Here is a 108,990-nt window from a genome sequence, read left to right on the forward strand (position 1 = left end):
TGCCAAGCGGCCCCGTCGAGGTGTGCCAATCTGGCCAGACTGGCACCTATACGAGCGGCTCAAAGCGCAGATCCCGCGCACCCTCGATCACCTGGAATACGAGCGACGCCTCCGACAAGCGGCCGAGAAAGCGGGAGTATGAAATGAGCGTCCGCACTTTATCCAAGGTTTGGGACGGCTTCCCCGGCGGAGGCTCCGAGCTGCTGGCGCTCCTGGCGCTGGCGGACTGGTCCGACGATGAAGGTCGCTGCTTTCCCTCAATGGCAAGCATCGGCCGCAAGACCCGCCTTTCCGAGAAGCAGGCCCGGCGCATTGTGCACAATCTGGAAGAGGCGGGATTCCTGCGCGTAATCGGCGGCCAGACCGGCGGGGGGATGTCCCGCCGATATCAGATCGCTCTTGACCGGCTTACCCCTCCCGCCGATGGGAGGGCTCCCGCTGGTGGGAGGGCTCCCGCCGATGTCCCTAACCCCTCCCGCCCACGGGAGGGCACCCCTCCCACCCATGGGAGACGAACCGTCAGTGAACCGTCAAAGAACCGTCAGTTGATTGCGGACGAGCCGCCTGTCAGCAGCAAAGCTGCCGACCATTGCCCACATCAGCAGATCATTGATCTGTACCACCAGACCCTGCCGACAGGCCGCCAGGTACGAATCTGGAACGACACCCGCAAGGCGAAACTACGCGCCCGTTGGAAGGAAGACCCGAAGCGCCAGAGCCTCGAATGGTGGGGAAAGTTCTTCGGCTACGTCGCCGAGTCGGACTTCCTCACTGGCAAGACTGCCAGCGCGGGCCGGCCGCCGTTTGAGCTGGATCTCGAATGGATCGTCTCGCCAACGAACTTCGTGAAGATCATCGAAGGGAAGTATCACCGGGAGGCCGCAGCATGAACGCCCCCGACCTGCACAATCTCCCGCCCCATTCCCTTGAGGCGGAACACGGCCTGCTTGGTGCGATCCTGACCCACGGTGGCCCGGTACTCGACCGCATCGAGGGCACCGTCAGCGCCAGTGACTTCTACCGCGCCGACCATCACCTGATTTTCTCCGCTGCCAAGGCCTTGCACGATGCCGGCAAGCCGGTCGATCTGCTGACCGTTGCCGACGCGCTGGAAGCCCGCGGCGAGCGCAAGCAGACCGGTGGCCTCGCTTACCTGGGAGATATCGCCAACGGTGGCTTCACGGCGGCCAACGCCCGCAGCTACGCCGCCACGATCCGCGAGCGGGCCACCCTGCGCGGCCTGCAGCAGATCGCCGCCGATGTGCTGGCCGGCTGCACGAGCCCGGCGGGCCGCTCCCCAGCCGACATCGCCGCCGAAGCTGAAGCCTCCATGCAAGCGCTGGTGGACCACAGCGAAACCGAGCCGGTACGGCTGCAGGACGCGCTCTGCGACGTGCTCGCCGACGTAGAGGCCCGGCGGGAGCGTGGCGGCAACATCGCCGGCCTTGCCACCGGCTTCCGGCGCTTCGACGAGATGACCGGCGGCCTGGAGCCCGGGCAGTTGGTGATCGTGGCCGCCCGCCCCAGCGTCGGCAAGACCGTCGCCGGCTGCAACATCGCCTCCCACGCGGCAGCCGGCGGCACCCCAGTGCTGTTCTTCACCCTTGAGATGACCCGGCGCGAGATCGCCGCCCGCATCCTGGCGGCGCGCTCCGGCGTGTCAGTGCAGGCCATGCGTGCTGGCACCAGCGCCCGGGACGACTGGGACAACATGAGCACTGCGGTGGGCGCCTCAATGGCCTGGCCGATGTTCATCGACGATACCCCTGCCGTCACGGTCGCCTATGTCCGCGCCAAGGCCCGACGCATCCGGCGTGCCCAAGGCCTGGGGCTGGTGGTGATCGACTACCTCGGCCTGATGCGCGGCACCGGCGACAACCGGGCGCAAGAGGTCGGCAGCATCTCCCGCGGCCTGAAGGCGCTGGCCAAGGAATTGCAGGTGCCGGTAATTGCCCTCGCCCAGCTTAACCGTGCCAGCGAAACCCGGCCGAACCGCCAGCCGACCCTCGCCGACCTCCGGGATTCTGGCGAGATAGAGCAGGACGCCGACATCGTGGCCATGCTCCACCGCGAGGATATGAACCGCACGGCGCCGGAGTGGGAGGGATTGGCGCAGCTTTTCATCCGGAAGAACCGCAACGGCCCAACCGGGGAATGCCTACTCGCCCTGGACGGCCCGCGGATGCGCTTCAGAGACCACTATGGCTCCGTGCCATCCAATACAGTCCCCTCCGGCAAGTCGTCTAGGGGATTCCCTGAATGAGACCCAATGAAAGGAAGGATTGAGACATGGGCCTGTTTGATAATCTCGGCGTCAGCAAAGTGCTTGGCGGACTCTTCGGAGATGCCCCCGAAGCGCCGGACTACTCCGGCATCGCCAACGCCAACGAGAAGAGCGCACAGCTTGCCAAGGAAGCGGCGGACAACCAGCTTGCCTTCAGCAAGGATCAGTACGCATTCCTGCAGCCGTACCTGAAGAATCAGTTGCAGACTGGTCAGGACGTGGCGGCGCAGCAGCTTGCCGACTCCAAGAAGGCCAGCGAGCGCTCGGACGAGCAGTGGCAGCAGTACCAAGAGACCTTCCAACCCATCGAAGAGAAGATGGCGAAGGAGGCGATGGACTACGGCGGCGAAGCCGACCAAGAGCGCGCCACCGGCCAGGCTGCCGCCGATGTCTCCCAGCAGTTTCAGTCGCAGCGCGCCGCGGCGCAACGTCAGCTTGCCTCGATGGGCGTCAAGCCAAACTCTGGCGCCTTCATGGCGCAGAACCGCGAGGCGGATGCGGCTGAGGCTGCGGCCCGCGCTGCAGCGATGACCGGCACCCGGCAGGCGGTGAAGGACAAAGGCGTCTCTCTCCGGGCTGGCGCTGCCGCATTCGGCCGTAACCAGACCAACACCGCCGGCCAGCAGGTCGGGCTCTCGACCGGTGCCGGATCGTCGGCCACGCAGAGTGCCGGGGCTGGCGTCGGCTCAACGCTGGCTGCCGGAAACAGCCTCAATGCTGGCTACGGCGCCCAGATCGGCGCGGCGGGGACGACTATTCAGTCGAATCTCGGTCTTGGCAGTCTGCTGAACTCGGCCTACGGCAACGAGGCGCAGCTCTACGGCGCGCAAATGGCTGGACTGGGGCAGCTTGCGGGAACGGCTGCAGGCCTCTATGCAAAGCCCGCCGCCGGTGCCGCTGTGGCCTCTTCCAAGGACTTCAAGGAAGGAAAGCAGCCCTTTGACTCCCGAGAAGCCGTCGAAGCCTTCAAGCGCCTCAATGTCGATTCCTGGAAGTACAAGGACGGCATTGCCGATGGCGGCCGGCATGTCGGTCCCTACGCTGAGGATGTACAGCGAGAGCTCGGTGACGAGGTTGCCCCGGGCGGAAAGCAGATCGACCTAATTTCCATGTCCGGCGCCCAGGCTGCGGCCATCAAGGGGCTGGCCGAGAAAATGGAGCAGCAGGACGACACCATTGAAGCACTGACGGCGCGGCTTGCAGCGATGACGCGTGGCGGCAAATTCGGACTTCGGGGGTACGTATGAGCACCTGCACCTACCGCTTCACCGGCCCGGACGGCAAGGAAGTCACCATTGACGGAAAGGCCAAGATGCAAGCCTACATGGCTGCCAACCTAGATTTTTTTTCGGCTATGGGTAACTTTAACTTCGGGCGCAGGCCAGCAATTGCGGCTTCCGCACCGGAGCAAGGCGGCGCCATCGCCCGGCAGGCAGAAACGCTCGACTCGGCGGGCATGGCGCGGCCACTGGCGAGCCGGCGCGCATTCGCAACCTGGACGGGAGAGACGCCGGAGCGCATCCGCCGCGTGCTGGGGGAAGAGTTCGGAGAGGATGGCATCGCCCGCCTTGAACGTGTGGGTTTCCTGCGGATCGTGCCCAGCATGGACGCCGTGCCGGCCGACGTGCGCATCGACGGCGCTGAGGCGGTCTATGACCCGGCCGCGGGCGTCGCCTATCTGGTGGCAGACCGACTGAGCACTGAGCGTGCGCCTGCCGCACTGCTGCATGAACTGGGTGAGCATCACGGTCTAGAAGGCTTCGTCGGGCAAACTGGCTGGCGGGCCATCAAGGCGAAGATTGCCCGTTTCGCGGCCGACCCTACTTCGATATCGCACAACGCCTGGAAGGCCATCAAAGCAACCTATCCCGAGTTCGAGGGCATGGCCGATGCCGAACTCGCCAAGAACGACCGGTTCATTCATGAGGTGCTGGCGAAGCTGGGCGAGAGCTCAGCGGGTCGCTCGCAATCCCTGTGGCTCAACCTGGAAGGCTTTATCAAGCGCGGGCTACTCCGAATGGGATTGACGTTCCTGTTCGGTGAGCACGACGTGCCGGCCTTGGTCGACGGGTCGCTGCGCCGCCTGATGCGCGAAGGACGGGAGGCTGCCGGCACGGCGTTGGCACCTGAGCGCCCGATGGCATCGATACCGATTGGTGATGCGCTGCGCCAGCCGGAGGCGCGGCAAGCAATTCGCGACCGCATTGGCGATCTGTTCCACTCCAGCCGCACCTTCAACGTCCTGCACCGGACGGTGGGCACCCAGTACCACAAGGCCAAGGTTGACCCGCGCTACTTCGGCCGCGTGTTCAACATGGCGCAGCAGTACATCGACAACATCTCGAGAACCGCCAACGAGGCGGCCGACGTGGCGCCGGACCTGCTGCCGAAGATGGAGCGCATGGCCGACGCCTTCAAGCAGCTCTGGCACGCCCGCGCCGACGCAAAGGACGCGCAGGCGCTTGCCGCGCCCATCTTCGAGGGAACGATGGACGACAAGGTGTGGAGCGATGATGAACTTCGCCAGCGCTTCAGCCTGGACGACCGGCAGATCGGCCTGTACCGGCAGTTCCGCGCCGCGGTGGATCGCTCCCTGGACGAGCTCGCCCTGTCTGAGATGACGCGCTCCGCGAAGATGGCGAAGCTGCAGCCTGCCCCGCGCGAGATGAACCTGCGCGAGGCACTCGCCTTCTACATGGAGCAGATCGAGCCCGACATCGAGCAGCTTCAGGGCGAGCTCTCCGAACTGAAGGAGCGCCAAGCGTTCGAGCGCGACCAGCTTGAGGAAGCCGCCCAGAACGGCGACAGCGGAGCCGACGAGCGCCGCCGGTATGCTGACCTCCGCGAGAGCATGAACGCGCGCCACGCGGCCGAATCCGCGGCCCTGAAGGCTCGCATCGAAGACATGGCCGAGCTGCTGAAGGCGACGCAGGGCAAGGTCGAGCAGATCGAGCGCCTGAAGGCCACCGGCTACGCCCCGCTGATGCGTTTCGGCCAATACACGGTGGACGTGTTCGAGTCCGGCGACGACGGCAAGCCGCTGAAGAACGCTGACGGCGAGGAAATCCGGCATTTCTTCGGGATGTTCGAGAGCGAGGCCGAGGCCAACGAGGCGGCCCGCGCGCTGCGCGAGGAATACCCGAACGCCACGATCAACCAGGGTGTGATGTCGCAGGACTCCTTCCGCCTGTTCCGCGGCGTGACGCCGGAGACGGTCGAGGTGTTCGCCCGCATGATGGGTGAAGAGCAGTCCGAGGTGTTCCAGAAGTACCTCAAGCAAGCGGTGAACAACCGCTCGGCCCTTAAGCGCCTGATTCAGCGCAAGGGCATCGCCGGCTTCGAGAAAGACCCGGTGCGCGTGCTGGCCGCCTTCCTGACCAGCAACGCCCGCGCGACGGCTGCCAACTACCACTTTGGCGACATGCTCCGCGCTGCATCCGAGATCCCGAAGGAGAAGGGCGACGTGAAGGATGAGGCGATCAAGCTGATCGACTACATCCAGAACCCGGGCGACGAGGCGGCTTCGCTGCGCGGCCTGCTGTTCATGCACTTCCTGGGCGGCTCCGTGGCTGCCGCGATGGTGAACATGACCCAGACCTTCACCATGACCTTCCCGTACCTGGCGCAGTTCGGCGGTGACGTGGTGGGGAACCTGAAGGAAGCGATGGGGTTGGCGGGCCGCCGGCTGTTCAACAAGAACGCCGACGTGCCGGAAGAACTGAAGTTGGCCCTGCAGCGCGCCGAGGATGAGGGGGTGGTGTCTCCGCACGAAATCCACATGCTTCAGGGCGAGTCGATGCGCACCGGCTGGTTCCAGAACAACCGCTACATGCGCTCCATCGGCAAGGTGTGGGGCAGTTTCTTCTCCCTGGCCGAGCACTTCAACCGTGACGTAGCGTTCATCGCGGCGTACCGGTCAGCGCTCCAGCGCAACCTGAGCGACGAGCAGGCTTACGAGTTCGCCAAGGCGGCGGTGATAGAGACGCAAGGCCTTTTCTCCCGCGCCAATCGCCCGAACTGGGCGCGCGGTGCGGTGGGTGCGACCATCTTCACCTTCAAGCAGTTCACCATCAGCTATCTGGAGTTCCTGAAGCGCTTGCCGTCGCGGGAACGTGCGATTGCCCTGGCGGTGCTGTGGGTGTTCGCCGGCATGTCTGGCATGCCGTTTTCGGACGATCTGGACGACCTGATCGACACCATCGCGCACATGCTGGGCTTCGCCTGGGACAACAAGGCCGGGCGCCGTGCCTTCCTCACTGCGACCCTTGGCCGGGACGCAGCAGGCTTCGTCCTGCACGGAGTGTCCGCCGGTTTGCCGCTCGACATCTCCGGCCGGATGGGAATGGCGAATCTGATTCCCGCGACCGGGTTGCTTGACCCCGCCAAGCAGGACAAGGCGCGGGAGGTGCTGGAGCTTGCAGGGCCGGCGGGAAGCGCCATCCAGACTTACCTGCGTGGTTTCGACAAGCTGCACGGTGGCGTGGGTGATGTGGGCGATGTGCTAGATCTGCTTGGCACGGTTGCCCCCGTGGCGCTCTCGAACGTCGCCAAGGGCGCGGCGATGGCGAGCGACGGCTACTACTCCGACACCAAGGGCCGGAAGGTGGTGGACACTGACCTGGGCGATGCGCTCGCCAAGGCCATCGGCTTCAGCCCGTCCGTGGTCGCCAAATCGGGCCGGGCGCGGGAGGAAGTGTTCAACCAGGCGGCAATGCTGCGCGACATGAAGGCGCGAATCTCAGAGCGGTGGGCGGAGGGTATCGCCCAGAGGGAGCCGGAGAAGGCAGCAGAGGCCCGCGAGATGCTCGCACACTGGAACGCGAACAATCCCGAAACGCCGATCCGCATTGATCTGGCGGCAGTTCTCCGGAGAGCCAGGCTCGCAAGGATGACCGCAGCGGGACGAACTCTCAAAGCGACGCCGAAGGAGCTTCGGCAAGCTGCGGCCGAGGTGGTGGAGCAGGATTGAGAGATTGCAGTCGGGGGTGTTACCGAGGGTGTTACCGGCAATAGCCGCGAGGTGTAACAGGGGGTGTGACAACGGAGCGCCGCGGTGTGCACGTCGGTGTGCACGCCGTGGCGGTTCGAGTCTGGCTGCAGGTCATCGGATAAAAAATTGAGGCTCTGGAAACTACAACTTCAGGTTGATAGAAAAACTTAACTTATTGAATTTATTGATATATGTTGTAATTTAAATGCGTTTATCGCATGATTTGGTCATGTCAAATCACAGGGGTAAGCGAAATGTCCAAGATCGATAATCGTCCTGAAGTTTCACTTCGTCACGTGTTCCCGTCTGGAGCCACGCACTTCAGCGGATGGAGCGACTACGTGTTCATCGCGACGGATGCCGAGTTGCTGGCTGACGGGATTGCAGCCGGCAATGACCTGCCAACCAGGCGCGTGGGGAACCGCCGAATGAACCGGCTTTGCATCGGTGGTGCCGCTGAGTTCTCTCGGTTGCGAGACGGGCGCATCGAGGCCTCCATCCCGATTGCTGACGTAGCGCGGCGTGATGCGGGCTTTCAGCGGATGCTCGACGGCATCCTTGGAGATTGGCGCCTGAGTCTCGTCGCCGGGGAGGACAAGCAATGAGCGCCCCCGTCGATACCGATTTCTTGCGGCTCGCTCATCAACGGAGCTGCACGCTCCCTGATCGTTTTGGAGACTTCAGGCGGATCGTGGCGAAGCTGGAGGCCGGCTTTCTTGGCGCCGATGATCTGAACGCCGTGGTCGAGCGCATTCGAGCAGGAGCGGTGACGTTCGATGAAGGGTTGGCCTCGCTTGCGGCAACTCACTGAAAACTCATGCGTTGAGGCACTACGGTGCCTCGTTCACGTGATGAATCTTGTTGCAGTAGTGGCAGCGCACGTTCCCAGAGTACCCGATAGGTAGTGGCAATACCGTTCCACATGAGCAACGAACTTCTGATCTGCTTGCCTTTTTCAGGGTATTTAAAGGCGCCTTGCTGGTTGTGTCTGATGCGGCTGCTCGCTCTCTGTTCAAGGTGATGTAGAAAACCCATGTAGCAATCATGGCCCCGCCAACATCAAGGGGGTTGTGAACCTCAATGCCGGGGGCTACAGCATGGAGTCGTAAGACCTTGAGCACGGAGAGGATGGCCGCGCTTCCTATGAAGCATCCCGCCGTTAATACCCATGTTTGAAGCCGGCTCGCCCCACCGTCCTTAAAGGCCAGGCCGTTCATTGCCTTCGTACAGGCAAACACAAAAACGACATATGCAAGGGAGTCGATCAGCATCATTTCTCTCTGGGGTATGCCCGCGCGGTGGTGTTTTCAGTTCCGTATGCACTGCATGGCGTAGCCCTGGAGGCCGGCTGGGCCGGTGAACGGGACTGGATTGACGGACGCGCAGCCGGCGGCGCTGAGGGGAACCGCAACAGAAGACATTCTCGACAGCATCGTTCTTTCTTCACTCGATGACGGCACCAGCATCTGAAACGACACCAAATTCCTACAGTTGTGGGAAGACCGCATTGTATGCCGGCTGCGAAATTCCTCCTATCGTAGGAGGAACGGTTTGGACGCAGCGGCAGCATTCGGAAAGGTTCTCAGGAGGCTTCGGCGTCAGCGCGGGCTGACCCAGGAGCAGCTTGGGCTTGAATCCGACTTGCGGCGGACTTACGTGAGCGTCCTGGAGTTGGGGCGCCAGCAGCCGAGCCTCACGACGATTTTGAAATTGGCCGCTGCGCTGGGCGAACCACCTGGCGCCCTGGTCGACTTGGCTGCGGATGAGTTACGTCGCGGCCACCACAAGCCGCGTCAGTCTTGAGGCACCCCAATCGACCCGCCCGCGTGGCGGGTTTTTCGTTGCTGTCGCCTGGAACCGGGCGAGGCGAGGTGGTCTGACCTGTGGGGGAGTGATCGTTCTGGCACCGTGGGAAGTGGCGGGATAAAGCGGGAAGAGCCGCGCGGGGCTTGGGATTCAGGGCCAGGCCGGGATGTGTGAGGCCTGGCACTAAATTGGACGGAACCGGTTCAGAAGTGATCGAATTTGCGCGAGAGTTGGCGCGGATATGATCAGGATTCGGCTTACTTTGAACGGTTAGGATCAACGAGCCACGCGAGACTTAACGCGTCATCCAGGATGTCGGAGTTAAGCGCGATGCGAGTGCGGTTGGCGGGACTATCGGTAATCGCACAGATGGCTCGGCTTGCGGCGCGCGCGATAGCCATGCGCTGTTCGGGAGGTGTGTCCGATGGCAGCCAAGTCGCTTTCGTCAGCGCGATCCCCAGCGCCACGAGCAGCTCGGCGTCGGAAGCCTCGGAGGTGGTGCCTACCTTCACCGTGCCGCGTGCGATCGCAGCCTGAAACTGGGCGCTAGCCTTACCTATGTCATGAAGTGCGGAGAGCTGCTGGACTCTCTGCACGTAATCGCCATTTTCATCTAGCGTGCCGTTGGCCTGCCCCTGCAGCAGCATAGGACGACGGCCGGCCGTCTTCGCCGCAATAACCTCATCCCTCGCCACCTCTTCGCCATTCAGGTGGCGACGTATGAGCTCCAGCAGTTCGGCTGGCGGCTCGTATTCATGCTTCAGCCCACCCCTCCCTCTGCTGCGGACTGCCCTTGACGGCCATTCGACGGCCTTGAGCAGGTCACGCCATGCCCTAGACGTACCTGGAAGCCCAGGAAGCCTGAACGAAGCAAACTCCTCAGCGCTGAAAGCTGATCTTCCTAATAGCTCCTTATTTTGGAAGTCTGCTTCCTTTTTCATTGCCTGGCTTCCAAAAAAATAAATGTATTAAAAACATGCATTTGCACGTGTTTTGACGCGGCTTTCCAAAAAACACAAAAAGGAATCTTGACGGCTTCTTTTTGATTCCTTATTCTGCGCACATCAAAACGCAGAACGAGGTTTAGACATGGCCCGCAAACCCCGCGCCGACTGGGACGCAGAAGACGTCAAGGCGGCGGTCCGGAAGTCTTCCCACAAGAGCTTTGCAGCCCTGGGCCGCGCCCACGGGCTTGAGGCCGGCACGCTGCGTGCAGCGCTGACCAAGAGCGCGCCGCGGTACGAGGCGATCATTGCAGCGGCGCTGGGCCTGCAGCCCCAGGACATCTGGCCCAGCCGTTACACCCATGAGGCGTTGAAGGCGAACCCGTGGCGGCGGTTTGCGCTGGCTCGCGGCGCTGGAAATTCGGAAGGATTTGAACCCGAAGGAAAGCACAAAACCGCGCTAGGAATGGATTCTACGCGGCGCCCCGGTCGACGCAATGTCGACCGTACTGACATGTCTGTGGCGGGGGTTTGATCATGTTCATTCGTGACTACGCCCTCAACACGATGATCGAGTGCGACACCGCGCGCTTCTGGAATGCTGGCCTGGAGATTTTTGGCCAGGACTGGGATGCGCTTGTGGTTTGGACGCATGGAGCTTGACATGCGCCGAATCGACACCCTGACCGGCGACCTGTTTGCGCTCTTGCCGCGGGCTGCGGAGAAGGCGCCGGGTAGCCAGAACTACTGCGCCGAAGTGGCTCACCTGGTGAGCGAGGCCCTGGCATCGGCCGGTGTTGATCGCATCGAAGTGGCTGCGCGGATGACCCGCCTATCTGGCCGTGATGTGAGCAAGGACATGCTCTACGGCTACACGGCGGAGAGCCGCGACGCCTACAACCTTCCCTTCTACCTCGCGCCGGTGCTGGAAGCGGCGTGCGAGACCCACATCCTGACCCACTGGCTCGCCGAGAAACGCGGCGGCCAGCTGCTGGTTGGCAAGGCCGCGCTGGACGCGGAAATCGGAAAGCTGGAGCGCGCCCGTGACGAGGCAGGCAAGCGCATCCGGCAACTCAAACACGTGATGGGAGAACTGGAATGACCCCCAGCAAATTCTCGGCGGCCACGCGCGCACGCCGAAGCGCTCGGCTCGCCCGGCGCAACCGCGGTTACGACCTGACCTGCCTCAAACGGAATCGGCTGAACGATCTCACCACGAGCCGTCGCCACTGCAAGCAGTACCTCACCAACGCCCGCCGTAAGGGCTGGCTGGTTCTCACCAAAGAATGGAGGGATCTGTAATGAGCACCGAAACCAAGCCCGAGCAGGATTGGCTTAACGCCACGACCGAAGCCCGCAAGCATGCATTCAATGTCGCCGCCGCAGTGCCCCCCGAGATGCTGAAGGGCATGCACAAATCGGTATGCGTTGCCCTGCAGGTGTGCGCCTTCCTTCAGGAGAAGGGTTTTGATGGGGCCGACCCTGCTGTTCTCGAAGGGTTGTTTATCGCCCTTCAGATGATGGGCGGCCCCGCTGGAGCCGCCAACGTGGTTGGTTACTGCTCGGTCAGGAGCGCCTGAACGTGTTTGAAGAGGTAGTCAAACACCGCCACAACTTGAGGGTCTTCGCTGGACTTGATCATCCTCTGGAGGCTGACGTCGTGGATCTGCCTGCTTTCAATCAGCGCGACGGTGAGTTGAGTGGCGAGTTTGGCTGCTTCGAGTTTGTCAGTCATGAGGGTTCTTCCGTGAAGTTGAATGGTATGCAAGTTGGACGCCTGCAGCGCCATTCTAGCGGCATGAACCCTCGCCAAAATCGGAGGGTTGGGCTGTGACCCGCAAAACCCACTACACGTGTGCCGAGTTGGCAGCGATGAAGCTGCCGGGGATGCCGGGAACCGAACGCGCATGGCGCGACCTCGTGTCCCGCGACGCCTGGCCCAGTGTCGAGCACAAGAGTCGAGGCCGCGGTGGCCTGCGCCGCGAGTACGCCCCGCCTGCCGCTGTCGCCAAGCTCATCGACCGCGCCGAAGGCATCATCGCCGCCGGAGATAAGGCTGCCCGGGTGCAGGCCGTGGTGGCCGAGGTGGTGCGCCAGCAAGAAGCGGCCGACGCCACTCGCCAGGCCAAGGGCGAGGCCGCGCTGATGGCCCTGGTTGACAAGCTCACCCCCGGCCAGCGCACGCGCTTCGATGCCCGCCTGTCGATCGTGCAGGGCTGGGAGATGTGGTTTGTGCAAGCGCAGCCGATCCGCAAGAAGGCCGGCCTGGACCTCTACGCCAGGCAATACAACGAGGACGACTTGCCGGCGCTGCCGCAGATCACCGCCGCCGTGCGAGAGGCCTACCCGACGATCTCGGCGCGCTCGGTGGAGCGCTGGCACACCGACTACAGCCGCGACGGCCTGGCGGGCCTGATCGACAAGCAGGACGGCCACCTGACGCGGGACGTGAACGTCTTCACCCGCCAGCCTGCGCTCTACAAGATGGCACTGGGCATCCTGATGGCCAAGCCGCACATCAAGAACAGCGACATGCGGGAGCTGTTGAAGCACGCCGCGGTGGATGGCGACACCGGCGAGATCCTCTTCGAGGTGCCGAGCATTTGGGCGACGGATCGCTTTCTGCGCGCCTGGCGCGAGAAGCACCCCGAGTTGCTGCTGGCGGCCACCGATCCGGACGCCTGGAAGAACAAGGCCATGGCTGCCGTGGGTAACGCCTCGGAAGACGTGCAGCGCCTTAACCAGCGTTGGGAGATGGACGCGACGCCGGCCGACTGGATGCTGCTCGACTCGGAGACCGGCCAGCGCAGGCGCTACACCTGCTCGGTGTGCATTGACGTGTACAGCCGCCGGATGATCGTGGTGCTGGCCCGTACCCCCAAGGCGCAAACGCACATGTTCTGCCTGCGCCTGGCGTTACTGGCATGGGGCGTGCCCGAGGAGATCGTTACCGACAACGGCAAGGACTACCTGGCTCGGGCCTTCAGGTTGATGCTCGCCGAGCTGAAGATCGCGCACAAGGTGACCAACCCCTTCAGCCCGTGGGAGAAGCCCCACGTGGAGCGCGGCATCGGCGTGATGCTGCACAGCATCCTGGAAGTGCTGCCCAACTTCGTGGGTCACAGCGTGGCCGAACGCAGCGCCATCGAAGCCCGCCAGACCTTTGCCGAGCGGCTGTTCAAGAAGGACAGCGTGGTTGAACTGGATGTCGGCCCGGAAGAGCTCGACACGCACATCCAGAACTGGCTCACCGGCACCTATCACCAGCGGGAGCACGGCGGCACTGGTCAAACGCCTTTCGCCCGGGCGACTGCCTGGACCGGCAAGGTGCGCCACATCGACAACGAGCGCGCCCTGGATGTGCTGCTCATGCCCACGGCGGCAGGCGGTGGCACCCGCACCCTGCAGAAGAAGGGCATCGAGATCGAACGCGGCTGGTACGCGGCGCCGGAACTCTTCCGCAAGGTCGAGGTGGGCACTGAGGTGCTGATCCGCGAGACCGAGGATTTCGGCCAGGTGGTGGTGTACCAGGGCGGCGAGTTTGTGTGCGTGGCCATCTGTCCGGAGCGCAAGGGCGTCTCCCGCAAGGAGCTTGCGGCCCACTGCCGCAATGCCCAGGCCAAGCGCATCAAGGCCGACAAGGCCGCACTGCGCAAGGCCGCCCAGGTTGACCCCGACAAGATGGTTGCCGACCTGCTGCGCAAGAAGGCGCAGGCCGCCGGCAAGGTGGCCTCGCATCCGGGCGCACGCGTCACCCACAACACCCCCGGCCTGCACCAGGCCGGAATGGCCGCCAAACGCATCGACGGCGGCGCCGAGGCCCCGGCGCTTCCCGCCGACATTGCGCGCGCCATGGCGGCCAAGCAGACGCAACCCGAGAAAGTCACCCCGTTACCCGAGACCCCCGATCAGCGTTTCCGCCGCTGGCTGGCCCTCAATGCAACCGTCGAGAAAGGAGAAGTGATCGCAGACCCGAAGGCCCAGAAGTGGTGGGGCATGTACCCGCAATCGAGCGAGTTCAAGGCCCTTAGCAAGCGGCATCAAGCCCAGATGAATACGGGCACAACGGCTGCAACCGTCGTGCCCGTGAGAACTGCAACGAACTGAGACCCTGATTATGCAGATGAACCTTGCGCCTCACAAGGCGCTCCCCGCGGGCGTCGTACCCATCGCCGCACTCGACCTGGTCAGCGTGACGGTGGAGAAGCTCATCAACCGCCACGCCGGCCTGCCCGGCATCGGCGTGCTGTACGGCCCGCCGGGCCGCGGCAAGAGCATGGCCGCCGGGGCCATGGTGATGGCCTACCGCGCGTACTACATCCAGGTGGCCAACGCCTGGCGCGTTAAACCCATGCTCCAGAAGATCCTGCTGGAAATGGGCGTCGCCATCCCCAAGAAGTGCCGCACCGAGGCCGACCTGCTCGACCTGGTGAGCAGCCAGCTTGCCGCCAGCCGGCGCCCGCTGATCCTGGACGAAGCCGACCGTCTGGTCGCCAAGGAAGCCATGATCGAAACGGTGCGGGACATCTTCGAGATGAGCCGCGCCCCGATCCTGCTCGTCGGCTCCGACGACCTGCGCACCGAGCTGCGCAACTACCCCACCACCCACAGCCGCGTGCGCTCCTGGGTACCGGCCCAGCCGGTCACCCTGGCCGATGCCGCCAAGCTCGCCACCGTGTACGCCCCCGGCATCCAGATCGCCGCCGACCTCCTCGAGGAGATCGTCGATCGCGTCGCCGGATCGGTCCGCTACACCTGCGTGAACCTCGAACGCGTGCTCGATGAAGCCATGGTGATGGGCGAGGACGTGATGGACCTTGCTCGCTGGGGCGACCGCCCGATCTACAACGACGAGACCGAGGGGGAGGCGTGATGGAACACGTCTTGTTCGTCTGGGCATCCGGACGCATTCAATACGGAACTGCATTGCCGCATGGGGCAATCGAGGTCGCGCGGGGCGAGCCTGCAGACCTTATGCAAGCGGTGCTGTACATGGGGCAGACCAACCAGCAGCACGGTTACTGGGAGGTTCCTAGCGTTGCCGCGCTGCAGGACGACCCGCGTAGGGCTGTTGATGCGCTGATCGCGTGGACCCCGCGGTTCCGCGCCGCACTGAAAGAGGTGGAGGAGGCCCGTAATGAGCCGTAAGCCCGCCCACCTCGAAATGATCGGCGGCAAGTCGCCCCGCCAGCGCATCTGGGAGGCCATCCGCGCCGCCGTCGACTATGAGGGTGGCTTCACCGCCGCCGACATCGCTCGCACCTGCAAGGTCGAAGCGCCGGCTGTCAGCGAATACCTTCGGGCGCTGCACCTGGGCGGCTACCTTGGGCGCCACGACCTCGTGCGCCGCGGCGACGCCGCCCGTTACTGGATCGAACGAGACAACGGCGTCGAAGCCCCCCGCGTGCGCAAGGACGGAAGCGAGGCCACCGGCAACCGCGGCAACGAAGCCATGTGGCAGGCCATGCGCAACTTCCTGCCCACCTTCGACTTCCGCGAGGTGGCCGCCTACGCCAGCACCGCCGACCACCCGGTGCTGCCCGACACCGCCAAGGCCTATGTGCTCGCCCTGCATGCGGCCGGCTACCTGGAGGAGATCCAGCCCGCCAAGCGAGGCTGCCAGGCAAAGCCGGCCCGCTACAGCCTCAAGCGCGACCACGACAACGGCCCTCGTCCGCCCATGATCCAGCGGACCCACACCGTGTTCGACCCGAACCTCGGTCGCGTCGTCTGGCGTGAAGAGCCCATCTGGGACGACTGCCATGCTTGAGTCAAAACCCACCCTGCTGGAGTCCATCAAGGGCCCCACGTGGCGGCGCCTCTTGCGCGAGGCGCTCGCCGAGCTGGGCAGCAAGCAGCGCGTTGCCGACCGCCTGGGCGTCTCCCGGCCCTACGTCTCCCGCGTCATGTCGGGCGACATCGACCCGCCGCCGCAGACCTTCATCGACCGCGTGACGTATCGGCTTGAAGTGGTGCAGTGCCCGCACACCTTCCAGCAGCAACCCCGCGGCGACTGCCGAGGCGCTCTCGCTCCGGCCCCCACTCACAACCCGTTTCGACTCGCACTGTGGCAACGCTGCCAGACCTGCGAGCACAAGCCCGCTCACCCCGAGAAGGAGTCCTGAGATGTCTCACTCGATTGCAGTCGCCCAGGCGTTGGCCGCTCGCCGCGCCGCGGTGTTCAACCAGCGTTACCCCGTTGGGTCGCGCGTGATGTTTGTGCCCGTCGTGGGCGCCCAGCCGGTGTTGAAGATCACCTCGTCCAAGGCGTTTCCCGTGGCGGGCGCGGTCCGGGTTCACGTGGTGGGTTGCCACGCAGCGGTGGATGCGGACATGTGCTTTACGCCGGCGCCAGCGGCGCGGGAGCGCTGCCCGGAGCGGGCGCTGTCCGCCTGGCAGTTGGCCGCAGCCTTCGTGGTGGGTTTCACCGCAGCGGTTCTGCTTGGACTGATGCTGCCGCCGGCTCGGGCCGTGTCGCCGGAGATGATCAGCATCGACTGCGACGCCCCGCCGGCCGGCGAGGTGGAGCTGGTGGATGAGGACGGGAGGGCGCAAGCATGAGCGATCACGCTGAAACCCTACAGGCTGAAGCGCGCGAAATCGTCGAATGGCTGTTCGCCCAGGTGAAAGTCTATCGGCGCCACGCCCCAGCACTCACCGAAGACATCAAGCGCTTCGAGGATGCAGCCGCGCTGATCGACAGCTTCCGGGCCGGCCTCGCAGTTGTTCCGCCGCATCGGGCGCTGCACATGGAGCTGGTGCGCTGGGTGCGGCCGACCGCAGATCTGCCTGATGGTGACGTGGTCGTGATGGTTGTCGTGAACGGCGTCGTGACCAGGGGCGTTCTTGAACCCTCTGGCTGGCACGAAGCGGGCGGCATGCGCTTCATGGCCCCCGTGCAGTTCTGGGCCTATTACCCCACCGGCCCGCAGATGCACGACGCCCTGACTGAGGAGGCCGCAGCATGAGCGCCCTGGTCAGCGTCACGATCTGCACCGCAGACCGGCAGATTTTCCGGTTTCCGGATCTCGACTCCGCCGCGAGTTTCCGTCGCGCTCACACCCGCGTCGGCGGTGCCGCACTGGCGGCCCCGCGCCGTGCCGACGTGCGCGAGCGCGGAGAGAATCGGCTGCTGGTGTTGAAGCACCTTTCGACCGTCGATCAAGCAACGAGCGTGCAGATTGCGGCCGCCATGCAGCGGACCGACCACACGATCAACAAGCTGATCACCAAGCTCCTAGACGGCGAGCAGATCAAGGTTGTGCATCGCGGTGCCCGCGGCCAGCGCCACTACAGCATCACCGACAAGGGCCGTGCGGAGGTGGCGTGCCATGTCTAGCACCCAGACCCGCAAGGCCATCGAGACGGCGCTGGATGCCTACGAGGCCATCCTGGCCGACGGGCTCAACTTCATCCACATCGAGATCTGCAAGTGGGCGCCGCCGCGCATCCTCGTGGTGGGCGTTCCCCAGCTCGCCGACCTGCCCGGCGCCTGCTGCACGGGCCCGACGCCGGACGGCGGCGAAGAGTGGCAAGCCGACTACCACGGCGCCCGGCTGGTGTGGTTCCGCGACGTGGGCCAATACCCCCGCCGACTGGTGAAGGGGGCGCAGTCGTGATCCGCGTCTATGTCGCCCTGGTCCTGCTGCTGCTCTCCGGCGCGTCGCTGTACGCGACCGGCCATCCCATCCTCAAACCCATTGGCGCTGTCGAGATCCTCGTCGCGCTGCTCGGGCTGCACGCCCACTACACCCAGGAGTAACGCCACATGGCAAAGACCACCCGCGCCAAGCGCACCGCGCCGCGCTTCCCCATCCCCCAGAACCGCGAGCAGGCCAACGAGGCCATCCGCGAGATCGGCATCGCCCAGCGTGAGCTGGCCCGAATCGAAGCCAACATGAACGACGAGCTCGCCGCCGTGCGTGAGAAGTACGAAGCCACCGCCGTGCCGATGCGCGATGCCATCACCGCGCGCATCGACGGCGTGCAGGTGTGGGCCGACGCCAACCGGGCGATCCTCACCCGCGACGGCAAGGTGAAGAGCGCCACCCTGCCGGCCGGCGAGATCAGCTGGCGCACCACGCCGCCGTCGGTGAGCGTGCGCGGCGCCGAGGCCGTGATCACCCGCCTGCACGTGATGGGCCTGACCCAGTTCATCCGCCGCAAGGAAGAGGTGAACAAGGAGGCCATCCTCGAAACCCCGTTTGCCCACCCGGTGCGCCAGATCGAAGGCATCACGATCTGCCAGCGGGAAGAGTTCGCGGTGGTGCCGTTTGAAACCGAACTGTCGGAGGTTTGAGATGAAGCCAGATTACGTGATCTGTGTCGGCAGCACGCCATGTAACGGGTGGCTTGCACCACCTTCCGACGAGCAGGATCCGCTGACAGTGATTGTGACAACCGATCGGAAAATGGTGGCGCGCTATCGCGACTATGAGCATGCGAAGCCGCACTTTGATGCACTTGTCGACGCCCATCCGAGCCGGCAATTTTCAATGATGACACTCGCGCCGCTTGGTGAAGATGAAACGGAGGTGGTGTGATGCCCGCCATCCGCATCTCAGCGACCCCCGACGAAGTGGCTGGCCTTGATGTGGTCATCGTGGTGCCTTACGTCTGCGATGACGGAGAGCAAGGCGAAGTCTCTGCCGTCCTCGCGCCGGACCAGGCTCGCGCCCTCGGCATGGCCCTGATTGCCAAAGTCGACGCCATCCGGAGAGCCGAGGCCCGTTCTGATGCTGTCGCCGTCCAGCTCCTGGATAAGTTCAAGCAGCAGGAGGGGAAAGCATGACCGGCGCCTCCCGAATCAACATCCGGCGCACCGCCGGCGGCGTGACGATCCGGGCGACCGGAGCCGCTGCCCAGGCACTGGCCGATGCGATCACGCACAGCGCCGAGAGCGTCCAGGCTGAAACATCCTTGGCCGCCACCCGCATGCTGCCGCTGCAGATTGCCGTAGCCGACCGCAACAACACCTACGAGGCGCGTGCTGTGGCTGGCGCCGTGGCAGCAAGCGTTGGCCTGAAGGGTGTGAAGGCTACGTGCACAGCCGGGCGCCGGCAGGCCGTCCAGGCATTGCTTGCAAAGGCTGTCCCGCCCCGTCGGCTGGCGCGAGTCGTGAGCTATGAAGAAGGCCCCGAGCGGACCGAGATCTACACCGTCGAAGCGGAGGTGGCGTGATGGCAGCAAAGCCCCAACCCATGTGCGCCGTGACGATCGGCTTCGAGACCTACCTGCTGCCTTCCGCCGCCGGCATGAAGCTGGTGGATCTGATGCAGCAGGCCCTCGCGTGCGAGCGCGACTTTGGCATCGGCAACAACGTGACTGCCACCGGGCCGGTCGACGTGCATTACCGCTCGGTGCGCCCCGACCAGATCACGATGCCGCCGGGCTCCGAGGTCGAACCGGCCCGCCGCCCTTCCCGGCCGAAGGCCATCACCCAGCAATCCCTCCGACTGACCCGAAAGGACTGACATGACCACCGAAATCAAAGTGACCCTGATCCGCAATGCCGAAGGCCTTCAGCGCCTGCGTAATGCGCTGCCCGGCTTGCGGGCAATGTCCGACGACGAGGCCGTCGAAGCGCTCGCCGACCTCTACGAGCTTGGCTTTTCCGGTGGCGCCGAGGTGGGCGAGAACGTGATGAAGGAGATGGGCCTGTGGCTCTCGCGTCTCGTCGTGGCTCACACAAAGCAAGACCCCCTTGAGGTGGGACGCATCCTTGATGAATTCGTGGCCGCGCGCTGCATCGTCAAGGAAAGCCCCAGCCCCACTCAGCAACCCTGAGTCGCCTTGCCCCACGGCCCCGTTAAACGGGCCGTGCAACAAGCCGATTTACCCCCGGAGTAACACCATGATCCCAGCCTGGAACCCCGACGCCCGCCGCGCGCGCATCAAGGCCATCAAGACGATGGTCGGCCCCAAGGGGCTGGCGCTCGATGAAGACACTTACCGCGCCATGATCGGCAACCTGGTGCCCGGCAAGCGCAGCCTGACGGAACTGAACGTGCCGCAGCTCGACAAGGTGCGGTTGCACGTGCAATCCAAGATCGACCAGGCGAAGCAGCCGAACGCGGCCACTGCGGATGAATGGCGCTTTGTGTTCGGCCTGGTGCCGGATCGCCAGCCCTCGGCCCGCAAGATCTACCGCCTTGCCGAGCGCGTGGGCCAGCTGCTCACGCCGCCGGCGCCGGTGGCGTCGAAGCGCTACATCGAAGGCATTGCCAGCCAGATGGCCGGCTGCTCCACGGCGCTGGAGTTCTGCGACCCCGAGGCGCTGCACAAGATCGTGCAGGCCCTGGAGGTGTTCTGCCGGAGGCACGGGGTATGAAACGCCTTCGCCCCCACGGCGACAAGACCGCGGCAATGCTCGCCGATCTTGTCGATACCGTGGCCCTGCAGCTCGTCGAGCGCTGCGCCCTTGATGCCGATGCGGCCCGAGGTGTGGGTGAGGATGCAAAGCAGCGGCTGTGCCTGGCATGGATGGGGCCGACGCATTTCTACTTTCCGCGCGGCCGCCATCTGGACACCCGCGAGCGGGCAATGCGCATGCTGGATCGCTTCACGGGACATAACCAGCTACAGCTGGCTGAAGAGTTCGACACGACCGAGATCAACGTCTATCGGATCATCAAGCGGTACGCCCGGGAGCATGCTCGTGCCACGCACACCGATCTTTTCAAAGGTACTGCGCACGAGCCGCCCGAGGCCGACAAGCCCGAGGGCGTGGAGACGCTGGAGCAATTCACGGCGGTGATCGAGCAGGCGCTGCAAGCCGCTGCCCTGCCCACTTCGACGGCTCAGGCGGTTGCGGTTTGCGTTCGAGACAAGATGCGCCGCCGTTGGGGCGGCAAGCAGATCCACATCAGCAAGGACAGCGTGATTCCATCTGGAAAGACGACCGGCTACCATGGAGATTTATTCGACATGGGGTGAGGTATGAGGTGGGGTGCGACGCTTTCTTTGGTCCTGGCGCTTGCCGGGTGTAGTGGCGACAGTGGTGCGCCGCCCCATCAGCTGAAGGTTAGCCGCATTGACAGCGAGGCCGTGGCAAGTGCGATGCCCGTGTCCAAGCCGGATCTGTCAAAGAGCGGAGACGGCCGGCGCCGCATGAGATGGACACTGGCAGACGCTGGCCCGGGCGGAATTTTGGAGGCCATCGGCGATGTGCAAAGTGACGCTGACCAAATCAGCATGGTATGCGCCCAGTTTGATGCGGCGGGAAACATGATCCCCGCAATCCGCCCGGATTCTTACTGCCTCAAGCTCATGGGCCAGTTTTTTGGGCGCTTTGTGCTGGATGGAAACCGCCTAGCCAGGGAGCTGCTGGAACAGGAACAGCGGGGCGGTGTTGTGGCTGGAGTGACGCTTGGGGATTTTTCGTTCGATACGTGGCAGGGCTTTAGCGCGGTCAGGCGATATTCCCGCATGCGCCGTCATTGACGGTCGTGACAAATCGGGCGCAAAATCCGCGACGGTGCTGAACACACCTCAACTAGCGGTATCTGCGCTCGACAGCGTGGTTTTTTTACGTCCATAGGTTTCTATGGCCGGGTAGCGCGGCTGCCGAAAAACAGCCTTCGGGCTAAGGCGTCGGGCCGTCTAGTTGCGGTGTTCAAGTACCTGGCCGCCCTCTGAACAGGGGCGGATTTGAACGAACAACTAGGAGCTTCACCATGCAACTCATCCCCGCCGAATTCCACGGCACCCCGCTTTCCATCATCGACCGCGACGGCCAGAAGTGGCTGACCTCCGAAGAGGTCGGGCGCTGCTTGGGCTATGCTGAAGCCAACGCCCGCAAGGGAATCAGCAAGCTCTACAACGCCCACGCCGACGAATTCACCGATGCCGACAAAGGTGTCGCCGAATTGGCGACACCCGGCGGCAAGCAGTCGGTCACCATCTTCTCCTCGACCGGCTGCATTAAGCTCGGCTTCTTCGCAAACACCCCGCGCGCCAAAGAGTTCCGCGCATGGGCCTCCGAGGCGCTGGCCGGCAAGTCCGGCGCCGTGGTGGTCGCTGCGCCCCAGCCCGACCCCGCCGCCCTCCAGCTCGCCACCGAACTCGGCCTGATGCGCGACGAGCTGCGCTTGCAGAGCGCCGCCATGCTGGGGCTGTACCGCGAGCTCGACCGCGCCCGCCGGGGCCACATCCAGGCCCTCACCAAGCTCACCAACGAGCGCCAGCGCCAGGCCGCCGCCGATGCCAAGGCCACCGTGATCCGGATGCTCGCCGAGGGCTATTCCCATGCCGACATCGCTGCCGCCACCGGCAAAACCCGCAACCACATTCGGCAGATCGCCTTCAAGGCCCGCGCCACCGGCGACCTGCCACCCGCGCCGCCTCACCCCGCCGATACCACGGGCGATCTGTTCGAAGGGGGTGCAGCATGAGCGCGGCCCCCATCCCCGGCGAAATCTACGATCTGGCTGCAACGCTGTCCGCAGCCCGCGCCATCACCTTTGCGGCGATGGATAGCCTGCCGAACTACAAGGGCGTTCCAGAGATGGGCCCGGCCGTCGAGCACCTGGGCGATTTGATTACCGGGTTGCAGATTTTGCTGAACAAGGCCAAAGATCAGGTTGATTTGCTGATCTGACCGCCACGCGCCCCGGCGGGGGGGCGCATCGATACGCCGCTAACGGCCGTTACTCAGCCACTCTCGCGCGGGCGCGTACTTTGTGCGCATGCCCCGCGCCATTACCTCCCTCGTCATCCACTGCACCGCAACGCCGAACAATCGGTGGACCACCGTCGACGACATCGACAAGTGGCACCGTGACCGCGGCTTCAAGCGCACCGCAGAGGCTCTCGCCCGCCAGAACCCGCACCTCCTGGCGATCGGTTACCACCGGATTATCTACACCAATGGCGCCGCCGCCACCGGCCGGGCCAACTGGGAGGTTGGTGCGCACGCTCAAGGTGCCAACGCCAACAGCCTGGGCATTGCCCTGGTAGGCACCGACCGCTACACGCTGGCCCAGTGGGACAGCCTCGCCCAGCTGGTGCGCTTCCTGTGCGACCAGTACCGCATCCCCCTTGAGCCCGCCGATACCAAGCACCCCCACGTGCTTCGGGGGGTGCTCGGCCATCGTGACGTGCCCGGCACGCGCAAGACCTGCCCCGGCTTCGACGTGCGCGCCTGGCTGCTGCGCGGCATGACCCCCACCCCCGACCAGATCATTGAGGCCTGATCCATGACGATCATCGTCGAAATCAAGAACACCAACAGCGCCGGCGACCCGGCCTATGTCGATGTGCATCACCGCGACCCGAAGACGGGCGCCGTGACGCCCCAGGTGGTCCGCACCTACATGCTGGACCCTGGCAAGAGCCAGACCGTGGCCGTGTATTCGGCGCAGGTTCTGGTGGTGCGCGAAGGCCTCGAAATTCCGCAAGGCGAGGCCGAGCAATGAAGAAGGCCTGGTGGCAATCCCGCACCCTGCGCTTTAACGCAGCGCTGGCCGTGCTGGCCGCGCTTGAAGCGTCGTCCGGTGCGCTGCAGGCGCTGCTTCCGGTGGATTTCTGGCACGCGCTGTCGGTGCTGCTGGCCGTCGGCAACGCCCTGCTGCGCGTGATCACCAAGCAGCCCATCGGCAAGCGCTGCGAGTAAGCCATGGACGACATCGACCGCGCCTGTGAGCGTGAGCAGCTCGACACGGCCGCCGCCGTCGAGGCTGCCCGTGGGCATTACGCGAGCAACTGGGAGGTGGACAGCGCCACCGAGTGCGCCGGCTGCGGCGCGAGCATCCCCGAAGCGCGGCGCGAACTCATCCCCGGCGTGCAGCTGTGCGTCGAATGCCAATCTGCCGCCGAGGCCCACGCCCGGCAGTTCAAGAAGCGATAGGAATGCCCATGAGCATCGAATCCGTGAATCAACTGGTGCCCTGGGCAAGCCTCATCGGCAATTTCGCAATCGGTATCTGGTTGTACCTGGAGCGCCGCAACGACAAGACGAACGAGCGCGTCACGGCGCTGGCCTCGAAGGTCGAGACGCTCGACAAGGACGTGGTGAAGCTGGCCGCCGCGGCCGAGGGCGCACCAGACCACGATGACCTGAGCCGGCTCTACGCCAAGATCGACGACACCAACGAGCGGCTCGCCGAGACATCAGATCGCGTGGCGAACCTCAGCGGGAGCCTTGATGCGCTGACTGCGACGCTCCGCCTCATCAACTCCGAAATCATCAAGAAGGGACTGGGCAATGGTTGAGGCCGACAAGAAGCGCTGCAACTCGCTCCTCGCAACGCTGGCCTTCGCCGGCCAGTCCGTTGCCCGCGAGCTGCGCAATGAACTCGAATCCGTGCACGGCGTCGCCGTGACGCTGGACCGGGTGAAGACCGACCTGCGCAATCTTGCCGACATCGGTGCCGTGCGCTACGACCCGGAAACCGGCGTTGCACAGATCACCAACGACGGCCGCGAACACGTTCAGCGGCTGCGCGAGCTTTTCTGATGGGCAGCCGAACGGATGCCGGTGGATGGAACCGGCTGGAGCTCAAATGCAAGACGGCGGACCTGATCGGGAATGACCGCCGCGGCACGCGCCGTGACGATGGCTTCCATCGCAGCTATCGCCGTGAGATCGAGCAGCAACTTGCGGGCGCGGCGAAGATCATGCGCGAAGGCCTCGATCGCTTAACGCGGATGGGGATTTGACATGGCCTCCAAGCGCGCGATCCGCCGCAAAGCCTGCAAGGGCAAGGTGCGGCACCTCAACGCCGATGGCGCGCAGATCGCGCTGGCCAAGCTGTTCCGCCGGGTCGGTTACACCGGACACATGAACGTGTATCGCTGCCGGTTTTGTAACGGCTACCACATCGGGCACGCGCCCAGGACAACCTGACATGGCACACCCTCCCGAGAAAAAGACCGAGCTGCGGGCCGCCTACCTGGGCGGCCTGCCGCTTGAGCGCGCCGCCGAAAAGGTTGAGATTCCGCTGCCCACGGCCCGGCGCTGGTATCAGGACGCAAAGAAAGCCGGCGACGACTGGGACAAATACCGGGCCGCCGGCCTCGTTGTGGCGGGTGGTGGCATCGAGCAGGCGATGGGCCGGGTGATTGCTGCGGGCCTGGTGCGGTGCGAGGTGCTGCTGGAGCAGATCGAAGGTGCGAAAGACCCGTTCGAGGCGGTGAAGGCCATGGGCACGCTGTCGGACACGATCGCAAAGCTCAAGAGCGCCGCGCGGGGAATGATGCCCGAGGCCGACGCCCTGGCCGTCGAGACCGGCGCAGTCAAGGCGCTGGCCGACCTGTTCTGCAAGATGCACCCGGCCCAGGGCGAGCTGATGCTCGCCGTCGTGGAGGCCTTCGCCAATGGCCAGCGCTAAGCTCACCGCCAAGGCCGCCGCCAACGATCTGGCGGCCTTTGCCGCCCAGCTCCGGCAGCGCATCGAGGCCGAGGTGTCGGGCTTCGACCCCGATCCTCGCGTCCGCGCCATTCGGCGACGGAACGCGGAACAGGACTATGCGCTCTTTGTGGAGACGTACTTCCCGCACTACGTGCGCTCAGCCCACAAGAGCGAGCTGCACAAGTACCTGTTCACGCGCCTGCCCGAGATCGTCGCCAGCCCCAAGGGCGAGACCGACGCCATCGCCGCGCCGCGGGGCGAAGCCAAATCGACCCTCGTTACCCAGCTTTTCACCCTGTGGTGCCTGGTAACGGGGCGCAAGCGCTACCCCGTGATCGTGATGGACAGCATCGACCAGGCCTACCCGATGCTGGAGGCAATCAAGGCCGAGCTGGAGTTCAACCCGCGCCTGTCGATGGACTTCCCCGAGGCCTGCGGCCAGGGGCGCGTGTGGCAGGCCGGCACCATTGTCACCCGCAACGATGCCAAGGTGCAGGTTGCAGGCTCTGGCAAGAAGCTGCGCGGTCTGCGCCACGGCCCCTACCGGCCCGATTTGGCGATCCTCGACGACATCGAGAACGACGAGCAGGTGCGCAACCCGGACCAGCGGGACAAGCTGCAGCAGTGGCTGACGAAGACGGTGCTGCCCCTGGGCGGCGCGGGCGCGAAGTTCGACGTGGTGTATATCGGGACGATCCTGCACCACGATTCGGTGCTGTCGCGAACCCTGGCCAACCCGATGTGGCGCAGCGCGCGCTTCAAGGCCCTGCTGAAGTGGCCCGACCGGATGGACCTGTGGGAGCGCTGGGAAGAAACCCTGCGCAACGACGGCGAGCCGTCGGCGGATCTGTTCTATGCGGCGCACCAGGTGGAGATGGAAGCCGGCAGCCTGTGCAGCTGGGCGGCGCGGCCGCTGCTCACGTTGATGAAGATCCGGGCGCGGGACGGCCACGACACGTTCGACTCGGAATACCAGAACGATCCTGTCGCCGGCGACAACGCGCCGTTTGCGAAGGTCATCACCTTCTGGGTGAATCGCCTGGCCGACTGGATCTTCTTTGGCGCGATTGACCCGTCGCTGGGCAAGGCCGGCGCCAGCCGCGACCCGTCGGCGCTGCTGGTGGGTGGGCTCAACCGGGCGACGATGATCCTGGATGTGGTGGAGGCTGGCATCAAGAAGCGCCTGCCGGATCGCATCATTGAAGACGCCATTGCCCTGCAGCGCGAATACCGCTGCTTGCTGTGGCTCGTCGAGACTGTGCAGTTTCAGGCCTTTCTCTACAGCGAGCTGCTGAAGCGGGCGGCGGCGGCCGGCATCACTTTCCCCGCCCGGGGTGTGCAGCCTATCGCCGACAAGCTGCTGCGCATTGAAAGCCTACAGCCGCACATGGCCAACGGCCTGATCCGGCTGCACCCGAGCCAGACCACGCTGATTGACCAGCTGCGCCACTTCCCCAAGGCCGACCACGACGACGGGCCGGACGCGCTCCACATGCTGTGGTGCGCGGCGACCAGCTTTGGCGCGCCAATGGAATTCACCGCAGCGCCTGACTCCAACCGCCGTTGGGACGGCGCCGGGCGTGTCAATGATGACGACGACGCCCGCGACTACGACACCGGAGCCTTTTGACCATGGCCATCCTCGACGCCAACGGAAAACCCTTTGAGCGCGCAGCGCTGGACGAGCCGCAGACTGCGCAGCTCGCGCACCTGCACCGCCTGTATGAGAACCACCCGTCCCGTGGGCTCACGCCCGCCAAGCTGGCGCGCATCCTGGAGGACGCGGAGCGCGGCGACATCGTGGCGCAGCACGAGCTCTTTCAGGACATGGAAGAGAAGGACGCGCACCTCTTTTCGGAGATGAGCAAGCGCAAGCGCGCCATCCTCACCCTGCCGTGGGATGTGGTGCCGCCGCGCAACGCGAGCAAGGCCGAAGAGGACGACGCGGCGTGGCTGCGCGAGGTGTTGCTGGACATGGCGGATCTGGACGATCTGTTCCTCAACGCCCTGGACGCCATCGGGCACGGTTTTGCCGCCATCGAGCTGGAGTGGGGGCAAGTCGGACGCGATCGGCTGATCGTGCAGGCGCACCACCGCCCGCAAAGCTGGTTCAAGCTGGCCGAGGGCGACCGCAACGCACTGCGCCTGCGCGACAACTCGGCCGATGGTGCCGAGCTGCGCGCGTTTGGCTGGCTGGTGCATCGGCACCAGGCCAAGTCGGGCTACCTGGCGCGCTCGGGGCTGCACCGGGTGCTGGCCTGGCCGTTCCTGTTCAAGAACTACAGCGTGCGGGACTTTGCCGAGTTCCTGGAGATCTTCGGCATCCCCCTGCGGCTGGGCAAATACCCAGCGGGCGCCCAGGCCGCCGAGAAGGCCACGCTGCTGCGGGCCGTGACGATGATCGGGCACAACGCGGCGGGCATCATGCCCGACGGCATGAGCATCGAGATCGAGGAGGCCGCCAAGGGCAGCAGCGATCCGTTCACGTCCATGGTCGACTGGGCCGAGCGCTCGGAGAGCAAGGCCATTGTGGGCCAGACCACCAGCAGCGAGGCCAAGAGCACCGGCCTGGGCAGCGGTGTGGCCAACCTGCACGGCGAGGTGCGGCACGACCTGACGGTGAGCGACGCCACCCAGCTCGGCGCCAGCCTCACGCGGCAGCTGCTCTATCCGCTGCTGGTGGTGAATCGGGGGCAGCGCGACCCGCGCCGGATGCCCCGCCTGCAGTTTGATACGGGCGAGGCCGAGGACATGAAGCTCTTCGCCGATGCGCTGCCGGCGCTGGTGGAGGTGGGCGTGCAGGTGCCGGCGAGCTGGGCGGCCGAGAAGCTGCGCATCCCCGCACCGCGTGACGGCGAGCCGGTGCTGGCGAAGGCGACCGCGCCTGCGGCTGGCGACGTGCCGCCGGCGGGCCTTGCCGGGCTGCTGGCCGCGGTGCTGCGCACCCAGGCGCCCGAGGACGAGCTGGACCGCCTGGCGCGAGAGATGGGCGGCGACTGGCAGCGCGTGACGGCGCCGCTCATCAACCCGCTGCAGCGCCTGGCCGAAGCGTGCCGCGACCTGGAGGAGTTCCGGCGCCGGCTGCCGGAGGCGGTGGCCCGCATGGATGCGGCCCAGCTCGTGCAGCTGGTGGAGCAAGGCGACCTGGCGGCGGCCATGTGGGGCCGCATCGGTGGCCAGGCCGGCGGCGCCTAAAGCATGCCGATCACCCTCAAGCCGCTGGTGCCGGAAGAGGCCGTTGGCTTCTTTCGCCAGAAGGGTTACGCCGTTACCTTCGACCACCGCGACATGGCGGCGGCGGAGCACCAGGCCGCCTTTACGGTGGCCAAGGCCATGCAGATGGATCTCCTCGAGGAGATCTGGACGCAGGTGGATGACGCGCTGGCCAACGGCGGCACGCTCGCCCAGTTCATCGACCAGCTGAAGCCCAACCTGGTCAAGCGCGGCTGGTGGGGCGTGCAGCAGATGACCGACCCGAAAACCGGCGAAGCCCGCGACGTGCAGCTGGGCAGCCCGCGCCGGCTCAAGACGATCCTCGACACCAACCTGCGCACGGCGCACGGTGAGGGGCAGTGGCAGCGGGTGCAGGAATCGAAGGACGCCCTGCCCTACGTGATGTACGACCACACCCCGTCGAAGTACGAGCGCAAGGAGCATGCGGCGTGGGATGGCCTGGTGCTGCCGGTGGATGATCCGTGGGTGGCGGCCCACTGGCCGATCAAGGCGTGGGGCTGCAAATGCCGGATGATCCCGGTAACGGCCCGGATGGCCGAGCGCCAGGGCAAGACGGTCGGGACCGCGCCGGCCGAGCAGACCTACACCTACACCAACAAGCGCACGGGCGAGACGATGGACGTGCCGGTGGGCGTTGATCCTGAGTTCAACTACCCGCCCGGCGGCCGGCGCCAGTCGCTCACCGACAACCTGGCCAGCCGCATCGAGCGCCTGCCGGCCGACCTGCGCCCGGCCGCGGTGCAGGCGGTGGGCCGTGAGGCTTTTGACGCCTGGGCCGCCAAGCCGGCCGGGGCGTGGCCGGTGGGTGTTGTGTCGGAGCAGCTGGCCAAGGCGCTGGGCGGCCGCTCCAACCTGGTGCGCCTGGCGCCGGCGGCCGAGGGCGAAGCGCCCCCGCTGGCGGCGGCCGACCTGGCGCCGCTTGCTCAGGCGCTGGAGCGTGCGTCCGTCGGCGCCGACGACCTGGTGCGCGTGGTGATCGAGCAGCATGGCCAGCCGGTAGAATTCGAGATCCCGAAGCCCGACGCCGGCGCGCCGCTGGTGCTTCGCCGGGCAGCAAAACCGGCAAAACGCTCCCGGCCCCGCTGAGCGTTTTTAGGGGCCTGGATGCCCGCATGTAGCGCCCCGCCCCTGAAAATGGAAATTAACGGGGTTGTAACGGGGTCGGCGGGCCTGCAGCCCGTCGCGCGACAGGTGCGTTTTTCGGGTTTCCCCCGCCCAAGGTTCTAACGCTCGTTAATTGGCCGCTCTGGCCCGGCCCCTCACGATGGGGCCATGTCTCGCAAAACCGCCCCCTCCGTTGCCGCGCTCACCTTCGAGATTGCACCGCTCGCCGATGGCGCGCAGCTGCTGATCCCCGATGGTGAGTTTCGCTCGTCCGATGGTTCTGGCCGCCCGCTGGAGGTCAAGGCTTGGCGCCTGACCGCTGCCCTGGCTGCTCGGATCATCGCCGCCCGCAAGGCGCGCGGCGTGGATCTGGTGATCGACTATGAGCACGGCACCGTGCTCAAGGCCAAGCAGGGCGACAAGGCCCCGGCCGCCGGCTGGGCGACCGCCGATTCCCTCGAATACCGGTCCGGCGTGGGCCTGGTGTCCACCGCGCCCCAATGGACCCCCGTCGCTCGCGCTCACCTGGATGCCCGCGAGTACCGCTACGGCTCGCCGGTGATCTTCTACGACCCGAAGACCGGCGATGTGACCGGGCTGCACAGTTTTGCCCTCACCAATGACCCGGGCTTGTCCGGCGTTCAGACCGCGCTCAGCGCATCCGACCTTTCCTCCCAGGAGAACCACGAAGTGAATCCGCTTCTCGCCGCACTCATTGCGTCGCTCGGGCTGCCCGCCGGCACCACCGACGATGTCGTTATCACTGCCGTTACCGCGCTCAAGGCCAAGGCCGACCAGGCTGACACCGAGATCGCCACCCTGCGCGCCGCGGCGCCGGACCCGGCCAAATACGTGCCGATGTCGCTCTACTCCGAGGCTCAGGCCAGCCTTGCCGCTGCCAACAAGAGCCTGGCCGAGCTGACCACCAAGGCCCGCGAGGCCGAGGTCGACGCCCTGATCGCCAGCGTGCCCGACAAGATCACCCCCGCCGGCGCTGCCCACTTCCGCACCGTGGGCCTGCAGAGCATCGAGACCCTGCGCGCGGTGATCGAAGCGCTGCCCAGCAACGCGGCGCTGGGCGGTGGCACCCAGACCAACGGCAAGGGGCCGGATGGCGGCGGCGCAGCCGCGGCGCTGTCCGCCGTGGATAAGGAGGTCTGCAAGGCCATGGGCATCTCGGAAGAGGCCTACCTGAAGACCAAGCAGAAGGAGGCCTAAGCCATGGCTGCACTCACCCAAGATCGCCAGACCCCGCGCCGCATCAGCGTGGATTTTGAGTTCCCCGTCGCCGCTGCAACCAAGATCTACGGCGGCTCCATCGTGTGCATCAACACGTCGGGCCTGGCCACCAAGGGCGCCACCTCCACCACCCTCAAGGCGGTGGGCGTTGCGGATGCCTCGGCCGACAACAGCGCCGGCGCCGCCAGCGCCATCCGCGTCAAGGTCCGCCGTGGCTGCTTCAAGCTGGCCAACTCGGGCAGCACCGACCAGATCACCCTCGCCGACATCGGCGCCGACGCCTACATCGTCGATGACCAGACCGTCGCGAAGACCAGCGGCAGCAGCACCCGCTCGGTGGCCGGCGTGATTCGCGATGTCGAATCCGACGGCGTGTGGATCGAGTTCAAGTAATCCAACCCAGGAGATACCTCACCATGCTTCTCAAGCCCTCCCGTTTTCAGGTGTTCGCCACCGTCGCCCTTACCCTGCTGGGTATTGGCCAGGCGATCGCCGGTGACCTGTTTTCGCCGGAAGTGCTCGGCGCGCTCATCATCAACCGCGACAACCTCGCGTCGGCCTTCCGGGGTTTCAAGACTTCGTATCAGGGTGCCTTTGATGCGGTAACGCCCATGTGGGACCGCGTGGCCACCCTCGTGCCCTCCACCTCGGCCGCCGAGGATTACGGGTGGCTGGGCGCACTCCCGCAGCTGCGCGAGTGGATCGGCGATCGCCATGTGAAGTCGCTGGAAGCCTTCGGCTACACCATCAAGAACAAGCCGTTCGAGGCGACCATCGGCATCTCGCGCAATGACTACGAAGACGACAAGTACGGCCTCTACGCGAACACGTTTGCCCAGATGGGGAACAACGCGGCGAGCCACCCGGACACGCTGGTCTTCCCGCTGCTTGCCGCCGGCAACACCAGCCTGTGCTACGACGGGCAGTACTTCTTCGACACGGACCACCCCGTCGGCTCCGGCACCGTCTCCAACTGGGGGGGCGGCAGTGGCTCGGGCTGGTATCTGCTCGACACCCGCAAGCCGATCAAGCCCCTGGTGTATCAGAAGCGCCGCCCGTACGACCTGGTGCAGATGACCGACACCACCGACGAAGCGGTGTTCATGCGCGGCGAGTTCCGCTACGGCGTGGATGGGCGCGGCAACGCCGGTTACGGCCTGTGGCAGCTCGCCTACGGCTCCAAGCAGACCCTCGACCAGACCAACCTGGACGCCGCCTTCGTGGCCATGGAGTCGTTCAAGGACTCCGAAGGGCGCCCGCTGCTCGTGTCGCCCAACCTGCTGGTGGTTGGCCCGACCAACCGGAGCGCTGCGACCAAGCTGATCGAGAGCCAGAAGCTCGCCGACAACAGCGCCAACCCGCTCTACAAGCGCGCCGAGATCCTCGTGGTGCCCTGGCTGTAATACCTGACCGAGCGGCAACGGCCGCAACTGACCCGGCCGGGGATGCCCGGCCGGGCTGAAGGAGAGATAGATGGCAAACAAAGGCAAGGCTGGCGTCGCCAGCAAGGATCAAGCAGGCGCCGCCGCCGAAACCGCGGCCGACGCCACCACCGAAACCGGCGTTACCGACCAGCCGAATGTGGCACAGAGCGGTGAGCAGGTAACGGGCAGCGCGCCCACCGACGAGGAGGCCGGCCGCACCACCGCGACCGACACTGCCGCCGAAGCCGGCGTTACCAGCCAGCCGGATGTGGCACAGAGCGCTGACCAGGTAACGGGCGACGCCGCCGGAGCCGGCCAGGCCGACTTCGACGCACTGGCCAACGCGGCCGAGGAGCTGGGCAAGTCGGCTGGGGGTGTGGTGGGCGATGTGCTGCGGTCGGTGATGTCCGAGCCCGTCGGTCCGGTGGGCTACATCGTTCGCTGCCACCGCGACCGCGGCATCTGGCGTGCCGGCCGCTTCTGGCCGCCGGAGAACGTGCCGGTGCCCGCCCATGAAATCACCGCCGAGCAGCTCGACGCCCTGCGCGCCGAGCCGCTGCTGTCCGTCGTTAAGTGAAGGAGTAACCGCCCATGCCCATGGATCAACTGCCCCCCAAGGTCCCGCCCACTGCTGCGTCTGCCGAGGATGTCCGCGAGGCGCTCGTGCCTGTGCAGATGCGTGTGCGCGGCGATCAGATCGTCGGGCTCGTTGATCACATGGGCAACGAGCTGGGCATGCCGCTCACTGTAATAAAGTCGGATGGGGGGGTTGGAAACATGAGCGCCGCCGGCGCCGTCATCCCCCTTGTTTCGAAAATGGAGAAATGGGGCTTCCTGGGCCACTCATTGACTGCGGGTGCGGTTTCCGCGCCTACCGCATCCGGCAACTGGTTGAACGACGGATGGCTTACCTTCTTCCGGCGAGCGATGTTTGGAAGAATCGCTTGTCAGAGCGAGAACGTCTTTGCTATCGCCGGGTCATCCGGCGTCAGTTTTAGAGACGTGCAAGTGCCTAAAGCAATTGCGGCCGGATGCACAAAGGTCACTTTGCTTACCGGAGGTAACAGCATTGACAGCGAAGGCCTTATCGGTCCTATCGGACAAGGTCTGGATGCACTCAAAGCTGCCGGGATTGTTGTCTTTGCATCCCCGGTCATCGTTCGCGGCGACCCATCGTCTTTTACCGCCGACCAGATCAAAAAAGTTGATGCGTATAACCGCTGGCTGGCACAACGTGCAAAAGACGACGCATCGATAGTCCTGGTGGACGGCAACCGCCACATTGCCGATCACACGACTGGGTTGCCGCTTGCAAATATGCTCCGCGACGGAATCCACCCTCAGCCGCAGGGCGCTTTTTTGCTCGCAAAGCCGTTTGTTGAGGCCGCCGACAAGTACGCCCCTCCGCGAAAAGGAGTGTGGGCTATCTACGGTGGTCAATACGACGCCACGCTAAACCCCTACGGAGACCTTGCACCGACAAATTTTGCCGGCACAGGTGGTATCAAAGGCGCAAATGTCGATGCAGCATCGGTCGTGCCGACGGGGTGGACCGCGACGCGGCACAGCGGGACGTCGAATATCGGGGCGCTCTGGACAAAGACCCTGATCGACAATCGGTATCAGGGCGTCAACGTCGCCCTATCGGGCACCGGTACCGGCTTTTACACGAGCATGACAGTAAGTTCGACGGCGGTGCCGTCCGGCGTCGTTGCCGGCGATCGCATCCGTCTGTCCGTCGGGTGTCGCATGTCGTCTGACTGCGCTGGGGTGCTAGGACCGTACATCATGCTCCAGTCAAACGGCGCACCAAACGTGTCGCGGTACGATGGTTTGCAGAACGACACGCGAAACGCGCTTGTCACGGACACGGACATGATCCTGAGCATCGACATCACAGTCCCGGACTCTCCGGAAACGCTGCAGCCGTGGCTCGGCGTGCAGACCAAAAACGGGCAGGCGCTGGGCGGCAATGTTAGATTTTGGATCATTGAGTGCCGCAAGCTTCTGCCCGGCGAAATCTAACCCCCGTTGCGCCCGGCCAACCAATTCCAACACATGGATCTGATCTCTCTCACTCTCGGACGCGTCATGCCCCGACACCGGACGCTCCGGGAGTGGGTGGAGATTTATCTGCCGCTTCTTGAGGCGCGACAGATCACGCCCAAGACGCTGGGCAACCGCCACGCCCACGTGCGGCGCATCCTCGCAGCGCTGGGAGACCGTCGAATCGGCACGATTCGGCCCCATGAGATCAACGCGCTGATCGTCCAGGTGGGCAAGGCTCATCCGGTGGCAGCGAAGCGGACGCTCATCGAGATCCGGGCGATGCTGGATGAGGCCGTGTCGAATGGCTGGATTCAGACCAACGCGGCAAAGGCCGTGCGCCTCCCTCGCGTTCCGGTTCAACGCCGCCGGCTCTCGCTGCAGGAATGGAAGGCGATCTACGAACACGCCAAGGCGCACCGCCCGCCGTGGGTGCACCGGCTGTTCGCGCTGGCGCTGGTGACCGGGCAGCGCCGCTCCGACCTGGTCAAGATGCGCTTTGAGGATGTCTGGGCGCATGGCGATGGCCGCGACTACCTCCACATCATCCAAGCAAAGACCGGGGCGCGCCTGGCGATTCCGATGGACCTGCGGATGGAGTCGGTGGGGCTGAGCGTGCAGGAGGTTGTAGAGGCGTGCCGAGGCTACGCAAAGTTGGGCGATGGCTATCTGCTGCGCAAGACGACCGGGAAACCGCCCTGCCCGGAATCCATGAGCTGGCGATTTGAGCAAAGCCGCGAGGAAGCCCTGGGTGTTGAGACTGGGGAGCATCGCCCGCCGTCGCTCCATGAGTGCCGATCGCTCGCGGCCCGGGAGTACCGCAAGCAGGGGATCAACACCCAGGATCTGCTGGGGCACAGCAAGCAGGCGATGACCGAGCTGTATCACGATGATCGCGGCCTGGATGCTCGCGAGGGAAAGTGGCGCGTGGTGGCGCTGCCCTCGCTGCCTTTGTAACGCCCGTTAATTCACCCTGCGTGGCACCCATCGCATGATGGTGCATGCCCTACGCCACCCCCTCCGATCTGCTGACCCGCTTCTCCGACGAGGAGATCGCCCAGCGCGCTGACCGCAAGATTCCGCGGTGCGTGGGTGGCGAGCTGCTCGTCGCCGCTGCGGCGGGTGCCGATCTCTCCAGCTACTCCCACGAAGAACAGGCCGCTGCTGCCGAGGCGCTGGCGGTGATCGGTCGCGCCCTGGCGGATGCCGATGCGACGATCGACGGCTACCTGGTGGCCCGCTACCCCGTGCCGTTTGCAGCGGCGCCGGCGGTGGTGACGCGCCTGGCGTGCGACATGGCGCGCTATTACCTCTACGACGACCAGGCCACCGAGACGGTGCAGAAGCGTTACGACGCGGCGCTGGCGTACTTCCGGGACGTGGCCGCCGGCAAGGTGAGCCTGGGGCCGGAAGCGGCTGCTGCGTCGGCGCCTGGCGCCGGTGGTGTGGAGATGAACAGCGACGCCACGGTGTGGAGCCGCAGTGCTTCGCAGGGCTTCATCTGATGGATGCCTGGGTCAAGGTCGACGATGCCGACATCCGCGGTGCGTTGCTGCGCCTGCAGGCCTTTGGTGCGGATACCACGCCGGCGATGCGTGACATCGCGGCGATCGGCGAGGCGACTACCCGGATGCGCTTTCGCACCGGCATCGACCCGGACGGGCGGCCCTGGAAGGTTTCTAACCGTGTGGCGGAATCGGGTGGCCGGACGCTGACGCTCGATGGCCACCTGGGTGATTCGGTCTCCAGCCGTTACGGCCGGCGCAATGCCGAGTGGGGCGTGAATCGCGTCTATGCGGCCATGATGCAGTTTGGTGGCGTTGTGGTGCCTCGCAAGAGCCGTTACCTCTCGGTGCCCCTCACGACCAAGGCACGCGTGGCCGGCAGCCCCCGCCACTACGAAGGCAAGCTGGTCTTTATCGAGACCGAGCACGGCAAGTTTCTGTACGACCCCGACAGCGAGACCGCGCAGTACGTGCTGCTGCGCAAGGTGACGATTCCGGCGCGGCCGTTCCTGGGGCTTTCGCGGGATGACCGCGAGGACATTCTGGATGCGCTGCAGAGCCGGATCGAGGGGGCTGCCCGTGCTCACTGACGCCGAAGCCGGCCTGGTGGCGGCACTCAAGGCGTCGCCGCTTGCGGTCTGCCTGCGCCTGGTGGGCACGCTGCCCGACGATACCGGCCCGACCCTCGTGCAGCGCTTTGCAGTGGATGCGCCAGCGGCCTACGTGACGCTGGCGAATTTCCCCGTCGGCGATACCGGCGCCACGCTCCGCGCCGCCGTGGTGTGCGTGGCCCGCAATGCGGCCGGCCCGCAGGCGGCACGTCAGGGCGACGGCAAGGTGATCGGGCTCTTTCAGATCATGGATGCGGTGATGGCGGCGCTGCACCAGGCATCGGCCGGCGGTGCGGTGTGGGCGGTGGTGGGCGGCGAGTTCATGGAGAACAAGGCCGTCTATGACTCGGGCCTGCAGGTGGGGTCGATCAAGCTGGAAACCCTGGGGCCGGTGACGGTGCCCCTTGGGGTCGATGCTGCGCCGCTCGCCGACTTTGAAACCTTCCACGCAGATTACGACATCGACCCGCTGGCCGATCCGGCCGATCGGGCCGGATGGGTGGCCGAGCCGCCCGACCATTCCGGCGCCGTGCCGGCGCTGACCGACGAACTTCAACTGCAATAGGAGCCGCAATGGCAAGCGTAACCGTAACCCCTTCCCCTGGCCTGGTTGTCCGCAAGGAATCCGGCGAGGTGCTGAAAGCCGAGGGCGAGACCCTGCCGCTCTCCCCGTGGTGGCTTCGCCGCCGCGCGGATGACGATGTGACCCTCACCGACCCCGAGCCCCAGGCCGAGCCCAAGGCCAAGAAGTAAGGAGCCCCCGTAATGCCCGACAACATCACTTTCATGTCCATCCCGCTCAACTGGCGTGTGCCCGGCGCCTTCGTCGAGGTGGATCACACCAAGGCCGTGCGCGGCCTGCCGTCGATGCCCCATCGCATCCTGCTGCTGGGCCAGCGCCTGGCAACTGGCAGCGTGGCAGCCGGCGTGCCGACGCGGGTTACCCGCGCCGCCGACGGCGTGGATTACTTCGGCCGCGGTTCGCAGCTGGCCCAGATGGTGGCCGCCGCGCTCAAGGTGAACAGCAGCACCGAGCTCTGGGCGCTGGCGCTGGATGATCTGCCCGCAGGCGTGAAGGCCACCGGCACGCTGGCCGTGACTGGCACGGCCACCGAGGCGGCGACGCTGTACGCCTACGTGGGCGGCGGTCGCGTGGCGGTCAATGTTGCCGTTGGCGACACGGCGGCTGTGGTGGCCACGGCGCTGGCGGCGGCGATCAACGCCAATGCGGATCTGCCGGCGACCGCGACGGCCGCCGCCGGCACGGTGACCGTTACCGCCCGCCACAAGGGCCTGACGGGTAACGACATCGACCTGCGGGTGGGCTACTACCAGGGCGAGAAGAGCACCGCGGCCGGGCTGACCATCGCGATTACCGCCATGGCCAGCGGCGCCGGCAACCCGGATGTGACGGCGGCGATTGCCGCCATGAGCACCGGCAGTTTCTACACCATCGCCATGGCCTGGACGGACGCCACCAACATGGCGGCGATGGAGACCGAGCTTGCCGGGCGCTGGGGTGGCATGGACATGCGCGCGGGCCACGTGATCGGCTGCCTGTCGGGCACCTTCTCGGGGCTCACGACCATCGGCAGCGCCCGCAACAGCCCGCACAGCACGCTGTTTGGCCTGAAGAAGTGCCCGACGGTGCCGTGGGTGACGGCCGCCCAGGTTGCCGCGGCGGTGGAGTTTTCGGGGGCGAATGACCCGGCGATTCCGTTCCGCGGGCTGCGCCTGCCGGACGTGATGGCGCCGGCCGAGGCGGACCGCTTTACCAACACCGAGCGCAACCTGCTGATGTTCGACGGCATCAGCACGATCATCTTCGATGTGGATGGCAGCGCGATGGTGGAACAGGTGCTGACCACCTACCAGACCAACACCTTCGGCCTGGACGACACCAGCCTGCTCAAGCTGAACAGCAAGTGGACCTCGGACTACATGCGCTACGTGTTCCGCCAGGCGGTGGTGCGCGATTACCCGGCCCACAAGCTGGCCGACGACAACGTGCTGGGCCAGATCTCGCCGGGACAGAAGATCGCCACGCCGCGGCTCATCAAGAACACGCTGATCGGCGCCGCCAGCCAGCTTGCCGCGGTGGGCCTGCTGGAAGACCTGGAGCAGTTCAAGCGCGAGCTCGTGGTTGTGCGCTCGGCGAGCGACCCGAACCGCGTCAATGCGATCCTGCCGGCCAACATCGTCAATCAGTTCGACGTGTTTGCCGCGGCCGTTCAATTCATTCTGTAAGGACCGATCATGCAACTGACTGGACGTGCCTATATCACCGTGCGGGGGCAGCGCCTGCGCACCGAGCCCGGCGCCACCCTCAAGACGGGCGGCCTCTCGCGGGAGGGCGTGGTGGCCGATACCGGCGTGGCCGGCTACACCGAATCGACCTCCATCCCCGAGGTGACCTGCTCGGTGCTGCACGGCGCCGACATCAAGCTCGGCGACTTCAACGCGATGACCAGCGAGACGGTGAGCTTTGACACCGACACCGGCAAGAGCTTCGTGCTGTCGGAGGCCTGGTGCAAGGGGGCGCTGGAGCTGTCGGCCGGCAAGGTGCAGCTGGTGTTCCAGGGCATGCGCTGCGAGGAGGTGGCGTGATGGCCAAGGGCAAGCAATTCGAGATCGTCAATGGCAAGGCCGTTGGCAGGCTGACCTTTGGCATTCCGGTGCCCGGCGGCCCGGCGCTGGACTTTGTGCTGCGCGAGTACACGGTGGCCGACCTGATCGACGCCGAGCAGGAGGCCAGCGCGATGACGCCCATTGGCTTCAATGCGCAGCTGCTGTGCCTGCAGTTGGAGCGGGCGGGCGAGTTTGCCGGCCCCTTCACCATCAACATGATCCGCGGGCTCAAGGCCGCCGATTGGCAGGTGCTGCGTGGTGCCCAGCAGGCCCTTGAAGCCGTGGGGGAAGCCGAACCGCCCAGCGCCGGGCAAAGCTGAGCGCGGTTCTGCTGCTTGCCATGAAAACCGGGTGGAGCCGCGCCGAGATTCTGGCGCTCCACCCGGCTGAGTTCTTCCACTATCTGGACATCCTGACCGCGCCGCCTTCCGACCATGGCCGACCGTAACCTCTCCCTCGCGCTGCGCCTGTTTGCCGACTCCGCGAACTTCGTGCGCGGGCTCAACCAGGGCGGCGCCGGCGTCAAGCGCTTCACCGACACCGCCAAGCGCGAATTCGAGGCGCTGCGCGGCACCATGCGCAGCGTGCAGGGGCAGATTGCCGGTGTGGTGGGCGGGGTAACCGCCGTAGGGCTGGCCGTGCAGTCGGCCAAGATGGACAAGAGCCTTGGCCAGGTTGGCCAGAACGCCAGCCTCACCGCCGGCGAGGTGCGCAACCTGCGGGCCGAGTTCTTCGACATGGCCAGGAAGACGGGCCAGGACGTGGATCAGCTGCAGGTGAGCTTTGCCAACGCGGTGGCTTCGGGCCTGGCGCTGCGCGAGGCGGTGCCGGTGGTGGGTGCGGTGAATACCGCCATGGCGGTGACGGGGGCCTCGGCCGACAAGCTCACCAGCTCGCTGACCGTGGCGGCCACGGCGTTTGATTTTGACCTGGCCAAGCCCGGCCAGGCCGTTACCCTGCTCGACAAGATGACCACGGCGGGCCGCAAGGGTAACGCCGAGCTGGAGAACCTGGCGGACATCTTTGCGCGGGTGGGCGTGAATGCCGCATCGGGGGGCATGGGCTTCGAGCAGACGCTGGCCTTCATTGAAGGGTTGTCGCTGATTGAGCGCCAGCCTGAGCGGCTGGCCACGCTGGCCGATAGCACGCTGCGCCTCTTCACCAACCTGAACTACGCCAAGGAAGCCGCCAAGGCCACGGGCGTGCGCTTCTTTGACCAGAAGACCGGCGAGCGGCGCAACCCGCTGCAGGTGCTGGCCGACCTGAAGAAGGAATTCGACAAGCAAGGCACCGACAAGGACCGGGCGCTGTGGATGCAGAAGGCCTTCGGCAAGGCCGACCTGGAAACCATCAAGGGCCTGCGCACGCTCTTCCAGGGCGACATGCTGACGAAGGTGAGCGGCTTTACCGACGACATCAAGACGGCCGGCGGCACTCTGGAGCGGGATCTGCCCCAGGCGATCAGCAACGCGGTGGACCAGACCGGCCGCCTGCGCGCCGAGCTGCGCCGGGCTGCCGACGACTTTGCGCGCCCGATCAACGACACCCTGCAGAACGTGATCAAGTGGGGCCTGGCGGGCAAGGCCGATGGCGGCCTGGCATTGAGTGGTGAAGAGATGGTGCTGGGTGGCGCCGGCCTCGTGGCGGGCACGGCGCTGGCGGCCCGTTACGGCGGCAAGGGGATTAGCGCGCTCGCTGGCCGCTTTGGGGGTACGGCCGCGGGGCTGGCCACGGGCAAGGCCCTGGAAGCTGCCGCGGGGGTGACCCCGGTGTTTGTGGTGAACATGCCAGGCGGCGGCATGGGGGATGCTGTCGGTGGTATGGGCGCGGGTGGCCCGGCTGCCGGCGGCGCTGCGGCCGCATCCCGCTTTGGCTGGCGCGCCGTTGCCGGGTCGGCCGCGGCTGCTGCTGCGCCGCTGGCGGTGATGTACGGGGCCACCAAGTGGGCGGGCAACACCGAGGCCGACCAGGCGCGCATTGACGCACTTCGCGGCGGTGCAGAAGGCCCGCTCAACAAGCTGCTGGGCTTCATCGGGCTGAACTTCGGCGACCGCTTTGCGGCGCGCCAGGCGGCCAATCGTGCGGGCCTGACCGAAGAGCCGGTGCCGATCAAGGGTGAGGTGCGCATCAAGGTGGATCAGACGGGCACGGTGACCTCGGTGCGTGCGACCAGTGGCACGAAGGGTGTCACGCTGCCGGTGGACGCCGGCGCAACGATGATGGGGCCGTAATGACCTGGCGTGAGCGTTACCAGCGGGCGAGCTTCCGGGGTGTGGAGTTTGCCGTTCGCCGTTCGGATGCCCAGGTGGGGCGCCGCACGGCCTTGCACGAATACCCGCAGCGCGATGATCCGTGGCCCGAAGACATGGGGCGCGCGGCGCGCCGCTTTACCGTGGATGGCGTGCTGGTTGGGGTGGATTACGACCAGGTGCGCGATCGCCTGATCGCCGCGCTGGAGGCCAAGGGGCCGGGGCTGCTGGTGCATCCGTTCTTCGGGCGGCGCACGGTGAGTCTGGTCGGGCCGGTGCGGATCTCGGAGTCGCCATCCGACCAAGGCGGCATGGCGAGCTTCAGCCTGGATTTTGTGGAGGCTGTCGGTAACGCCCAGCCCCAGGCCCGGGCCGACACGGCGGGTGCCTTGAGTGAGGCGGCCACGGCGGTGAAGTCCCAGGCCCGGGCGGATTTCGCCAAGCGCTTTGCGGCGGCGGGTAAGCCCGATTTCGTGCGGGTGAGCGCGGCGCAGGGCATCCGCGATGCGATGACGGCGGTGCAGAACGCGCGGCGCGGCCTGCTGGCCGATGCGTCGATCCTGAGTGAGTTCAACGCCGAGCTGCGCAACGTGACGGGCCAGGCCGGGGCGTTGATGAACACGCCGGCAGATCTGGCGGCGCGGATTCAGGATGCCGTGGGCGGGGTGCGGGGCGTGGCTGCGGTGCCGTCCGGGGCGCTGGCGTCGCTGCGCCAGTTGTTCGGCTTTCGGTTGTCGGGCGGATCTGGCGGCGCTGGCGCCACGCCGTCGCGCCTGCAGGATTCGACAAACCGGGCGGCGATCTCGTCTCTCGTGGTGGCGTCTGCCATGTCCGAGGCGGTGGAGGTGGTGGCCGGCCTGGAGTTCGAGAGCTACGACCAGGCGGTGAGCCTGCGCGACGATCTGGGCGACAACCTGGATGCGCTGGCGATGGAGGCCGACGAATCGGCCTACCTGCCGATCGTTGCCCTGCGCGCCGCGTTGGTGCGCGACATCTCGGCCCGTGGCGCCGACCTGGCGCGCGTGGCCCGCTACACGCCGGGTGCAACGCTGCCGGCGCTGGTGCTGGCGCACCGGCTCTATGGTGATGCGTCTCGCGATGAGGCGCTGATTGCGCGCAATCCCCTGGCGGTTCGCCACCCGGGCTTCGTGCCGGGCGGGGTGTCCATCGAATACCTGCGCGACGCGCAGTAACGGCTGTTACTCGGCCCGGGCCAAGCGCCCGCGTAGCCTGTCCGCATGGCTACGCAATCCGATTCTGCCGAGCTGCTTGTGGGTGGCGCCTACTACGGGGGCTGGAAACGCCTTTCCGTGTCGCGCTCCATCGAGCAGGTTGCCGGCACCTTTACCCTTGAAGTGACTGACCGCTGGGCGGGCCAGCAGGCCGCCTGGCCTGTTCGGCCTGGCGCGCGCTGCGAGCTGCGCCTGGCTGGTGAGCGGGTGATGTCCGGCTACGTCGATGTGGCTGAACCCTCGTTTGAGGATCAGGGGTCGCAGCTGCGCGTGGAGGGCCGGGATTCAACCGGCGACCTGGTGGATTGCAGCGCGATCTACAAGTCTGGCCAGTGGCGCGGGGTGACCCTCGATAGCATCGCCCGCGACCTGCTCAAGCCCTTTGGCGTGGGCGTGGTGGTGCAGGCGGATGTGGGCGAGCGCTTCGCCAGCTTCAGCATTCAGCAGGGTGAGACAGTGTTCGAGTGCCTGGAGCGTGCAGCGCGGCTTCGCGCAGTGCTGCTGGTGTCGGACGGCGCGGGAAACCTGGTGATCACTCGCGCGGGCAACACGCTGGCGCCGGTGACCCTTGAGGAAGGGGTGAACATCCTTGCCGGCCGGGCGTCCTTTAGCTGGAAGGACCGTTACAGCCGGATCGTGGTCAAGGGGCAGGCACGGGCCACGGACGATTTCTTCGGGGAGCAGGCGGCTGGCCCCAGCGCCGCCGGCGCGGATGACGTGATCGACCGTTACCGCCCCTTGATCGTGCTGGCCGAGGACCACGGCACGGCGGCCACCCTGGCCGATCGTGCCCGCTGGGAGGCCAGCGTGCGGGCGGGCCGGGGCAATCGCGGCATTGTCACGGTGCAAGGCTGGCGCCGGTCGGACGGCGCCCTGTGGGCACCCAACGTGCTGGTGACGGTGCGCTCGCCCACGCTGTACCTGGATGCGCCGATGTTGATCGTGGGCTGTAACTATCGACTCGACGAGGAAGGCACCTTTACGGATCTGACCATCTGCCGCCGCGAGGCTTTCGAGCTGCTGGACGGCATCGGCGTGTCGCGCCTCAAGGCGAAGCTGAACCACAAGACCCAGCGCGAGAAACGCAAAAAGGGCGACGACTGGAGCGCGCTATGAGCCGGGAGCTGATGAAGGCGCTGGCGCCACTGGCGCGCCGCATCCGCCTGGCCGCCGCCCGCGCCGTGCTGAAGGGCATTGCGGACGGCGGCAAGCTGCAGACGGCCCAGGTGGCGCTGCTGGAGGGCGAGGCGCGGGACGACGTGGAGCGCTTCCAGAACTTCGGCTTTACCAGCGTGCCGCGGGCCGGCGCCGAGGGGGTGTTCATCAGCCTGAACGGCTCGCGCGACCAAGGGGTGCTGGTGGCCGTTGATGATCGTCGCTCGCGCCTGGCTGGCCTGCAGCCCGGCGAGGCCGCGATGCACAACGCGGATCGCACGGCAGTGGTGCTGGTGAAGGCGGACGGCTCCATCGAGGTGACCGCGGCCGTCGCTGTGACCGTGACGGCGCCTGTAGTGCGGGTGATCGGAAACCTGGAGGTGACCGGCAACATTGTGGCGTCCGGGAGCGTGTCGGACGGTGTGGGCTCGGTGCAGTCCATGCGCGATGCCTACAACAATCACGGCGGGCACCATCTGCCCGGCGATAACCCCGATACGGTGATGTGATGGCGTACATCGACCTGACTGGACGGCATGCGGTCTCTGCGCTCGGCGCCATGCCGGCGACGGTGGATTCCCCCGGCGTTGAGGGTGGCAAGTACCTGGATTTTGTGGGGACTGGGTGCCTTGAGGTGACCGGCAACCCGGATGACTTCAAGTGGGGGACCGGGCCGGCCTGTATCGAGCTGATCGTGTGGCAGACGGCCACGCTCGGGATCTACACGCCGGGCGTGTATCCCTACGGAAACACAATCTTCGACGGCGGCCGGCTGTTCGATGGGGTTTCCAGCACGCAGGTGCCCGCGCTGTCTGGCTCCAACGCCTATGACCCGTCGATCTGCCCCGGGCCGCCGTCGTATGCCCGCTTCCCGCTTCCATCGCCCATCCCCGGGTGGCGCAAGCTGCGCTATGACATCGACTCGGCAGGGCTGTGCACTTTGTCGGTGGATGGGGCGGTGGTGGGCACGGAAACCGCGTTCAACGTCAATTCGGTGCCGGCGGGCAAGCTCCTCGTCGGCGGGTCGGTTTATGCCGCCGATGACTGGGCTTACACCACCTGCCGGCTGGCCGGCCTGCGCATCACGCGAGCAAGCCGCGCGGGCTTGCCGTTCGATCTTTCTGCCACGGGCGCGGCAGATCCATTGTGGTCACAGACGGTGTTGCTGCTTGCCGACGGGGTTGCAGTGCCCGGCCCTGGCGACGACGAAGCACAGGGCCTCGCCCCTGCGCCCTTGCTGCCCCGGGGCGACGTACGGACGGTGTTTCAGGGTGGCGAGGCGGCGGATTACGCCATCGAGAGCATGCTGCTGGCCACCGACGAGGGCCTCACCACGGCCGTGATCCTGTCGCTGTTCACCGACGCGCGCGCTCGCATGGATGACCCGCTGCCCCACGGCGACACCGACCGCCGCGGCTACTGGGGCGATGCATGGCCCGCCTACCCCGGGGAGTCGATGGGCTCTCGGCTGTGGCTGGTGTGGCCCGCCAAGCAGACCCGGGAGAACCTGGTGCGCGCCCGGGAGTATGCCCAGGAGGCGCTGCAATGGTTGGTCACGGACGGTATTGCCTCCACCGTCGATGTGCAGGCCACCAATCCGCGCGATGGCGTGCTGGCGCTGTCCGTGCGCGTGCTGAAGCCCGCCGGAAACGCCCTGGCGCTGCGCTTTGAATCCCTCTGGAGTGATGCAACATGAGCTACACGAGACCGGCCCTCGCCGATTTGATCGCACAGGCCGAGGGCGACATCGAAAGCCGCCTGCCTGGCGCCGACGCAAAGGTGCGGCGGACCAATCTCAACGTGCTGGCGCGCGTGCTGGCCGGTGCGGTGCATGGTGTCTATGGCTTCGTGGCCTGGCTGGCGCGCCAGGTGATGCCGGATACCGCAGATGCGGAGTATCTGGACCGCTGGGCGTCCATCTGGCTGACGGTGCCCCGCGTGGCCGCCGAGTTCGCCGCTGGCCAGGTGCTGATGACGGGCACAAATGGCACGGTGGTGCCGGCGGGCACAGTGCTGCAACGCTCGGACGGCGTGCGCTTCGAGACGGCCTTGCCGGGCACGGTGGCCGGCGGCGCGGTAACGCTGTCGGTCGAGGCCCAGGAGGCCGGCCAAGGCGGCAACACGGTGGCTGGCGTGGCGGTGTCGCTGGTGTCTCCGGTTTCGGGCCTGGGCGCCTCTGGCGTCGTCGCCACCGGCGCGATCACCGGCGGCGCGGATGCGGAGTCGGACGAGGCGCTGCGCGCCCGGCTGCTGGCCCGCATCCGCAATCCGCCGATGGGGGGCTCCGAGGCCGACTACATTGCCTGGGCGCTCGAGGTGCCGGGCGTGACCCGCGCTTGGGTGTATGCCGGCCAGGCGGGTGAGGTGTGGGTGGTCTTCGTGCGTGACAGCGACCTGAGCATCATTCCGGACGCCGCCGAGGTGTTGGCCGTGCAGACCTACATCGACGCCCGGCGGCCGGTGACGGCCTCGTTCGAGGCTCGCGCGCCGATACCCCAGCCGGTGAACATCACCCTGCACGTCGTGCCCGATACACCGACCGTCCGCGCCAATGTTCAGGCTGAGCTGGCCGATCTGTTTCTGCGCGATGCGGTGCCGGGTGGCGTGCTGCCGATCTCCCGCATCCGTGAGGCCGTCTCGCTGGCTGATGGCGAGCAGGACAGCACGATCACCCTGCCCGCGGCCGACGTGGTGACGGCGCCAGGCTACATGCCAACGCTGGGAGCGATCACGTGGGTATGAACGCCGACGACTACCGCCAGCAGCTCGCGGCGCTGCTGCCCCGTGGGCTTGCGTGGCGGCCTGCGCCCGGCGGGGTGTTCCATCGCCTGCTGCAGGCCTTCGGCGACACCCTGGCGCGCCTCCACACCTACGCCGCCGGCCTCATCGACGAGGCCGACCCGCGCACCACGAGCGCCCTGCTCGCAGACTGGGAGCGCGTAGCCGGGCTGGATGCCGGCATGCTCTCGACCGCCCAGCGGAGGGCCGCGGTGGTCGCTCAACTCACTGCGGTAGGTGGGCAGTCGGCCGCCTACTACGTCACCTTGGCCGCGGCAATGGGCTACACGGCCTCCGTCACCGAATACCGGCCGCACACCGTCGAGAGCGACGTGGACTATCCGCTTTACACCGGCGACTGGGCGTTTGCGTGGCGTGTGCGCGCAACGGCAAACTCAGGCGCACTACCTCAGTCGGCGCTTGAGGCCTTGATCGGCCGCATCAAGCCGGCGCACACCGTTGTTCACTTCGAGTACTACTGACATGGATCGTCTCTACGCCAGCCACACCAGCGCCACGCCGCCTGCCCTCCCCGCCGGCGCCGAGTCAGGCTATCCCCGGGGCGGCGCTGTTGGGCAGTCGCCCACACAGGCTGGGCCGTACTGGTTTCACATGATCACCGAGAGCCTGCGCAACGTCATCGTAGGCGCAGGCTTGACGCCTGACGCAAGCGATCTGACCTTGCTCGCTCAGGCGATCGCCGCCATGGTGGACGTCGCTTCCTCTGGCGTCCCAACAGGCGCCATCATGCACCATCGGCGCTCGACGGCTCCTGCAGGATGGGTCGAGCTGCGAAGCGGCACGATTGGCAGTTCCGGATCAGGGGCGACCGTTAGGGCGAACGCTGACACCGCAAGCCTTTTTGAGCTCATCTGGACGGAATCGGATAACACCGCGGCGCCTATTCAGGACAGCAGCGGCTTGCCGACCACCCGCGGTGCATCGGCAGCGGCTGATTTTGCGGCAGGAAAGCGACTCCCGCTGGATGACATGCGGGCCGCTTTCCTGCGCTCTCTGGACAACGGCCGCGGGGTTGATGGGGGGCGTGTGCTTGGCTCTCACCAGGACTCGGAGAACAAGTCGCATACCCACTCTGGCACGACTTCGGATGTCTCGCTGAACGTCGCGACGGGCACGATAAGGGTCAGCCCATCTTCAGAGGGGGGCGATCCGGCGCTGACAGGGTCTTCCGGAACGGTGCATCACCACACCTTCAATACGGACGCCTCCGGTGGGGCAGAATCCCGCCCTCTGAACCGCGCTTACTTGTGCTGCATCAAGTTGTGAGACGGTCGTTACCTGCGGCCGTTTTGTAACGATTTTGCGGTGCCAAATGTCCCGCAAATCTGCGCCAAATGTCCCGCGCGCTTACATGACCGTTCGGATTTGGCTACACAGTGGCTACACAACCCCAAAAAGCAAAAAGGCCAACCCCGGAGGATTGGCCTAAGCGCTTGTTTCTATTGGTGCTGCTGACCGGAATCGAACTGGTGACCTACTGATTACGAATCGGCACGCGCACAGTATGCCATGATTTGAAATCAGATGGTTCAGGGGCGCTTACAACGAAGGAAATACACGACTTAATGGCTCTACAGGGGCAGAAACGACGTGACTGAACACAGCACGTTGTGGCGCAAAACCGTGTTCGCGCCGTGGCCCCGTCACCTGGAGCCAACACATGAAGTCGAAAATCACCCAGGCGCTCGTCGAGCGCGGCCCTACACCTGAGCGCGGCAAGTCGGTACTTCACGCCGACACCGAGATGCGCGGGTTCTACCTGATCGTCACCCCCACGAAGCGCAGCTTCTACGTTCAGTCCCTCGTCAACGGCAAGCAGGTCCGCACGAAGCTGGGCGACCACCCATCGATGGACGCCAAACAGGCGCGCGACCTCGCCCGCAAGACGCTGGTCGAGATGCGCGGCGGCGCGAACCCGAATGAGGAGCGGCGCAAGGCCAAGGCGCGCGGCATCACCCTGCGCGACGCGCTCGACCTCCACCTAGCCGCCAAGCCGCTGTCCCCGCGGACCAAGGATGACTACCGCTACTGCTGCGATCAGTACCTGCCCGATTGGCTCGACAAGGCGCTGGCCGAGATCGGCACGGATCGCGCGGGCGTGCGTGAGCGCCACCGCAGGATCACCGAGAAGCACGGAGCTTCGACCGCAGACACCGTCTTCCGCATCTTCCGCGCCGTCTATAACCGTGGTCTGCGGGAGCATCCCGAACTGCCCGCGAACCCGACCGCTAACGTTGATTACCACGGCCTGCGTCGGCGCAAGGTGGATTCCAACGCCGACAAGCTGAGGGCATGGGGCAAGGCGGTGCTCGCCCTGCATCCCGTGCGGCGCGACCTACACCTGTTCATGATCCTGACGGGCATGCGGCGCACGTCGGCCTGCGAGGCGCGCATCGACGACCTCGACCTCGGCACGAAGCGCCTGCACGTCCCGAAGCCCAAGGGGGGCGCCCAGCGCGCTTTCGACCTCCCGCTGTCGGGACCTCTCGCCGACCTGCTCGGCCAGCGGCAGAGCGAGTCGCCCCGCCTGCACCGCAAGAGCCCTTGGCTGTTCCCCGCCGACTCGAAGTCGGGCCACGTCGCCGAGGTCGCGCAATGGGAACTCGACGGACTGACGGGCCACGCCCTGCGGCACACCTACGCCACCCTCGCCTTGCAGGCGGGCGTACCCATCGCAGAGCTGAAGTTCCTGCTGAACCACGCGGCGGGCAACGTGACGATGGGCTACCTGAACCCGAGCCTCGACCACTTGCGCGGCTACCAAGAGAAGGCGAGCGCCTACGTGCTCGACGCGCTGGGCCTGCAATGGACCGAGGGTGAGTGGCCCCCGCGCCTCAAACAGGATGAGCCGGCCGATACCAGCGCCGAGGAGGCGCCGTCAATCAACGAATTGGCCTTGGCGTAGCGCGCACGCGCCGATGCAAACGTTGGTGGACGCGCACTTGATCGGCGCATGAAACTTCTCTCCAGCGCGCTACTTGAACGAGGTGCTCCCCGAGGTAGGCCACTTCGGACGGGCGTCTCACCAACCTACTTTTTGGAGATTACGAGCATGAACACCATCAAAACTATCGAAGCCATCCGTGAGCATCTGGTCCTGCTGGGTAAGGAGCTTGAGTTCGCGTCTGGCATCCGCGCCTTGGCGGCAGAGAAGATCATGAGCGAGCAGGGCATCACCGATCCCGACGATCTTTTTCAGGCGTGCGAGGAGCTGGTCGGCTCTCCTGCCGTATTCGAGTCCTACGACGACCCGCTCAGCACCAAGCCCAGCGATTTGGTGCTCGGCCAGGGTTGCCCCTTCCCGTCTCTTGAGGCTTACGTCGCGCTGCGGGCCCATTACGGGAACGATTGGCTCCTGCACGCTTTGACCGACTACGCAGGCGGTTTCGGCAGCGTGGCTCTTCGCAGCGACCCCGCACAGCAGGCCGAGGACTTGATCGGACACGCACGGGAAAATCTGCACGACGCCCTGCTGTTCAAGCTCGGTCAGGACTTCGGAAAGTCCATCGAGCACCTGTCCAGCCGCTTCCAATCTGCCTTGTCGCTTTTCAAGCGGGCGAGCGCTGCCTGATCCTCTATCGGGGCGCTATCGCGCCCAAGGCGATGAAACGAAAGGGCCATCGTTGAGGTGGCCTTTTTCCATGCACGACGGGAGCACGCGGTCAAACGGGATCGCTCTCGGCCACCCGCTGACGCTCGGGCACCGCAGCACCCTTCTTGCGCATGTCGTGGGCGTACCACCTGACCGACTTGGCGGACGCCTGCGCGCCCTCGATCTGCGCGTTGACCATCTCGGCGATGACGCCGTGCGGGTAGCCTGCGGGGTCCATCAGCAGCTCGCGGGCGAGTCGGCCGATACCCTTGCCGACGGGCTTCTTCTCGGTCTCTGTCGGCGCGTCTGCGGTCTCGACAGCATCGGCCTGCGGCTGTGCGCGCGGCTCGGTCACCTCGGCAGCCTTGGGCTGCCCGAACGACGCGAGGTCGATGCTCTTGGCCTCGATGATCGAACCGATGCGTTCGAGCAGCTTGCCTCGGGTCGCGAAGGTCTTGGGACCGGCCGGCTTGTCCGCTATCTCGTTGTGCAGGGCCAGCAGGTCCTTGATGCTCATCTCTTGCAGGTTCATCTCACGCTCCGGTGGTTGGGTGTGAGGTCATTAGGTCGTGTTCGTGGGGATTCGGGAGCCCTTCCTCTTGAAAAAACATTTCTAGCCATCATCTAAAGAAGCCGTCTGCGGTCGTGGGCGGGTTTATCAACTTCTCATTTGGAGATACCCATGAGCACCTTTACCCGCATCGCAAAAGACCCCGTTGGCATGGCACGTTTGGTGACGAACTATGCTCGCGTGAAAGAGCTCCAGCAAAAAATGTCTCTTACCGAGATTGCCGAAATTTTCGATGAAGACCCCAAGGGACTGAGTACCTTTGTTGAGTATGCTGACGCATTCGTCTCCGGCGAAAAGTCGTTGTCACTCGACATTACGACCAAGAGCAAAGAGGCGTTCGGCCAAATTGCATCAGCTCTCAAGTGACCTACTGACTGTCCATCAGCGGGCCGTGATCCGTAAGCGCATGAAAAAGAAGGGGATGCCTTGTGGGCATCCCCTCCGAAGCACGGCCGGGGCAACCTCGGCCTCTGTTCCGACCCCGACCGCTGGCACCAAACTCAGTGCATGAACGCCTGATGCAGGCGGTCGAAAGGGAGGGCGTCGGCGCGGAGCTTGGTATCGCGGTCCACGTACAGGTCCAGCGGGCGCGAGTACGGCACGCCGGCCAGTGAGGCCGCGTCGTCGAAGGTCTCGCAGCCAAAGGGCACGCCCACACAGGCGGCACGCTCGGCCAGGGCGTCGATGACAGCGCAGCCGGTGCGCAGGGCGCACGCCAGCCCGGTGAGTGCGAGGGCCACGGGGTGATGCGCCGGGTAGTGATCCAGCTTATTCATCGCCGCCCCCGATCAGGTCGCGGTCGATGGCCTGCTCGCGCAGCGCGAGTTGCACGGTGTTCAGCGGGTTCGACTTGCCCTGGTTCCAGGTGCGGATCGCGACGAGGATGCCCTGTAGGCGCGCGTCGCCCAGCTTAATGTACTCCTGCACCTTCAGGTAGTCGTCCAGCTTCATCGCGGCGGCGAGCTCGGCAGGGCCGACCGGGCGGTCCTTCGACGGCATGCGGTCCAGCAGGCTCAGCAGCGCGGAAGCGAGGGGGATGTTCTGCGTGGCGACGGCGACCTGGGCCATGTGCCCGAGCTCGGCGGGACCGGCGTAGGCGAGCTGGTGCAGGTACTCGGTGCGCTTGGGGTCGCCGAGGGCGGCGCGGGCCAGCACCTTGGCGGGGCTGGAGAAGAACTCGCGCTGCGAGACGAGCTGAGCGTGCGGCGCGCCCGCGTCCTTCAGCAGCTTGTCGAGCTCCTTGGCGGAGTTGTCCTTGATCTGGCGAACGGCGGCCAGGGTTTCGTTTTGAGCCATGCGTGCCCTGTCTGCATTCGGGATCGCGCTCCAGCGAGCTACGTCGGACGGAGACAGTTGATGCTGACCGCCGTCTGTTCCAGCATGCCCGATGGATACCCCCCAACGCTTTGAGATTTCAATCTTGCGGGATTGAACATCTTTCTGCAGGCGCTCGATGGCCTTCAGGGCGCGGGTGTGGATGGCGTCCAGGTTGGACGCGAGCTCGCCGATCTGTTGCGGGCTGAGCAGCGGGGAGACTTGGTTCAGGTTCATGGCTCGTTGGCTCCTATGAGGTTGAGGGTCCTCCGGTCGCCTTCGAGCGCGTCCCCAGCCGCGGGGTGGTCATGCGCGCCAATGCGCTGACCGGATGCTTTCAATGTGTCGTGGTGCGCTGGCCGAGAACGCCATCGTTCTCCGACCGTGTTCCCCCGTTCGCTGCCGCCGTCGCGGTGGCTTGCGCGTCAAGGGTTTGGGGGCGTCTCGCCCGCCGATGGAGAGTCAGGCGTCCGCGTCGGGACGCGGCCCGGTCGGCATGCCGCCGGCGCCGCCGCAGTCCAGGCACATGCGGGCGCGGGCCACGTCGCCGCTGAAGTGGAAGCGCTGGCACCGCATGCACCTGACCCAGCCCACGCGCCGGATGACGCGCGGCGGGTCGAAGTTGGGGTCTAGGACGTTGGCGCGTCGCGCGCCTCCGTCGAGTGGCCACGGCGTCGGCTCGATGAGCGCCTTCGCCAGCAGGCAGTTCCCGGGGTCGTGGACCGCACGCTTGCCCGGCGTCGCGCCGAGCCAGCGGTAGTTCGGGAAGTTCGGGTTGTGGGTGCGCCGCTGCACCGTCGAGGTGGGCAGGCCGAGCGCCTCCGCCGCCTGCCGGGCGCTGGGGTATCGCACCCCATCGACCTCGACGCCGACGGCGTGCCCGTTACTGCCCGCGGTTGACAGCGCCATGCTCGCGCCTGCCCTCGTACTCGTCGGACATGGCCTGCCATGTGTCCGCGTCGATGCGCGGGATCGGGCCGATGCAGGTCATCTCGCAACTGCGGGCGAGGGCATCGCGCCCGCCCATCGCTGCGACCGCCTTCGGCGCCGTCTCGTCGAAGGCGTCGAGGTTGCGGTCGATCTGCTCGGCGCGCAGCAGGGCCTCCTCGACGGTCAGCGTCTCACTCGTCATCGTCTTGCTCCTTGTTCGCGTGGTACTTGGAGAGCAGCCCCGTCAGCGCCTTGCGCTCGTCGGCCGACATGCGCAGCAGCGCCTCGGCGTCGAGGCCCGTGGAGTCCACCTTGACCCGCAGGCGATCCGCCATCTGGTCGCCGTAGCGCCACTTGAGCAGGACCTCCATCAGCCGGTCGCTGTACTTGCGAACCGTCAGCGGGCGCTCCTCGCCGGTCGCGGGGTCGGCCACGGTCGAGACGCGGCCCTGGTGGATGACAGGCTCATCGACGCCGACGGCAGCACGCCGGTAGGCCTCTTCGAGCAGGCTGTCGAGCGCCACCTCGACGGCGGCCTCCCACTGCGTGCGGAACTCCAGGTCGTTGGCCTTGTGATAGAAGGCCGTCGAGCGCACGATCCCCGCAGCGGCTGCCGCCGCCTTGGGGCTCGCCGTGTCCTCCAGCACCGCAAGGAAGATCGCCTTCCTCTCCGGCGTGAAGGTGTTGGGGATCGATGGGCGGCTCACGTCTGTTCTCCGAAAAATGGCTTACGGAGTTATCGTGTCGTGCTTATGCGCGCAGGCACGCCATCGTTCTTTCAAGCGCATCAACGGCTTGGAGGGTCTTGGCCCTCGAATCGACGATCAGGGGGTGAGGCGGCCGGGGAAGTTGGCCTCGCGCGCGAAGGTCTCGGCGCAGCAGGTCAGGCGCGTTCGACCACCGCGATTCCCTTTTTGAAGGGGTTATTCAAAAGCAGACTCCGGGCAGACTTCGCTTTCACTTTCTAAGAAAGTGAAAGCTGTGAAGTCTCGTCTGCCGTGGTCGAAATCTCGACCGAAGTCTCAGCGCTGAGTGGTCGCATAAGCTGTTGATTCGGAACAGACTTCAGACTTCGCGCCGACGCTGAAGTCTCCGAAGTCTTGAGACTCCAAAATCAGACTTCAGGAGACTTCGCGGGGTCGTCATACGGCTGCCTCCACGCGCACCACCTTCGGCGCCGTCGAGTGCTTGCCGACGCGCTCGCACCAGAGCCAGAAGTGGCGACCGTCCCATGCTGCCCGCACGGCGTCGATGCGTCCCTCGGGCACCTTGTCTGCCACCGCGCGCTGAGCCGAGCTCTTGCTCAAGCCCAGGCGCTTGATTGCGGCATCCGTGAGGTCGGCTGCCTTGAGCGTGCCGGCCGTCGCGCCCAACTCGCAGGCCAGGGCAAGAAGTCCATCACTCGGCGTCGCCTCATCCGCGAAGTCGGAGGCTGCGTCGGCCATCACGGTCGGCCTGAGCACCAGGGAGTCCGCCACCTTCTCCAGGTTGAAGTGCATCGGCCCCTCGCGCTCGGCGTCCTTCTGCTTCTGCACGGCAACCCTGATCGAGCGCCTGTCCTTGTCGCGCTCCACCTCGACGGTGGTGTCCATCGCGCCCAGCAGCGCCGTGCTGCCGCGCATGCCCTTGCTCGCGTCCTTGCCCGAGTGATGCACGACCACGACGGCCGCGCCGGTCGTGTCACGCAGCCGCTTCATGCTGGCGATGTAGCGGCTCATGTCCTTCGCCGAGTTCTCGTCTGCGCCTGCGGCCGTCTGGTTCAGGGTGTCGATGACGATCAGCCTCAGCGGCCCGAGCTCATCGGCCACTGCCTTCACGAAGGCGCGCACGGCCCCGTCCTTCTCGGTGGCTAGGTTAAGTTCGTCACTCATGAAACGAAGGCTGAACGCACGTCCCTGCGCGGCGTGGCTCAGCTTCCAGGAGCGCACCCGCTTCCCGATGCCCGGCAAACCCTCCGCCGCGATGTACAGGACCGCTCCCCGCTCGACGGCGCGCCCGTGCCAGTCCATGCCCCCGGCCACGGCCATCGACATGTCCACCGCGAGGAACGACTTGCCCGACTCCGGGGCTCCGTAGATCGCCGCGAGGCTGCCCTCGGTGAGCACACCGGGGATCAGCCACTTCGGCGGCGGCAGCGCCTCCAGCTCGTCGATGGTCAGGAAGTGCCAGCGGGTCTGCTTCTGCGGGGGCTCGTCGGGGCCGTCCCACACGTCGAAGTCGTCCTCGGGGTCGGGGTTCGGGACTTGCCCGCCGGCCTCATGGACCAGCTTGTGCAGCAGCCGCGCGGTCACGGGCTCGCCGCGCGGCGCGTGGGCGTGCAGCGAGTCCCACTTGTTGCCGATGCGCCAGGCGTCGTCGGCGTACTTCGGGTCCTGCGTGGACCAGTCGATGAACTCCTGCCGCCCCTCGCCGCTGGTCGCGTGGTGGCACGCCATCATCAGCGGCAGCCACTTTCCGTCGTGGTCTTGGAAGTCCTCGGGGTCGAGCCATTCGAGCGCACCCTCAAGCTGGCGCGACGTGAGCTCGCCTGCCTCGCGTCCCAGGTGTTCGCGGACGGGGCGGCGCACGGCATCAAGCGCCGTCGCCGGCAGGTCGGGCATGTCCGCGAAGTCGGGCGAGAAGTCGTCCCAGCGGTACACGCCGCCGCACGGGTGGACGGAGCCGGCCGCGACCACCTGCCTGCCGAGCGTCTTGAACTCGATGCCGGGGAATTGCTCCAGGCTCTCCAGCGTCTGCGCGTCGGCGGGCTTCCTGAAGTAGAAGTGGTGCCCCCCGCTGCCTGTCACGACGTGCGGGGCGACCGAGGTGTCGATGCCCAGCGCGGCCGTTACCTCGGCGAGGCTGTCGCGTCCATCGGGGAAGTTGCGTGGATCGACGTCCAGCACGACCACGTCGGCCGGGATGCGGAACCCGACGTTCAGGCCGCTGTGACGGGCGCGTTCGAGCACGGAGTCGGCGGAGTAGGCGCGGCGCTGCCACGTCGGATCGATGGGCGACTTGCCGCGATCCCGGCCGCGCTGGTCCTTCTTGTGCCATGCGTGCAGCGGGATCAGGTCGAAGCCGGCCTCGCGGTAGCGGGCCATCTCGGCGAACGATGGTTCGAGCGCGCGGCGGGCTCCGACATGATTTGATCCCGTGAGCTGTTGCATGCTCGCGTCCTCTGCTTGATCGACCTTAGCGCCCGCGGACTCGTCCCCCGTGGGCGTTTTCTTTTTCGCGCTCATGCTCAGCCTCCCGTCGTCACGTAGGCACGGAGGTCACCCATGCGGTAGCGGATGACCTTGGGGCCGACGCGAACGAACGCGGGTCCGCCGCCGTTGCAGCGATACCAAGCGAGGGTCGTGTACTTGATGCGCAGAACCTCGGCCGCCTCTTGGGCGGTGAGGAGCGCGTCGTCGGGCAGGGCGTGGAGCTTGGCGAGCTCGTCGGCGTTCAGTTGGCCGGGGGTGTACTGGTAGTAGGTGGCCATGGTGGGGCTCCGATCAGCGATTCCCCGCGGGGCGACGTGCCACCTGGGGGACATCTGCTTCGCAGATCGGGCCCTTGCTCCCCGTTGTCGTGGGGAGGGCCTCGGCTGTTCTTGCCGCCGAAGGCACTTCTGACCGCCATCGCTGGCGATCCTCGGACCAGTTGCTGGACCGATTGATTCACATAGTGCCATGGGACGGCCCGCAGCAACACCAACGTTGTGCCGGTCGCCCAGATGAGTCTAGGTCGCGCCGAATGGGTCTGCGCTGCTATGCGCCTAGGCCAAGACCTCCGGGCTCGACACGGGCCGTCTGGTGAGACCTGAAGGTCCTCCCTCTACCGTGCTTACCGGGTCGGCGGCTATCCTTCTATGTTTGGTCGTTGAGATGGGGCACACCATGGAGATAGAACTCAAGAAGAAGGAGGCGCCGCCTGACCTGCCGAGGCTCATCCAAGACGTTCTGGCGGAGCTAGGATATGAGGCGGACGCTGAGGCGGTGGCCGAGCGGGTTCGTCGCCTGGACATCGGCCTGCCGGTCGAGGACGAGTTCTCAGTCGTGTGCGCTTGGCTCGGGAAGTGCCAGCTCCTGCACAAGCTCGACCAGCACCAGGTGCCCGTAGCTTCCAAGCAAGAATTCCAAGTGCCCGACTTGCTGGCGAAGTTCTCGACCCAGACCAGCAAGTCCCCCGTGTTGATTGAGGTGAAGTCGAAGAACGACAAGCCCCTGTCCTTCAAGCCCGACTACCTGAAGCGCTTGCAGAATTACGCCGACTTGGTGGGCATGCCTCTACTGATCGCGTGGAAGTTCCACAGCGTCTGGATGCTATTCGAGGCGCGGCACATGAAGAAAGCCACCAAGAACTTCAACATCACGCTGAATACTGCGATGCAGGAGAACTTGCTCGGCATATTGGCCGGCGACGTCGCCTACAAGATCGGTGCTGGCGCGGGGGTACATCTCCGCTTCCGCAAGGACAAACTGCTCGGCACTCAGAAGACCGCAGATGGCTACGCGGAGCAGTGGGCGATGACCATTGACGACGTGGGCTTCACCGACCGCGAGGGCGCCCGCCGTACAGACCTGGACGGCGAGGTCCAATCGCTGTTCACCGCATGGGACTTGGAGGACAAGGAGGAGCACACCGACTCCCACATCCACCTGCACTTCGTCGCTGGGGACGAGGGGATGCAGTTCGCCCACACGGCTCTGGTTCGCCTTCTGAGCTGGGAATCACCCCACGATGACCGGCCTCACTGGCGCGGGCTGCTGCGGAAGGAGCAGGTCACAGCGAACGTGGCGAGCTTCTCGGCCGCTTTGGACCTAGCCTTTCGGCAGAAGGTGGTGTCCCACATCTTCTATTTTCAGCCGCACACAACACCGGAGTTTTTACCCTCGCCCCAGCGGGTCAGATAATCACCCCTGATCCACCGACGCCAGGAAGCGCCTGAGGGCGTGGTAAGCCTTGCTGTCGGTCTGCCCGTCGATGACGGCATCCTCGAAGTTGCCGGCCGTGGTTGTCACCCTCAGCCACGTCCGTTGTGATGTCGTGATCTTGCGGATCAGGTCGGTCGAGACGATGAAGCCCTTGCGCGACTCCTTGGTCGCCGCGCCGAAGTCGCTGAAGTTGGTGAAGGGCTGCGCGTTGGATAGGTCGTAGACCTTCCCGTCGATATTGAGCTGCGCGCCGATGATCGCCTTCACCTCATTGAAGAGGCTGACGACTAGGACCGAGTCGGTTGGGCGCTTCGAGTTCCACTGCGCGCCTAGCCCTGTGCAGGTCATCGACCTGCAGGCGTTACCGTGCGGGTTGATGGTGACGACGCGAGCACCGTCAAAGCCACTCTGGCTGACCGTGGGACCAGTGCCAGAGGTGGTTGAGCATCCGGCCAGAGCCGCAACGACCAATAGAAGAACAGCTGTCCGCTTCATATTTCCCCTTTACGCCAATAAATAGTCGATTTTGGACTAATCCAACACGGACTTTAGCGTGCACTGACCTTCGAGTCACTACGCTATGTCCCAATCGACCCACAATACTGACTACCAGCTCTTGCTGTCCGTCCTCAAGGCGGCTCGCAAGCGTATGGGCGTGTCACAGGTCGAACTGGCAGAGCGCCTTGAGAACACCCAGACCTTCGTGTCCAAGTGTGAGCGTGGGGAGCGTCGGATTGACACTGTCGAGTTGGTGGAATTCGCCGAAGCGCTTGGTGTCCCGCCGCTGGAGCTTTTTGGCGAATATCTGGAGAAGCGGGATAGAGGACTGTTCCCGAGGGACAAGAAAACGAGAAGTCGCCGCTGACGCGAGACCTTCTCAGACGCCGCCGTGGCCGATGCGCTCCCATGCCTCGCGGAACGGGGCCTGCTCGTAGTCGGTCGGTTGCAGCCAGTAGGACACCCGGCCGTCCTTCTCGCCCCGGTGGGCACGCTCGCGCACCTCAGACGGCAGGAGGATGAATGCGGATGGCGTGGGCGTGGCAACCTTGTTCACGATGACCCAGAAGTCGCCCATGATCTTGTCGAGGCTCGTGCCGAGCGGCACGGGGTTGCGCTTGCTGAGCGCCTTGACCTGGACCCCGACGAAGCGGGAGGCGTCGCGGCTGTAGGCGATGATATCGACGCCGCGGGCGTTGCGGGCGGTCGGCATGACGTTCCACCCAAGCAGGGACAGGCGGTAGCAGCAGTAGTACAGCCCCACGTTGCCCGTGAGCTGGGGGTCTAAGGTCAGGTTACCGTTCCCGTTGTCTGCCATCGCTGCCGAGCCTCCATAGCAAAAGGGCCGCCCGAGTGGGCGGCCCTTCTACTTCAAGTGGTGCCGGAGATAGGAGTCGAACCTACGACCTTCGCATTACGAATGCGCTGCTCTACCAACTGAGCTACACCGGCTAAAACCGAAACTTGTTCAAACTGTGTTCGTTCGTCACTGCGGCTACGCCGCTGGAACTCCCGAAGCCTTGTACTGCTTGCCTTGTAGACCAGACTGTCTAGAGCAACGCTCCGATTACGAATCAGTTGCTCTACCGACTGAGCTACAGCAGCAGCGAGCCGCGGATTATACGGGACAGCGCATCGGGCTTCAAGCCCGCAGATGCACGCTATTCGCGGATGATCCGCCAGTTCACGACTCTGGGTTCGCCGGACTCGGACACCGTGTTGCCGTAGATGCTCGACTTGCCCTTCACGTCCGTCCCGAGCACGCGGATGCTGGAGCCAACGCGGACCAAGGTGGTGTCGGCAAGGCCGCCCACGATGGGGTCGGTCATCTCGACCTGCTTGTAGAGGCCACTCTCCAGCTTGTAGAGCACGCTCTGGCCGGTACCGTAGTGAACAGCGTAGACGATGGCGTTGCCGCTGGCATTGCAGGGGTCGTCGTTCATGATCGAACCCACCCAGGTCACCACGCCGTCGTTGGCCTGCAGGCTCAGGATCACCCGTTCGGTAACGCCGGCGTTGGAGCCCGTGAGGTCATAGCGCCAGCCCATCGGCTTGGCACTGTCGAGTTTGGCGCCTTCGATCAGGTCCGTGACCTCCACCAGATTGCTGCGCGTCACCGGGAAGAAGCCGCCGGACGGGAACGGCACCTGGTAGGGCTTGCTGCCGAACGCGCGGGTCTTGGTGCCATCACGCACGGCATACATGGACTGCTGCTGGGTGTTCCCCTGGTCTTCAGAAGAAAGCAGCCGGCCGGTGCCCACAAACACGTAACGCTTCAAGTCATCGGCCGAATATTCGATCTTCGGCGCTGTGGTGATCGGCTGCCCGACGCCGCCGGTGGAGAACTCGGCGATCCGGGTCACCGGCGGGAGATCGTCTGCCGGATTGCTGAAATCGAAGCGCCACAGGTTGCCCTTGAGATCGCCACCATAGACGTAGTCGAGGGTGTAATCCTGATAGCTCGGCGTGTAGCCCTCGACCTGCGCAAAGCCCGACGGGGAGCTTGCGCTTCCGGAATCGGAGCCGGTGTAGACCGGCGAAGAGCCCAGCAGCTCGCCGGTCTTGGCGTTGAGGATGAACAGCGCGCCCTGCCCGGGCTTGGTACCGCCGATGTTGTTGTAGCCACCGGTCAGGATCACCACCCAGCCCCAGCGGCGGGTCTTGGCGATGAGCGGACGACCGAAGCTGAAACCCATGTCGGGATGGGTGAACTCCCACAGCACGCGGCCGGCGATCTCGTCTTCGGTGAGCGAATCGGAAATGTCGGTGACGTCCACTGCAACGAAGCTGCGGCCGCCCTTGCCCTGGCCCGCGACGAGAATCGTGCGCCAGTCGGCTTCGGCACCGACGCCGAAGGAGTCGAGACGTGCGCCGGTACGGGCGAAGTCCACGTCCCGGATCTCGGGCGTGGCGTTCATGTAGTAGTGGTGCGAGTAGGTCTTGCGGGCAAGGGCCTGGATGCCGCTGACTTCCGGGTTGAGATCCGGCCCTTCGTACACCGAATACGGCACCAGCGCAAAGACTTCCTGGCCGCCCTTCGTCCCTTCGGAGGCATCGAAGGCGTGCAGCATGCCGTCGTTGGCGCCCACGAAGATCAGCGGGTTCCGTGCCGCCTTATCCGCCTTGAAGCGGGTATAGCCCGGGTTGTAGGACTCGGAGTAGGTGGCGCTCGGCTTGCCGAGGTAGACCACCTTCGAATCGACGATGTCGCCCAGAAGCGAAGCGCGCTGGCGGTACAGATTGCTCACCGCGGCAGTGGATTCGTAGGTGCGGTCGCCCCGCAGGTAGTTGAGGATGCGCTCGCCGTCCGCCGGGTCGCCGGTGGGGGCCGACGACGTCTTGCTCAGGTTGAGGCGCTGGGTCGGGCTCAGGTTGGACCAGCGGAAGGCGGTGCCCTTGAGGTCGGCCGGGGTCGGATCGGTCAGGGTCTTGTCGGTCGGCGCGAGGGTCACGATCTTGCGGCCCGAGCTGCCCTGGGCGTCGACCTTGGCGGCGGCGTGCCACAGGGTCGTCACGTCCAGAGAATCGTCGGAGGCAAGCTTGTTGACCTTGGAGGCCGTGATGTCGCCCGACCAGGACGTCGCATCATACGAGCCCTGATAGGTGTTGGCGCCACCGCTGGAGGCACTGACCTGGGAGCTCGACAGCGCCGCACCGGCTGCCGCCCCCGAACCCGAGGCAATGCTCTGGAACGCGCTGCGCAGGCCAGCCACCATGGAATCCGGGCTGTCGGCGGTGAAGTAGTTGTTGGGCAGCGGGTCGCCATCGCGGGAGCGGATCGGCACGCCCGAGGTAGTCTTGTCCACCCAGATGTCCTTGGACGAATCGAAGGGCCCCGGCGGGGTTGCCTTGCTGGGCTTCTTGTAACCACCGTACTTGGCGGCAAGCCAGTACTGGTTCTTGGAAACGTAGCCCACCTCCATCACGTCCATCCAGTAGGTGTCCACCGTCTGGATGCCTTCGATGTCGGTGCGCAGATCGTTGGAGTGGGCGTAGTAGGCCAGACCGGCGATGTAGTAGCTGCCGTTGTAGATCGTCTTGGCGCTCAGACCGGGGATGCCCTCCAGGGCGCCGACTTCGTCGGTCCAGGCCTTGGCGGTCTTGAGGGAACCCATGTTCGAATCGACGTCGGCCGGATAGCCCAGCGGCGAACCGGAGAGGTTGAAGTCGAAGTTGCTGTTGGTGTCACCGATGCCGACGATGTAGTTCTTCTTGCAGGAGAGCGGCCCCTTCTTCGGGTACTTCGCGTCGGTGGCCGGATCGTTCCAGCTGGTGAACACCGGGAAGTCATCGCGGTTGGCAGCGTTTACGCCAGACACGTAGGACTTGGTCGGCTTGAGGTTCTTGAAATACTTGATCGCCTCGGCGTAGAGCTCGCTCACCGGATCCCACATCTTGTACGACTTGGATTTCTGGCCGAACTTGTTGAGGTAGTTGATCGTGCCGCTGTAGGTCACACCCTGCGCCGCCAGCATGTTGTAGGGGTCGGTGACGAAGGCGCCGGTTTCGGTGAGCTCCGAATCAACGCTCTGGACCATCGCCCGCAGCACGCCACCGTCCTTGTAGATGTTGGCGGTGCCGTCGGCATCCCAGTTGTTATTGTCGTTGAGGAGCAGATAACCGAAGGCCCCAAAGTACATCTTGTCCTTGTACTGCTGGATCAGGCCGACCGGCTTGTAGAGGCTCTTGGTGCCCGACGTGTTTGCGTACTTCTTGCAGTTGCCTTCGAGCAGCGTGCCGGTGCCGTCCGGATCGCGGCACACTTCCGCCCGGACGTTAAGGAAGGTGCATCCCTCGCAATAGCTGTCGATACCGTTGAGCTTCAGAGCAAACCGTATCCCCAGGCCACCGTTACGGATGAAGAGATAAGTGCCCGACCCGATGGCACTGGCGCTGACGCCGTAATCGCCGGGATTCGTGTAGTTGAGGATGTCCTTCCCATATATGACCTTATCGGGAAACTGCAAAAAGTACTCGCCCTGGGGAGCAGCATAGGCCCGCTCGAGGATGGTCTGCGCGACACCGCCGTCGGTGAATGACTTCGGCGTGTCAGTGCTGCGATTACCGCCCGTGAGCGCCCAGCGGAAGATGTCCGCGCCCTGCATCGTGGCCCAGTTGAGGAAGTGGCCGCTCCACGCCCCTGAGCAGGTGTAGTTGGAGCCCGCCTTGCTGATCGGCCGGAAGTAACCGTCGGCACCGCCCACATATTCGTAGCACTTGTAGGGATCGAAGTAGCCCAGATACGGCGCCGCGGCCGTGCCGTCAAAGCCGCCCTTGAACGCGCGGTTCATGGCGGTCGGGAACTCCACCGACATGGTCAGCAGCACGTTGGCCGGCACATCCGCAACGAGGATCGGCTGATCGGCCAGCGGCGTCTTGGCAGCACCGGCCGGGCCCGCGATGCCGATGGCCAGCGCCGCGGCAGAGAGCACGCGAGACAGGCCGGATCGGCTGACGAAAGTCGATATCTTCATTTGCAACATCCTTCTCCACGTTTCTGGGTTACTTGACGCGAGTAGTGACCGTAGCCTGGACGTAGGTCTGCGTGTTGCGCACACCGTCGCTACGAATGGTGATCCGGTAGAGCGGAAGGGAGATGGAGCCGGGCTTGTCCTGGCGATAGGAACCGCCCCGCTCGTAGCGGTCGGAAACCGAGCACTTCTTTTCGTCGGACGGGCCGTAGTCGGAACACATCCGTTCGATGATGAAGCGGGTTTCGTTGCCGCCTTCCAGCGTGCCATCGGCCTTGTTGGGCTTGATGGTCGAGAACTTGGCGTCGAAGGTCGTCTTGTCCTTGAGGACGAGCGGAATGCCGTTACCGTCGGTTTCGAGCAGGCGGGGCGAGTAGTTCATCGCCACCCACTTGGCCACCACCCCGGCGCAGTCCGGCGAGGTTGGCACGCAGTTGGCAAGCAGGTCGTTGGTAAAATTAGGGTCTTTCGTCATCACTTTGAACGCGGCGTTCATGCCGACGGTGGTGCGATTGACCGAATCGCGCTTGAAGGCGAGGTTGCCCGACAGGATCGAGGAGGTGTCGATCGACCGGAGGGTGGAGACACCGCCGAGCATCATCACGACCAGCACGACGAGCACGACCGCGAGCACCGCCCCCCGCGACCGGCTCGGACGTGACGAAAAGTGAGGGCGAACACTGGAAGCCATGACGATACCTAGGATTTCGGGGTGGACTTCATGTTGCGCAGGGGGATGACCCAGTCGTACACCTGATAGCCGTAGCGCTGCTCGGCGGACTCAAGCTTGCGGGTCACCTTGCGGGCGTCGCTCAGGTCGCTGAACAACACGATTTCGGTGAGCTTGGCATCGTTGATGACGAGCTGGGGCGAGCGCACCACGACGCCGATCCGCACGGCCTTGATCTGATCGATCTTCTGCTCGGTGGCGGTTCTGCCGTCCATCAGGTCGGCCAGCGTCCAGCCCGCCTCGCCAGGGGAAATCCATTCATCGACCACGTTGTCGTTGGCCGCGCCGCCCACGCCGTTATCAACGCCGTAGCGCACCTTGAAGAGCACGACGTTCTCGCCGAAGGGCATCATCCCGGTGCGTTGCAGCAGGTCGTACTCGACCAGTTCGCCACCCTCGTTCACCGAGATCAGCGAAAACGTCGGCCCGGCCTCGCGGCCCAGGTGGAAGGCCGACGGGCTGTCGGCGGTCGAAACCAGCGCCCCATAGGACGCGGCGCCAATGTTGAGCTTGATGTTGGTGTACGACGCCGGCGCCGTGACCGCGCTCTCGGCCGGCATCACCTTGAGCCCGTACGAGGCGTCGGCAACCGCCTTGCCCCCCGAGAAATCGGACGCCACCTGCACGATCTGACAGTCGCCGGGGCCGGCGGCCACATCCTGGGGCACTGCGAGGAGCAGGTCATCGACCGCCAGGCCGGTATTGGCGATGCCGACACCGTTGGGGTTGGCCACGTTGAGTGTCTTGCCGTCGCTGTCGAACGGCACGTCCCGGTTGCTGGAGGCCGAACTGCCCGAGATCACCAGCGCGATGTCGGAATTGTCACCGCCATCGAGCACGCCCACCGGTAGCGCCCGCACGTTCTTGGCGAAGCCGCTGAAGGGATCCGGATAACTCGCCGCCGGCAGCAGCGCCGTCTTGCCGCGTGTCGCCAGCAGCTTGCAGCCCCAGATGTTCCGCCCCTGGACCAGCGAGGCGCCGGCCTCCTCGAACAGCATGCCGAGCCGCGCCCCGATCAGGGACGCCGTCTGCACGGTGTCGGCCGCACCGCTGACGTTGCGGCGGAAGGTCTCGCTGCCCGAAAACGAACGCATGACGACGAGGGACGCAATCACGCCGATGGCCATGCCGACCACCACCTCGATCAGGCTCACGCCAGCTTGGCCACGCCGTCTCGGCAGACCCGGAACAAATCTGGTGCGCATGGGCAATCCTAGAAAAGCAGCGCCTTGGTTTCGTAGACGCCCTTCACTTCGCGCCCCCCCTTGTCCAACGTGGTGCCGGGCATCGTCCACTCGATGCGGACATTGACCAGCATGGTCTGGGAGGTGGCCGAGGTGGTGAAGGTCGGCGTGACGACCGGATCGGGCAGGCGGCTGCCGCCGACGACCCGGTTGGTCACCCAGTTGGTCAGCTCGCGCCCGCCGACGGCGTAACCCGACTTGACCTTGGTGATGTCGGAGGCGGCCATCTTGGCGACGAGTTCGTCGGCGAGCATCGCAGCCTCGGTGCGGAAACGGCTGTCCGAGGCGATCTTGGCAGAAGCGGCCTGAAAGCCGATCAGCCCCAGCAGGCCCAGGGAGAAAATCAGCAGCGCCACCAGCACTTCAAGCAGCACGTAACCGGCTTGCGCCTTGTTCTTCTTCATGATCGACCGCTCCATCACGGCTTCGGACATTTCTCGGCCGACACCAGCGGCAGGCACGCGAAGGGCTTGCCGGAGGTGATTGCCGGATCACAGGTCCGGATGCCGCCACCCGGGGTGACGAACACGCACATCGCGCGATCCGCGCCGGGACGGGAGACCCGGAAAATCTGGTACTCGGTGATCGGCGCGCCCTTGATGTCGAAGACCCGGCCGTTGCCGCTGAAAACCACGTTGGCCGGCCCCTGGATCGCCACGTCGGCCGAGACGTCCTTCATCCGGAAGACATTCACGTAAGCCAGGGTGATGTCGGAAAGCGGTGCGAAGTCGGCGTCGAGGACCCGCGACGCCCAGTTGGCGCCGTTGGCCGCGGCAGTGACGGTCTTGATGGAATCCTGGCTGGGGGTGTCGTTGGTCAGCAGGAACTCGACCCGCTGGTTGCGGCGGATCGCCTCGGCCTCGGCCTGACGCAGGCCGTTCTGGATGATCTCGGCGGCCGAGCCGACGGAGTTGCGCCGCACCCAGTCGCCCAGCTGCGGCACGCCGATCGCCATCAGGATGCCGACGATCGAGACGGTGACGATGAGTTCGAGGAGGGTCGCGCCACGCAGGCGGCGGCGTTGCGTCGTCAGCATGAGGTCTGGGCCTTGGTCTTCAGCCAGCAGGGCTGGGCTGCGGAGACCGCAGGCGTCTTGGACGTCTTCTCGCCGGACTGGTTGATCGTGTAGGTGTAACCGTCCATGGTCTTGCCGGACGTGCCCTTGGCGGTCAGGGTGAAGGTGGTGTTCGAGCACTCGACGGTGATGCCGAAGGAGGTGTCCTTGAAGAGGCCGGAAAGATCCGGGCAGGCCGCTCCGTCGACGTAATAGCTGCGCATCGAGTTGAAGGTCTGCTCCATCCGGACCTTGGCCTCGGCGAGCGAGCCGGTCGCCTCGGCAATCTTGCTCTGGGTGATGTGGGACGTATAGGAGGGCACCGCGATCATGGCCAGGATTCCCGCCACCACCGCCACAATCATCAACTCGATGAGCGTCACGCCACGCTGCTTTTTCATTCCACATCTCCTTTCAGCTTACGATGCCATCGCCCTGCCTGTAAGGCGAGCGCCACTCGACCAGCGGGAAGCCAAGCCCGACAGGCGGCAGCGGGCCCCGAAAACGATGGGCTATCGTGCACGCCATCGCCTCCCGAGCCCTCGATGACCTGCCTGTCGGTGCCCTCCTCCACGCCTCCGTCCAGCCCCTCGCCGCTCCGGCTGCTGGGCCTCTCCCTGGTCCTTTCGGTGATCGCCCACGCGCTCGTGATGAGCCTGCTCGCCCGGCCCGGCGCCGATCGCAAGGGCAGCGGGGGATCGGCGTCAAGGCCACTCGTGGCCCGGCTCGCCAATCCGCCCAGGCCCGCAGCCCGCCTGACGACGCCGCCGGCGCCCCCCGTCCCGCACACAGCGCCCCGCCCCACGCCCCGCATCCCCGAGCCAGCGCCGGATGCGCCGGCAGACACTGCCCCCGCCACCGCCTCACCCGACGCCCCGAGCGAAATCCCGGCCAGCTACCTGCCCCTGAGCGGTCTCTCCCGCGAGCCCGAACTCGTCACCGAAGTCCCGCCCGATATCTGGCCGCCCCTGCCCGACGCGCCGACCGGTGTCTTCCAGCTCGAACTGGCGATTGGCCCGGACGGCGCCGTCGATCTGGTGGTGCCGCGCTGCGAGCCGGCCCTGTGCCCCGCCGCCAACACCTACGCCGAGATCGTCCGCCACTGGCACTTCCAGCCAGCGGAAGTCCTCGGCCGGCCGGTGCCGAGCCGGCTGAAGCTCGAATTCGAACTGGGCGACCCGGCCGCCGCCAGCGATCAGGCCCCGCGCCAGTAATCCGGCCGGGCGAAGTAGCCGCGCAGGTGGTCGATGAGCAGCCGCACGCGCAGCGGCAGCCGACGTTTCTGGGGAAACACCGCGTAGATGCCGGTGGGCGGCGCGGCGTAGTTGTCGAGCACCGACACCAGCCGTCCTTCGGCCAGATCCCGCTCCACCTCCCACATCGAGCGCCACGCCAGCCCGATGCCGCCCAGCGCCCAGTCGTGGAGCACGGTGCCATCGTTGCACTCGAAGCGCCCCGACACCTTGATGGTGCGCACCTGCCCCGGCGCCTCCAGATCGGCAAACACCCAACCCCGCTGGGGATCGAGGGACAGGCAGTCGTGCTGGGTCAGATCCTCCGGCCGCACCGGCGCCCCGCAGCGGGCCAGATAGGCCGGGCTCGCCACCACCACCCGACGGTTGTCGGCGAGGCGCACCGACACCAGGCTCGAATCGGTCAGCTCACCGATACGGATCGAACAATCCACGCCCTCGTTCACCAGATCGACGAGGCGATCGGATAGATCCAGGCTGCACGTCACCTCCGGGTTGGCCGAGAGGAAATCCCGCACCAGCGGCGCCACGTACCGCCGCCCGAAACCCGCCGGCGCCGACACCTTGATGTGCCCGCTAGCCTTCACGCCGCCAAGGCTCACCGACGCCTCGGCATTGGCGAGGTCGTTCAGGATGCGCTGGCAATCCTCCAGAAACGCGCTGCCTTCAAACGTGAGGCTGAGCCGCCGGGTCGAGCGCACCAGCAGCTTCACCCCCAGCCGCTCCTCAAGCGCGTCGATGCGCCGGCCCATCATCGCCGGCGTCACGCCCTCGGCCCGGGCCGCGGCCGAGAGGCTGCCGCGGGTGGCCACGCTCACGAAGGTCTCGATTTCCTTGAAGCTGTTCATTACATACTAAAAGTAAAAAATCATTTGATTTTATTATGGCTTCTTTTTTCTTTAATCGTTGAATAAACTTCGCGGCATTGCAACAAAACCGATCAGTCCCAGGCCCCAAGAACATGGCTCAGCCCGCTCCGTCCGCAACCCGAATCCAGGCCGTCGCCTTCGATGCCTTTGGCACGCTGTTCGACGTCTATTCGGTCGGCCTGCTGGCGGAGCAGCTCTACCCCGGCAAGGGCAGCCAGCTGGCCGAGCTGTGGCGCCAGAAGCAGATCGAGTACAGCTTCATCCGCACCCTGTCGGGCCGCTACAAGCCCTTCTGGGAAATCACCCAGGACGGCCTGGTGTTCGCTGCCGCCCGCCTCGGGCTGGAGCTCGACGCCGCCCGGCGCACCCAGCTGATCAACCAGTACGCGTGTCTGTCGCCCTTCCCCGAGAACCTCGGCGTGCTGCGCGCGCTCAAGCGGGCCGGCATCCCCACCGCGATCCTCTCCAACGGTACGCCCGAGATGCTCGCGGTGGCGGTCAAGAGCGCCGGCATGAACGGCCTCTTCGACCACCTGCTGTCCACCGACACCGTCCAGCGCTACAAGCCCCACGCCGACGCCTACGCCCTCGGCCCGGCCGCCTTCGGCTGCCCGGCGGAGCGCATCCTCTTCGTCAGCGCCAACGGCTGGGACGCCGCGGGCGCCACCTGGTACGGCTACACCACATTCTGGATCAACCGCGGCGGCCAGCCGGCCGAGGCCCTCGACGTCGCCCCCACCGCCACCGGCCGCAGCATGGACGACATGCTCGCGTTCATCGAAGGAAAGGCCCGCTGATGGACGCCAGCCAGATTCTCCTTGTCGGTGGCGGCGCCTTCCTGGCCGGCGGCATGAACGCCATGGCCGGCGGCGGCACCTTCTTCTCGTTTCCGGCACTGCTCGCCGCGGGCGTCCCGCCGGTGATGGCCAACGCCAGCAATTCGGTGGCGATGTGGCCGGCCAGCCTCTCCAGCGCCTGGGCCTATCGCCGCGAGGTGAGCCGCCATCCGCGCTGGACGGCGCTCCTCGTCGCCCTGTCCTTCGTCGGCGGGATCTGCGGCGGGCTGCTGCTCCTGTCCACCTCCAACGCCGCCTTCTCGCGCCTCGTGCCGTGGCTGCTGCTGGTGGCCACCGCCCTGTTCGCCTTCTCGGGCCAGGTCTCGCGACTGGTTGGCGCAGCCAAGGCCCGGCTCGGGATGGGCAAGGCTGAGGGTGGCACCCCGGGCGGCATCGGCGGGCTGGTGTTCCAGTTCATCGTGGCGGTGTACGGCGGCTTCTTCGGCGCGGGCATGGGCATCCTCACCCTCGCCGCGCTGGCGATCCAGGGCGTCGAGGACATCCAGGAACTCAACGGCCTCAAGAACCTCACCTCGGCCGTCAATTACACCGTCGCCGCGGCGACCTTCATCATCGCCGGCGCCATCAGCTGGCCGCATACCCTGCTGATGATCGCCACCGCCATGGTCGGCGCCCTCGCCGGCGCCAGCCTCGCCCGCCGCCTGCCAGCCATCTGGCTGCGCCGGCTGGTAGTGGCAGTAGGGGCGGCCCTGAGTGTCATCTACTTCATCAAGACTTATTCTTAACGCACTTCAACCTTCACCATCAGGAGTCACCATGAGCCTTACCCTTCCCGCCGGCATGCAGATCAACGCCCCGATCCTCCCGGGCTATGAATCCATCCTCACCCCGGAAGCCCTCGAATTCGTCGCCAAGCTGCACCGCGCCTTCGAGCCGCGCCGCCAGGAACTCCTGAAGGCCCGCGTCGAGCGCCAGGCCCGCATCGACGCCGGCGAAATGCCCGACTTCCTGCCGGAAACCAAGCACATCCGCGAAGGCGACTGGAAGGTTGCCCCGCTGCCCAAGGCCCTCGAGCGCCGTCGCACCGAGATCACCGGCCCGGTTGAAGCCAAGATGATCATCAACGCCTTCAACTCCGGCGCTGATTCCTACATGACCGACTTCGAGGACTCCAACAGCCCGAAGTGGGAAAACCAGATCCAGGGCCAGATCAACATCTTCCAGGCCATCCGCCGCGAGCTGTCGTTCAAGAACGAAGCCGGCAAGGAATACAAGCTGAACGACAAGATCGCCACCCTGCAGATCCGTCCGCGCGGCTGGCACCTGGATGAAAAGCACGTCACCGTCGATGGCCAGCGCGTTTCCGGCGGCATCTTCGACTTCGGTCTGGTCTTCTTCCACAACGCCAAGGAACAGATCGCCCGCGGCGCCGGCCCCTTCTTCTACCTGCCGAAGATGGAAAGCCACCTGGAAGCCCGCCTGTGGAACGACATCTTCGTGATGGCCCAGGACCACATCGGCCTGCCGCAAGGCACCATCAAGGCCACCGTGCTGATCGAAACCATCCTCGCCACCTTCGAGATGGAAGAGATCCTGTTCGAACTGCGCAACCACTCCGCCGGCCTCAACGCCGGCCGCTGGGACTACATCTTCTCGTGCATCAAGAAGTTCAAGAAGAACAAGGATTTCTGCCTGGCCCAGCGCAGCGCCATCACCATGGAAGTGCCCTTCATGCGCGGCTACGCCCTGGCCCTCGTCCAGGCCTGCCACAAGCGCGGCGCCCCGGCGATGGGCGGCATGTCCGCGCTGATCCCGATCAAGAATGATCCGGAAGCCAACGAAAAGGCCCTGGCCGGCATCCGTCACGACAAGACCCGCGACGCCAACGACGGCTTCGACGGCGGCTGGGTGGCTCACCCGGGCCTCGTCGCCATCGCCGCCGAAGAGTTCCAGAAGGTGCTCGGCGACAAGCCCAACCAGTGGGAAAAGCAGGTGGACGGCAAGTTCGGCCCCGAGCAGTGGCTGGATTTCCGCCCGACCACCCCGATCACCGAAACGGGCCTGCGCAACAACATCAACGTCGGCATCCACTACCTGGGCTCCTGGCTCGCCGGCAACGGCTGCGTGCCCATCCACAACCTGATGGAAGATGCGGCCACCGCCGAAATCTCCCGCTCCCAGGTGTGGCAGTGGGTCGTCTCGCCGAAGGGCATCCTGGACGACGGCCGCAAGGTCACCGTCGAGATGGTCCGTCCGATGATCGCCGAGGAACTCGCCAAGGTGAAGGCCACCGTCACCGCCCAGGGCGAGGACACCGCCAGCTACGACCAGGCCGCGGTCATCTTCGACAAGATGTCCCTGACCCCGGAATACCCGGAATTCCTGACCCTTCCGCTGTACGAAGCGATGGAATGATCGGTCGGCGGCCAGCCTGCTGAATCAGACGGCGCCTGGGGAAACCCGGCGCCGTTTTTCATTTCCGGCGAAATCTGCGCCTTCCCGGCAAAAAACGCTGGGCATACGCCCGCTCGCCGCCAGCGCCACCCCATCGCATGCCATGCGGCTCGAAAAATTGCCAGGAAGCACATCATCACTTGATCTACGTTTTCACCATCGGGGTGTGAAAATTTCCACAAAATACCGTCGAAAGTTTTTACAGTTGTTTTAGAAACCGAATTTCATACAAAAAATTCCCCTTTATTTGCATAAACTTATAAATAGGGCACAAATATTGCTATCCGCCAGGCGTTTTCCAATTTCCGGACCTAACGCCATGAAATCCGCCCAGAACAAGATCATCGGCGCAGCACTTCTCAGCCTTGCACTGCCGCTGACTGCCCAGGCCACGGGAACCCTCCAGAACGACTATGTTCTGGCCGGCGTCAGCAACTACGGCACCCTCGGCTCGAACAAGACGGTCTCGCCCGGCATCCTGTTCGACCCGACCGGCTCCAGCATCTACGGCATCAACGATTTCCTGACGCCAGGCACCCCGTTCGAGGGCTTCTACATCACCTCGTCGGCCGGCAACTACCAGAGCAACAACACCGGGCACGGCTCGAACTCCTTCGTCGGCTTCACCATCGACCAGATCTCCTCCACGGTCGTGAGCGCCAGCGCCAGCTCCCTCGACGGCGCGCTGGGCGTGAGCAACCTCTACTCGCTCACCACCATCGGCGGCCGTTCTGCGATCGAGATCACCACCACGCTGACCAACAACACCGCCAGCGTCCTCACCAGCCTGAACTTCCTGCGTACGCTCGATCCCGATCCGGACGTCAACGCCTACAGCGTGTACGACACCACCAACGTCACCCTGTCCGACGACCAGGCCTGCGCCACGGGCGCCCGCACCGGCCAGACGATCTGCGCCTTCACCGCTGCCACCTACCGCCACAAGGCCGGCGTCAGCGCCAGCTGGGCCACCAACCCCGCCACCTACCTGGCCGGCACCAACAGCGGCAATGGCGACTACACGATCGGTATCGGCTTTGACCTGGGCGATCTGGCTGCCGGCGACAGCCTGACGCTCACCTACGGCTACGCCCTCGGCGAGACCCTCGACATCGCCTCCGGCGGCAGCACGGGCGGCGGCGCCATCCCCGAACCGAGCTCGCCTCTGCTGATCGCCACCGGCCTGCTGGGGCTTGCGGCCATCCGCCGCTTCAAGCGCAAGCAGCGCTGAGCATTGCCGAGCCCGGAATCCCGGGCCTCGCGCAATAAAAAACGGCACCCGCTCAGGGTGCCGTCTTCATTTTTCAGGCTCGTAATCGCAGCGCCTGCCCCGCCTCACCGCCATCAACCGCCCGCCAGTGCCTCCACGGTGGCCACATCGACGCCGGTGAGGCGCACCCGCTTGGTCCGGGACGTATCGCCGCTCACCAGCTCGACGGCCGACTTGGGCACGCCGCAGGTCTTGGCCAGAAAGGCGATCAGCGCCGCGTTGGCCTTGCCATCCACCGGGGGCGCAGCCAGGCGGATCTTCAGCGCCTCACCGTGCAGGCCGGCAATCTCGGTCTTCTTCGCGCCGGGCTGGATGTGCAGGCTCAGCACAAGACTGCCATCCGCCGCCCGGTTGAGCCAGTCCATGCCTCAGGCCAGCCCGAGCAGCATGTACTTGCCCATCGCCAGCGCGTTCTGCGCCAGTTGGAGGACCAGCAGCAGCGCGATCGGGCTCAGATCCACCCCGCCGATCGACGGAATGATGCGCCGGAAGGGTCGCAGGAAAGGCTCGGCCATCGCGTAGATGATGCCGGCCAGCGGCGCGTGGGGATTGACCCACGAAAAGATCGCCGACATCAGCACCACACCCATCAGCAGATAGAGCCCGACCTTGACCGTCTCGAGCAGACCAACACCCCACATGGCCACCAGCAGCCCGACGGGATCGGCGCCCTCGATGGCGCCGCGCAGCGCCAGGGCAATGAACACCACCAGCACCTGCACCACCCACGCCGGCAGCAGGCTCGCCAGATCCAGCCCCTTCAGGCCGGGGATGAAGCGGCGCAGGGGAATCACCAGCCAGTCGGTGGTCGCCACCACGAACTGGCCGATCGGGTTGCGGAAGGAGATGCGCTGCCACTGCATCACGAAGCGCGCCAGGAGCACGCCGGAGAGAAGCCCGCCGAGGGTATCGACGAGGGTGAGGAGAAGGCTGCCGAGCATGGCGTTTCTCCTCAGTCGCGGCCGAGCTGGTCGCCCAGCTCACGCCCACGGGCTTCGGCGGCCTTGACCGCACGCTCGACGATGGCCGGGAGACCGTCCGCCGCAAAGGATTTGAGCGCCGCCTCGGTGGTGCCGCCCTTGGAGGTGACCCGCTCCCGCAGCACGCCCGGCGATTCGTCGCTGCCGGCAGCCAGCTTCGCCGCGCCAAGCACGGTGTCGATGGCCAGCTTGCGGGCGGTAGCCGCGTCGAAGCCGATGGCCTCGCCGGACGCCTGCAGGCACTCGATGAAGTGGAACACGTAGGCCGGGCCACTGCCCGAGATCGCCGTCACGCCATCGATCTGCGCTTCGGCCGGCACCCACACCGTGCTGCCGACCGCCGACAGCACCTGCTCCGCCGCCGCACGCCCCGCCGCATCGACGGACGCATCGGCAAACAGGCCGGTGATGCCTGCACCGATCAGCGCCGGCGTGTTGGGCATGGCCCGCACCAGCTTGCGGTAGTCGCCCAGCCAGCGGCCGATATCCGCCAGGCGCAGCCCGGCGGCGATGCTCACCACCACCTGACTGGAGAGCCGGCCGGCAATCGGCGCGACCGCCGCCTTCAGCTGCTGCGGCTTGACCGCCAGCACCAGCACATCGCAGGCCAGCGCCTGGTCGTCGAGGGCGTCGGTCGCCCGCACGCCAAACTGCCCGGCGAGCTTCTCGCGCCCTTCGGCGGTCAGTTCGACCACCTGCACGCCTGCCGCGTCAAAGCCCTGCTTGACCAGTCCGCCGATCAGGGCCGCTGCCATGTTGCCGCCGCCCAGGAAGGTGATTTTCATCGTTTCGGTTCCACCAATTGGTTTGAAAACGCCCGGCAAGCTGCGCCGCCGGGCCGGGTGAATCGGTTTGCGTTTCAGTTCGTGTAATTGCGCGATCCGAAGATCGCGGTGCCGACACGGACCATCGTCGAACCTTCGGCGATCGCCGCCTCCAGGTCGTCGGACATACCCATCGACAAGGTGTCGAGATCGAGCTCGTCTGCCCGAAGCTGCGCCATCAGCCGGCGCAACGTCGCGAAGCGCTCACGTTGGAGGGCCACGTCGGACGTGGGTTCGGGAATCGTCATCAGACCGCGCAACTTGAGGCGCGGCAGCGCCGCCACCGCCCGGGCCAGCTCGGGCAGCTCGGTCGGCGAGACGCCGCTCTTGCTCTCCTCGCCGCTCACATTGACCTGGATGCACACCTGCAGCGGCGGCAGGAACACGTCGCGCTGCTCCGACAGCCGCTGGGCGATTTTCAGCCGGTCGATGGAATGCACCCACGCAAAGCTGTTGGCCACCGGCCGCGTCTTGTTGCTCTGCAGCGGCCCGATGAAATGCCATTCGAGGCCAAGATCGGCCAGCGCTTCGACCTTGGCGACGCCCTCCTGCACGTAATTCTCGCCAAAGGCATGCTGACCAGCGGCCGCCGCCTCGCGTACGGACTCGGCCGGCCAGGTCTTGCTGACGGCCAGCAGGCGAATGCCCGCGGGATCACGCCCGGCGTCGGAAGCCGCCCGGGCAATGCGGGTGACAAGGTTTTGGAGGCGGCCGGAAAGGCCTGACATATAATTGCTCAACGCTTAATTTCGGGCTGAAAGGGCCGTTGAGTATAGCATTGGCCCTTGAGCCGAAATCCGGCCGAGGGCCTGCCCGCAAGCGCCGCCCGCCCACCCCTCCAGCCACGAGTCTCCACGATGGACATCACCGAACTGCTCGCTTTCACCGTCAAGAACAAGGCGTCCGACCTGCACATTTCCGCGGGCCTGCCGCCGATGATCCGGGTTCATGGCGACGTACGGCGCATCAACCTGCCCGCCCTGGCCCACAAGGACGTGCACGGCATGGTGTACGACATCATGAACGACCAGCAGCGCAAGCAGTACGAAGAGTTCCTCGAGACCGACTTCTCCTTCGAGATCCCCAACCTGGCGCGGTTCCGGGTCAATGCCTTCAACCAGAACCGCGGCGCCGCGGCGGTGTTCCGGGTGATTCCGTCCAAGGTGCTGACCCTCGACGAACTCAACTGCCCGAAGATCTTCAAGGAAATCTCCAACCAGCCCCGCGGCATCGTGCTGGTCACCGGCCCCACCGGCTCAGGCAAGTCCACCACCCTCGCGGCAATGGTCGACTACGTGAACGAGAACGAATACGGCCACATCCTCACGGTTGAAGACCCGATCGAATTCGTCCACGAATCCAAGCGCTGCCTGATCAACCAGCGGGAAGTCGCCCGTGACACCCAGTCGTTCAACGCCGCGCTGCGCTCCGCCCTGCGTGAAGACCCGGACGTGATCCTGGTGGGCGAAATGCGCGACCTCGAAACCATCCGCCTCGCCCTCACCGCCGCCGAAACCGGCCACCTGGTGTTCGGCACCCTGCACACCTCGTCCGCCGCCAAGACCATCGACCGTATCGTCGACGTCTTCCCGGCCGCCGAGAAAGACATGGTGCGCGCGATGATGTCCGAATCCCTGCGCGCGGTGATCTCCCAGACACTCCTCAAGACCAAGGACGGCACCGGACGGGTGGCCGCCCACGAGATCATGATCGGCACCCCGGCCATCCGCAACCTGATCCGCGAAAACAAGGTCGCCCAGATGTACTCGGCGATCCAGACCGGCCAGAGCGTCGGCATGCAGACCCTCGACCAGTGCCTGGCCGATCTCGTCCGCCGCAACATCGTCTCCGGCGCCGAGGCCCGCCTGCGCGCCGCCAACAAGGACAGCTTCCCGGTCTGAGCACAGCCCGCCCCAAATTCGACCCCGCCGGCCACGGCCGGCCGCAACAGGAATCCACCATGGAACGCGATCAGGCACTCAAGTTCATGCACGACTTGCTGAAGCTGATGCTTCAGAAGAACGGCTCCGACCTCTTCATCACCGCCAACTTCCCCCCCGCCATCAAGATCGACGGCAAGATCGTTCCCCAGTCGAACCAGCAGCTCACCCACACCCACACGGCCGAACTGGCGCGGGTGGTGATGAACGACCGCCAGGCAGCGGAGTTCGAGGCGACCAAGGAATGCAACTTCGCGATCTCGCCGCCGGGCATCGGCCGCTTCCGGGCCAACGCCTTCATCCAGCAGGGGCAGGTCGGGCTGATCCTGCGGACCATCCCGCAGAAGATCCCCACCTTCGACGAACTCGGCCTGCCGCCGGTGCTCAAGGACATCGCCATGTCCAAGCGCGGCCTCGTGATCTTCGTCGGCGGCACCGGCACCGGCAAGACCACCTCGCTGGCGGCGATGGTGGATTACCGCAATGAGAAGAGCTTCGGTCACATCATCACGGTAGAAGACCCGATCGAGTTCGTGCACGCCCACAAGAACTGCATCGTCACCCAGCGTGAAGTCGGCATCGACACCGACTCGTGGGAGCCAGCCCTCAAGAACACCCTGCGCCAGGCGCCGGACGTGATCCTGATGGGCGAAATCCGCGACCGTGAGACGATGGACTACGCCATAGCCTTCGCCGAAACCGGTCACCTGTGCCTCGCCACCCTGCACGCCAACAGCGCCAACCAGGCCATCGACCGGATCGTCAACTTCTTCCCCGAAGAGCGCCGTCACCAGCTGCTGATGGATCTGTCCCTCAACCTGCGGGCGCTGATCTCCCAGCGCCTCTTGCCCATGTGCGACCGCAAGGGCCGGGTGCCGGCGGTGGAAGTCATGCTCAACTCGCCGCTCATCTCCGACCTGATCTTCAAGGGCGAGATCCCGGGCATCAAGGAAGTCATGAAGCGCTCCAGCGATCTGGGCATGCAGACCTTCGACCAGAGCCTGTTTGATCTGTATGAGCGCAACCTCATCACCTACGAGGACGCCCTGCGCAACGCCGACTCCATGAACGACCTGCGCCTGCAGATCAAGCTCAAGAGCAAGCGCGGCGACCGCGACGTGCTCTCAGGCATCCAGAACCTCGACATTGTCTAAAGACACCCGTCAGCCTACTGCGCGACCCGATCTCGCAACTGCGATGCTCGCCGTACCCAAGTACGGCTGCGCTTCTCGTCGCAACCTCGGGCCGCTCGCTAAGGCTGCCGGGTGTCTTTAGTCCGGGTTACTTTCCCTTTCCGGCTTGGGCTTGCGTGCCGATCCGGCCACCATCAGATACTCGAACAGCCGGCACTCGATGGCGCCGTTGAAGAGCGGCGTGCGCTTGCTGGCCTTGAGGCGCACGCCCTTCGGCAGCAGCGGGTCGCCGGTGAAGAAGTAGGCGCGCCAGCCGCTCCAGTTGGCCTTCAGGGCATCGCCCAGCTTCGGGTAGAAGGCTTCGAGTTCCGACGTATCCGACAGCCGAACGCCGTAGGGCGGGTTGGCCACCAGCACGCCGCTCGCCGCGGGCGCCTTGCGGTCGAGCAGATCCATCCGCTCCAGCTCCACGCAGCCATCCAGCCCCGCGCTGCGCAGATTGACGAAGCTCTTTCGCACCTGATCCTCGACGATGTCCGAACCGTAGATCGCCAGCGGACGTGGCGCCTGCCGGCGGGCGTCGGCCGCCTTGCGGATCGGCAGCCAGGTGTCCCGCTCAAAATGCTTGAAGCGCTCGAACGCAAAATGCCGGCCGAGCCCCGGCGCCACGTCGAGGGCCATCTGGGCAGCCTCGATGAGGAAAGTGCCGCTGCCGCACATCGGGTCGCACAAGGCCTCCTCGCCCGGCCTCCAGCCGGTGAGGCGCAGGATGCCCGCTGCGAGGTTTTCCTTCAGCGGCGCCTCGACGGCCGCCGACTTGAAGCCCCGCTTGTAAAGCGGCTCGCCCGACGTATCCAGATACAGCGTGACGGTATCGGCCGACAGAAAGGCATGCACACGGATGTCCGGCGTCTGGGTGTTCACATCCGGGCGACGTCCGACAATGGTGCGGAAGTGGTCGCACACCGCGTCCTTGATCTTCAGCGTCACGAACTCCAGGCTGCGCAGGGGCGACTTGTGGGCGGTGACGAACACGCGGATCGTCTCATCCGGCGTGAACCACTTGGCCCAGGTGGGCGCGTAGGCGATGCGGTACACGTCCTCTTCGTTGCGGTAGCGGCCCATCGAGACCTGCCACAGCACGCGGGTGGCGATCCGGCTTTCCAGGTTGGCGCGGTAACACAGCGCCCAGTCGCCGGAAAACTGCACGCCGCCGGGCACGGCCTTCGGATCGGTGGCGCCGATGGCGCGGAGTTCATCGGCAAGAAGCGGCTCGAGGCCGCGGGGGCAAGGGGCAAAGAAGTTCAAGGCAGCAATCCGGTTCGGAAATCAGGTTCGGTCAATCAGAAGGGCTTCAGCACGACGAGGAAGACGCAGGCGAACAGCACCAGCACCGGCACCTCGTTGAAGAAGCGGTACCACACGTGGCTGCGCGTATTGCGCCCTTCGGCAAAGGCCCGCATCAGCCGGCCGCAATACAGGTGGTAGACGATCAGGAAGGTGACGAGCATCGTCTTGACGTGCAGCCAGCCGCCGGTAAAGCCGAAGCCGAACCACAGCCACATCCCCAGCGCCACCGCGAGGATGCCCAGGGGCGTCATGAAGCGGTAGAGCTTGTTCTCCATCAGCGCGAGGCGATCGAGGGTGGCCTTGTCGGTGGCCATGGCGTGATTCACGAACAGCCGCGGCAGGTAGAACAAACCGGCGAACCAGCTGGTGACGAAGATGATGTGCAGGGCTTTGATACTCAGAAAAAGCATGATGTGGGCTCGAAAGGGAAAAATCAGGAAACCGCCAGACGACGCACGCGCAGGGCGTCGGCGACGGTCGGATACATCAGGCGGGCGCGCAGTTCCCGCTTGATGCGGTCATTCTTCAGGCGCCGCGACTCGGACATGAACGACAGGGTGAGCGGCGACAGCCGCCCGGCCAGTTCGGCCCGGGGCAGGCGCGGCGGGCGCGGCAGGCCGACGGCATCGGCCACCAGATCGAAGTACTCGCCCATCTTCAGGCTGCTGTCGTCCGACGCGTTGTAGGCCCGGTTGGGCCGGCCGCGGAACAGCGCCAGCCCCAGCAGCCGGGCCAGATCGTCGGCGTGGATGTGGTTGGTGAACACGTCGTCCTCGGGCGCCAGCACTGGCTCGCCCTTTTCAAGACGCGCCACCGGCAGGCGCTCGGCCCCATCGTAAATGCCGGGCGCCCTGAGCACGCTGACCCGGCATCCGGTACGCCCGCCAAATCGCCGCAGGTGGCATTCGGCTGCAACGCGCCGGACCGCCCGGGCCGAGGCCGGACGCGGCGGACGGGTCTCGTCCAGCCAGGCACCGGCGCAGTCGCCATACACGCCCGTGGTACTTATGTAGATGAGCCGTCGTGGTAGACTCGCGCGACGCGTCAGCGCAGCGAGAAGACTGCGCGTGCGCGGATCGTCACTACCCATATTGGGCGGTGGAGCACAGTGCAGGACGTAGTCCGCAATGCCGGCCAGCCTTCCAAGGCTTTCCGGCTTGTCCAGGTCGGCAATCAGGGTTGTCGCACCAAGGGCCCACAGGGCCGCACGTTCTTCAGGGCGGCGCACCACGGCGCACACGCGAAACCGGCGTTGCAGCCACGGGATGATCCGGCGCGCCACATCGCCACTGCCGACGATCAGGACTTGCTTCATTTTTCGACGTTTCATTTAACGATTATCTCACGGCCACCCATCATGTCGTTCCAGGTCACCCTCCAGCCCAGCGGACTCGAATTCCCCGCCTCGGCTGACGATACCGTTCTCGAAGCCGCCCTTGCTGCCGGCCTGCTGCTTCCCTACAGCTGTCGCGACGGCGCCTGCGGGGTTTGCAAGAGCAAGGTGCTCTCCGGCGACCTGGACCTGGGCCGCTTTGGCGAAAGCACGCTGACTGAAGCCGAACGCGAGGCCGGCATGGCCCTGCTGTGCTGCGCCCGCCCCCGCTCCGATCTCACCCTCGAGGTGCGCCAGGTGAGCCGCGCCGGCGAGATCCAGGTCAAGAAACTGCCCTGCCGCGTGCAGAAGCTCGTGCGCGCCGCCGATGACGTGATCGTCCTCGAGATCCGCCTGCCCGCCACCGAGAAATTCCAGTTCATCGCCGGCCAGTACATCGACTTCCTGCTCGCCGACGGCAAGCGCCGCAGCTTCTCCATCGCCAACGCCCCGACCGGCGCCGACTTTCTCGAACTGCACATCCGCCATGTGCCGGGCGGCTTCTTCACCACCCACGTCTTCGAGAAGCTCAAGGAGAAGGACATCCTGCGCTTCGAAGGCCCACTGGGCGGTTTCCGGCTCGACGAAAGCTCCCAGCGCCCGATCGTGCTGCTCGCGGGCGGCACCGGCTTCGCGCCGATCAAGAGCATCGTCGAATACGCCATCGCCACCGGCATCCAGCGCCCGATGACGCTCTACTGGGGCAGCCGCAACCTCGCCGGGCTTTACCAGTTCGACGTCGCCAAAGGCTGGGAAGACCGGCTCCCGGGCTTCCGTTTCGTGCCCGTGCTCTCCGACAGCCCGGCGGAGGACGCCTGGACCGGCCGCACCGGTCTCGCCCACGCCGCCCTGATGGCCGACCTGCCTGATCTCTCCGGGCACGAGGTCTATGCCTGCGGCTCGCCAGCGATGATCGACACCGCCCGCGCCGACCTCACCCGCCAGTGCGGCCTGCCTGCCGACGCCTTCCACGCCGACGCCTTCAGCTTCTCGAACGACGCCAAGGCTGGCTGAGCCGGCACCGGAACCCCACCCATGAGCAATGCCGTCCTGATCACCCGCGAACCGGTGATCAACAAGCAGCACAAGATCACCGCCAACCGGCTGATCGTCCACGCCACGTCCGTTGCTCAGGCAGTGGAAACCCTGTCGGAGCTGGCAGATGTGTGGCCGACGACCCATCCGGTCTTCGTGAGCCTGTACCGGCTGGTGCCCACGCCGGATCTCCTCGGCTGGAAAGCCCCCGCCAACGCGATGGTGGAGATCCCGACCCAGGCCATCGCCCACCCGCTTACGCTGGAGCTGATTCCCAAGCTGCAGGCCGCCGGCATCAGCCTCAACCTCACCTGGCATCAGCCCGACACCATCGTCTCGCCGGATGTGGCATGGCGCTTCGTGATCATCGACGCCAAGCGGCAGCCCGTGCCGATTGCCCCGCCCGGCCTGGCGCTCGCCTGGGGCCTGCCGGACGTGCCAGCGTTCCGCAATGCAATCGTCGGCGGCTACGACGGCGCATCGGGCTGGTTCTTCCTGCACGGCGTCAAGACCGACGGCAAGCTCGCACCGTCCCACGCCCAGATCGTCCGGCTGCTCAATCTGGTGCGCAAAAATGCCGAAGTCAAGGAAATTGAAAATGTCCTAAAGCAGGATGTGGCGCTGTCATACAAATTGCTGCGTTACATCAATTCTGCCGGTTTCGGACTGATGTGCGAGATCCAGTCCTTCCGCCATGCCGTGTCGATCCTGGGCTACGACAAGCTCCACAAGTGGCTGTCGGTGCTGCTGATCTCCGCCAGCCGCGATCCGTCCGCGCCGGCCCTGATGCAGACCGCGATCGCCCGCGGGCGCTTCATGGAGCAGATCGGCGCGGCCTTCTTCGAAAAAGCCGAACTCGACAACCTGTTCATCACCGGCGCCTTCTCGATGCTTCACCTGCTGCTGGGGGCCAGCCTCCAGTCGGCGCTCGACGAAATGCACCTTCCGGCCCCGATTTGCGACGCCCTGCTGGGCGGAGATGGCGTTTATGCACCTTTTCTCAAACTCGCGCGGGCACTGGAGAGCTTCGACGACAAGAATCTGGCATCCCTTGCCAATGATCTTCACATCACGCCGGAACGCATCAACCGGGCACATCTTGAAGCGCTCTCGTTCGCGGACAGCCTGCAGTTCGGCTGAATCCCGCGCTGCCAAAGGCGGGCCGGGACGCAAACTCTTCACAACGTCGCGAACTGGGTCACGCTCGGAAGCGCAAGCGCCGGTGCGGGCGAGCATAAGTCACAGGCGAGAGCCGGGGGGGTACGGTTAGAATTCAAAGCACTAAATTTGTGAAATACGTGCTTCATTCATGCCCACCACCCGAATATCCAAAATGCGACGTCCCCTAGCTGCACCGACATCGCGTCTGCCAGCGCTGCGGGAAACCGCGTCCGCGCTGCTGCGGATACTTTCGGCTGGCGATGCATCCCGACACGATATTGCACGTGTCATTATCCTCGATCCCGTGATGGTTTTCGAGTTGCTTTTGACAGCACCGCTGAGCAAGAGCGACTTTTCTATTGCCCTCATCGACGTGCTCATCGAGCGCCTCGACCGGATCGACGCCGGCCTGCTGCAGGCGTGGGCACTGCGCCACATGATCCAGCAACCCCAGCACCGGATCTCGCCCCGCGCCCACCGGCATCACACGATGCACAGCCTGTTCGTGGCCGAGCTGGCGGTCAACCTGGCTCGCGAGATCGGCTACCCCCATCCCGACGAAGCCCGCTCCGCCGGCCTGCTCCACGACCTCGGCCTGCTGTGGCTCAATGAATACGGCGAACAGTATGGCCGCGTGCTGGCCGACGCCATCGACGAGCGCAGCCTGTCCTCAGCCGAATGGGAACGCTACGGCCTCGACCACGCCGAGATCTCCGCCGACCTGGCCGCCCGCTGCGGCTTCCCGCTGGGCATCATCGACGCCATCGCCCTGCACCAGGCCGAGCCAGAGGCCGTCGATACCGCCCACCCGCTGGTGCGCGTGATCGCCGCCGCCGAAGAGCTCGCCAGCTACCGCGGCAGCCAGTCCGCCGCCAGCCTCGAAGGCGCCAGCCGCCTCACCAAGATCGACGGCAGCGTGTTGGTCAGCGTCCTCGCCGATACCACTCGCGGCATGCAGGAGATGGTCAAGAGCCTCGAGATCATCGTCGAACCGACCATGCTCACCCTGCCCTGGGCCACCCCGGGCACCGACTCCGAGCGCGAGAACATGGACAGCGGCATCGCCCGCACCGCGCTCAGCGCCTTCGCCCGCAGCGCCTTTGTAGACGCGGCCACCGCGCGCCAGAGCTTCGACGTGGCCACCCGCCTGCTCCTTGGCCTCGACGCCCCCGTGCTGTTCGTAAAGTCCGACAGCGACGACGCCCTCGTGGGCGCGCCGACGATCACCCATCCGGGCCTCGACCAGATCAGGATTTCCGCCCGCGACGAGCACAGCGCCGTTGCCGAGGCCTACCGTAACAACGCCGAAGCCCGCTACCAGAGCGGCCCGCGCCCGCCTGGCAAGTGTGCCGCCGACTGGCAGCTGGCCCGCTGGCTCGACAGCGACGGCCTGCTCTGCGTGCCCTGGCAGAATCCCAACGAGACCGGCGTGGCTGTGTTCCCCTGCGCCGGCGCCGAGCAGCCGGGCACCGGCATGGAGCCCGCCCTGCGCCGCTCCGTCACCGAGGCCGCCACCAACCGCATCTCCGAGCGCCGCGCCGAAGAGCAGATGCGCCTCGACCTGGAAGACAGCATCGCCCGCCGCTACGTGGATCACGCCCGGCGCATCGCCCACGAGGCGAGCAACCCGCTCACCGTCATCAAGACCTACCTGGGCCTGATCGACGAACGGGTGGACGACCCGACCCTGAAGGAACAGCTCGGCCTGCTCAGCGAAGAACTCGACCGCGTCGGCGCCCTGGTGCGCAAGGCCAGCGACTTCACCTCCATGACGCCCTCTGGCCCCGCCCACAGCGGTGTCGCCGAAATCCTGCACGACCTGCGCGCGCTCTACGGCGAAGCGCTGTTCGCCCGCAAGGGGATCGCCTTCGAGCTGCGCACCTCGCCCAACCTGCCCGCTGCCGCGATTCCGCCTGACGCCCTGAAGCAGGTGTTCCTCAACCTCTTCAAGAACGCCGCCGAGGCGATCCCTGAAGGGGGCAAGCTCACCGTGTCGGCCGTCTCCGGCATCAACGCCAACGGCAGCCAGTGCATGGAGATCCGGATCGTCGACAACGGCCCGGGCCTCGCCCCCGAGCGCATCGAGACCCTCTTCAACCCGGGCGCCCGCAACAGCGACAAACCGGGTGGTGGCGTCGGCCTGCCGCTGGTCCGCGAACTGGTTGCCGCGGTCGGTGGCACCATCCTGTGCCGCAGCCAGCCGGGCTCCGGAACCGTGTTCCAGATCTTCATGCCACTGGCGGCAACCCACTGACTTGATGCATCATTGCCGCGCCAATTAGAAGAGCCATGTCCGGGAGTCACAATGGTCATCCCCTGGGAAGGAGCTTCCTTCCCGACAGAGGCGAACCGGCGAACGTCGGCAGAGTCTCTTACCCGAATCCTAGTCGTCGACGATGAACCGTCCCTGCGACGGTCGGTTGGCGCCCTCCTGCAGGGCAGCGACCGGCTGATCGAGGACTGTGGTTCCGTCGCCGAGACACTCGCTCGTCTCAACACCCGCTCCTACGACCTGCTGATCCTCGACTTCCGCCTGCCCGACGCCTCGGGCCTGGCGGTGATGGACTGGCTGCTCAGCAACGACCGCCGCGAATCCGTCATCATGATCAGCGGCGAGCAATCCATGGAAGCCGCCATTGGCGCCCTGCGCCGCGGCGCCGACGACTTCCTCATCAAGCCCTACGGCGCCGACCAGATCCGCCGTGCGGTGACGGGCGCCCTCGTCAAGCGTCAATCCGAGCGCACCCACCGGCTCAGCCAGCAGCGCCTCCAGTCGTCCGAGCAGATGCACCGCTACATGGTCGAGAACTCCCTCGACCTGATCTACACCCTCGACGCCGAAGGCCGCTTCAACTACCTCAACCTGCGCATCGAGTCGCTGCTTGGCCATCCCCGCAACGCCCTGATCGGCAAGCACTTCTCCGAGATCGTCCACCCCGAGGATCTCGAACGGGCCCGCTACGCGTTCAACGAGCGGCGCACCGGGCCCCGCGCCACGATTAACATCGAGCTGCGCCTCGCCCGCAACCCCTATGGCGCCGATGGCGACGACACCGGGCCGGTGGCCGTCGTGCTCAACGCGATGGGCATCTACAATAGCGTCGAATCGCGCTCGCCGTCCCATTACGCCGGCACCTACGGCGCGGCCCGCAGCCTGCCCGCGCTGCGCACCATCGAAGCCAGCCCGCGCTACCAGACCTACCACGACCCGCTCACCCAGCTGCCCAACAACGAGCTCTTCCAGGATCGCCTCAACCTGGCGATCACCCAGGCCAAGCGGCGCAAGGGGCTCATCGCGGTCATGTTCATCGACATGGACCGCTTCAAGCAGGTGAACGAAACCCACGGCCAGGGCGAAGGCGACGCCCTGCTGCGCTCGGTGGCCCTGCGCCTCAAGCAGTGCCTGCGCCGGGGCGACACCCTTACCCGCCACCGCAGCGACGAGTTCGTGGTGCTGCTGCCCGACATCAACGACCAGGAAGACGCCCGCGCCATCGCCGAGAAGGTGCTGCTCGCCTTCCGCAAGCCCTTCCCCTTGAGCGAGGGCGAGGTGCTCATCACCATCAGCATGGGCATCGCCCTGCACCCCGAAGACGGCGACACCGCCGAGGATCTGGTCCAGCACGCCAGCGTGGCGATGCACCAGGTCAAGGGTGACGGCCGCAACGCCTACAGTTTCTTTTCGCCGGACATGCACGCCAGCTACCGCACGCGGGTGTCCCTCGAAAAGGAATTGCGCCAGGCCATCAGCCGCAACGAATTCGAGCTGCACTACCAGCCGCTGGTCAGCCTCTCGCAGGATCGCATCACCGGCATGGAAGCCCTCGTGCGCTGGCGCCACCCGTCCCACGGCATCGTCGCGCCATCGCGCTTCATCCACTTTGCCGAAGAAGCCGGGATCATCCACGACATCAGCCGCTGGGTGCTCGAGACCGGCTGTGCCCAGCTGGCCGTGTGGCGCCGCCAGTTCCCCGATCTGCGCCTCACCGCCAATCTCTCGTCGCGGGATTTCGACCAGTCCGACCTCTCCGACACCATCTCCCGCACCCTGTCGCGCAACGGCCTAGCCGCCGGCAGCCTGGAGCTCGAGATCGCCGAGAGCCTGCTCCTCGAGAACACCGAGCGCGTCGCCCCGCGCCTGCAAAACCTGCGCGAACTGGGCGTCGGCGTGTCGATCCACGATTTCGGCACCGGCTATTCGTCCCTCGTGAGCCTGCAGCGCTTCGGCGTCACTCGCCTGAAGATCGACCGCAGCTTCGTGCGGGACATGAACGGCCACGGCAACCACCCCATCATCAGCGCCATCGCCGGCATCGCCCAGGGTTTCGACATCCGCCTGGCCGCCGAAGGCGTCGAGCGCGGCGAGCAGATGACCACCCTAGACGGCATGGGCTGCGACGAGATGCAGGGCTTCTACTTCTCCCGGCCGGTGGATGCAGAAGCCGCCACCCGCCTCCTGCGGGATTTCCGCCCCTCCCGCGTGAGCCACGGCAACACCGGGGCGCCGGCCGCATCCTGAACGGCCAGCCACCTCAAACCGTCATGTTTCGCCGCTAGATTTGCCCCATCGTCGAACCCTCGAGGTCCTCGCCATGGGAATCTACCGCCTCATCCTCGCCTCCCCCCGCCAGCCCGAAGCCCCCAGGCTGGTCGCCGAACACATCGACCCGTCGTGGCTCAAGCAGCGCGGCTACGAGATCGCCCGCACCCTGGGCGACGCCGCTGCGGTCTGGGCCGCCCGCCCGGGCAGCGACAGGCAGCTCGCCCTTCACTGCCGCACGGGGCACGCGCTCGCCATCGTCAGCGCCTGAAACCGGCGCCGTAAACGGCAAGCGGCGGACCACACGGCCCGCCGCTCGAGATTACGGAGGACAGGTTCAGCGCCGGAAGGGAATCAGCTCCCCGGCAGAAAAACCCTTGTCCTGCAGGCGGTTCTGGGCCGCGACGGCGTCACGCCGGTCGTTGAAAGGCCCCACCACCACCCGGGTTTCCAGCTGGGCCGGGATGCCCGCCGCCGACAACCGGGAACGCAGCGCCTCGGCCTGAGCCGCCGTCCCGAACACCCCCACCTGGACCGCGTAGCCGCCCTGGGCGTCGCTCGCGACAGGCGTCTTGACCACCGCAACAGGTGCGGGCACCGCCGCAGCCGGCGCGGGCGCAGCAACCGCGGCCGGCGCCGTTGCCGGTGTCGATGCGGGGGTCGCAGCCGAAGGGGCGGCAGAAGGCACGGCCACCCCACGGGGCTGCGTTGCCTGCGCCACGGGCGCAACCGCCGGGGCCACTGCGGCAGGCGCCGCGTCACGCTTGCGGGCCGGCTCGGCAGCTGGCGCAGCCACCACGCTCTGGGAACCCGGCCGCAGCACCGGACGGGTCTCCTCGACCGGCTTGCGGGTACGTTCGACGAGCCTGTCGCCCTTGTCACCGGTGGGCAGCGGCGGCGGCGTCGAACTGCCCTCGACGGGCGGCTGTGGTTCGGGTTCGGTCGGCGCCGCGGCGCGCACCACGTCGGGCGGGGCATCGCGGCCGGGCTCGGGCAGCGGCGTCACCTGGGCCGGCGCGATCGGCTTGGTGGGCACCACCGCCGCCTCGGGCTGAGGCGGCCGGGATAGGTGATCAAAAACCGCCAGGCCGCCCAGGAGGACGGCAATCAGCCCCCCTGCGACGCCCGCGCGTACCCACAGCTGCCGGCGGGGATCTTCGTCCTCGTCATCGTCCGGCACATCCGGTCTGTCCGTCATGCTCCCCCCTCGGCCCGCGCCAGCGCGCAGACCAGTTCGGCTTCTGCCACCGAGATTCCACAGTGCTCCGCAATCTGGCTTGCGGGAATGCCGCGCCCGGCCAGCAGCATGGCCTCGGAGTGCTGCGGCGACTCCGGCCGCACATACTGGGCTTGCGGCTGGGCCTGGGCCCGATCATGGGCCAACTGCATTTCATTGAGATCAAGGCGCAGGGCCACCAGCTCGCTGCGCAGGAAATCCTGTTCGGTGCGCAGCTGGGCCACATCCCGACGCAGCTGCTGGATCTCGAGTTCGTTGAGGGTCTCCTGGGGCACTTCGAGCGGGTTGTGCGGCGCCATCGGGGCGGGCGCCGGCATGGCCGCAACGTCGGCCACCACCGTCTGGGGCGAGCGGCCGGGGGCTTCCGCGGTGCTGGCGGCCTTGCCCGGCAGGGCCAGACGGAACAGGATGATCGCCAGATAGATGGAGAGCACGGCGACCAGCGCCCAGACACCCTCCCGCAGACCTACATCGATCATCGGCCCGGCTCCCTGGCTGCGGCGCCGCATTCTTTTGACTGAAACCTTTGGCTGACGATGATCGTTCCCCTGGAAACCGGCGCTTGTACGACATGAATTTGACGCTGCGATAATAGCCGCGTGCCTCTTCAGCCACAATGCGACTTCTTCGTCTGTGCGCGTCTTTTCATCATGTTCTTCGTCAAAAAGCTGATCGCCCTGCTTCTGATGCCCCCGCTGGCCCCGCTGATCCTGATCTGCGCCGGACTGCTGCTGCTCCGCTGGCGTCCGCGCGCAGGACGCGTGCTGGCCTGGAGCGGCCTCGCCCTGGCCCTGCTGGTGACGACGCCTCCGGTGGTGGACGCCCTCCTCGACGGCCTCGAAGAGATCCCGGTGCTTCAGCCGACGCAACTGGCCGACGCGGGGGCGATCGTGATTCTGGGCGGCGGCGCGCGCACCAACGCGCCGGAATTCGGCGGCCAGACGGTCAATCGGCTCACCCTCGAACGGGTGCGCTACGGCGCCCGCCTGGCCCGTCAGTCGGGCCTGCCGGTGCTGGTGAGCGGCGGCGCGCCAAGCGGCAGCCAGCCCGAAGCCGAGCTGATGAAGACCGCGCTGGAAGAGGATTTCCGGCTGCCCGTGAAGTGGGTGGAAGCCGCCTCGCTGGACACCCGCGACAATGCCCGGATGAGCGCCGCGCTGCTGCACACCGAGGGCGTGAAACGGGTGGTGCTGGTGACCCACGCCGCCCACATGCGCCGCTCGGTGGAAGCATTCGAGGCGGCCGGGCTGGCGGTGATCCCCGCGCCGACCGGCTTCTTCCGCCGCGGCCCGGCCGACGACACCCTGCCCCGCCTGCCCAACATGAACTCGACCTACGCCGGCACCTACGCCATCCACGAATGGCTGGGCCTGCTGGCCTACCGCCTCAACCGCTGAACCCCACCCTTCACCCAGACCGCCCCATGCCCGACGACACCCGCCCCAACGACGACGCCTGCCGGCAATGCCGCTTCTTCATGGCCGCCGAGAGCACCCTCGGCACCTGCCATCGCTACCCACCGGCCTTCGCCGGCGCCCAGTCACCCCGCGAGGATCACCACTGGCGTTTTCCGATCGTCAGCGGGCTGGCCTGGTGCGGCGAATTCAGGCCACGGCACTGAGGCACCTCAGCGGCTGAAGCTGGCCTTGCGCTTGCCCAAGAAGGCGTTGATGCCCTCGTCGAAATCCGGCCGGGCCGAACAGCGGGCAAAGGCTTCGGCCTCCAGCAGCAGCTGGGTGTCGAGGCTCTGGTCGGGCGACTGGTTGAGCAGGCGCTTCATCTCGGCGTAGGTCTCCCGCGGGCCGTTCAGGATGCGGCCGACCAGGGTGGCCACCGCGTTGTCCAGTTCGGCCAGCGGCACGACCCGGTTCACCACGCCCAGGCGCTGGGCTTCGGTGGCGTCGAAGCGATCGGCCATCAGCAACAGCTCGAAGGCCTTGTGGCGCCCGACGATACGCGGCAGGAACCACGACACCCCGCCGTCGCCCGACAGGGCGATGCTGGCGTAGGCGGTGGTGAAATAGGCGTTGTCGGCCGCCACCACCATGTCGCAGCCCAGCGCCAGCGACAGGCCAAAGCCCGCGCAGGCGCCATGCACGCGGCCGATCACCGGCACGCGCAGTTCGGCCAGGGCCTCGACGCTGCGGTTGATGTGCTGCTCGATGGTCGCCCGGAAGCTGGCGATCCGGCTCTCCGGCGACAGGTGCAGCTGGCCGGCAAAATCCTTGAGATCGCCCCCGGCCATGAAGTGGTCGCCGGCGCCCTGGATCACCACCACCCGCAGGTCGTCCCGATGGGCGAGCTGGGCGGTCACGTCGGACAGGGCGTGCATCATGTCGAAGGACAACGCATTGAGCGCCTTCGGCCGGTTGAGGGTCAGCGTCGCGACGCCGTCTGCCATGTCGAGCAGGATGGGAGAGGTCATGAAAGGCGGTTCCTGTGGTTCAAGATTCGGTAGGCGCCATTCTGCCCCCTGAGCCCGGACGACGAAAGCCGCCCAGGCCTGCATCCGCTCAGCCGGCGGCGTAGCGCTCGCGCATCTGGCGCTTGTTGATCTTGCCGACGCTGGTCTTCTCGAGGCTGTCGGCAAAGCGCACCTGATCCGGCAAGGCGAAGCGGGAAATCCGCCCTGCGTCGGCAAAGGCGCGCAGGTGGGCGATGATGTCCTCCGCCGTCAGACCTTCGGCGCCGGCCTTGGGCACCACCACCGGCAGCGGACGCTCGCCCCAGCGGGCGTCGGGCACACCCAGCACGGCCACCTCGGCCACCGCCGGGTGCTGGGAGATCAGGGTCTCGATCTCCAGCGACGAGATCCACTCACCGCCCGACTTGATGACGTCCTTGATGCGGTCGGTGATCTGCAGCGAACCGCTCGGCGCGATGCGGCCGATGTCCTGGGTGTGCAGCCAACCGCCGCGCCACAGGTGGGCGGTGGCGTCGGCGTCCTTCAGGTAGCCCTGGGTGAGCCACGGGGCACGCACGACCACCTCGCCCTGGGCCTGGTCGTCGTGGGCCACGTCGTCCAGGTTGCCGTCGACGATGCGCAGGTTCACAAGCGGAATCGGCAGACCGGTACGGCAGCGGTTCGGCACGGTCTGCTCGGGCGGCAGGTCCAGGTCGGCGGGCTTGAGCTGGGCGAGGGTCAGGATCGGGCAGGTTTCGGACATGCCGTAGCCGGTAAACACGTCCATCCCCCGCGCCACCGCCTGGGTCGCGAGGCCCACGGTGAACGCCGAGCCGCCGATCACCATCTTCCAGCCGGTGAGGTTCATCTCCTTGGCGGCCGGCGCCAGCAGGAGCATCTGCAGGATGGTGGGCACGCAGTGGGAGAAGGTCACGCCTTCGGTGCGGCGCAGCTGCAGCAGCATGTCGGGCACGTAGCGGCCCGGGTAGACCTGCTTCACGCCCAGCATGGTTGCCACGTAAGGCAGGCCCCAGGCGTGGACGTGGAACATCGGGGTGATCGGCATGTACACGTCGCCCCGATGGAAACGCTGGCCCGACACCGCGCCGGCCAGCCCGCCGAGGGTGCCGAGGGTGTGGAGCACCAGCTGGCGATGGCTGAAGAACACGCCCTTCGGCAGGCCCGTGGTGCCGGTGGTGTAGAAGGTGGTGGCGCGGGTGTTCTCGTCGAAATCCGGAAACGCGTGCTGCGGATCGGCGGCCGCCAGCAGGGCTTCGTACTCGCCCACGGCGCCAACGGCGGCCGGGTCGCAGGGCTCGTCGGAGAGCAGCACGATGCGCTTGAGCTTGGGCAGGCGGTCGCGGATGCCGTCGAGGATGGGCAGGAATTCGGTGTTGATGAGCAGCGTCTCGGCGCCGCAGTGGTCGATGGTGTAGGCGATCTGCTCGGGCGACAGGCGCACGTTCACGGTCATCAGCACCGCGCCCAGCATCGGGATCGCGAAGTAGCTCTCGAGGTAGCGGTGAGAATCCCAGTCGGCCACCGCCACGGTGTCGCCAAAGCCCACGCCGAGCCGGCTGAGGGCGCTGCCCAGGCGGCCGATGCGGGCGCCGAGATCGCGATAGGTGTGGCGGCACACGTCGCGATAGACGATCTCCTGATCGGGCGCGTGGGCCAGCGGCGTGTGCAGGAGCTGCTTGATGAGCAGCGGGTAGGCGTAGGGCTGGTCGGCGGACGCGGCGGCGTCTCCGGCGGCGCGGATATCGGTTTGCACGATTGTCTCCTCGGGCTGTTATGGTCTGACGGAAGCGTCGGCAGCTTAGCCGGAGGGCGGGGTGAAATCGCCCCCCCGAAAGGGGGGCTGGCGGGGCGTCAGCCCGCCGGCGGACGCAGCAGGCCGGCCTGCCCGGCGCGCAGGATGGCCTCGGTCCGGCTGCGCGCGCCGAGCTTTGCGTAGATGTTGCTGAGGTGCCACTTCACCGTTTCGGGCGTCACCTGGGCGGCGCGGGCGATGGCCTTGTTGGACAGGCCCTGGGTGACGAGCTGCAGGATGTCCCGCTCCCGGGCCGACAGCCGTTCGGGGGGCTCGGCGCCGGTCCCGGACCGGACCTCGGCCAGCAGCGCCTCGACCAGCGGGCCGGCATCGGCAAAGCTGCGCACCATCCCGGCCTGCTCGGCAAAGGGCAGCAACGCCGCCACCCCCGCCACCGCCCGGGGGCGCTGGCCGGCCAGCGCCAGGGCTTCGGCCAGCAGGATGCGCCGCTGCAGGGCCCGGTAGTGAAAGCCTGCGTCGGCAGAGGCCGTCACCAGCGCGTCGAGCGCCGTCACCGCGTCGGCAGCCCGCCCCTCCGCCAGGGCCAGCACGGTCAGTGCCTCGCGCCAGGCAAGCCAGGTTTCCATCAGGCTGCTCACCTGCCGGGGCGGCCGGGCCGGCATCAGCGGACGCAGCGCATCGACTCGCCGACGCAGCGCGTCAACGTCGCCACCCCGCCACAGGATGCGCGCCGCTTCGGCCAGCATCAGCGCCCGCATGCGCAGCCAGCGGCGGGCCTCGCCCAGCTGGTCGGCGGCGTCGAGCCGGGCCAGCGCGGCGGCCCGGTCGCCCCGCAGCAGGGCCAGCCGGGCCGCGCTCACCGCGTAGCGTGCACATGATCCCAGCGGGCAGGTCTCGGCCACCACTTCGACGCGGCCGCCCATCACGTCGGCCAGCGCCTGCAGGTCGCCCCGCTCGTAGAGGATCTCGGCCAGATAGCCGACGGGCAGCGCGGCCACCGCCGACTGAGGACCGGATTCGGCCACCGCCCGGGCCAGGGCTTCCCGCAGCAGCGCCGCCGCCTCGCCCAGCCGACCGGCAATGCCGTGGCCCAGCCCGGACATGCTGAGCCGATACACCATGCCGAAGAGCGGGCAGCCGCCCGCCTCGAAGGGCGCCGAGCGGGCCGCCAGCTCGGTCGCTTCGCCAAAGCGTGACGCCGTGTGCAGCCCGAACAGGATCACGCTGCGCGCCATCTGGGCGACCCACGAATCGGCCCGGGCGGCGGCGTCGAGCGCCTGCCGGCCGAAGGCCATCGCGGCCTCGCTCTCGTCGGACAGGCCCGCGATCAGGCCCTTCACCGCGGCCACCTCGCCCGGCTCGGCCTGGGCCGGCAGGCGTCCGCTGGCCACGTCGGCCTCGATGCCGCTCAGGGTGTCGCGGGCCTCGCCCAGTCGCAGCCCGAAGGCCAGCGCCCAGGCGTGGGCCAGCCGCAGGCGCAGGCTGCCGGCCAGTAGCGCCGGCGGCAGCAGGGCCAGCCAGCCGGTGACGGTGCGGATGTCGCCGGCCTGCACCAGCCCCATCGCGCAGGCCTCGGCCCAGGCGGCGGCGCGGGGCGCGTCACCGCCGGCCAGGGCGTAGCGCACCGCCTCCTGCCACAGGCCGGCGTCGGCGCACCAGCGGGCGGCGGCAAGCTGGATGTGGCGCAGGCGCGCCGGGTCGTCCCGGCCAAGGCGCGCCTTCAGGTAATCGGCAAACAACGCGTGGAAGCGGAACCAGCCGTCGTCCAGGCGCTTCACGAAGAGGTTCTGGCCGGCGAGCTCGTCCAGCAGGCGGCGGGCATCGGGCTGGCCGCTCACCGCGGCGCACAGGTCCGGGCAGAAGCGGTCGAGCGGGCCGGCGGCGAGGAGGAAATCCACCCGGGCCGGGTCGAGCCCGGCGAGCACGTTCTCGGCGAGATAAGCCCCCACGCCCTCCCCCGCCCGGCGGCGGATGCCGGCCATCAGCGCGTCGGCGTCGTCGGCGCCGCGCACCGACAAGGCGACGAGGTACATGCCGGCGGCCCAGCCCTCGGTGGTGCGCCACACGGCGTCGGCCACGGCGGATTCGGCCAGTGGGCCGCCAAAGCCTTCGAAGTAGTGCCGCGCCTCGTCGGCGGCAAAGCGCAGCTCGGGCTCGCCGATGCTCGTCAGCTGCCCCCGCGCCGCCAGGGTGGCGAAGGGCAAGGCCGGCGCGCCACGCCCGGCGAGGATCAGCCGGAAGGCCGGCGGCGCGTAGCGGACGAGGGTCTGCAGGGCGGCGAGGAGCGGCGGCGTGGTGAGCGCGTCGGCGTCGTCGAGGATCAGCGCCACCGGCACCGGCGAGCGGGCCAGCCCGTTGATGAGGGCCGCCAGCACCGCGCGGGGCGAGGCCAGCGCATCCCGCGCGAGCAGCCGGGCAGCCTCGCGGGCCACACCGTCTTCGCCCCCCAGGGCCGCAACGAGATAAGGGAAAAACAGTCCGGAATCGTCATCCTCCCGGTCGAGGCTGAGCCAGCCCACCAGCCAGCCCAGGCCTCCGAGGCGCTCGCGCAGCTGGGCGAGCAGGGTCGTCTTGCCGGCGCCGGGCGAGGCGCACACCCGCAGCACCGGCGGCTGACCGGGCGCGCAGAGGGCATCCACCAGGCGTGGACGAAGCAGCACGCCCGCCGACGGGGCCGGCGGGCGTAGCTTGGTCTGGATCAGCAGGGACGGGCGCGGGTCGGCCCGGTCTGCCGGAAGCGAGGTCATCTGAAAACAGACGCCCCGGCCGCGATCCCACGGCCGGGGACGAGGCGGGTCACACCTTCTCGAAGATGCCGGCGGCGCCCATGCCGGTGCCGATGCACATGGAGATCATGCCGTAGCGGGCCGAGGTGCGCTGGAAGGCGCTCATCAGCGTGGCAGCACGGATCACCCCGGTGGCGCCCAGCGGGTGGCCGAGGGCGATGGCGCCGCCCTGGGGGTTGATCCTGGACTGATCCATGTCGAGCTGCTTCATCACCGCCAGGGCCTGGGCCGCGAAGGCTTCGTTCAGCTCGATCCAGTCGAGATCGGATTGCTGGATGCCGGCCGCCTTGAGGGCGCGGGGGATCGCCTCGACCGGACCGATGCCCATGATCTCCGGCGGCACACCGGCCACCGAGTAGCTGCAGAAGCGCGCGATGGGCTTGACGCCGTAACGCTTCACCGCAGCCTCGGACATCAGCAGCACCGCACCGGCGCCGTCGGACATCTGGGAGCTGTTGCCGGCCGTCACCGAACCACGCGCCGCGAACACCGGCTTGAGCTTGCCGAGGCTCTCGACGGTGGCGTCGCCCCGCGGGCCTTCGTCGGTGTCGCAGATGCGCTCGGTGACGCGGACGGTGCCGCCCTCGCCCGGCACGTGGGTGCGCACGGTGTAGGGCGTGATCTCGTCACGGAAGGCACCGGCGGCGATGGCCGCGGCAGCGCGCTGGTTGGACTGAACCGCGAAGGCATCCTGGGCGGCACGGTCGATGCCCCACTGCTGGGCGACCTTCTCGGCGGTGAGACCCATGCCGAAGGCGATGCCGAGGTTTTCGTCCTTGGCGAAGATGGCCGGGTTGAGGGAGATCTTGTTGCCCATGATCTGGGGCATCACGGTCATGCTCTCGGTACCGGCGGCGATCATCACGTCGGCTTCGCCCAGGCGGATGCGCGCGGCGGCGTCGGCCACGGCCTGCAGGCCGGACGAGCAGAAGCGGTTGATGGTGATGCCCGGCACGGTGTTGGGCAGGCCGGCGAGCAGCACGCCGATGCGCGCCACGTTCATGCCCTGCTCGGCTTCCGGCATGGCGCAGCCGACCACCACATCGCCGATCTCGGTGGCGTCGAGCCCCGGCACCTTGGCGACAACCGCCGACAGCACGTGGGCCAGCATGTCGTCCGGACGCACGTTGCGGAACATCCCGTTGCGCTTGGCCACCGGCGTGCGGGTGGCGGCAACGATGTAGGCTTCCTGGATCTGTTTCATCGAATTCTCCTTTGGGGCAGTGAGGCGCAGGGAGTAAGGAGCGGCGAGGCCGGCGCTACCTGACTGCGCTGACAATCGCCAGCGCACAGGGCACAAACAAGGCCTCCTAACTCCTTTCTCCTTACTCCTCACTGCAATCAATCAATTGCGCAGCGGCTTGCCGGTTTCCAGCATGTGCACGATGCGCTGCTGGGTCTTTTCGGTCTTGAGCAGATCCACGAAGAGCGCGCGCTCCACGTCGAGAATCCATTGCTCCGACACCTTCGCGTTGGTCTCCACCTCGCCACCGCACAGGGCGGTGGCCGCCGCACGGGCGACGCGGTAGTCCCACTCGGAGATGAAGCCGCCCTCCTTCATGTTGATGAGCATCATCTCGCAGGTGGCGATGCCGTTACGGCCAGCCACCTGCACGGCGCGCTGGACGAGCGGCGGCTGGTAGCCGGATTCGGCGATCGCCCGGGCCCGGGCCAGGGCCACATGGAGCAGCTCGTTGGCGTTGAAGAGGATGTCGTCGGACTCCTTCGCGAAGCCCAGCTCCACCGCCTGCAGGGCGCTCTTGGAGACGTTGGCCATGGCGATGGTCTGGAACATGTTCTGGATGAAGGGGAACACGTCGCCGCCCGCCGCCCGGCTGGCGAGGCCGGCCGCACGCAGCGCGAACTCCTTGCAGCCGCCGCCCGCCGGGATCAGGCCGACGCCGGCCTCGACGAGGCCCACGTAGCTCTCCAGCGCCATCACGCGATGGGTGGCGTGCATCACGAACTCACAGCCGCCGCCCAGCGCCATGCCCTGCACCGCCGCCACGGTGGGCACCGCGGAATGCTTGAGGGCCATCGAGGCCTGCTGGAACTTGGCGACCGTCTTTTCGAGACGGTCGAACTGGCCGGCCTTGCAGGCTTCGACGACCTGCGCCAGGTTGGCGCCCACCGCAAACGGCGCCTCGTGCCAGATCACCAGGCCGTCCAGATCGCGCTCGGCGCGGGCGATGGCTTCGAGTACACCGTCCAGCACCTCGTCGCCCACCGCGTGCATCTTTGACTTGAAGGAGATGATGCCGATGCGGGCGTCCTTGGCCGGGAGGTTCCACAGACGCACGCCGTCGTTCTCCCACAGGGTGACGCCGGCATCCGGCGCAGCCTCGCCCAGCACACGCTCGGGGAAGAGCTGGCGCTGATAGACGGGCAGGGTCGAACGGGGCTTGAGGGCGGCATCAAACGCGCTCCACGAACCGTCCGGCGCATGCACGCCCTGGCGGCCGTCGAACACCCAGGCGGGCAGCGGCGCATTGGTCATCGCCGCACCGGATTCGATGTCGTTCTTGATGGCGTTGGCGATGGTCTGCCAGCCGGCAGCCTGCCAGGTCTCGAACGGGCCCTGCTGCCAGCCGAAGCCCCAGCGCATGGCGAAATCCACGTCGCGGGCGTTGTCGGCGATGGCGCCAAGCTGGCAGGCGCAGTAATGGAACACGTCGCGGAAGATCGCCCACAGGAACTGGGCCTGCGGGTGGCTGCTTGCGCGCAGCTGGGCGAACTTCTCGGCTGGGTTGCGGTTCTTGAGGATGGCGAGCACTTCCGGCGCAACCTCGCCGGCGCTGGGGCGATAGCCGCCGCTGGCCAGATCGAGCACGTTGATGACCTTGCCTTCCTTGCGGAAGATGCCGCCCTTGGTCTTCTGACCGAGGGCGCCCTTGGCAATCAGGCCGGCCAGCCATTCGGGCGACTTGAAGTAGGCGTGCCACGGGTCGTCGGCAAGGGTCGCGTCCATGGTGCCGATGACGTGGGCCAGCGTATCGAGGCCCACCACGTCGGCGGTACGGTAGGTGGCGCTCTTGGGACGGCCGATGATCGGGCCGGTCAGCGCATCCACTTCGTCGAAGCCCAGGCCCATGCGCGCGGTGTGGTGCATCACCGCCAGGATCGAGAACACGCCCACGCGGTTGGCGACGAAGTTGGGGGTGTCCTTGGCGCGGACGATGCTCTTGCCCAGGCGGGTGGTCAGCCAGGCTTCGAGGGCATCGAGGGTGGCGGGGTCGGTGCTGCGGGTGGCGATCAGCTCGACCAGCGCCATGTAGCGCGGCGGGTTGAAGAAGTGGATGCCGCAGAAGCGGCTGCGGGCGGCTTCCGGCATGCCCTCGGCCAGCGCGTTGATCGACAGGCCCGAGGTGTTGGAGGCGAAGATCGCGTCCGGGCGGATGAACGGGGCAACCTTGGCGTAGAGGTCGAGCTTCCATTCCATCTTCTCGGCGATGGCCTCGATGATGAGGTCACAGTCGCGCAGCTTTTCCAGATCCGAACCGTAGTTGGCCACGTCGATGAACTGGGCCCGGTCGCGGGTGGCGAGGGGCGCCGGATCGAGCTTCTTGAGCCCGTCCACGGCCTTCTTGGCGATGGCGTTGGGGTCGCCTTCCTTCGGCAGGTCGAAAAGGATGACCGGCACGCTGGCGTTGGCGCAGTGGGCGGCAATCTGCGCCCCCATGACGCCGGCACCCAGCACGGCCACCTTGCGAATGATGAGTCTGCTCACTTGCTCCTCCTTCAGATGCGGCCCATGGGTGAGCCGGCTTTATGGTTCAGGAATCCCGCGAATTATTTGAACAACTGTTCAAATCTTAGCGCAATCATGAATTTAGATGCAACAGTCAGAAAAAAATCAGATGCCGACGGCAGTCGGCAGCGAGCCTTCCGGGGCAAGAAAACCCGCCACCACAAAGGGTCGCAGGCGGGCCATGATGCCTTCAGGATTACCGGCATCGGCGAGGGAATAGGTTTCGGTCATCCGCATCACATCCTTTCCGGCCATCGCGTAGGCGACGATGCCGACGAAGAAGTACATGCGCCACACCACGTCGTCCTGGGAGAGGTGGGGCAGCGTGCGCATGAAGGCCTGGCGGTAGCGATCCACCGCCTCCCGGTATTCAGCCGGAAAGAAGGCCTCGGTGCCCGGGCCGGGCTCGTAGAAGGCGCGGCCGATCAGTTGCTTGAAGACCTCGCCCGAGATGCTGTCCTTGCGGGTGAGGCGCAGGGCCGACGACAGGAAGGCATCCACCAGCACGTCGACAGCGATCGGCTTGCCGGCGGCGTCCAGCTCGAGCTTGTCGAGATAGCTCACCCGGCTGCCGCCGCGGCTACCCAGGGCCCGCTGGTACACCGCCTCCATCAGCCCCTGTTTGGTGCCGAAGTGGTAATTGACCAGCGCCACGGGCACCCCGGCGGCGCCGGTGATCATGCGGATCGAGGTGGCGGCGTAGCCGTTTTCCATGAACAGCCGCTCGGCGGCGTCGAGGATGCGGGTCTTGGCGTCTGGGGCGGATTCAATGCGCGGCATGAAGGGGCCAGATGAAGACCGGCGCCGGAGATACCGGCGCCGGGTTGGTACGGCAGATCAGAAGGCCATCGAGTACTGGGCGCCGAGAATCCACACGCGGGCGTCGTACACACCGGCCACGCGGCCACGACCGAGGGCGGCCTGGTCGTTGTCGATGTGGGATTCACCCACGCGCAGGTAGGCCGCACCCAGATCGACCAGCGAATCCTTCGCAACCTTGATCTGGGCGCCGGTCGAAAGCCAGGTGCGGTTGCTGTCGGGCAGGGAGACGAGGCGATGCTGGTCGCTCTGCACCGGAGTCTGGTCGTAGGCCACGCCGAACTTCAGCTTGACCTGCTCGTTCAGGCGGTAGTTGGCGCCGAGGGCGAAGCGCCAGGTGTCGCGGAACTTGGTGTCGAGGGTCTGCACCGTCACGCCGTTGAGGGCCCCGGCGGTGCGCACGATGTCGACCTTCGGGATGCTGCTCCAGCCCGTCCAGGAGACATCGCCGAGCATCTCCCACTTCTCGTTGAGGTGCTGCGTCACGCTCAGGATGAAGGTTTCGGGCAGTTCGACGTCGGCCTTCGCCGCGCCGGTGGTGAGGGCCGCGCTGGCCCCGGCGGCCGGGCCGCTGACGGACAGGTCACCCTTCAGGTCGTGCTTGATCGACGAACGGTAGGACACGCCGACCTTGGTCGTCGGGCTGAGGGTGAACAGGGCGCCCACGTTCCAGCCCCAGGCATCGTTGTCGGCCGACAGAGTGGCGGAGGTTCCCGCGACGTTCAGGGGCGTGACGGGGCCCACAGCCGCCCGACGGATGTACTCCACCTTCATCTTCTGGTAGTTGAGGCCGCCACCCACCGAGATCTTGTCGTTGATCCGGTAAGCCAGGCTGGGATTGAGGTTCATCGTCTTGATGTCGAACTTGATCGCCTGCGCCGCCCCCACCCAGGGATCGTTGTACTCGGTGACCTGCCCGAACGGCGCGCCGATGCCGAGGCCGGCGTAGAGGTTCTTGGTCAGCGCCCACGACATGTAGGCGTTGGGGATGAAGGCCCAGCTGCCGGCATCGTTGCCCTCACCTGCCGAAGCGAACGCGCCAAGGCTCGACGACCCTCTGTCACTGAACTTGAAGGTCGGGCGCACGGCCGACATGCCGACCGAAATCTCGCGATCCTTCAGCTGGGTCATGCCGGCCGGGTTGAAGAAGATCGTGCTGGCGTTCTCGGCCACGGCCGCCGAGCCCGCATACGAATTGCCGATACCGCTGGCGTTCTGCTCGAGCAGCTGGAAGCCGGCGGCGGCTGCCTGGCCACTGGCAAGACCGGCGGCAACCAGGGGGATCAGGCGGGCGATGGTTTTCATCTTCATGGTGTCTCCTCACGTGGGCGCTGTCGTTGTGTGCAAGCCTCGGGCTGCGCGACGTCCCGGGCGTTTCTGGTTGGGCGAATCCGCTGGGGATTCGCGGCAAGGGTGATGTCAGTGCTGGGTCAGACGTTCGTTTCAGGCGGAATTTCCCGCTTCTGGCCGTTCTTGTCCACTGCCACGTAGGTGAGCACGGCTTCGGTCACCTTCACGACAATGGGGTGCTCCGGGTTGCGCTCGGCGTACACCGCCACATCGACGGTGATCGAGCTTTTGCCCACCTTGATGACTTCAGCGTAGAAGCTGACGATGTCGCCCACCGACACCGGCTGCTTGAACAGGAAGGAATTGACCGCGATGGTGGCCACCCGGCCGCGGGCCCGCTTGATCGCAGGCACGGCGCCGGCGATATCCACCTGGGCCATGATCCAGCCGCCGAACACATCGCCCGACGGGTTGAGATCGGCCGGCATCGGCATCACGCGCAGGACCGGCATCTGGTCTGGCGGAAGCTGGGTGGGTTGATTGCACATGGGGTGGCTCCTCGGATTGGTTCAGCCGGCCGTGCCGGCGCGGGACAGATTCATCGGCCCGCCGGTAAAAGGCGGAAAGCCGGTCCCGAATATAACGCCGGCGTCGGCCAGATCGGCATCCTCGACCACGCCTTTTTCAACGCAGCGACGGGCCGCAGCCAGCAGCGGTGCAGCAATCCGCTCGGCGAGCCCGGCCGGCGGCGCGCTGGCGGTGCCCTTCTTCGCCCTGCCATCGACCCACGCGTAAAAGCCCTGCCCGCTCTTCTTGCCGAGTTGGCCGGCGGCCACGCGATCGGCCAGCGCCTTAGGCAGCACCGCATTCGCGCCAGCCAGCGTCTTGCCCGCCGCCACCGCGATGTCGAGGCCGACGGTGTCCATCAGCTCCACCGGCCCCATCGGCATGCCGTAGGCCACCAGCGCGGCGTCGATGGTTTCGGGGGCGATGCCCTCGTCCACACAGCGCAGCGCCTCATACATGTAGGGCCCGAGCACTGCGTTGACCAGGAAGCCCGGCTCGTCCTGCACCGGCAGGGGCAGCTTGTCGAGCTTGCGCACGAAGGCCGCCGCCTTTCGGAAGGGTTCGTCGGCGGACACCGCGCTCTTCACCACCTCGACGAGCGGCAGCACCGCCACCGGGTTGAAGAAGTGGATGCCCACCAGCCGGCTCGGGTCGGCAAGCGCGGTGGCGATGTCGGCGATGCGCAGGCTCGATGTATTGGAGGCCAGCACCGCGTCGGGCCGGGCGCGCTTCTCGATGTCGGCAAACAGGGCGCGCTTCGCGTCGAGGTTCTCGAAGATCGCCTCGATGATGAGATCGGCCTGGGCCACGCCGGCGCCGGCCGGGTCGGGGATCAGCCGATCCAGCGCAAAGCGCGCCTCCCGCGACTTGCCGCGGAACTTGCGTTCGATGCGCTTGCCGGCGCGGGCAATGGCCGGGGCGATGCGTTCGACGGACTGGTCCTGCAAGGTCACGATCATGCCGCGGAGCGCGCATTCTGTGGCGATGTCGCCGCCCATCACGCCGGCGCCCACCACGTGGACGCGCTTGGGCGAGAAATCCGAGCCCTTGCCAAAGCCCTTCATGCGCTCCTGCAAGAAGAAAACACGGATCAGGTTCTTGGCGGTGGGCGAGCGGAAGATCGCCTCCAGCGACGAGGGCGAACTGGCCGGCACCGCCAGCGCGTTGCCACCGTGATTGGCCCAGATGTCGATGATGGCGTAGGGCGCAGGGTAGTGCTCCGGGCGCGCCTTGGTGGCCACCTGCTTGCGGGCCTTACCGGCCACAATGCCGGACAGCGGGCCGTTCATCAGCTTCTGCATGAAGGGCAGCCGGCGCGGCTCGCGGCCGGATAGCACCAGCATCCGCGCGGCGTTGTCCATCACCCGGGCGGGCACGGCCTCGTCGGCAAGGCCCAGGCGCTTCGCCTTGCGGGCATCCACGCCCTTGCCGGTGAGCATCAGATCCAGCGCGGCAGCCGGGCCGATCAACTGCGGCAGGCGCAGCATGCCGCCCCAGGCCGGGTAGATGCCCAGCATCACCTCGGGCAGCGCCATGCGGGTGCCGGGCTCGTCCACCGCGATGCGGTAACGGCAGGCCAGCGCCAGCTCGAAGCCGCCGCCCATGCAATGCCCGCGCACCAGCGCCAGCGTGGGGTAAGCCACGGCGGCGAGGCGGTTGAAGAGGTTCCAGCCCCGCTCCACCAGCACCCGCGCTGCAGCGGCGGAATCAATGGCGGTGAATTCCTCGATGTTGGCCCCGGCGATGAAGCCCGCCGCCTTGCCCGAGCGGATCACCAGCGCGGTGGGCGGCTGGCGGTCGAGCTCGTCGAGGAGCAGCCCCAGCTCGGTCATCACCGCCGCGCCGAGGGTGTTGGTGGTCGAGTCGGCCACGTCGAGGGTCGCCCAGGCGATGCCGTCGGCGTCCCGTTCCAGTTTCCAGTGCGTCAGATTCATCACAGGGCCTCCACCAGCATTGCGCCACCCAGACCACCGCCGATGCAGATGCTGGCGATCCCCCGCTTGCCGCCGGTGCGCCGCAGTGCGTGGAGCAGATGCAGCACGATGCGCGCCCCGCTCGCCCCCACCGGATGGCCCAGCGCCACGGCACCACCATCCACGTTGAGCTTCGCCGGGTCGATGGCGCCCAGCGCGCCGGGGAGGCCCAGGCGCGTGCGACAGTAGTCGTCGTTCTGCCATGCTCGCAGGCAGGCGATCACCTGGGCGGCGAAGGCTTCGTTGATCTCCCACAGGTCGATGTCGTCACGCTCGAGGCCGTTGCGCAGCAGGATCGGCGAGGCAGCATGCACCGGGCCGAGGCCCATGCGCTCGGGCTCCAGCCCGGCCCATTCGGTGTCGACGATGCGGCCGATGGGTTCGAGCCCGTGACGCTGCACGGCGTCTTCGGAGGCGAGGATCAACCACGCCGCGCCGTCGGTGATCTGCGAGCTGTTGGCGGGCGTGACCCGGCCGTACTTCTTGTCGAAGAAGGGCTTGAGCTTGGCGAGGCCGGCCATCGACGCGTCCCGGCGCAGGCCGTCGTCGGCGCCGTACACCGTGCCGTCCTTGTCGATGAGCGGCACGATCTCGCCAAAATGCCCGGCGTCCTGGGCGGCGGCCACGCGGCGGTGGCTCTCGACCGCAAAGGCGTCCATGTCGTCGCGGGTGATGCCGAACTCGAAGGCCAGGTTCTCGGCGGTCTGGCCCATCAGCTGGCCAACGATGGGGTCGGTGAGGCCCTTCATGATGCCGATCACCGGCGCCAGATAGCCCAGCTTGAAACGCCGGATCATCGCCAGCTTCTCGCCCAGGCTGCGGGCGCCCATCCAACCGGCGAACCAGCGCACCATCGGGTCGGAATACAGCAGCGGCGCCCGCGAGAGCGCATCCACGCCGCCCGCCAGCACCAGCTGCGAGCGCCCCCGCTCGATGTTGGCGATCGCCGAATCGATGGCCTGCATGCCCGACGCGCAGTTGCGCATCACCGTCCAGCCCGGTACTTCGATGCCGCAGCCCATGCGCAGGGCCACCACGCGGCCGATATTCACCTCGTCGGGCGACGGCGCGGCGCAGCCGAGGATCACCTCGTCCAGCTGGTCCGGCGCAAAGCGCTGGCGGGCGAGCAGCGCGCTGCCGGCGGCCGTGGCCAGATCCGACGCCGCAAACGGCCCCGGCGCGTTGCGGGCCTTCAGGAATGGGGTGCGCGCCCCGTCGATGATGTAGATCGGCTGGTTCATGGCGGAGCTCAGGCGGCCTGCTTCTGCGGTTCGGTCAGGTCGGCGAGCGCGTCGCGCAGGCCGAAGTCGTAGGGGAAGTCATCCACCCGGATCACCTTGTCGCGCAGCTCGCCGCGACGGTGGATCAGGCGATGTTCCTCGCCGCTGATGATGCCGGCGGTGAAGGCCGCGTCGTACAGCGCATCGACGCCGCCATTCACCAGCAGGCCGGGCTTGAACTCGCCGCGCTTGATCGCCTGGCGCACCTTGGCCTCGATGGGCTCGGCAGCGAGGGTCGCCAGCAGCGCGGCCTCCAGCGCACCGACGGGCTCTTCCAGATCAGTGGGCAGATGCACGTCGGAGGTGAGCCGGTCGCGGGTTGCGGAGGGGTTGATGAGCAGGGTCGCCACTTCATGGCCCAGTTTGTCGGACGGCACCACGTAGGGCCGGCCGAGGGGGAAGACCACCACCCGCCGCAGCAGCAGCGCGAAGAAGCGGTTGGGGAAGTTGGCGATCACACCTTCGAAGGCGTTCTGGATCTTGAACATGCAGTCCCAGATCGCCCAGTGGAGCAGCGGCAGATCGGCGCTCTGGCGGCCTTCGTCCTCGAAGCGCTTGAGGGTGGCGGATGCCAGGTACATCAGCGAGAGGATGTCGCCCAGCCGCGCCGAGAGCTTTTCCTTGCGCTTGAGCGCGCCTCCGAGGGTGCCCATCGAGATGTCGGCGATGAAGGCGAAGGCGGCCGAGAAGCGGGTGAGCTGCTGGTAGTAACGGCGCACCTCCGGCGCGATGCCGTCCGGCACCGACACGAAGTGCGAGCCTGTCATGCCCATCACCAGCGCCCGGCCGGCGTTGTTGATGGTGTAGCCGATGTGGCCCCAGAAGGCGTCGTCGAAGGCGGCCAGATCGCCGCTGCGGGCGGCGTCCATTTCCTTCAGCACATAGGGGTGGCAGCGGATCGCTCCCTGGCCGAAGAGGATCAGGCTGCGAGTGAGGATGTTGGCGCCTTCCACCGTGATGCCCACCGGCACCTGCTGGTAGGCGCGGCCGAGGAAGTTCTGCGGGCCCAGGCAGATGCCCTTGCCGCCAATCACGTCCATGCCGTCATTCACCGATTGCCGTGCGCGCTCGGTCACGTGGTACTTGACGATGGCCGACACGACGGACGGCTTCTCGCCCAGGTCGATGGCGCCGGCGGTCATCACCCGCGCGGCGTCGCACAGGTAGGCGTTGGCGCCGATGCGGGTGAGCGCTTCCTCGACGCCCTCGAACTTGCCCACCGCCGTCTTGAACTGGTAGCGCACGCGGGCATAGGCGCCCACCGCGCGGGCGGTCATCTTGAGCATGCCGGTGTTGGAACCGGGCAGCGAGATCGAACGCCCGGCCGCCAGGCACTCCATCAGCATCCGCCAGCCCTGACCCGCCATCTTGGGGCCGCCGATGATGAACTCCAGGGGCATGAACACGTCCTTGCCGCGGATCGGGCCGTTCATCCACACCGCGTTGAGCGGGAAGTGACGCCGGCCGATATCCACGCCCGGGTGGTCGTGGGGCACCAGCGCGCAGGTGATGCCGAGGTCTTCCACGTCGCCCAGCAGGTGCATCGGGTCGTACAGGCGGAAAGCCAGCCCGAACACCGTGCACACCGGCGCCAGGGTGATGTAGCGCTTGTCGAAGCTCACGCGCATCCCCAGCACCTCGCGGCCCTGGTAGATGTCGCGGCAGATCACGCCCGAATCCGGGATCGACGCCGCATCCGAACCCGCCCACGGGCTGGTGAGCGCAAAGGCCGGGATGTCCTGCCCGCTGGCAAGGCGCGGCAGGTAGTGGCGCTTCTGCTCCGGCGTGCCGTAGTGCAGCAGCAACTCGGCCGGGCCGAGGGAGTTGGGCACCATCACGGTGACGGCCGGCGCCGAGGAGCGGGTGGACAGCTTGGTCACCACCTGGGAGTGGGCGTACGCCGAGAAGCCCTTGCCGCCGAACTCCTTGGGAATGATCATCCCGAGGAAGCCCTTCTCCTTGATGTAACGCCAGACTTCGGCCGGCATGTCCTGCTGCTGGGTGCATTCCCAGTCTTTGGTGAGGCGGCACAGCTCATCGGTTTCCACGTCGAGAAAGCGCTGCTCCTCGGGCGTCAGCGTGGGCTTGGGGAAGGCCAGCAGGCGGTTCCAGTCCGGCTTGCCGGCAAACAGCTCGCCTTCCCACCACACCGTGCCGGCCTCCAGCGCGTCCTTCTCGGTCTGCGACATCGAAGGCAGCGCCTTGCGGAACGGCTTGAAGATCTGCGCCGTCACCAAACCGCGCCGCACGGCGGGCAGCAGGAAGACCGCCCCGATCACTGCCACCGCGGCCACCACGCCGGTAGTCAGCGCCACCGGCCACGCGGCCAGCCAGCCGAGCGCCGCAATCCACGCCAGCCCCACCCCATACCAAGCAAAAAAAGGCGCTCGCCCGTAGGCGAGCGCGACCACCAGGGGAGGGAGGGAAACCAGAAACCAGTAAGCCATGAGATGTCTCCTCGCGTGCGGTGCCGTCGTTCTCGGCCCGCATCCGTTTCTTTATGGATTCGAACCAAAATCCGCCAGCGGCGCGCGCAGGCCGCCCAGCAGAAAACTCATCAACCGCGGCGCCAGGCGCGACGGGTGTTCATCATCGAATTTGCCGGTGACAAGTTGCAGCGCGTCGGTGCCGGCGATGGCGTAGGACATGGCGCCCATCATGAAGTGGAAGCGCCACAGGATCTCCTTGAGCTCCACCTCGGGCAGCGCCCGGTACAGCGCAGAGAGAAAGCGCTCGACGCACTCGGCGTACTCCTCGGCCAGAAACTTGCGCACGAACTCGTTGGGCTCGGTGTAGGTGCGGCCGAGCAGGCACATGAAGGTGTGCCCGCCGCCATCCACATCGGCCGCCATCCGCAGCGCGGTGCCGAAGAAGGCATCGACGATGCGGCTCGGCTTGAGCGGCGCCCCGCCCGCCTCGGCCTCCATCTGATCCAGCACCGCCACACGGGCGTTGTTGAGATCGGTCAGCCGCCGGCGGAAGACCTCCTGGATCAGCAGCTCCTTGGTGCCGAAGTGGTAATTCACCGCCGCCAGATTGACCCCGGCGCTGCCGGTGATCATGCGCATCGACGTACCGTCGAAGCCATGCTCCATGAACAGCACCTCGGCCGCATCGAGAATGCGGCTGCGGGTATCGGGCAAAGTCTTGGCGGAATCGTCGCGCATGGGCGTGGCCTCGAAAGATGGCTGACGGAGCAAAATCAAACAGACGTTTTAATCATACGTTTAGTTTGATCAAAGTCAACGGGTTTGCGCATCACCGGAGGCGGCATTGGTGGAGACTGATAAATGAAACCTGAGGTGGCCGCAGCGAATCCGCCACATGCATCCCAACACCCGCACGCTCCGACTGGCACCCGGCTGCAGCTCACTTCACGGGCGTGTTCCCCGTGGCGACGAGGCGGGCCAGCCCTGGACGAACCCTCCACCCGGAGTTGCGTTGGGAGGGCCGGGTTCGACCGGCGTTTCACCTTGGCCTGAACCCGATTCTGTTGAGCGTCGCAGTAGGTGCGCTCGGCGGCGGGCGCAAGAAGGTATCTGTCGCCCCCTGCCGGCAGCGGGGACCAGACCTGACTCAAGCCGGTGTTCGCCGCGTCAAGCAGCGCGTAGGCTGGTCGATGGCTTTCTGGCGCGCAAAGGCCGTGGTGGAGAGTTTCATCCAGTTGCTCGCGCGCGAGCGGATCAGGCGCCGGCGCCGCTTGCCCGGAAACGCAGTCACAACGTCC

126 protein-coding genes and 1 tRNA gene are annotated in these 108,990 nt (G+C 66.3%); 85 read left to right on the forward strand and 42 right to left on the reverse strand.

Annotated elements, in window-relative coordinates; genetic code table 11:
* Positions 1 to 143 precede the first annotated feature (143 nt).
* The 6 genes from GH681_RS01185 to GH681_RS01210 all read left to right on the forward strand — a co-directional run bounded on the left by GH681_RS01185 (position 144) and on the right by GH681_RS01210 (position 8,085).
* Positions 144 to 890 carry a helix-turn-helix domain-containing protein gene (locus GH681_RS01185; RefSeq protein ID WP_194271097.1) on the forward strand — a complete coding sequence of 249 codons (747 nt, stop codon included), beginning with the start codon at positions 144 to 146 and terminating at the stop codon, positions 888 to 890.
* On the forward strand, positions 887 to 2,263 hold the full coding sequence (dnaB, locus tag GH681_RS01190; RefSeq protein WP_194271098.1) for a replicative DNA helicase: 1,377 nt from the start codon (positions 887 to 889) through the stop codon (positions 2,261 to 2,263). The genes GH681_RS01185 and dnaB overlap by 4 nt, the downstream gene beginning before the upstream one ends.
* Positions 2,264 to 2,289: 26 nt before the next feature.
* Positions 2,290 to 3,531: a tail fiber domain-containing protein gene (locus GH681_RS01195; protein ID WP_153159630.1), complete on the forward strand. Its 1,242-nt coding sequence runs from the start codon at positions 2,290 to 2,292 to the stop codon at positions 3,529 to 3,531.
* The gene (locus GH681_RS01200) at positions 3,528 to 7,253 is read left to right on the forward strand and encodes a PLxRFG domain-containing protein (protein WP_153159631.1); all 3,726 of its coding nucleotides are present in this window, start codon (positions 3,528 to 3,530) and stop codon (positions 7,251 to 7,253) included. The genes GH681_RS01195 and GH681_RS01200 overlap by 4 nt, the downstream gene beginning before the upstream one ends.
* 275 nt (positions 7,254 to 7,528) lie before the next feature.
* On the forward strand, positions 7,529 to 7,879 hold the full coding sequence (locus GH681_RS01205) for a hypothetical protein (protein ID WP_153159632.1): 351 nt from the start codon (positions 7,529 to 7,531) through the stop codon (positions 7,877 to 7,879).
* Positions 7,876 to 8,085: a hypothetical protein gene (locus GH681_RS01210; protein WP_153159633.1), complete on the forward strand. Its 210-nt coding sequence runs from the start codon at positions 7,876 to 7,878 to the stop codon at positions 8,083 to 8,085. The genes GH681_RS01205 and GH681_RS01210 overlap by 4 nt, the downstream gene beginning before the upstream one ends.
* Positions 8,086 to 8,104: 19 nt before the next feature.
* Here the strand turns inward: GH681_RS01210 and GH681_RS01215 are convergent, their stop codons facing one another.
* Positions 8,105 to 8,548 (reverse strand): hypothetical protein, encoded by a 444-nt coding sequence (locus GH681_RS01215; protein ID WP_153159634.1) that lies wholly within the window; start codon positions 8,546 to 8,548, stop codon positions 8,105 to 8,107.
* Between the two features lie 277 nt (positions 8,549 to 8,825).
* On the opposite strand from GH681_RS01215, the gene GH681_RS24090 reads away from it, so the two are divergent.
* Positions 8,826 to 9,077 carry a helix-turn-helix transcriptional regulator gene (locus GH681_RS24090; protein WP_153159635.1) on the forward strand — a complete coding sequence of 84 codons (252 nt, stop codon included), beginning with the start codon at positions 8,826 to 8,828 and terminating at the stop codon, positions 9,075 to 9,077.
* A 260-nt stretch (positions 9,078 to 9,337) separates the two neighbouring features.
* Here GH681_RS24090 and GH681_RS01225 read toward each other — a convergent pair whose 3' ends face one another.
* A complete protein-coding gene (locus tag GH681_RS01225) occupies positions 9,338 to 10,021 on the reverse strand; it encodes a hypothetical protein (protein ID WP_153159636.1) in 684 nt (227 codons plus the stop codon).
* Positions 10,022 to 10,169: 148 nt separating this feature from the next.
* Between GH681_RS01225 and GH681_RS01230 the strand changes: the two genes are divergently transcribed.
* The 5 genes from GH681_RS01230 to GH681_RS01245 are packed head-to-tail and all read left to right on the forward strand — an operon-like array spanning position 10,170 to position 11,604.
* Entirely contained in the window at positions 10,170 to 10,559 is a 390-nt protein-coding gene (locus tag GH681_RS01230; RefSeq protein ID WP_153159637.1) for a helix-turn-helix domain-containing protein, read from the forward strand.
* A 2-nt stretch (positions 10,560 to 10,561) separates the two neighbouring features.
* Complete coding sequence (locus tag GH681_RS23905) at positions 10,562 to 10,687, forward strand: hypothetical protein (protein WP_255425173.1); 126 nt, start codon at positions 10,562 to 10,564, stop codon at positions 10,685 to 10,687.
* A 1-nt stretch (position 10,688) separates the two neighbouring features.
* Positions 10,689 to 11,126: a hypothetical protein gene (locus tag GH681_RS01235; RefSeq protein ID WP_153159638.1), complete on the forward strand. Its 438-nt coding sequence runs from the start codon at positions 10,689 to 10,691 to the stop codon at positions 11,124 to 11,126.
* Positions 11,123 to 11,326: a hypothetical protein gene (locus GH681_RS01240; RefSeq protein WP_153159639.1), complete on the forward strand. Its 204-nt coding sequence runs from the start codon at positions 11,123 to 11,125 to the stop codon at positions 11,324 to 11,326. The genes GH681_RS01235 and GH681_RS01240 overlap by 4 nt, the downstream gene beginning before the upstream one ends.
* Positions 11,326 to 11,604, forward strand: coding sequence for a hypothetical protein (locus GH681_RS01245; protein ID WP_153159640.1), 279 nt, complete (start codon positions 11,326 to 11,328; stop codon positions 11,602 to 11,604). Before GH681_RS01240 ends, GH681_RS01245 begins: the two co-directional genes overlap by 1 nt.
* On the opposite strand, the gene GH681_RS01250 is transcribed toward GH681_RS01245, so the two are convergent.
* Positions 11,580 to 11,759, reverse strand: coding sequence for a hypothetical protein (locus tag GH681_RS01250; RefSeq protein ID WP_153159641.1), 180 nt, complete (start codon positions 11,757 to 11,759; stop codon positions 11,580 to 11,582). The genes GH681_RS01245 and GH681_RS01250 overlap by 25 nt on opposite strands.
* Before the next feature lie 95 nt (positions 11,760 to 11,854).
* Between GH681_RS01250 and GH681_RS01255 the strand changes: the two genes are divergently transcribed.
* The 56 genes from GH681_RS01255 to GH681_RS01530 all read left to right on the forward strand — a co-directional run bounded on the left by GH681_RS01255 (position 11,855) and on the right by GH681_RS01530 (position 50,171).
* Positions 11,855 to 14,131: a DDE-type integrase/transposase/recombinase gene (locus GH681_RS01255; protein ID WP_153159642.1), complete on the forward strand. Its 2,277-nt coding sequence runs from the start codon at positions 11,855 to 11,857 to the stop codon at positions 14,129 to 14,131.
* Between the two features lie 16 nt (positions 14,132 to 14,147).
* Positions 14,148 to 14,897, forward strand: coding sequence for an AAA family ATPase (locus tag GH681_RS01260; RefSeq protein ID WP_153159643.1), 750 nt, complete (start codon positions 14,148 to 14,150; stop codon positions 14,895 to 14,897).
* Positions 14,897 to 15,172: a hypothetical protein gene (locus GH681_RS01265; RefSeq protein WP_153159644.1), complete on the forward strand. Its 276-nt coding sequence runs from the start codon at positions 14,897 to 14,899 to the stop codon at positions 15,170 to 15,172. The genes GH681_RS01260 and GH681_RS01265 overlap by 1 nt, the downstream gene beginning before the upstream one ends.
* On the forward strand, positions 15,162 to 15,794 hold the full coding sequence (locus tag GH681_RS01270; protein WP_153159645.1) for a hypothetical protein: 633 nt from the start codon (positions 15,162 to 15,164) through the stop codon (positions 15,792 to 15,794). Before GH681_RS01265 ends, GH681_RS01270 begins: the two co-directional genes overlap by 11 nt.
* The gene (locus GH681_RS01275) at positions 15,787 to 16,149 is read left to right on the forward strand and encodes a helix-turn-helix transcriptional regulator (protein ID WP_153159646.1); all 363 of its coding nucleotides are present in this window, start codon (positions 15,787 to 15,789) and stop codon (positions 16,147 to 16,149) included. The genes GH681_RS01270 and GH681_RS01275 overlap by 8 nt, the downstream gene beginning before the upstream one ends.
* A 1-nt stretch (position 16,150) precedes the next feature.
* Entirely contained in the window at positions 16,151 to 16,585 is a 435-nt protein-coding gene (locus GH681_RS01280; protein WP_153159647.1) for a hypothetical protein, read from the forward strand.
* Positions 16,582 to 16,992: a hypothetical protein gene (locus tag GH681_RS01285; protein ID WP_153159648.1), complete on the forward strand. Its 411-nt coding sequence runs from the start codon at positions 16,582 to 16,584 to the stop codon at positions 16,990 to 16,992. The genes GH681_RS01280 and GH681_RS01285 overlap by 4 nt, the downstream gene beginning before the upstream one ends.
* Positions 16,989 to 17,363, forward strand: a complete 375-nt coding sequence (locus GH681_RS01290) for a transcriptional regulator (RefSeq protein WP_153159649.1) — start codon at positions 16,989 to 16,991, stop codon at positions 17,361 to 17,363. The genes GH681_RS01285 and GH681_RS01290 overlap by 4 nt, the downstream gene beginning before the upstream one ends.
* Positions 17,356 to 17,643 carry a hypothetical protein gene (locus GH681_RS01295; RefSeq protein ID WP_153159650.1) on the forward strand — a complete coding sequence of 96 codons (288 nt, stop codon included), beginning with the start codon at positions 17,356 to 17,358 and terminating at the stop codon, positions 17,641 to 17,643. Before GH681_RS01290 ends, GH681_RS01295 begins: the two co-directional genes overlap by 8 nt.
* Positions 17,640 to 17,786, forward strand: coding sequence for a hypothetical protein (locus tag GH681_RS01300; RefSeq protein WP_153159651.1), 147 nt, complete (start codon positions 17,640 to 17,642; stop codon positions 17,784 to 17,786). The genes GH681_RS01295 and GH681_RS01300 overlap by 4 nt, the downstream gene beginning before the upstream one ends.
* A gap of 6 nt (positions 17,787 to 17,792) precedes the next feature.
* Positions 17,793 to 18,323, forward strand: coding sequence for a host-nuclease inhibitor Gam family protein (locus GH681_RS01305; RefSeq protein WP_153159652.1), 531 nt, complete (start codon positions 17,793 to 17,795; stop codon positions 18,321 to 18,323).
* Between the two features lies 1 nt (position 18,324).
* Positions 18,325 to 18,567 carry a hypothetical protein gene (locus GH681_RS01310; RefSeq protein ID WP_153159653.1) on the forward strand — a complete coding sequence of 81 codons (243 nt, stop codon included), beginning with the start codon at positions 18,325 to 18,327 and terminating at the stop codon, positions 18,565 to 18,567.
* On the forward strand, positions 18,567 to 18,815 hold the full coding sequence (locus GH681_RS01315; protein WP_153159654.1) for a hypothetical protein: 249 nt from the start codon (positions 18,567 to 18,569) through the stop codon (positions 18,813 to 18,815). Before GH681_RS01310 ends, GH681_RS01315 begins: the two co-directional genes overlap by 1 nt.
* A complete protein-coding gene (locus tag GH681_RS01320; RefSeq protein ID WP_153159655.1) occupies positions 18,812 to 19,204 on the forward strand; it encodes a hypothetical protein in 393 nt (130 codons plus the stop codon). Before GH681_RS01315 ends, GH681_RS01320 begins: the two co-directional genes overlap by 4 nt.
* A complete protein-coding gene (locus GH681_RS01325) occupies positions 19,204 to 19,497 on the forward strand; it encodes a hypothetical protein (RefSeq protein WP_153159656.1) in 294 nt (97 codons plus the stop codon). The genes GH681_RS01320 and GH681_RS01325 overlap by 1 nt, the downstream gene beginning before the upstream one ends.
* 1 nt (position 19,498) lies before the next feature.
* The gene (locus tag GH681_RS01330; protein WP_153159657.1) at positions 19,499 to 19,810 is read left to right on the forward strand and encodes a hypothetical protein; all 312 of its coding nucleotides are present in this window, start codon (positions 19,499 to 19,501) and stop codon (positions 19,808 to 19,810) included.
* A gap of 67 nt (positions 19,811 to 19,877) precedes the next feature.
* A complete protein-coding gene (locus tag GH681_RS01335) occupies positions 19,878 to 20,354 on the forward strand; it encodes a regulatory protein GemA (RefSeq protein WP_194271099.1) in 477 nt (158 codons plus the stop codon).
* Entirely contained in the window at positions 20,351 to 20,959 is a 609-nt protein-coding gene (locus GH681_RS01340; protein ID WP_153159659.1) for a Mor transcription activator family protein, read from the forward strand. The genes GH681_RS01335 and GH681_RS01340 overlap by 4 nt, the downstream gene beginning before the upstream one ends.
* Positions 20,960 to 21,133: 174 nt before the next feature.
* The gene (locus tag GH681_RS01345) at positions 21,134 to 21,466 is read left to right on the forward strand and encodes a hypothetical protein (protein WP_153159660.1); all 333 of its coding nucleotides are present in this window, start codon (positions 21,134 to 21,136) and stop codon (positions 21,464 to 21,466) included.
* A gap of 233 nt (positions 21,467 to 21,699) precedes the next feature.
* Positions 21,700 to 22,416, forward strand: coding sequence for a BRO family protein (locus tag GH681_RS01350; protein WP_153159661.1), 717 nt, complete (start codon positions 21,700 to 21,702; stop codon positions 22,414 to 22,416).
* Positions 22,413 to 22,622, forward strand: a complete 210-nt coding sequence (locus GH681_RS01355) for a hypothetical protein (protein ID WP_153159662.1) — start codon at positions 22,413 to 22,415, stop codon at positions 22,620 to 22,622. Before GH681_RS01350 ends, GH681_RS01355 begins: the two co-directional genes overlap by 4 nt.
* Before the next feature lie 88 nt (positions 22,623 to 22,710).
* Positions 22,711 to 23,217, forward strand: coding sequence for an N-acetylmuramoyl-L-alanine amidase (locus tag GH681_RS01360; protein ID WP_153159663.1), 507 nt, complete (start codon positions 22,711 to 22,713; stop codon positions 23,215 to 23,217).
* Between the two features lie 3 nt (positions 23,218 to 23,220).
* Positions 23,221 to 23,439, forward strand: coding sequence for a hypothetical protein (locus GH681_RS01365; protein ID WP_153159664.1), 219 nt, complete (start codon positions 23,221 to 23,223; stop codon positions 23,437 to 23,439).
* Entirely contained in the window at positions 23,436 to 23,636 is a 201-nt protein-coding gene (locus GH681_RS01370; protein ID WP_153159665.1) for a hypothetical protein, read from the forward strand. Before GH681_RS01365 ends, GH681_RS01370 begins: the two co-directional genes overlap by 4 nt.
* A 3-nt stretch (positions 23,637 to 23,639) precedes the next feature.
* Positions 23,640 to 23,870: a TraR/DksA C4-type zinc finger protein gene (locus GH681_RS01375; protein WP_153159666.1), complete on the forward strand. Its 231-nt coding sequence runs from the start codon at positions 23,640 to 23,642 to the stop codon at positions 23,868 to 23,870.
* An 8-nt stretch (positions 23,871 to 23,878) separates the two neighbouring features.
* Positions 23,879 to 24,235 carry a DUF2730 family protein gene (locus GH681_RS01380; RefSeq protein WP_153159667.1) on the forward strand — a complete coding sequence of 119 codons (357 nt, stop codon included), beginning with the start codon at positions 23,879 to 23,881 and terminating at the stop codon, positions 24,233 to 24,235.
* Entirely contained in the window at positions 24,228 to 24,479 is a 252-nt protein-coding gene (locus GH681_RS01385; protein WP_153159668.1) for a hypothetical protein, read from the forward strand. Before GH681_RS01380 ends, GH681_RS01385 begins: the two co-directional genes overlap by 8 nt.
* Entirely contained in the window at positions 24,479 to 24,682 is a 204-nt protein-coding gene (locus GH681_RS01390; RefSeq protein WP_153159669.1) for a hypothetical protein, read from the forward strand. Before GH681_RS01385 ends, GH681_RS01390 begins: the two co-directional genes overlap by 1 nt.
* A gap of 1 nt (position 24,683) precedes the next feature.
* Positions 24,684 to 24,869, forward strand: coding sequence for a hypothetical protein (locus GH681_RS01395; protein WP_153159670.1), 186 nt, complete (start codon positions 24,684 to 24,686; stop codon positions 24,867 to 24,869).
* Position 24,870: 1 nt separating this feature from the next.
* Entirely contained in the window at positions 24,871 to 25,353 is a 483-nt protein-coding gene (locus GH681_RS01400) for a DUF1804 family protein (RefSeq protein ID WP_153159671.1), read from the forward strand.
* Positions 25,340 to 27,004 carry a phage terminase large subunit gene (gene terL, locus GH681_RS01405; RefSeq protein ID WP_153159672.1) on the forward strand — a complete coding sequence of 555 codons (1,665 nt, stop codon included), beginning with the start codon at positions 25,340 to 25,342 and terminating at the stop codon, positions 27,002 to 27,004. The genes GH681_RS01400 and terL overlap by 14 nt, the downstream gene beginning before the upstream one ends.
* 2 nt (positions 27,005 to 27,006) lie before the next feature.
* Positions 27,007 to 28,569, forward strand: coding sequence for a DUF935 domain-containing protein (locus GH681_RS01410; RefSeq protein WP_153159673.1), 1,563 nt, complete (start codon positions 27,007 to 27,009; stop codon positions 28,567 to 28,569).
* A 3-nt stretch (positions 28,570 to 28,572) separates the two neighbouring features.
* Complete coding sequence (locus GH681_RS01415; protein ID WP_153159674.1) at positions 28,573 to 29,694, forward strand: phage minor head protein; 1,122 nt, start codon at positions 28,573 to 28,575, stop codon at positions 29,692 to 29,694.
* A 186-nt stretch (positions 29,695 to 29,880) separates the two neighbouring features.
* Positions 29,881 to 30,930, forward strand: a complete 1,050-nt coding sequence (locus GH681_RS01420) for a phage protease (protein WP_153159675.1) — start codon at positions 29,881 to 29,883, stop codon at positions 30,928 to 30,930.
* A gap of 3 nt (positions 30,931 to 30,933) precedes the next feature.
* Positions 30,934 to 31,344, forward strand: coding sequence for a hypothetical protein (locus GH681_RS01425; protein ID WP_153159676.1), 411 nt, complete (start codon positions 30,934 to 30,936; stop codon positions 31,342 to 31,344).
* A gap of 23 nt (positions 31,345 to 31,367) precedes the next feature.
* On the forward strand, positions 31,368 to 32,354 hold the full coding sequence (locus tag GH681_RS01430) for a Mu-like prophage major head subunit gpT family protein (RefSeq protein WP_153159677.1): 987 nt from the start codon (positions 31,368 to 31,370) through the stop codon (positions 32,352 to 32,354).
* A 70-nt stretch (positions 32,355 to 32,424) separates the two neighbouring features.
* On the forward strand, positions 32,425 to 32,952 hold the full coding sequence (locus tag GH681_RS01435; protein ID WP_153159678.1) for a hypothetical protein: 528 nt from the start codon (positions 32,425 to 32,427) through the stop codon (positions 32,950 to 32,952).
* Positions 32,953 to 32,966: 14 nt separating this feature from the next.
* A complete protein-coding gene (locus GH681_RS01440; RefSeq protein ID WP_153159679.1) occupies positions 32,967 to 34,400 on the forward strand; it encodes an SGNH/GDSL hydrolase family protein in 1,434 nt (477 codons plus the stop codon).
* 33 nt (positions 34,401 to 34,433) lie between these two features.
* Complete coding sequence (locus GH681_RS01445) at positions 34,434 to 35,378, forward strand: tyrosine-type recombinase/integrase (RefSeq protein ID WP_153159680.1); 945 nt, start codon at positions 34,434 to 34,436, stop codon at positions 35,376 to 35,378.
* A gap of 44 nt (positions 35,379 to 35,422) precedes the next feature.
* Positions 35,423 to 35,926 carry a gp436 family protein gene (locus GH681_RS01450; protein ID WP_153159681.1) on the forward strand — a complete coding sequence of 168 codons (504 nt, stop codon included), beginning with the start codon at positions 35,423 to 35,425 and terminating at the stop codon, positions 35,924 to 35,926.
* Complete coding sequence (locus tag GH681_RS01455; RefSeq protein ID WP_153159682.1) at positions 35,926 to 36,516, forward strand: phage virion morphogenesis protein; 591 nt, start codon at positions 35,926 to 35,928, stop codon at positions 36,514 to 36,516. The genes GH681_RS01450 and GH681_RS01455 overlap by 1 nt, the downstream gene beginning before the upstream one ends.
* Positions 36,506 to 37,102, forward strand: coding sequence for a hypothetical protein (locus GH681_RS01460; protein ID WP_153159683.1), 597 nt, complete (start codon positions 36,506 to 36,508; stop codon positions 37,100 to 37,102). Before GH681_RS01455 ends, GH681_RS01460 begins: the two co-directional genes overlap by 11 nt.
* 8 nt (positions 37,103 to 37,110) lie before the next feature.
* Entirely contained in the window at positions 37,111 to 37,290 is a 180-nt protein-coding gene (locus GH681_RS01465) for a DUF2635 domain-containing protein (RefSeq protein WP_153159684.1), read from the forward strand.
* Between the two features lie 12 nt (positions 37,291 to 37,302).
* Positions 37,303 to 38,784, forward strand: a complete 1,482-nt coding sequence (locus GH681_RS01470) for a phage tail sheath subtilisin-like domain-containing protein (protein WP_153159685.1) — start codon at positions 37,303 to 37,305, stop codon at positions 38,782 to 38,784.
* Positions 38,785 to 38,793: 9 nt separating this feature from the next.
* Positions 38,794 to 39,144, forward strand: a complete 351-nt coding sequence (locus GH681_RS01475; RefSeq protein WP_153159686.1) for a phage tail tube protein — start codon at positions 38,794 to 38,796, stop codon at positions 39,142 to 39,144.
* Complete coding sequence (locus GH681_RS01480; protein ID WP_153159687.1) at positions 39,144 to 39,485, forward strand: hypothetical protein; 342 nt, start codon at positions 39,144 to 39,146, stop codon at positions 39,483 to 39,485. Before GH681_RS01475 ends, GH681_RS01480 begins: the two co-directional genes overlap by 1 nt.
* Before the next feature lie 114 nt (positions 39,486 to 39,599).
* Positions 39,600 to 41,396 carry a phage tail tape measure protein gene (locus GH681_RS01485; RefSeq protein WP_153159688.1) on the forward strand — a complete coding sequence of 599 codons (1,797 nt, stop codon included), beginning with the start codon at positions 39,600 to 39,602 and terminating at the stop codon, positions 41,394 to 41,396.
* On the forward strand, positions 41,396 to 42,607 hold the full coding sequence (locus tag GH681_RS01490; protein WP_153159689.1) for a DNA circularization protein: 1,212 nt from the start codon (positions 41,396 to 41,398) through the stop codon (positions 42,605 to 42,607). Before GH681_RS01485 ends, GH681_RS01490 begins: the two co-directional genes overlap by 1 nt.
* A 45-nt stretch (positions 42,608 to 42,652) precedes the next feature.
* The gene (locus GH681_RS01495) at positions 42,653 to 43,762 is read left to right on the forward strand and encodes a phage baseplate assembly protein (RefSeq protein WP_153159690.1); all 1,110 of its coding nucleotides are present in this window, start codon (positions 42,653 to 42,655) and stop codon (positions 43,760 to 43,762) included.
* A complete protein-coding gene (locus GH681_RS01500) occupies positions 43,759 to 44,310 on the forward strand; it encodes a phage baseplate assembly protein V (RefSeq protein ID WP_153159691.1) in 552 nt (183 codons plus the stop codon). The genes GH681_RS01495 and GH681_RS01500 overlap by 4 nt, the downstream gene beginning before the upstream one ends.
* Positions 44,310 to 45,497, forward strand: a complete 1,188-nt coding sequence (locus GH681_RS23505; RefSeq protein WP_228111732.1) for a phage GP46 family protein — start codon at positions 44,310 to 44,312, stop codon at positions 45,495 to 45,497. The genes GH681_RS01500 and GH681_RS23505 overlap by 1 nt, the downstream gene beginning before the upstream one ends.
* On the forward strand, positions 45,494 to 46,543 hold the full coding sequence (locus GH681_RS01510; RefSeq protein ID WP_153159692.1) for a baseplate J/gp47 family protein: 1,050 nt from the start codon (positions 45,494 to 45,496) through the stop codon (positions 46,541 to 46,543). Before GH681_RS23505 ends, GH681_RS01510 begins: the two co-directional genes overlap by 4 nt.
* Complete coding sequence (locus GH681_RS01515) at positions 46,540 to 47,061, forward strand: YmfQ family protein (RefSeq protein WP_153159693.1); 522 nt, start codon at positions 46,540 to 46,542, stop codon at positions 47,059 to 47,061. The genes GH681_RS01510 and GH681_RS01515 overlap by 4 nt, the downstream gene beginning before the upstream one ends.
* 1 nt (position 47,062) lies before the next feature.
* Positions 47,063 to 47,866, forward strand: a complete 804-nt coding sequence (locus GH681_RS01520) for a hypothetical protein (protein WP_153159694.1) — start codon at positions 47,063 to 47,065, stop codon at positions 47,864 to 47,866.
* A 394-nt stretch (positions 47,867 to 48,260) separates the two neighbouring features.
* A complete protein-coding gene (locus GH681_RS01525; protein ID WP_153159695.1) occupies positions 48,261 to 49,505 on the forward strand; it encodes a tyrosine-type recombinase/integrase in 1,245 nt (414 codons plus the stop codon).
* Between the two features lie 147 nt (positions 49,506 to 49,652).
* Entirely contained in the window at positions 49,653 to 50,171 is a 519-nt protein-coding gene (locus tag GH681_RS01530) for a hypothetical protein (RefSeq protein WP_153159696.1), read from the forward strand.
* 91 nt (positions 50,172 to 50,262) lie between these two features.
* Here GH681_RS01530 and GH681_RS01535 read toward each other — a convergent pair whose 3' ends face one another.
* On the reverse strand, positions 50,263 to 50,724 hold the full coding sequence (locus GH681_RS01535) for a hypothetical protein (RefSeq protein ID WP_153159697.1): 462 nt from the start codon (positions 50,722 to 50,724) through the stop codon (positions 50,263 to 50,265).
* 150 nt (positions 50,725 to 50,874) lie between these two features.
* Between GH681_RS01535 and GH681_RS01540 the strand changes: the two genes are divergently transcribed.
* Positions 50,875 to 51,129, forward strand: coding sequence for a hypothetical protein (locus tag GH681_RS01540; protein ID WP_153159698.1), 255 nt, complete (start codon positions 50,875 to 50,877; stop codon positions 51,127 to 51,129).
* A gap of 134 nt (positions 51,130 to 51,263) precedes the next feature.
* Here GH681_RS01540 and GH681_RS01545 read toward each other — a convergent pair whose 3' ends face one another.
* The 7 genes from GH681_RS01545 to GH681_RS01575 all read right to left on the reverse strand — a co-directional run bounded on the left by GH681_RS01545 (position 51,264) and on the right by GH681_RS01575 (position 56,530).
* On the reverse strand, positions 51,264 to 51,539 hold the full coding sequence (locus GH681_RS01545; protein WP_153159699.1) for a hypothetical protein: 276 nt from the start codon (positions 51,537 to 51,539) through the stop codon (positions 51,264 to 51,266).
* Positions 51,532 to 52,314, reverse strand: coding sequence for a hypothetical protein (locus tag GH681_RS01550; protein ID WP_228111733.1), 783 nt, complete (start codon positions 52,312 to 52,314; stop codon positions 51,532 to 51,534). The genes GH681_RS01545 and GH681_RS01550 overlap by 8 nt, the downstream gene beginning before the upstream one ends.
* A 225-nt stretch (positions 52,315 to 52,539) precedes the next feature.
* On the reverse strand, positions 52,540 to 52,986 hold the full coding sequence (locus tag GH681_RS01555; RefSeq protein WP_153159700.1) for a hypothetical protein: 447 nt from the start codon (positions 52,984 to 52,986) through the stop codon (positions 52,540 to 52,542).
* Positions 52,961 to 53,209, reverse strand: a complete 249-nt coding sequence (locus GH681_RS01560; protein WP_153159701.1) for a hypothetical protein — start codon at positions 53,207 to 53,209, stop codon at positions 52,961 to 52,963. The genes GH681_RS01555 and GH681_RS01560 overlap by 26 nt, the downstream gene beginning before the upstream one ends.
* On the reverse strand, positions 53,199 to 53,714 hold the full coding sequence (locus tag GH681_RS01565; protein ID WP_062832575.1) for a hypothetical protein: 516 nt from the start codon (positions 53,712 to 53,714) through the stop codon (positions 53,199 to 53,201). The genes GH681_RS01560 and GH681_RS01565 overlap by 11 nt, the downstream gene beginning before the upstream one ends.
* Before the next feature lie 435 nt (positions 53,715 to 54,149).
* Entirely contained in the window at positions 54,150 to 56,231 is a 2,082-nt protein-coding gene (locus GH681_RS01570; RefSeq protein WP_228111734.1) for an AAA family ATPase, read from the reverse strand.
* A 2-nt stretch (positions 56,232 to 56,233) separates the two neighbouring features.
* Complete coding sequence (locus GH681_RS01575; RefSeq protein WP_228111735.1) at positions 56,234 to 56,530, reverse strand: AlpA family transcriptional regulator; 297 nt, start codon at positions 56,528 to 56,530, stop codon at positions 56,234 to 56,236.
* 343 nt (positions 56,531 to 56,873) lie between these two features.
* On the opposite strand from GH681_RS01575, the gene GH681_RS01580 reads away from it, so the two are divergent.
* Positions 56,874 to 57,890, forward strand: coding sequence for a restriction endonuclease (locus GH681_RS01580; RefSeq protein WP_153159702.1), 1,017 nt, complete (start codon positions 56,874 to 56,876; stop codon positions 57,888 to 57,890).
* Here the strand turns inward: GH681_RS01580 and GH681_RS01585 are convergent, their stop codons facing one another.
* On the reverse strand, positions 57,891 to 58,178 hold the full coding sequence (locus GH681_RS01585) for a hypothetical protein (protein ID WP_153159703.1): 288 nt from the start codon (positions 58,176 to 58,178) through the stop codon (positions 57,891 to 57,893). It lies immediately after the preceding gene.
* Between the two features lie 313 nt (positions 58,179 to 58,491).
* On the opposite strand from GH681_RS01585, the gene GH681_RS01590 reads away from it, so the two are divergent.
* Complete coding sequence (locus GH681_RS01590) at positions 58,492 to 58,776, forward strand: helix-turn-helix domain-containing protein (RefSeq protein WP_153159704.1); 285 nt, start codon at positions 58,492 to 58,494, stop codon at positions 58,774 to 58,776.
* Positions 58,777 to 58,788: 12 nt separating this feature from the next.
* Here GH681_RS01590 and GH681_RS01595 read toward each other — a convergent pair whose 3' ends face one another.
* The 8 genes from GH681_RS01595 to GH681_RS01625 form a co-directional block, all read right to left on the reverse strand.
* Positions 58,789 to 59,226, reverse strand: a complete 438-nt coding sequence (locus GH681_RS01595; protein ID WP_228111736.1) for a hypothetical protein — start codon at positions 59,224 to 59,226, stop codon at positions 58,789 to 58,791.
* A 58-nt stretch (positions 59,227 to 59,284) separates the two neighbouring features.
* Positions 59,285 to 59,360 (reverse strand) — tRNA-Thr (locus GH681_RS01600).
* 209 nt (positions 59,361 to 59,569) lie between these two features.
* Positions 59,570 to 63,382 carry a pilus assembly protein gene (locus GH681_RS01605; RefSeq protein WP_194271100.1) on the reverse strand — a complete coding sequence of 1,271 codons (3,813 nt, stop codon included), beginning with the start codon at positions 63,380 to 63,382 and terminating at the stop codon, positions 59,570 to 59,572.
* A gap of 28 nt (positions 63,383 to 63,410) precedes the next feature.
* Positions 63,411 to 64,070, reverse strand: a complete 660-nt coding sequence (locus tag GH681_RS23290; protein ID WP_194271101.1) for a hypothetical protein — start codon at positions 64,068 to 64,070, stop codon at positions 63,411 to 63,413.
* 8 nt (positions 64,071 to 64,078) lie between these two features.
* Complete coding sequence (locus tag GH681_RS01610) at positions 64,079 to 65,314, reverse strand: PilW family protein (protein WP_153159706.1); 1,236 nt, start codon at positions 65,312 to 65,314, stop codon at positions 64,079 to 64,081.
* A gap of 8 nt (positions 65,315 to 65,322) precedes the next feature.
* Positions 65,323 to 65,757: a type IV pilus modification protein PilV gene (gene pilV, locus GH681_RS01615; RefSeq protein ID WP_194271102.1), complete on the reverse strand. Its 435-nt coding sequence runs from the start codon at positions 65,755 to 65,757 to the stop codon at positions 65,323 to 65,325.
* 14 nt (positions 65,758 to 65,771) lie between these two features.
* Positions 65,772 to 66,389 (reverse strand): GspH/FimT family pseudopilin, encoded by a 618-nt coding sequence (locus GH681_RS01620; protein ID WP_153159708.1) that lies wholly within the window; start codon positions 66,387 to 66,389, stop codon positions 65,772 to 65,774.
* Positions 66,383 to 66,808 carry a type IV pilin protein gene (locus tag GH681_RS01625; protein ID WP_153159709.1) on the reverse strand — a complete coding sequence of 142 codons (426 nt, stop codon included), beginning with the start codon at positions 66,806 to 66,808 and terminating at the stop codon, positions 66,383 to 66,385. Before GH681_RS01625 ends, GH681_RS01620 begins: the two co-directional genes overlap by 7 nt.
* A gap of 144 nt (positions 66,809 to 66,952) precedes the next feature.
* On the opposite strand from GH681_RS01625, the gene GH681_RS01630 reads away from it, so the two are divergent.
* Positions 66,953 to 67,621 carry a hypothetical protein gene (locus GH681_RS01630; RefSeq protein WP_153159710.1) on the forward strand — a complete coding sequence of 223 codons (669 nt, stop codon included), beginning with the start codon at positions 66,953 to 66,955 and terminating at the stop codon, positions 67,619 to 67,621.
* On the opposite strand, the gene GH681_RS01635 is transcribed toward GH681_RS01630, so the two are convergent.
* Positions 67,603 to 68,508 (reverse strand): LysR family transcriptional regulator, encoded by a 906-nt coding sequence (locus GH681_RS01635; protein WP_153159711.1) that lies wholly within the window; start codon positions 68,506 to 68,508, stop codon positions 67,603 to 67,605. The two genes, GH681_RS01630 and GH681_RS01635, sit on opposite strands and share 19 nt — an antisense overlap.
* 113 nt (positions 68,509 to 68,621) lie before the next feature.
* On the opposite strand from GH681_RS01635, the gene GH681_RS01640 reads away from it, so the two are divergent.
* The 4 genes from GH681_RS01640 (at position 68,622) to GH681_RS24010 (ending at position 73,011) form a co-directional block, all read left to right on the forward strand.
* Positions 68,622 to 69,326 (forward strand): haloacid dehalogenase type II, encoded by a 705-nt coding sequence (locus GH681_RS01640; RefSeq protein WP_153159712.1) that lies wholly within the window; start codon positions 68,622 to 68,624, stop codon positions 69,324 to 69,326.
* Positions 69,326 to 70,111, forward strand: coding sequence for a sulfite exporter TauE/SafE family protein (locus GH681_RS01645; RefSeq protein ID WP_153159713.1), 786 nt, complete (start codon positions 69,326 to 69,328; stop codon positions 70,109 to 70,111). The genes GH681_RS01640 and GH681_RS01645 overlap by 1 nt, the downstream gene beginning before the upstream one ends.
* A gap of 31 nt (positions 70,112 to 70,142) precedes the next feature.
* Complete coding sequence (gene aceB / locus GH681_RS01650; protein WP_153159714.1) at positions 70,143 to 71,741, forward strand: malate synthase A; 1,599 nt, start codon at positions 70,143 to 70,145, stop codon at positions 71,739 to 71,741.
* Between the two features lie 358 nt (positions 71,742 to 72,099).
* Positions 72,100 to 73,011 (forward strand): PEP-CTERM sorting domain-containing protein, encoded by a 912-nt coding sequence (locus tag GH681_RS24010; protein WP_153159715.1) that lies wholly within the window; start codon positions 72,100 to 72,102, stop codon positions 73,009 to 73,011.
* 113 nt (positions 73,012 to 73,124) lie between these two features.
* On the opposite strand, the gene GH681_RS01660 is transcribed toward GH681_RS24010, so the two are convergent.
* The 4 genes from GH681_RS01660 to GH681_RS01675 form a co-directional block, all read right to left on the reverse strand.
* Positions 73,125 to 73,415 (reverse strand): DUF167 family protein, encoded by a 291-nt coding sequence (locus GH681_RS01660; RefSeq protein ID WP_153159716.1) that lies wholly within the window; start codon positions 73,413 to 73,415, stop codon positions 73,125 to 73,127.
* A 3-nt stretch (positions 73,416 to 73,418) separates the two neighbouring features.
* Positions 73,419 to 73,991 (reverse strand): YggT family protein, encoded by a 573-nt coding sequence (locus tag GH681_RS01665; RefSeq protein WP_153159717.1) that lies wholly within the window; start codon positions 73,989 to 73,991, stop codon positions 73,419 to 73,421.
* An 11-nt stretch (positions 73,992 to 74,002) separates the two neighbouring features.
* Positions 74,003 to 74,815, reverse strand: coding sequence for a pyrroline-5-carboxylate reductase (gene proC, locus GH681_RS01670; RefSeq protein ID WP_153159718.1), 813 nt, complete (start codon positions 74,813 to 74,815; stop codon positions 74,003 to 74,005).
* Positions 74,816 to 74,889: 74 nt separating this feature from the next.
* Positions 74,890 to 75,582: a YggS family pyridoxal phosphate-dependent enzyme gene (locus GH681_RS01675; protein ID WP_153159719.1), complete on the reverse strand. Its 693-nt coding sequence runs from the start codon at positions 75,580 to 75,582 to the stop codon at positions 74,890 to 74,892.
* 129 nt (positions 75,583 to 75,711) lie between these two features.
* Between GH681_RS01675 and GH681_RS01680 the strand changes: the two genes are divergently transcribed.
* Positions 75,712 to 76,755: a type IV pilus twitching motility protein PilT gene (locus tag GH681_RS01680; RefSeq protein WP_153159881.1), complete on the forward strand. Its 1,044-nt coding sequence runs from the start codon at positions 75,712 to 75,714 to the stop codon at positions 76,753 to 76,755.
* Positions 76,756 to 76,814: 59 nt separating this feature from the next.
* Complete coding sequence (locus GH681_RS01685; RefSeq protein ID WP_153159720.1) at positions 76,815 to 77,948, forward strand: PilT/PilU family type 4a pilus ATPase; 1,134 nt, start codon at positions 76,815 to 76,817, stop codon at positions 77,946 to 77,948.
* Between the two features lie 117 nt (positions 77,949 to 78,065).
* On the opposite strand, the gene GH681_RS01690 is transcribed toward GH681_RS01685, so the two are convergent.
* Genes GH681_RS01690 through GH681_RS01700 form a run of 3 tightly spaced genes read right to left on the reverse strand, consistent with a single transcriptional unit; the run spans position 78,066 to position 80,592 of the window.
* A complete protein-coding gene (locus tag GH681_RS01690; protein ID WP_228111737.1) occupies positions 78,066 to 79,235 on the reverse strand; it encodes a class I SAM-dependent RNA methyltransferase in 1,170 nt (389 codons plus the stop codon).
* A 35-nt stretch (positions 79,236 to 79,270) separates the two neighbouring features.
* Positions 79,271 to 79,687: a CopD family protein gene (locus GH681_RS01695; protein WP_153159722.1), complete on the reverse strand. Its 417-nt coding sequence runs from the start codon at positions 79,685 to 79,687 to the stop codon at positions 79,271 to 79,273.
* 23 nt (positions 79,688 to 79,710) lie between these two features.
* Positions 79,711 to 80,592: an SDR family oxidoreductase gene (locus GH681_RS01700; RefSeq protein ID WP_153159723.1), complete on the reverse strand. Its 882-nt coding sequence runs from the start codon at positions 80,590 to 80,592 to the stop codon at positions 79,711 to 79,713.
* A gap of 42 nt (positions 80,593 to 80,634) precedes the next feature.
* Between GH681_RS01700 and GH681_RS01705 the strand changes: the two genes are divergently transcribed.
* From GH681_RS01705 to GH681_RS01725, 5 genes are all read left to right on the forward strand, one after another.
* A complete protein-coding gene (locus GH681_RS01705) occupies positions 80,635 to 81,663 on the forward strand; it encodes a CDP-6-deoxy-delta-3,4-glucoseen reductase (protein WP_153159724.1) in 1,029 nt (342 codons plus the stop codon).
* 21 nt (positions 81,664 to 81,684) lie between these two features.
* Positions 81,685 to 82,824, forward strand: coding sequence for an EAL and HDOD domain-containing protein (locus GH681_RS01710; RefSeq protein WP_153159725.1), 1,140 nt, complete (start codon positions 81,685 to 81,687; stop codon positions 82,822 to 82,824).
* 193 nt (positions 82,825 to 83,017) lie between these two features.
* Complete coding sequence (locus GH681_RS24015) at positions 83,018 to 85,099, forward strand: ATP-binding protein (RefSeq protein ID WP_194271103.1); 2,082 nt, start codon at positions 83,018 to 83,020, stop codon at positions 85,097 to 85,099.
* A gap of 51 nt (positions 85,100 to 85,150) precedes the next feature.
* Positions 85,151 to 87,364, forward strand: coding sequence for a bifunctional diguanylate cyclase/phosphodiesterase (locus GH681_RS01720; RefSeq protein WP_153159727.1), 2,214 nt, complete (start codon positions 85,151 to 85,153; stop codon positions 87,362 to 87,364).
* 73 nt (positions 87,365 to 87,437) lie between these two features.
* Positions 87,438 to 87,656, forward strand: coding sequence for a hypothetical protein (locus GH681_RS01725; protein ID WP_153159728.1), 219 nt, complete (start codon positions 87,438 to 87,440; stop codon positions 87,654 to 87,656).
* 66 nt (positions 87,657 to 87,722) lie between these two features.
* Here the strand turns inward: GH681_RS01725 and GH681_RS01730 are convergent, their stop codons facing one another.
* Both GH681_RS01730 and GH681_RS01735 read right to left on the reverse strand, forming a co-directional pair.
* The gene (locus GH681_RS01730; RefSeq protein WP_153159729.1) at positions 87,723 to 88,583 is read right to left on the reverse strand and encodes an SPOR domain-containing protein; all 861 of its coding nucleotides are present in this window, start codon (positions 88,581 to 88,583) and stop codon (positions 87,723 to 87,725) included.
* Positions 88,580 to 89,101 (reverse strand): DUF2802 domain-containing protein, encoded by a 522-nt coding sequence (locus GH681_RS01735; RefSeq protein ID WP_228111738.1) that lies wholly within the window; start codon positions 89,099 to 89,101, stop codon positions 88,580 to 88,582. Before GH681_RS01735 ends, GH681_RS01730 begins: the two co-directional genes overlap by 4 nt.
* 171 nt (positions 89,102 to 89,272) lie before the next feature.
* On the opposite strand from GH681_RS01735, the gene GH681_RS01740 reads away from it, so the two are divergent.
* Both GH681_RS01740 and GH681_RS01745 read left to right on the forward strand, forming a co-directional pair.
* Positions 89,273 to 90,019 (forward strand): YdcF family protein, encoded by a 747-nt coding sequence (locus GH681_RS01740; protein WP_153159730.1) that lies wholly within the window; start codon positions 89,273 to 89,275, stop codon positions 90,017 to 90,019.
* Positions 90,020 to 90,045: 26 nt separating this feature from the next.
* A complete protein-coding gene (locus GH681_RS01745) occupies positions 90,046 to 90,243 on the forward strand; it encodes a hypothetical protein (RefSeq protein ID WP_153159731.1) in 198 nt (65 codons plus the stop codon).
* Between the two features lie 6 nt (positions 90,244 to 90,249).
* On the opposite strand, the gene GH681_RS01750 is transcribed toward GH681_RS01745, so the two are convergent.
* The 12 genes from GH681_RS01750 to GH681_RS01805 form a co-directional block, all read right to left on the reverse strand.
* Positions 90,250 to 91,047 carry an enoyl-CoA hydratase/isomerase family protein gene (locus GH681_RS01750; protein WP_153159732.1) on the reverse strand — a complete coding sequence of 266 codons (798 nt, stop codon included), beginning with the start codon at positions 91,045 to 91,047 and terminating at the stop codon, positions 90,250 to 90,252.
* Between the two features lie 88 nt (positions 91,048 to 91,135).
* Positions 91,136 to 92,800 (reverse strand): fatty acid--CoA ligase, encoded by a 1,665-nt coding sequence (locus GH681_RS01755; RefSeq protein ID WP_228111739.1) that lies wholly within the window; start codon positions 92,798 to 92,800, stop codon positions 91,136 to 91,138.
* Between the two features lie 98 nt (positions 92,801 to 92,898).
* Entirely contained in the window at positions 92,899 to 95,547 is a 2,649-nt protein-coding gene (locus GH681_RS01760) for a LuxR C-terminal-related transcriptional regulator (protein WP_153159733.1), read from the reverse strand.
* Between the two features lie 49 nt (positions 95,548 to 95,596).
* Positions 95,597 to 96,790 carry an acetyl-CoA C-acyltransferase gene (locus tag GH681_RS01765; protein WP_153159734.1) on the reverse strand — a complete coding sequence of 398 codons (1,194 nt, stop codon included), beginning with the start codon at positions 96,788 to 96,790 and terminating at the stop codon, positions 95,597 to 95,599.
* Positions 96,791 to 96,931: 141 nt separating this feature from the next.
* Positions 96,932 to 99,313: a 3-hydroxyacyl-CoA dehydrogenase/enoyl-CoA hydratase family protein gene (locus tag GH681_RS01770; protein WP_153159735.1), complete on the reverse strand. Its 2,382-nt coding sequence runs from the start codon at positions 99,311 to 99,313 to the stop codon at positions 96,932 to 96,934.
* Between the two features lie 126 nt (positions 99,314 to 99,439).
* Positions 99,440 to 100,114, reverse strand: a complete 675-nt coding sequence (locus GH681_RS01775) for a TetR/AcrR family transcriptional regulator (RefSeq protein WP_153159736.1) — start codon at positions 100,112 to 100,114, stop codon at positions 99,440 to 99,442.
* A gap of 57 nt (positions 100,115 to 100,171) precedes the next feature.
* Positions 100,172 to 101,464: an OmpP1/FadL family transporter gene (locus tag GH681_RS01780; RefSeq protein WP_153159737.1), complete on the reverse strand. Its 1,293-nt coding sequence runs from the start codon at positions 101,462 to 101,464 to the stop codon at positions 100,172 to 100,174.
* 119 nt (positions 101,465 to 101,583) lie between these two features.
* Positions 101,584 to 101,991, reverse strand: a complete 408-nt coding sequence (locus GH681_RS01785) for an acyl-CoA thioesterase (RefSeq protein WP_153159738.1) — start codon at positions 101,989 to 101,991, stop codon at positions 101,584 to 101,586.
* 21 nt (positions 101,992 to 102,012) lie between these two features.
* On the reverse strand, positions 102,013 to 103,944 hold the full coding sequence (locus GH681_RS01790; protein ID WP_153159739.1) for a 3-hydroxyacyl-CoA dehydrogenase NAD-binding domain-containing protein: 1,932 nt from the start codon (positions 103,942 to 103,944) through the stop codon (positions 102,013 to 102,015).
* Positions 103,944 to 105,224 (reverse strand): acetyl-CoA C-acetyltransferase, encoded by a 1,281-nt coding sequence (locus GH681_RS01795; protein WP_153159740.1) that lies wholly within the window; start codon positions 105,222 to 105,224, stop codon positions 103,944 to 103,946. The genes GH681_RS01790 and GH681_RS01795 overlap by 1 nt, the downstream gene beginning before the upstream one ends.
* Before the next feature lie 8 nt (positions 105,225 to 105,232).
* Positions 105,233 to 107,710 carry an acyl-CoA dehydrogenase gene (locus GH681_RS01800; RefSeq protein WP_153159741.1) on the reverse strand — a complete coding sequence of 826 codons (2,478 nt, stop codon included), beginning with the start codon at positions 107,708 to 107,710 and terminating at the stop codon, positions 105,233 to 105,235.
* A 51-nt stretch (positions 107,711 to 107,761) separates the two neighbouring features.
* A complete protein-coding gene (locus tag GH681_RS01805) occupies positions 107,762 to 108,430 on the reverse strand; it encodes a TetR/AcrR family transcriptional regulator (protein WP_153159742.1) in 669 nt (222 codons plus the stop codon).
* Positions 108,431 to 108,990 lie beyond the last annotated feature (560 nt).

Origin of the sequence: Zoogloea sp. 1C4, from assembly GCF_009469605.1 — a bacterium.
GTDB lineage: Bacteria > Pseudomonadota > Gammaproteobacteria > Burkholderiales > Rhodocyclaceae > Zoogloea > Zoogloea oryzae.

Coding starts and splice junctions, on each gene's coding strand:
- GH681_RS01225 (WP_153159636.1), bottom strand. CDS start 10,021: ATGAAAAAGGAAGCAGACTTCCAAAATAAGGAGCTATTAGGAAGATCA.
- GH681_RS01240 (WP_153159639.1), top strand. CDS start 11,123: ATGACCCCCAGCAAATTCTCGGCGGCCACGCGCGCACGCCGAAGCGCT.
- GH681_RS01625 (WP_153159709.1), bottom strand. CDS start 66,808: ATGAAAAAGCAGCGTGGCGTGACGCTCATCGAGTTGATGATTGTGGCG.
- GH681_RS01535 (WP_153159697.1), bottom strand. CDS start 50,724: ATGAACCTGCAAGAGATGAGCATCAAGGACCTGCTGGCCCTGCACAAC.
- GH681_RS01445 (WP_153159680.1), top strand. CDS start 34,434: ATGGATCTGATCTCTCTCACTCTCGGACGCGTCATGCCCCGACACCGG.
- GH681_RS01195 (WP_153159630.1), top strand. CDS start 2,290: ATGGGCCTGTTTGATAATCTCGGCGTCAGCAAAGTGCTTGGCGGACTC.
- GH681_RS01290 (WP_153159649.1), top strand. CDS start 16,989: ATGAGCGCCCTGGTCAGCGTCACGATCTGCACCGCAGACCGGCAGATT.
- GH681_RS01645 (WP_153159713.1), top strand. CDS start 69,326: ATGGACGCCAGCCAGATTCTCCTTGTCGGTGGCGGCGCCTTCCTGGCC.
- GH681_RS01610 (WP_153159706.1), bottom strand. CDS start 65,314: ATGCGCACCAGATTTGTTCCGGGTCTGCCGAGACGGCGTGGCCAAGCT.
- GH681_RS01320 (WP_153159655.1), top strand. CDS start 18,812: ATGACCGGCGCCTCCCGAATCAACATCCGGCGCACCGCCGGCGGCGTG.
- GH681_RS01270 (WP_153159645.1), top strand. CDS start 15,162: ATGAGCCGTAAGCCCGCCCACCTCGAAATGATCGGCGGCAAGTCGCCC.
- GH681_RS01665 (WP_153159717.1), bottom strand. CDS start 73,991: ATGCTCGGCAGCCTTCTCCTCACCCTCGTCGATACCCTCGGCGGGCTT.
- GH681_RS01365 (WP_153159664.1), top strand. CDS start 23,221: ATGACGATCATCGTCGAAATCAAGAACACCAACAGCGCCGGCGACCCG.
- GH681_RS01550 (WP_228111733.1), bottom strand. CDS start 52,314: ATGAACCTGAACCAAGTCTCCCCGCTGCTCAGCCCGCAACAGATCGGC.
- GH681_RS01425 (WP_153159676.1), top strand. CDS start 30,934: ATGGCTGCACTCACCCAAGATCGCCAGACCCCGCGCCGCATCAGCGTG.
- GH681_RS01245 (WP_153159640.1), top strand. CDS start 11,326: ATGAGCACCGAAACCAAGCCCGAGCAGGATTGGCTTAACGCCACGACC.
- GH681_RS24010 (WP_153159715.1), top strand. CDS start 72,100: ATGAAATCCGCCCAGAACAAGATCATCGGCGCAGCACTTCTCAGCCTT.
- GH681_RS01330 (WP_153159657.1), top strand. CDS start 19,499: ATGACCACCGAAATCAAAGTGACCCTGATCCGCAATGCCGAAGGCCTT.
- GH681_RS01215 (WP_153159634.1), bottom strand. CDS start 8,548: ATGATGCTGATCGACTCCCTTGCATATGTCGTTTTTGTGTTTGCCTGT.
- GH681_RS01355 (WP_153159662.1), top strand. CDS start 22,413: ATGAGCGCGGCCCCCATCCCCGGCGAAATCTACGATCTGGCTGCAACG.
- GH681_RS01525 (WP_153159695.1), top strand. CDS start 48,261: ATGAAGTCGAAAATCACCCAGGCGCTCGTCGAGCGCGGCCCTACACCT.
- GH681_RS01795 (WP_153159740.1), bottom strand. CDS start 105,224: ATGAACCAGCCGATCTACATCATCGACGGGGCGCGCACCCCATTCCTG.
- GH681_RS01310 (WP_153159653.1), top strand. CDS start 18,325: ATGAAGCCAGATTACGTGATCTGTGTCGGCAGCACGCCATGTAACGGG.
- GH681_RS01210 (WP_153159633.1), top strand. CDS start 7,876: ATGAGCGCCCCCGTCGATACCGATTTCTTGCGGCTCGCTCATCAACGG.
- GH681_RS01440 (WP_153159679.1), top strand. CDS start 32,967: ATGCCCATGGATCAACTGCCCCCCAAGGTCCCGCCCACTGCTGCGTCT.
- GH681_RS01410 (WP_153159673.1), top strand. CDS start 27,007: ATGGCCATCCTCGACGCCAACGGAAAACCCTTTGAGCGCGCAGCGCTG.
- GH681_RS01750 (WP_153159732.1), bottom strand. CDS start 91,047: ATGACCTCTCCCATCCTGCTCGACATGGCAGACGGCGTCGCGACGCTG.
- GH681_RS01275 (WP_153159646.1), top strand. CDS start 15,787: ATGCTTGAGTCAAAACCCACCCTGCTGGAGTCCATCAAGGGCCCCACG.
- GH681_RS01590 (WP_153159704.1), top strand. CDS start 58,492: ATGTCCCAATCGACCCACAATACTGACTACCAGCTCTTGCTGTCCGTC.
- GH681_RS01430 (WP_153159677.1), top strand. CDS start 31,368: ATGCTTCTCAAGCCCTCCCGTTTTCAGGTGTTCGCCACCGTCGCCCTT.
- GH681_RS01335 (WP_194271099.1), top strand. CDS start 19,878: ATGATCCCAGCCTGGAACCCCGACGCCCGCCGCGCGCGCATCAAGGCC.
- GH681_RS01340 (WP_153159659.1), top strand. CDS start 20,351: ATGAAACGCCTTCGCCCCCACGGCGACAAGACCGCGGCAATGCTCGCC.
- GH681_RS01400 (WP_153159671.1), top strand. CDS start 24,871: ATGGCACACCCTCCCGAGAAAAAGACCGAGCTGCGGGCCGCCTACCTG.
- GH681_RS01660 (WP_153159716.1), bottom strand. CDS start 73,415: ATGGACTGGCTCAACCGGGCGGCGGATGGCAGTCTTGTGCTGAGCCTG.
- GH681_RS01540 (WP_153159698.1), top strand. CDS start 50,875: ATGAGCACCTTTACCCGCATCGCAAAAGACCCCGTTGGCATGGCACGT.
- GH681_RS01420 (WP_153159675.1), top strand. CDS start 29,881: ATGTCTCGCAAAACCGCCCCCTCCGTTGCCGCGCTCACCTTCGAGATT.
- GH681_RS01490 (WP_153159689.1), top strand. CDS start 41,396: ATGACCTGGCGTGAGCGTTACCAGCGGGCGAGCTTCCGGGGTGTGGAG.
- GH681_RS01800 (WP_153159741.1), bottom strand. CDS start 107,710: ATGGCTTACTGGTTTCTGGTTTCCCTCCCTCCCCTGGTGGTCGCGCTC.
- GH681_RS23505 (WP_228111732.1), top strand. CDS start 44,310: ATGGCGTACATCGACCTGACTGGACGGCATGCGGTCTCTGCGCTCGGC.
- GH681_RS01705 (WP_153159724.1), top strand. CDS start 80,635: ATGTCGTTCCAGGTCACCCTCCAGCCCAGCGGACTCGAATTCCCCGCC.
- GH681_RS01480 (WP_153159687.1), top strand. CDS start 39,144: ATGGCCAAGGGCAAGCAATTCGAGATCGTCAATGGCAAGGCCGTTGGC.
- GH681_RS01725 (WP_153159728.1), top strand. CDS start 87,438: ATGGGAATCTACCGCCTCATCCTCGCCTCCCCCCGCCAGCCCGAAGCC.
- GH681_RS01435 (WP_153159678.1), top strand. CDS start 32,425: ATGGCAAACAAAGGCAAGGCTGGCGTCGCCAGCAAGGATCAAGCAGGC.
- GH681_RS01760 (WP_153159733.1), bottom strand. CDS start 95,547: ATGACCTCGCTTCCGGCAGACCGGGCCGACCCGCGCCCGTCCCTGCTG.
- GH681_RS01260 (WP_153159643.1), top strand. CDS start 14,148: ATGAACCTTGCGCCTCACAAGGCGCTCCCCGCGGGCGTCGTACCCATC.
- GH681_RS01745 (WP_153159731.1), top strand. CDS start 90,046: ATGCCCGACGACACCCGCCCCAACGACGACGCCTGCCGGCAATGCCGC.
- GH681_RS01380 (WP_153159667.1), top strand. CDS start 23,879: ATGAGCATCGAATCCGTGAATCAACTGGTGCCCTGGGCAAGCCTCATC.
- GH681_RS01685 (WP_153159720.1), top strand. CDS start 76,815: ATGGAACGCGATCAGGCACTCAAGTTCATGCACGACTTGCTGAAGCTG.
- GH681_RS01315 (WP_153159654.1), top strand. CDS start 18,567: ATGCCCGCCATCCGCATCTCAGCGACCCCCGACGAAGTGGCTGGCCTT.
- GH681_RS01455 (WP_153159682.1), top strand. CDS start 35,926: ATGGATGCCTGGGTCAAGGTCGACGATGCCGACATCCGCGGTGCGTTG.
- GH681_RS01510 (WP_153159692.1), top strand. CDS start 45,494: ATGAGCTACACGAGACCGGCCCTCGCCGATTTGATCGCACAGGCCGAG.
- GH681_RS01545 (WP_153159699.1), bottom strand. CDS start 51,539: ATGAATAAGCTGGATCACTACCCGGCGCATCACCCCGTGGCCCTCGCA.
- GH681_RS01720 (WP_153159727.1), top strand. CDS start 85,151: ATGGTCATCCCCTGGGAAGGAGCTTCCTTCCCGACAGAGGCGAACCGG.
- GH681_RS01485 (WP_153159688.1), top strand. CDS start 39,600: ATGGCCGACCGTAACCTCTCCCTCGCGCTGCGCCTGTTTGCCGACTCC.
- proC (WP_153159718.1), bottom strand. CDS start 74,815: ATGAAAATCACCTTCCTGGGCGGCGGCAACATGGCAGCGGCCCTGATC.
- GH681_RS01680 (WP_153159881.1), top strand. CDS start 75,712: ATGGACATCACCGAACTGCTCGCTTTCACCGTCAAGAACAAGGCGTCC.
- GH681_RS23290 (WP_194271101.1), bottom strand. CDS start 64,070: ATGGCTTCCAGTGTTCGCCCTCACTTTTCGTCACGTCCGAGCCGGTCG.
- GH681_RS01695 (WP_153159722.1), bottom strand. CDS start 79,687: ATGCTTTTTCTGAGTATCAAAGCCCTGCACATCATCTTCGTCACCAGC.
- GH681_RS01570 (WP_228111734.1), bottom strand. CDS start 56,231: ATGAGCGCGAAAAAGAAAACGCCCACGGGGGACGAGTCCGCGGGCGCT.
- GH681_RS01805 (WP_153159742.1), bottom strand. CDS start 108,430: ATGCGCGACGATTCCGCCAAGACTTTGCCCGATACCCGCAGCCGCATT.
- GH681_RS01500 (WP_153159691.1), top strand. CDS start 43,759: ATGAGCCGGGAGCTGATGAAGGCGCTGGCGCCACTGGCGCGCCGCATC.
- GH681_RS01265 (WP_153159644.1), top strand. CDS start 14,897: ATGGAACACGTCTTGTTCGTCTGGGCATCCGGACGCATTCAATACGGA.
- GH681_RS01235 (WP_153159638.1), top strand. CDS start 10,689: ATGCGCCGAATCGACACCCTGACCGGCGACCTGTTTGCGCTCTTGCCG.
- GH681_RS23905 (WP_255425173.1), top strand. CDS start 10,562: ATGTTCATTCGTGACTACGCCCTCAACACGATGATCGAGTGCGACACC.
- GH681_RS01200 (WP_153159631.1), top strand. CDS start 3,528: ATGAGCACCTGCACCTACCGCTTCACCGGCCCGGACGGCAAGGAAGTC.
- GH681_RS01560 (WP_153159701.1), bottom strand. CDS start 53,209: ATGACGAGTGAGACGCTGACCGTCGAGGAGGCCCTGCTGCGCGCCGAG.
- GH681_RS01295 (WP_153159650.1), top strand. CDS start 17,356: ATGTCTAGCACCCAGACCCGCAAGGCCATCGAGACGGCGCTGGATGCC.
- GH681_RS01360 (WP_153159663.1), top strand. CDS start 22,711: ATGCCCCGCGCCATTACCTCCCTCGTCATCCACTGCACCGCAACGCCG.
- GH681_RS01495 (WP_153159690.1), top strand. CDS start 42,653: ATGGCTACGCAATCCGATTCTGCCGAGCTGCTTGTGGGTGGCGCCTAC.
- GH681_RS01375 (WP_153159666.1), top strand. CDS start 23,640: ATGGACGACATCGACCGCGCCTGTGAGCGTGAGCAGCTCGACACGGCC.
- GH681_RS01785 (WP_153159738.1), bottom strand. CDS start 101,991: ATGTGCAATCAACCCACCCAGCTTCCGCCAGACCAGATGCCGGTCCTG.
- GH681_RS01555 (WP_153159700.1), bottom strand. CDS start 52,986: ATGGCGCTGTCAACCGCGGGCAGTAACGGGCACGCCGTCGGCGTCGAG.
- aceB (WP_153159714.1), top strand. CDS start 70,143: ATGAGCCTTACCCTTCCCGCCGGCATGCAGATCAACGCCCCGATCCTC.
- GH681_RS01475 (WP_153159686.1), top strand. CDS start 38,794: ATGCAACTGACTGGACGTGCCTATATCACCGTGCGGGGGCAGCGCCTG.
- GH681_RS01185 (WP_194271097.1), top strand. CDS start 144: ATGAGCGTCCGCACTTTATCCAAGGTTTGGGACGGCTTCCCCGGCGGA.
- GH681_RS01580 (WP_153159702.1), top strand. CDS start 56,874: ATGGAGATAGAACTCAAGAAGAAGGAGGCGCCGCCTGACCTGCCGAGG.
- GH681_RS01470 (WP_153159685.1), top strand. CDS start 37,303: ATGCCCGACAACATCACTTTCATGTCCATCCCGCTCAACTGGCGTGTG.
- GH681_RS01700 (WP_153159723.1), bottom strand. CDS start 80,592: ATGAAGCAAGTCCTGATCGTCGGCAGTGGCGATGTGGCGCGCCGGATC.
- GH681_RS01740 (WP_153159730.1), top strand. CDS start 89,273: ATGTTCTTCGTCAAAAAGCTGATCGCCCTGCTTCTGATGCCCCCGCTG.
- GH681_RS01595 (WP_228111736.1), bottom strand. CDS start 59,226: ATGGCAGACAACGGGAACGGTAACCTGACCTTAGACCCCCAGCTCACG.
- GH681_RS01605 (WP_194271100.1), bottom strand. CDS start 63,382: ATGAAGATATCGACTTTCGTCAGCCGATCCGGCCTGTCTCGCGTGCTC.
- GH681_RS01305 (WP_153159652.1), top strand. CDS start 17,793: ATGGCAAAGACCACCCGCGCCAAGCGCACCGCGCCGCGCTTCCCCATC.
- GH681_RS01575 (WP_228111735.1), bottom strand. CDS start 56,530: ATGTCCCCCAGGTGGCACGTCGCCCCGCGGGGAATCGCTGATCGGAGC.
- GH681_RS01345 (WP_153159660.1), top strand. CDS start 21,134: ATGAGATGGACACTGGCAGACGCTGGCCCGGGCGGAATTTTGGAGGCC.
- GH681_RS01370 (WP_153159665.1), top strand. CDS start 23,436: ATGAAGAAGGCCTGGTGGCAATCCCGCACCCTGCGCTTTAACGCAGCG.
- GH681_RS01350 (WP_153159661.1), top strand. CDS start 21,700: ATGCAACTCATCCCCGCCGAATTCCACGGCACCCCGCTTTCCATCATC.
- GH681_RS01640 (WP_153159712.1), top strand. CDS start 68,622: ATGGCTCAGCCCGCTCCGTCCGCAACCCGAATCCAGGCCGTCGCCTTC.
- GH681_RS01730 (WP_153159729.1), bottom strand. CDS start 88,583: ATGACGGACAGACCGGATGTGCCGGACGATGACGAGGACGAAGATCCC.
- pilV (WP_194271102.1), bottom strand. CDS start 65,757: ATGAAGAAGAACAAGGCGCAAGCCGGTTACGTGCTGCTTGAAGTGCTG.
- GH681_RS01250 (WP_153159641.1), bottom strand. CDS start 11,759: ATGACTGACAAACTCGAAGCAGCCAAACTCGCCACTCAACTCACCGTC.
- GH681_RS01280 (WP_153159647.1), top strand. CDS start 16,151: ATGTCTCACTCGATTGCAGTCGCCCAGGCGTTGGCCGCTCGCCGCGCC.
- GH681_RS24015 (WP_194271103.1), top strand. CDS start 83,018: ATGCGACGTCCCCTAGCTGCACCGACATCGCGTCTGCCAGCGCTGCGG.
- GH681_RS01765 (WP_153159734.1), bottom strand. CDS start 96,790: ATGAAACAGATCCAGGAAGCCTACATCGTTGCCGCCACCCGCACGCCG.
- GH681_RS01385 (WP_153159668.1), top strand. CDS start 24,228: ATGGTTGAGGCCGACAAGAAGCGCTGCAACTCGCTCCTCGCAACGCTG.
- GH681_RS01635 (WP_153159711.1), bottom strand. CDS start 68,508: ATGAACAGCTTCAAGGAAATCGAGACCTTCGTGAGCGTGGCCACCCGC.
- terL (WP_153159672.1), top strand. CDS start 25,340: ATGGCCAGCGCTAAGCTCACCGCCAAGGCCGCCGCCAACGATCTGGCG.
- dnaB (WP_194271098.1), top strand. CDS start 887: ATGAACGCCCCCGACCTGCACAATCTCCCGCCCCATTCCCTTGAGGCG.
- GH681_RS01450 (WP_153159681.1), top strand. CDS start 35,423: ATGCCCTACGCCACCCCCTCCGATCTGCTGACCCGCTTCTCCGACGAG.
- GH681_RS01230 (WP_153159637.1), top strand. CDS start 10,170: ATGGCCCGCAAACCCCGCGCCGACTGGGACGCAGAAGACGTCAAGGCG.
- GH681_RS01415 (WP_153159674.1), top strand. CDS start 28,573: ATGCCGATCACCCTCAAGCCGCTGGTGCCGGAAGAGGCCGTTGGCTTC.
- GH681_RS01775 (WP_153159736.1), bottom strand. CDS start 100,114: ATGCCGCGCATTGAATCCGCCCCAGACGCCAAGACCCGCATCCTCGAC.
- GH681_RS01735 (WP_228111738.1), bottom strand. CDS start 89,101: ATGATCGATGTAGGTCTGCGGGAGGGTGTCTGGGCGCTGGTCGCCGTG.
- GH681_RS01675 (WP_153159719.1), bottom strand. CDS start 75,582: ATGTCAGGCCTTTCCGGCCGCCTCCAAAACCTTGTCACCCGCATTGCC.
- GH681_RS01530 (WP_153159696.1), top strand. CDS start 49,653: ATGAACACCATCAAAACTATCGAAGCCATCCGTGAGCATCTGGTCCTG.
- GH681_RS01790 (WP_153159739.1), bottom strand. CDS start 103,944: ATGAATCTGACGCACTGGAAACTGGAACGGGACGCCGACGGCATCGCC.
- GH681_RS01205 (WP_153159632.1), top strand. CDS start 7,529: ATGTCCAAGATCGATAATCGTCCTGAAGTTTCACTTCGTCACGTGTTC.
- GH681_RS01710 (WP_153159725.1), top strand. CDS start 81,685: ATGAGCAATGCCGTCCTGATCACCCGCGAACCGGTGATCAACAAGCAG.
- GH681_RS01465 (WP_153159684.1), top strand. CDS start 37,111: ATGGCAAGCGTAACCGTAACCCCTTCCCCTGGCCTGGTTGTCCGCAAG.
- GH681_RS01520 (WP_153159694.1), top strand. CDS start 47,063: ATGGATCGTCTCTACGCCAGCCACACCAGCGCCACGCCGCCTGCCCTC.
- GH681_RS01620 (WP_153159708.1), bottom strand. CDS start 66,389: ATGCTGACGACGCAACGCCGCCGCCTGCGTGGCGCGACCCTCCTCGAA.
- GH681_RS01390 (WP_153159669.1), top strand. CDS start 24,479: ATGGGCAGCCGAACGGATGCCGGTGGATGGAACCGGCTGGAGCTCAAA.
- GH681_RS01285 (WP_153159648.1), top strand. CDS start 16,582: ATGAGCGATCACGCTGAAACCCTACAGGCTGAAGCGCGCGAAATCGTC.
- GH681_RS01630 (WP_153159710.1), top strand. CDS start 66,953: ATGACCTGCCTGTCGGTGCCCTCCTCCACGCCTCCGTCCAGCCCCTCG.
- GH681_RS01325 (WP_153159656.1), top strand. CDS start 19,204: ATGGCAGCAAAGCCCCAACCCATGTGCGCCGTGACGATCGGCTTCGAG.
- GH681_RS01395 (WP_153159670.1), top strand. CDS start 24,684: ATGGCCTCCAAGCGCGCGATCCGCCGCAAAGCCTGCAAGGGCAAGGTG.
- GH681_RS01515 (WP_153159693.1), top strand. CDS start 46,540: ATGAACGCCGACGACTACCGCCAGCAGCTCGCGGCGCTGCTGCCCCGT.
- GH681_RS01780 (WP_153159737.1), bottom strand. CDS start 101,464: ATGAAGATGAAAACCATCGCCCGCCTGATCCCCCTGGTTGCCGCCGGT.